Origin of the sequence: Flavobacterium sp. RHBU_24 (assembly GCF_046613695.1) — a bacterium.
In the GTDB taxonomy this organism is placed as follows: domain Bacteria; phylum Bacteroidota; class Bacteroidia; order Flavobacteriales; family Flavobacteriaceae; genus Flavobacterium.
This window is the reverse complement of record NZ_JBKJHD010000003.1, coordinates 1-115,343: the sequence shown is the minus strand read 5'-3', so window position 1 is coordinate 115,343 and position 115,343 is coordinate 1. Positions and strand designations below refer to the sequence as shown.

At 44.4% G+C, this 115,343-nt stretch carries 105 protein-coding genes (1 of these 105 running past the window's edge); 57 read left to right on the top strand and 48 right to left on the bottom strand.

Annotation, left to right across the window (positions count from 1 at the left end):
- Positions 1-264, top strand: partial view of an N-acetyltransferase family protein gene (locus ACLI09_RS05035; RefSeq protein ID WP_411418504.1) — the 3' portion only. The gene continues 231 nt to the left of window position 1, outside the view; only the last 264 of its 495 coding nucleotides appear in the window; its start codon lies beyond the left edge, outside the window; it ends in the stop codon at positions 262-264.
- Between the two features lie 2 nt (positions 265-266).
- Here ACLI09_RS05035 and ACLI09_RS05030 read toward each other — a convergent pair whose 3' ends face one another.
- Both ACLI09_RS05030 and corA read right to left on the bottom strand, forming a co-directional pair.
- Positions 267-965 carry a DUF1003 domain-containing protein gene (locus ACLI09_RS05030; protein WP_411418503.1) on the bottom strand — a complete coding sequence of 233 codons (699 nt, stop codon included), beginning with the start codon at positions 963-965 and terminating at the stop codon, positions 267-269.
- A 2-nt stretch (positions 966-967) separates the two neighbouring features.
- Positions 968-2,050: a magnesium/cobalt transporter CorA gene (corA, locus tag ACLI09_RS05025; RefSeq protein ID WP_411418502.1), complete on the bottom strand. Its 1,083-nt coding sequence runs from the start codon at positions 2,048-2,050 to the stop codon at positions 968-970.
- A 75-nt stretch (positions 2,051-2,125) separates the two neighbouring features.
- On the opposite strand from corA, the gene hutI reads away from it, so the two are divergent.
- A complete protein-coding gene (hutI, locus tag ACLI09_RS05020) occupies positions 2,126-3,364 on the top strand; it encodes an imidazolonepropionase (protein WP_411418501.1) in 1,239 nt (412 codons plus the stop codon).
- A gap of 80 nt (positions 3,365-3,444) precedes the next feature.
- On the opposite strand, the gene ACLI09_RS05015 is transcribed toward hutI, so the two are convergent.
- The gene (locus tag ACLI09_RS05015) at positions 3,445-4,320 is read right to left on the bottom strand and encodes a hypothetical protein (RefSeq protein ID WP_411418500.1); all 876 of its coding nucleotides are present in this window, start codon (positions 4,318-4,320) and stop codon (positions 3,445-3,447) included.
- Positions 4,321-4,426: 106 nt separating this feature from the next.
- On the opposite strand from ACLI09_RS05015, the gene ACLI09_RS05010 reads away from it, so the two are divergent.
- The gene (locus tag ACLI09_RS05010; protein ID WP_411418499.1) at positions 4,427-5,464 is read left to right on the top strand and encodes a formimidoylglutamase; all 1,038 of its coding nucleotides are present in this window, start codon (positions 4,427-4,429) and stop codon (positions 5,462-5,464) included.
- A gap of 21 nt (positions 5,465-5,485) precedes the next feature.
- Here ACLI09_RS05010 and ACLI09_RS05005 read toward each other — a convergent pair whose 3' ends face one another.
- Positions 5,486-6,187 (bottom strand): hypothetical protein, encoded by a 702-nt coding sequence (locus tag ACLI09_RS05005; RefSeq protein ID WP_411418498.1) that lies wholly within the window; start codon positions 6,185-6,187, stop codon positions 5,486-5,488.
- Positions 6,188-6,460: 273 nt separating this feature from the next.
- Here ACLI09_RS05005 and ACLI09_RS05000 point away from each other — a divergent pair, with 273 nt between their 5' ends.
- Both ACLI09_RS05000 and ACLI09_RS04995 read left to right on the top strand, forming a co-directional pair.
- The gene (locus ACLI09_RS05000; protein ID WP_411418497.1) at positions 6,461-6,988 is read left to right on the top strand and encodes a helix-turn-helix domain-containing protein; all 528 of its coding nucleotides are present in this window, start codon (positions 6,461-6,463) and stop codon (positions 6,986-6,988) included.
- 24 nt (positions 6,989-7,012) lie between these two features.
- On the top strand, positions 7,013-7,459 hold the full coding sequence (locus tag ACLI09_RS04995; protein WP_411418496.1) for a response regulator: 447 nt from the start codon (positions 7,013-7,015) through the stop codon (positions 7,457-7,459).
- 268 nt (positions 7,460-7,727) lie between these two features.
- Here the strand turns inward: ACLI09_RS04995 and ACLI09_RS04990 are convergent, their stop codons facing one another.
- The 3 genes from ACLI09_RS04990 to rho form a co-directional block, all read right to left on the bottom strand.
- Positions 7,728-10,187, bottom strand: coding sequence for a DUF4982 domain-containing protein (locus ACLI09_RS04990; protein ID WP_411418495.1), 2,460 nt, complete (start codon positions 10,185-10,187; stop codon positions 7,728-7,730).
- A 32-nt stretch (positions 10,188-10,219) separates the two neighbouring features.
- Positions 10,220-13,315, bottom strand: coding sequence for a glycoside hydrolase family 2 TIM barrel-domain containing protein (locus ACLI09_RS04985; RefSeq protein WP_411418494.1), 3,096 nt, complete (start codon positions 13,313-13,315; stop codon positions 10,220-10,222).
- A 176-nt stretch (positions 13,316-13,491) separates the two neighbouring features.
- Positions 13,492-15,444 (bottom strand): transcription termination factor Rho, encoded by a 1,953-nt coding sequence (gene rho / locus ACLI09_RS04980; RefSeq protein ID WP_411418493.1) that lies wholly within the window; start codon positions 15,442-15,444, stop codon positions 13,492-13,494.
- Positions 15,445-15,634: 190 nt separating this feature from the next.
- Here rho and ACLI09_RS04975 point away from each other — a divergent pair, with 190 nt between their 5' ends.
- On the top strand, positions 15,635-16,051 hold the full coding sequence (locus tag ACLI09_RS04975; RefSeq protein WP_411418492.1) for a DUF4293 domain-containing protein: 417 nt from the start codon (positions 15,635-15,637) through the stop codon (positions 16,049-16,051).
- A gap of 302 nt (positions 16,052-16,353) precedes the next feature.
- Here ACLI09_RS04975 and ACLI09_RS04970 read toward each other — a convergent pair whose 3' ends face one another.
- Together ACLI09_RS04970 and ACLI09_RS04965 are read right to left on the bottom strand one after the other, a co-directional pair.
- Complete coding sequence (locus ACLI09_RS04970) at positions 16,354-17,349, bottom strand: 2-hydroxyacid dehydrogenase (RefSeq protein ID WP_411418491.1); 996 nt, start codon at positions 17,347-17,349, stop codon at positions 16,354-16,356.
- 119 nt (positions 17,350-17,468) lie between these two features.
- The gene (locus tag ACLI09_RS04965; RefSeq protein ID WP_411418490.1) at positions 17,469-17,966 is read right to left on the bottom strand and encodes a metallophosphoesterase family protein; all 498 of its coding nucleotides are present in this window, start codon (positions 17,964-17,966) and stop codon (positions 17,469-17,471) included.
- 92 nt (positions 17,967-18,058) lie between these two features.
- On the opposite strand from ACLI09_RS04965, the gene ACLI09_RS04960 reads away from it, so the two are divergent.
- Both ACLI09_RS04960 and ACLI09_RS04955 read left to right on the top strand, forming a co-directional pair.
- The gene (locus ACLI09_RS04960) at positions 18,059-18,853 is read left to right on the top strand and encodes a HipA family kinase (protein ID WP_411418489.1); all 795 of its coding nucleotides are present in this window, start codon (positions 18,059-18,061) and stop codon (positions 18,851-18,853) included.
- Complete coding sequence (locus tag ACLI09_RS04955) at positions 18,831-19,214, top strand: DUF3037 domain-containing protein (RefSeq protein ID WP_411418488.1); 384 nt, start codon at positions 18,831-18,833, stop codon at positions 19,212-19,214. The genes ACLI09_RS04960 and ACLI09_RS04955 overlap by 23 nt, the downstream gene beginning before the upstream one ends.
- Before the next feature lie 190 nt (positions 19,215-19,404).
- Here the strand turns inward: ACLI09_RS04955 and yajC are convergent, their stop codons facing one another.
- From yajC to ACLI09_RS04935, 4 genes are all read right to left on the bottom strand, one after another.
- Entirely contained in the window at positions 19,405-19,689 is a 285-nt protein-coding gene (gene yajC / locus ACLI09_RS04950; protein WP_411418487.1) for a preprotein translocase subunit YajC, read from the bottom strand.
- Between the two features lie 12 nt (positions 19,690-19,701).
- The gene (locus ACLI09_RS04945) at positions 19,702-20,175 is read right to left on the bottom strand and encodes a DUF1573 domain-containing protein (protein ID WP_411418486.1); all 474 of its coding nucleotides are present in this window, start codon (positions 20,173-20,175) and stop codon (positions 19,702-19,704) included.
- 22 nt (positions 20,176-20,197) lie between these two features.
- On the bottom strand, positions 20,198-21,109 hold the full coding sequence (nusB, locus tag ACLI09_RS04940; protein WP_411418485.1) for a transcription antitermination factor NusB: 912 nt from the start codon (positions 21,107-21,109) through the stop codon (positions 20,198-20,200).
- Positions 21,110-21,228: 119 nt separating this feature from the next.
- Positions 21,229-22,332 carry a Glu/Leu/Phe/Val dehydrogenase dimerization domain-containing protein gene (locus tag ACLI09_RS04935; RefSeq protein ID WP_411418484.1) on the bottom strand — a complete coding sequence of 368 codons (1,104 nt, stop codon included), beginning with the start codon at positions 22,330-22,332 and terminating at the stop codon, positions 21,229-21,231.
- Between the two features lie 194 nt (positions 22,333-22,526).
- Here ACLI09_RS04935 and ACLI09_RS04930 point away from each other — a divergent pair, with 194 nt between their 5' ends.
- Together ACLI09_RS04930 and ACLI09_RS04925 are read left to right on the top strand one after the other, a co-directional pair.
- Positions 22,527-24,284, top strand: a complete 1,758-nt coding sequence (locus ACLI09_RS04930) for an ABC transporter ATP-binding protein (protein WP_411418483.1) — start codon at positions 22,527-22,529, stop codon at positions 24,282-24,284.
- Between the two features lie 69 nt (positions 24,285-24,353).
- Positions 24,354-24,725: a PUR family DNA/RNA-binding protein gene (locus ACLI09_RS04925; protein ID WP_411418482.1), complete on the top strand. Its 372-nt coding sequence runs from the start codon at positions 24,354-24,356 to the stop codon at positions 24,723-24,725.
- 63 nt (positions 24,726-24,788) lie between these two features.
- Here ACLI09_RS04925 and ACLI09_RS04920 read toward each other — a convergent pair whose 3' ends face one another.
- From ACLI09_RS04920 to ACLI09_RS04910, 3 genes are all read right to left on the bottom strand, one after another.
- Positions 24,789-24,992, bottom strand: coding sequence for a hypothetical protein (locus tag ACLI09_RS04920; protein ID WP_411418481.1), 204 nt, complete (start codon positions 24,990-24,992; stop codon positions 24,789-24,791).
- Between the two features lie 183 nt (positions 24,993-25,175).
- Complete coding sequence (locus ACLI09_RS04915) at positions 25,176-25,652, bottom strand: hypothetical protein (RefSeq protein ID WP_411418480.1); 477 nt, start codon at positions 25,650-25,652, stop codon at positions 25,176-25,178.
- Positions 25,653-25,740: 88 nt separating this feature from the next.
- Positions 25,741-26,232: a DNA-deoxyinosine glycosylase gene (locus ACLI09_RS04910; protein ID WP_411418479.1), complete on the bottom strand. Its 492-nt coding sequence runs from the start codon at positions 26,230-26,232 to the stop codon at positions 25,741-25,743.
- Positions 26,233-26,399: 167 nt separating this feature from the next.
- On the opposite strand from ACLI09_RS04910, the gene ACLI09_RS04905 reads away from it, so the two are divergent.
- The 9 genes from ACLI09_RS04905 to ACLI09_RS04865 all read left to right on the top strand — a co-directional run bounded on the left by ACLI09_RS04905 (position 26,400) and on the right by ACLI09_RS04865 (position 37,859).
- A complete protein-coding gene (locus tag ACLI09_RS04905) occupies positions 26,400-27,047 on the top strand; it encodes a ferritin-like domain-containing protein (protein WP_411418478.1) in 648 nt (215 codons plus the stop codon).
- A 73-nt stretch (positions 27,048-27,120) separates the two neighbouring features.
- The gene (locus ACLI09_RS04900; protein WP_411418477.1) at positions 27,121-27,777 is read left to right on the top strand and encodes a DUF6766 family protein; all 657 of its coding nucleotides are present in this window, start codon (positions 27,121-27,123) and stop codon (positions 27,775-27,777) included.
- A 24-nt stretch (positions 27,778-27,801) separates the two neighbouring features.
- Positions 27,802-28,959: a zinc-dependent alcohol dehydrogenase gene (locus tag ACLI09_RS04895; RefSeq protein WP_411418476.1), complete on the top strand. Its 1,158-nt coding sequence runs from the start codon at positions 27,802-27,804 to the stop codon at positions 28,957-28,959.
- A gap of 90 nt (positions 28,960-29,049) precedes the next feature.
- Positions 29,050-29,835: a Ku protein gene (locus ACLI09_RS04890; protein WP_411418475.1), complete on the top strand. Its 786-nt coding sequence runs from the start codon at positions 29,050-29,052 to the stop codon at positions 29,833-29,835.
- Between the two features lie 5 nt (positions 29,836-29,840).
- Positions 29,841-32,507 carry a DNA ligase D gene (ligD, locus tag ACLI09_RS04885; RefSeq protein ID WP_411418474.1) on the top strand — a complete coding sequence of 889 codons (2,667 nt, stop codon included), beginning with the start codon at positions 29,841-29,843 and terminating at the stop codon, positions 32,505-32,507.
- A 166-nt stretch (positions 32,508-32,673) separates the two neighbouring features.
- Entirely contained in the window at positions 32,674-34,665 is a 1,992-nt protein-coding gene (gene uvrB / locus ACLI09_RS04880; protein WP_411418473.1) for an excinuclease ABC subunit UvrB, read from the top strand.
- A gap of 210 nt (positions 34,666-34,875) precedes the next feature.
- Positions 34,876-35,196 carry an ArsR/SmtB family transcription factor gene (locus ACLI09_RS04875; RefSeq protein WP_411418472.1) on the top strand — a complete coding sequence of 107 codons (321 nt, stop codon included), beginning with the start codon at positions 34,876-34,878 and terminating at the stop codon, positions 35,194-35,196.
- A 6-nt stretch (positions 35,197-35,202) separates the two neighbouring features.
- Positions 35,203-35,700 carry an SRPBCC family protein gene (locus ACLI09_RS04870; protein ID WP_411418471.1) on the top strand — a complete coding sequence of 166 codons (498 nt, stop codon included), beginning with the start codon at positions 35,203-35,205 and terminating at the stop codon, positions 35,698-35,700.
- A 326-nt stretch (positions 35,701-36,026) separates the two neighbouring features.
- Positions 36,027-37,859: a metallophosphoesterase gene (locus tag ACLI09_RS04865; protein ID WP_411418470.1), complete on the top strand. Its 1,833-nt coding sequence runs from the start codon at positions 36,027-36,029 to the stop codon at positions 37,857-37,859.
- A 25-nt stretch (positions 37,860-37,884) separates the two neighbouring features.
- On the opposite strand, the gene holA is transcribed toward ACLI09_RS04865, so the two are convergent.
- Positions 37,885-38,889 carry a DNA polymerase III subunit delta gene (gene holA, locus ACLI09_RS04860; RefSeq protein ID WP_411418469.1) on the bottom strand — a complete coding sequence of 335 codons (1,005 nt, stop codon included), beginning with the start codon at positions 38,887-38,889 and terminating at the stop codon, positions 37,885-37,887.
- Positions 38,890-38,935: 46 nt separating this feature from the next.
- Here holA and ACLI09_RS04855 point away from each other — a divergent pair, with 46 nt between their 5' ends.
- The 4 genes from ACLI09_RS04855 (at position 38,936) to ACLI09_RS04840 (ending at position 42,692) form a co-directional block, all read left to right on the top strand.
- A complete protein-coding gene (locus ACLI09_RS04855; protein ID WP_411418468.1) occupies positions 38,936-39,388 on the top strand; it encodes a type I restriction enzyme HsdR N-terminal domain-containing protein in 453 nt (150 codons plus the stop codon).
- Positions 39,389-40,378: a glycosyltransferase family 2 protein gene (locus ACLI09_RS04850; RefSeq protein ID WP_411418467.1), complete on the top strand. Its 990-nt coding sequence runs from the start codon at positions 39,389-39,391 to the stop codon at positions 40,376-40,378. It begins immediately after the preceding gene.
- A 79-nt stretch (positions 40,379-40,457) separates the two neighbouring features.
- A complete protein-coding gene (locus tag ACLI09_RS04845) occupies positions 40,458-41,294 on the top strand; it encodes a flagellar motor protein MotB (protein WP_411418466.1) in 837 nt (278 codons plus the stop codon).
- Between the two features lie 204 nt (positions 41,295-41,498).
- The gene (locus ACLI09_RS04840; protein WP_411418465.1) at positions 41,499-42,692 is read left to right on the top strand and encodes a pyridoxal phosphate-dependent aminotransferase; all 1,194 of its coding nucleotides are present in this window, start codon (positions 41,499-41,501) and stop codon (positions 42,690-42,692) included.
- 107 nt (positions 42,693-42,799) lie between these two features.
- Here the strand turns inward: ACLI09_RS04840 and lpdA are convergent, their stop codons facing one another.
- Both lpdA and ACLI09_RS04830 read right to left on the bottom strand, forming a co-directional pair.
- Positions 42,800-44,206 carry a dihydrolipoyl dehydrogenase gene (lpdA, locus tag ACLI09_RS04835; RefSeq protein ID WP_411418464.1) on the bottom strand — a complete coding sequence of 469 codons (1,407 nt, stop codon included), beginning with the start codon at positions 44,204-44,206 and terminating at the stop codon, positions 42,800-42,802.
- A 286-nt stretch (positions 44,207-44,492) separates the two neighbouring features.
- Positions 44,493-46,667, bottom strand: a complete 2,175-nt coding sequence (locus tag ACLI09_RS04830) for a DPP IV N-terminal domain-containing protein (RefSeq protein ID WP_411418463.1) — start codon at positions 46,665-46,667, stop codon at positions 44,493-44,495.
- A 131-nt stretch (positions 46,668-46,798) separates the two neighbouring features.
- Here ACLI09_RS04830 and ACLI09_RS04825 point away from each other — a divergent pair, with 131 nt between their 5' ends.
- From ACLI09_RS04825 to ACLI09_RS04810, 4 genes are all read left to right on the top strand, one after another.
- The gene (locus ACLI09_RS04825) at positions 46,799-47,275 is read left to right on the top strand and encodes a hypothetical protein (protein ID WP_411418462.1); all 477 of its coding nucleotides are present in this window, start codon (positions 46,799-46,801) and stop codon (positions 47,273-47,275) included.
- A gap of 412 nt (positions 47,276-47,687) precedes the next feature.
- Complete coding sequence (locus ACLI09_RS04820; protein ID WP_411418461.1) at positions 47,688-49,133, top strand: circularly permuted type 2 ATP-grasp protein; 1,446 nt, start codon at positions 47,688-47,690, stop codon at positions 49,131-49,133.
- Positions 49,134-49,157: 24 nt separating this feature from the next.
- Complete coding sequence (locus tag ACLI09_RS04815) at positions 49,158-50,084, top strand: alpha-E domain-containing protein (protein ID WP_411418460.1); 927 nt, start codon at positions 49,158-49,160, stop codon at positions 50,082-50,084.
- A gap of 81 nt (positions 50,085-50,165) precedes the next feature.
- The gene (locus ACLI09_RS04810) at positions 50,166-51,134 is read left to right on the top strand and encodes a transglutaminase family protein (protein WP_411418459.1); all 969 of its coding nucleotides are present in this window, start codon (positions 50,166-50,168) and stop codon (positions 51,132-51,134) included.
- Between the two features lie 101 nt (positions 51,135-51,235).
- On the opposite strand, the gene ACLI09_RS04805 is transcribed toward ACLI09_RS04810, so the two are convergent.
- The gene (locus tag ACLI09_RS04805; RefSeq protein ID WP_411418458.1) at positions 51,236-51,748 is read right to left on the bottom strand and encodes a hypothetical protein; all 513 of its coding nucleotides are present in this window, start codon (positions 51,746-51,748) and stop codon (positions 51,236-51,238) included.
- Between the two features lie 117 nt (positions 51,749-51,865).
- Here ACLI09_RS04805 and ACLI09_RS04800 point away from each other — a divergent pair, with 117 nt between their 5' ends.
- A complete protein-coding gene (locus ACLI09_RS04800; protein ID WP_411418457.1) occupies positions 51,866-52,414 on the top strand; it encodes a DUF1543 domain-containing protein in 549 nt (182 codons plus the stop codon).
- 332 nt (positions 52,415-52,746) lie between these two features.
- Here ACLI09_RS04800 and ACLI09_RS04795 read toward each other — a convergent pair whose 3' ends face one another.
- The 4 genes from ACLI09_RS04795 to ACLI09_RS04780 form a co-directional block, all read right to left on the bottom strand.
- Positions 52,747-53,235, bottom strand: coding sequence for a peptide-methionine (S)-S-oxide reductase (locus tag ACLI09_RS04795; protein WP_411418456.1), 489 nt, complete (start codon positions 53,233-53,235; stop codon positions 52,747-52,749).
- Positions 53,232-54,221, bottom strand: a complete 990-nt coding sequence (locus ACLI09_RS04790; protein ID WP_411418455.1) for a bifunctional methionine sulfoxide reductase B/A protein — start codon at positions 54,219-54,221, stop codon at positions 53,232-53,234. Before ACLI09_RS04790 ends, ACLI09_RS04795 begins: the two co-directional genes overlap by 4 nt.
- A gap of 78 nt (positions 54,222-54,299) precedes the next feature.
- A complete protein-coding gene (locus ACLI09_RS04785) occupies positions 54,300-54,677 on the bottom strand; it encodes a hypothetical protein (protein WP_411418454.1) in 378 nt (125 codons plus the stop codon).
- Positions 54,678-54,836: 159 nt separating this feature from the next.
- Positions 54,837-55,229: a hypothetical protein gene (locus ACLI09_RS04780; RefSeq protein ID WP_411418453.1), complete on the bottom strand. Its 393-nt coding sequence runs from the start codon at positions 55,227-55,229 to the stop codon at positions 54,837-54,839.
- Positions 55,230-55,358: 129 nt separating this feature from the next.
- Here ACLI09_RS04780 and ACLI09_RS04775 point away from each other — a divergent pair, with 129 nt between their 5' ends.
- From ACLI09_RS04775 to ACLI09_RS04755, 5 genes are all read left to right on the top strand, one after another.
- Positions 55,359-55,808: a GNAT family N-acetyltransferase gene (locus tag ACLI09_RS04775; RefSeq protein ID WP_411418452.1), complete on the top strand. Its 450-nt coding sequence runs from the start codon at positions 55,359-55,361 to the stop codon at positions 55,806-55,808.
- A 56-nt stretch (positions 55,809-55,864) separates the two neighbouring features.
- A complete protein-coding gene (gene recG, locus ACLI09_RS04770; RefSeq protein ID WP_411418451.1) occupies positions 55,865-57,964 on the top strand; it encodes an ATP-dependent DNA helicase RecG in 2,100 nt (699 codons plus the stop codon).
- A 27-nt stretch (positions 57,965-57,991) separates the two neighbouring features.
- Positions 57,992-58,780: a polysaccharide deacetylase family protein gene (locus ACLI09_RS04765; RefSeq protein ID WP_411418450.1), complete on the top strand. Its 789-nt coding sequence runs from the start codon at positions 57,992-57,994 to the stop codon at positions 58,778-58,780.
- A 173-nt stretch (positions 58,781-58,953) separates the two neighbouring features.
- A complete protein-coding gene (locus tag ACLI09_RS04760) occupies positions 58,954-59,364 on the top strand; it encodes a hypothetical protein (protein ID WP_411418449.1) in 411 nt (136 codons plus the stop codon).
- Between the two features lie 146 nt (positions 59,365-59,510).
- Complete coding sequence (locus ACLI09_RS04755; protein WP_411418448.1) at positions 59,511-60,521, top strand: LLM class flavin-dependent oxidoreductase; 1,011 nt, start codon at positions 59,511-59,513, stop codon at positions 60,519-60,521.
- 58 nt (positions 60,522-60,579) lie between these two features.
- On the opposite strand, the gene ACLI09_RS04750 is transcribed toward ACLI09_RS04755, so the two are convergent.
- Together ACLI09_RS04750 and ACLI09_RS04745 are read right to left on the bottom strand one after the other, a co-directional pair.
- On the bottom strand, positions 60,580-61,905 hold the full coding sequence (locus tag ACLI09_RS04750; RefSeq protein ID WP_411418447.1) for a glycosyltransferase family 4 protein: 1,326 nt from the start codon (positions 61,903-61,905) through the stop codon (positions 60,580-60,582).
- A gap of 9 nt (positions 61,906-61,914) precedes the next feature.
- Positions 61,915-64,464, bottom strand: coding sequence for a YfhO family protein (locus tag ACLI09_RS04745; protein ID WP_411418446.1), 2,550 nt, complete (start codon positions 64,462-64,464; stop codon positions 61,915-61,917).
- A 248-nt stretch (positions 64,465-64,712) separates the two neighbouring features.
- Here ACLI09_RS04745 and ACLI09_RS04740 point away from each other — a divergent pair, with 248 nt between their 5' ends.
- Both ACLI09_RS04740 and ACLI09_RS04735 read left to right on the top strand, forming a co-directional pair.
- Complete coding sequence (locus ACLI09_RS04740; protein ID WP_411418445.1) at positions 64,713-65,312, top strand: biliverdin-producing heme oxygenase; 600 nt, start codon at positions 64,713-64,715, stop codon at positions 65,310-65,312.
- 7 nt (positions 65,313-65,319) lie between these two features.
- Entirely contained in the window at positions 65,320-67,605 is a 2,286-nt protein-coding gene (locus ACLI09_RS04735) for an ATP-binding protein (RefSeq protein WP_411418444.1), read from the top strand.
- On the opposite strand, the gene ACLI09_RS04730 is transcribed toward ACLI09_RS04735, so the two are convergent.
- Positions 67,602-69,893, bottom strand: coding sequence for a copper-transporting P-type ATPase (locus ACLI09_RS04730; RefSeq protein WP_411418443.1), 2,292 nt, complete (start codon positions 69,891-69,893; stop codon positions 67,602-67,604). The genes ACLI09_RS04735 and ACLI09_RS04730 overlap by 4 nt on opposite strands.
- A gap of 303 nt (positions 69,894-70,196) precedes the next feature.
- On the opposite strand from ACLI09_RS04730, the gene ACLI09_RS04725 reads away from it, so the two are divergent.
- The 7 genes from ACLI09_RS04725 (at position 70,197) to ACLI09_RS04695 (ending at position 74,263) form a co-directional block, all read left to right on the top strand.
- Positions 70,197-71,498: a DEAD/DEAH box helicase gene (locus ACLI09_RS04725; protein WP_411418442.1), complete on the top strand. Its 1,302-nt coding sequence runs from the start codon at positions 70,197-70,199 to the stop codon at positions 71,496-71,498.
- A gap of 57 nt (positions 71,499-71,555) precedes the next feature.
- Entirely contained in the window at positions 71,556-72,068 is a 513-nt protein-coding gene (locus tag ACLI09_RS04720) for a hypothetical protein (protein ID WP_411418441.1), read from the top strand.
- 95 nt (positions 72,069-72,163) lie between these two features.
- On the top strand, positions 72,164-72,481 hold the full coding sequence (locus ACLI09_RS04715; RefSeq protein ID WP_411418440.1) for a hypothetical protein: 318 nt from the start codon (positions 72,164-72,166) through the stop codon (positions 72,479-72,481).
- Complete coding sequence (locus tag ACLI09_RS04710; protein WP_411418439.1) at positions 72,482-72,754, top strand: hypothetical protein; 273 nt, start codon at positions 72,482-72,484, stop codon at positions 72,752-72,754.
- Positions 72,754-73,410 (top strand): ATP-binding cassette domain-containing protein, encoded by a 657-nt coding sequence (locus ACLI09_RS04705; protein WP_411418438.1) that lies wholly within the window; start codon positions 72,754-72,756, stop codon positions 73,408-73,410. The genes ACLI09_RS04710 and ACLI09_RS04705 overlap by 1 nt, the downstream gene beginning before the upstream one ends.
- A 16-nt stretch (positions 73,411-73,426) precedes the next feature.
- Positions 73,427-74,032 (top strand): endonuclease/exonuclease/phosphatase family protein, encoded by a 606-nt coding sequence (locus ACLI09_RS04700; RefSeq protein WP_411418437.1) that lies wholly within the window; start codon positions 73,427-73,429, stop codon positions 74,030-74,032.
- A gap of 12 nt (positions 74,033-74,044) precedes the next feature.
- Entirely contained in the window at positions 74,045-74,263 is a 219-nt protein-coding gene (locus tag ACLI09_RS04695) for a hypothetical protein (RefSeq protein ID WP_411418436.1), read from the top strand.
- Between the two features lie 111 nt (positions 74,264-74,374).
- Here ACLI09_RS04695 and ACLI09_RS04690 read toward each other — a convergent pair whose 3' ends face one another.
- Positions 74,375-74,809: a hypothetical protein gene (locus ACLI09_RS04690; RefSeq protein WP_411418435.1), complete on the bottom strand. Its 435-nt coding sequence runs from the start codon at positions 74,807-74,809 to the stop codon at positions 74,375-74,377.
- A 133-nt stretch (positions 74,810-74,942) separates the two neighbouring features.
- Positions 74,943-75,890, bottom strand: coding sequence for a PhoH family protein (locus tag ACLI09_RS04685; protein WP_411418434.1), 948 nt, complete (start codon positions 75,888-75,890; stop codon positions 74,943-74,945).
- A 104-nt stretch (positions 75,891-75,994) separates the two neighbouring features.
- On the opposite strand from ACLI09_RS04685, the gene ACLI09_RS04680 reads away from it, so the two are divergent.
- The 8 genes from ACLI09_RS04680 to ACLI09_RS04645 all read left to right on the top strand — a co-directional run bounded on the left by ACLI09_RS04680 (position 75,995) and on the right by ACLI09_RS04645 (position 90,151).
- Positions 75,995-76,831 (top strand): S-adenosyl-l-methionine hydroxide adenosyltransferase family protein, encoded by an 837-nt coding sequence (locus tag ACLI09_RS04680; protein ID WP_411418433.1) that lies wholly within the window; start codon positions 75,995-75,997, stop codon positions 76,829-76,831.
- 114 nt (positions 76,832-76,945) lie between these two features.
- A complete protein-coding gene (locus ACLI09_RS04675) occupies positions 76,946-77,242 on the top strand; it encodes a putative quinol monooxygenase (RefSeq protein WP_411418432.1) in 297 nt (98 codons plus the stop codon).
- Positions 77,243-77,450: 208 nt separating this feature from the next.
- Complete coding sequence (gldF, locus tag ACLI09_RS04670; RefSeq protein WP_411418431.1) at positions 77,451-78,176, top strand: gliding motility-associated ABC transporter permease subunit GldF; 726 nt, start codon at positions 77,451-77,453, stop codon at positions 78,174-78,176.
- A complete protein-coding gene (gene gldG, locus ACLI09_RS04665; protein ID WP_411418430.1) occupies positions 78,176-79,987 on the top strand; it encodes a gliding motility-associated ABC transporter substrate-binding protein GldG in 1,812 nt (603 codons plus the stop codon). Before gldF ends, gldG begins: the two co-directional genes overlap by 1 nt.
- 90 nt (positions 79,988-80,077) lie before the next feature.
- On the top strand, positions 80,078-81,196 hold the full coding sequence (gene dnaN / locus ACLI09_RS04660; RefSeq protein ID WP_411418429.1) for a DNA polymerase III subunit beta: 1,119 nt from the start codon (positions 80,078-80,080) through the stop codon (positions 81,194-81,196).
- Between the two features lie 232 nt (positions 81,197-81,428).
- Positions 81,429-86,831, top strand: coding sequence for a gliding motility-associated C-terminal domain-containing protein (locus tag ACLI09_RS04655; protein ID WP_411418428.1), 5,403 nt, complete (start codon positions 81,429-81,431; stop codon positions 86,829-86,831).
- A gap of 251 nt (positions 86,832-87,082) precedes the next feature.
- Positions 87,083-89,245, top strand: a complete 2,163-nt coding sequence (locus ACLI09_RS04650) for a bifunctional alpha,alpha-trehalose-phosphate synthase (UDP-forming)/trehalose-phosphatase (protein WP_411418427.1) — start codon at positions 87,083-87,085, stop codon at positions 89,243-89,245.
- Between the two features lie 78 nt (positions 89,246-89,323).
- Positions 89,324-90,151 carry an alpha/beta hydrolase gene (locus ACLI09_RS04645; protein WP_411418426.1) on the top strand — a complete coding sequence of 276 codons (828 nt, stop codon included), beginning with the start codon at positions 89,324-89,326 and terminating at the stop codon, positions 90,149-90,151.
- Positions 90,152-90,231: 80 nt separating this feature from the next.
- Here ACLI09_RS04645 and ACLI09_RS04640 read toward each other — a convergent pair whose 3' ends face one another.
- From ACLI09_RS04640 to ACLI09_RS04625, 4 genes are all read right to left on the bottom strand, one after another.
- Entirely contained in the window at positions 90,232-92,082 is a 1,851-nt protein-coding gene (locus tag ACLI09_RS04640; RefSeq protein WP_411418425.1) for a DNA topoisomerase IV subunit B, read from the bottom strand.
- Positions 92,083-92,227: 145 nt separating this feature from the next.
- A complete protein-coding gene (locus ACLI09_RS04635) occupies positions 92,228-93,187 on the bottom strand; it encodes a transglutaminase domain-containing protein (protein ID WP_411418424.1) in 960 nt (319 codons plus the stop codon).
- 112 nt (positions 93,188-93,299) lie between these two features.
- A complete protein-coding gene (locus tag ACLI09_RS04630) occupies positions 93,300-93,983 on the bottom strand; it encodes a TIGR02117 family protein (protein WP_411418423.1) in 684 nt (227 codons plus the stop codon).
- Positions 93,967-94,506, bottom strand: coding sequence for an NADPH-dependent FMN reductase (locus ACLI09_RS04625; protein WP_411418422.1), 540 nt, complete (start codon positions 94,504-94,506; stop codon positions 93,967-93,969). Before ACLI09_RS04625 ends, ACLI09_RS04630 begins: the two co-directional genes overlap by 17 nt.
- A 105-nt stretch (positions 94,507-94,611) precedes the next feature.
- Here ACLI09_RS04625 and ACLI09_RS04620 point away from each other — a divergent pair, with 105 nt between their 5' ends.
- Entirely contained in the window at positions 94,612-94,890 is a 279-nt protein-coding gene (locus ACLI09_RS04620; RefSeq protein WP_411418421.1) for a hypothetical protein, read from the top strand.
- Positions 94,891-95,255: 365 nt separating this feature from the next.
- Here the strand turns inward: ACLI09_RS04620 and ACLI09_RS04615 are convergent, their stop codons facing one another.
- The 3 genes from ACLI09_RS04615 to ychF form a co-directional block, all read right to left on the bottom strand.
- Entirely contained in the window at positions 95,256-95,780 is a 525-nt protein-coding gene (locus ACLI09_RS04615; RefSeq protein WP_411418420.1) for a hypothetical protein, read from the bottom strand.
- 162 nt (positions 95,781-95,942) lie between these two features.
- Positions 95,943-96,083, bottom strand: coding sequence for a hypothetical protein (locus ACLI09_RS04610; protein ID WP_411418419.1), 141 nt, complete (start codon positions 96,081-96,083; stop codon positions 95,943-95,945).
- Positions 96,084-96,235: 152 nt separating this feature from the next.
- Positions 96,236-97,330, bottom strand: a complete 1,095-nt coding sequence (gene ychF / locus ACLI09_RS04605; RefSeq protein ID WP_411418418.1) for a redox-regulated ATPase YchF — start codon at positions 97,328-97,330, stop codon at positions 96,236-96,238.
- A 206-nt stretch (positions 97,331-97,536) separates the two neighbouring features.
- Between ychF and ACLI09_RS04600 the strand changes: the two genes are divergently transcribed.
- A complete protein-coding gene (locus ACLI09_RS04600) occupies positions 97,537-98,067 on the top strand; it encodes a hypothetical protein (RefSeq protein WP_411418417.1) in 531 nt (176 codons plus the stop codon).
- A gap of 153 nt (positions 98,068-98,220) precedes the next feature.
- Here ACLI09_RS04600 and ACLI09_RS04595 read toward each other — a convergent pair whose 3' ends face one another.
- A complete protein-coding gene (locus ACLI09_RS04595) occupies positions 98,221-98,574 on the bottom strand; it encodes a 4Fe-4S dicluster domain-containing protein (protein ID WP_411418416.1) in 354 nt (117 codons plus the stop codon).
- 70 nt (positions 98,575-98,644) lie between these two features.
- Here ACLI09_RS04595 and ACLI09_RS04590 point away from each other — a divergent pair, with 70 nt between their 5' ends.
- The 3 genes from ACLI09_RS04590 to ACLI09_RS04580 all read left to right on the top strand — a co-directional run bounded on the left by ACLI09_RS04590 (position 98,645) and on the right by ACLI09_RS04580 (position 101,977).
- Positions 98,645-99,703 carry an acyl-CoA reductase gene (locus tag ACLI09_RS04590; RefSeq protein WP_411418415.1) on the top strand — a complete coding sequence of 353 codons (1,059 nt, stop codon included), beginning with the start codon at positions 98,645-98,647 and terminating at the stop codon, positions 99,701-99,703.
- Between the two features lie 76 nt (positions 99,704-99,779).
- Positions 99,780-100,856: a 3-phosphoserine/phosphohydroxythreonine transaminase gene (gene serC, locus ACLI09_RS04585; RefSeq protein ID WP_411418414.1), complete on the top strand. Its 1,077-nt coding sequence runs from the start codon at positions 99,780-99,782 to the stop codon at positions 100,854-100,856.
- 158 nt (positions 100,857-101,014) lie between these two features.
- The gene (locus ACLI09_RS04580; RefSeq protein WP_411418413.1) at positions 101,015-101,977 is read left to right on the top strand and encodes a D-2-hydroxyacid dehydrogenase; all 963 of its coding nucleotides are present in this window, start codon (positions 101,015-101,017) and stop codon (positions 101,975-101,977) included.
- Positions 101,978-102,136: 159 nt separating this feature from the next.
- On the opposite strand, the gene ACLI09_RS04575 is transcribed toward ACLI09_RS04580, so the two are convergent.
- Both ACLI09_RS04575 and ACLI09_RS04570 read right to left on the bottom strand, forming a co-directional pair.
- Positions 102,137-102,442, bottom strand: a complete 306-nt coding sequence (locus ACLI09_RS04575) for a GIY-YIG nuclease family protein (RefSeq protein WP_411418412.1) — start codon at positions 102,440-102,442, stop codon at positions 102,137-102,139.
- Positions 102,443-102,632: 190 nt separating this feature from the next.
- On the bottom strand, positions 102,633-103,091 hold the full coding sequence (locus tag ACLI09_RS04570; protein WP_411418411.1) for a DUF1456 family protein: 459 nt from the start codon (positions 103,089-103,091) through the stop codon (positions 102,633-102,635).
- 181 nt (positions 103,092-103,272) lie between these two features.
- On the opposite strand from ACLI09_RS04570, the gene ACLI09_RS04565 reads away from it, so the two are divergent.
- Positions 103,273-105,483: a glycoside hydrolase family 3 C-terminal domain-containing protein gene (locus tag ACLI09_RS04565; protein WP_411418410.1), complete on the top strand. Its 2,211-nt coding sequence runs from the start codon at positions 103,273-103,275 to the stop codon at positions 105,481-105,483.
- Positions 105,484-105,570: 87 nt separating this feature from the next.
- Here ACLI09_RS04565 and ACLI09_RS04560 read toward each other — a convergent pair whose 3' ends face one another.
- From ACLI09_RS04560 to ACLI09_RS04535, 6 genes are all read right to left on the bottom strand, one after another.
- Positions 105,571-105,948 (bottom strand): hypothetical protein, encoded by a 378-nt coding sequence (locus ACLI09_RS04560; RefSeq protein ID WP_411418409.1) that lies wholly within the window; start codon positions 105,946-105,948, stop codon positions 105,571-105,573.
- Between the two features lie 134 nt (positions 105,949-106,082).
- A complete protein-coding gene (locus tag ACLI09_RS04555; protein WP_411418408.1) occupies positions 106,083-106,703 on the bottom strand; it encodes a DNA polymerase III subunit gamma/tau in 621 nt (206 codons plus the stop codon).
- 47 nt (positions 106,704-106,750) lie between these two features.
- Positions 106,751-107,836: a DNA polymerase III subunit gamma/tau gene (dnaX, locus tag ACLI09_RS04550; protein WP_411418407.1), complete on the bottom strand. Its 1,086-nt coding sequence runs from the start codon at positions 107,834-107,836 to the stop codon at positions 106,751-106,753.
- Positions 107,837-107,937: 101 nt separating this feature from the next.
- The gene (locus tag ACLI09_RS04545) at positions 107,938-109,188 is read right to left on the bottom strand and encodes a T9SS type A sorting domain-containing protein (protein WP_411418406.1); all 1,251 of its coding nucleotides are present in this window, start codon (positions 109,186-109,188) and stop codon (positions 107,938-107,940) included.
- A 415-nt stretch (positions 109,189-109,603) separates the two neighbouring features.
- Positions 109,604-110,686: a DNA topoisomerase IB gene (locus tag ACLI09_RS04540; protein WP_411418405.1), complete on the bottom strand. Its 1,083-nt coding sequence runs from the start codon at positions 110,684-110,686 to the stop codon at positions 109,604-109,606.
- Between the two features lie 9 nt (positions 110,687-110,695).
- Entirely contained in the window at positions 110,696-110,998 is a 303-nt protein-coding gene (locus ACLI09_RS04535; RefSeq protein WP_411418404.1) for a hypothetical protein, read from the bottom strand.
- Between the two features lie 252 nt (positions 110,999-111,250).
- Here ACLI09_RS04535 and ACLI09_RS04530 point away from each other — a divergent pair, with 252 nt between their 5' ends.
- Positions 111,251-111,949, top strand: a complete 699-nt coding sequence (locus ACLI09_RS04530; protein ID WP_411418403.1) for a hypothetical protein — start codon at positions 111,251-111,253, stop codon at positions 111,947-111,949.
- A 28-nt stretch (positions 111,950-111,977) separates the two neighbouring features.
- On the opposite strand, the gene ACLI09_RS04525 is transcribed toward ACLI09_RS04530, so the two are convergent.
- The 3 genes from ACLI09_RS04525 to porQ form a co-directional block, all read right to left on the bottom strand.
- Positions 111,978-112,607, bottom strand: coding sequence for a hypothetical protein (locus ACLI09_RS04525; RefSeq protein WP_411418402.1), 630 nt, complete (start codon positions 112,605-112,607; stop codon positions 111,978-111,980).
- Between the two features lie 62 nt (positions 112,608-112,669).
- Positions 112,670-113,986, bottom strand: coding sequence for a nucleoside permease (locus tag ACLI09_RS04520; protein WP_411418401.1), 1,317 nt, complete (start codon positions 113,984-113,986; stop codon positions 112,670-112,672).
- A gap of 142 nt (positions 113,987-114,128) precedes the next feature.
- Positions 114,129-115,148 (bottom strand): type IX secretion system protein PorQ, encoded by a 1,020-nt coding sequence (gene porQ, locus ACLI09_RS04515; protein WP_411418400.1) that lies wholly within the window; start codon positions 115,146-115,148, stop codon positions 114,129-114,131.
- Positions 115,149-115,343 lie beyond the last annotated feature (195 nt).

Genomic DNA, 115,343 nt, shown 5'->3' with positions numbered 1-115,343 from the left:
TATAAAAGCACGGTAGAACACTCTGTTTACGTGTCTGAAGAAGCACATGGCAAAGGCATAGGCCGCCTGCTCCTCTCCCACCTGATAAACATTTGCCGCGAAGAGGGCTACCACTGCATGGTAGGATGCATAGATGCCAGTAATGCCGGCAGTATCGCCTTCCATAAAAAATTTGGGTTTACAGAGGCCGGCGTTTTAAAAGAAGTTGCCTATAAGTTTGATAAATGGCTGGATTTGCAGTTTATGCAACTGTTGTTGAAATAATTCTAATTTCCGCGCTTCTCAAGCCGGCCCAGTATATCGTTCATCATGTCTATCTGTACCTTTTGTATCTCAATGAGGCTTTGCTCCTGGTGCAGTATAAGGTGGTCCAGCTTTTCATGCAGCAGGCGAATTTCAAGTTCTGATTTCAGGTTTACCATATAGTCATTCTCAGCCTTTTCGCGGTCTTTTTCGCCCTGCCGGTTCTGGCTCATCATAATTACGGGTGCCTGTAGCGCCGCCACGCAGCTTAGTATAAGGTTAAGCAATATAAACGGGTACGGGTCATAGCCCTTGTTCATAAACACAAATGCATTAAGTGCAATCCAGCCCAGCAGGAACCCCAGGAACGCGAGGATAAACGTCCAGCTGCCGCCAAAGGAAGCCACCTTATCGGCCACCTTTTGCCCAATGGTAAGGTTAGCATCTTCTTCGTCCGGGTTATCAGATACTATTGTTTTCTCTTTCAGGGCCTTTAATACCTTGCTTTCAAGGTCGTCCAGCTCACCTACTTCCTGTTGCAAAAAATCAGCAATATATTTTTCCCGGTACTGGTTAAGCTCCCCCATGCTCATACTACAGGATTCGTTAAACCCCGGGTGTTCTTTCTTAATAATATCAATTATGGGCTGCCGCACCAGGCTGGCAGGCACATGCTCGCGCTGCGGAAATTCTTTTCCCGATATATCACTTGTAAATTTCATGCTTAAAACCAGTCTTTTTTTCTAAAATAAATAATCATAATAATAATGCTTACTAACATTATACCCCATACAAAATAGTAACCGTGCTCGGTATGCAATTCTGGCATATTATCGAAGTTCATGCCATACACACCCACAATAAAGGTAAGCGGCATAAAGATTACTGAGAAAATGGTAAGCGTTTTCATAATCTGGTTCATACGCTGGCTTTGGGCCGCATAATGAAAATTTGAGGCGCTGTCCAGCGAGGTAAGGTCATAATCGGTCTGGTCCAGCAGTTCGAGGCATTTTTGGTGCAGGCGGGCAAAATAGGTATGTGTGCTTTTGCGTATGGTTTCATACTCATCCTCCTCACGGGCGCTCTTGAGGGTAAGCAATGCTTCGCGAAGCGGGGTAATGGCCCGCTTTAAAAATACAAGGTTATCCTTAGTCTTTTCAATCTCTTCAATAATATTGCCTTTGTTATCCTGCCGGGCGGCATCGGCCAGGCGGGCTATCCGCTCTTCATAACGCTCTATCGTAATGAAAAAATTTTCCATAATGGCGTCCAGCATCAGGTACAGCAAAAAGTCGTTTTTCTTTTTGCGTACTATACCTGTTCCGGTGCGGATGCGCTCGCGGATGTGGGTAAAATAATCGCTCCTCTTTTCCTGGAACGATACTATGGTATTGCCTTTTAGCAAAAAACTTACCTGTTCGGTTTTTATAACACCGTCTTCCTCTTCCGGCAGTACCGATTTTATGCTAAAAAAAAGCACATCGCCCAGCTCTTCAATACGCGTGCGGCGGTGCACGTTAAGAATATCGCCTATAATTAGGGGGTCTACCGATATCAGGCTGCCTATGTTTTTTATAAGCTCTGCATCGTTAAGGCCGTGTACGTTAAGCCATTTAATATCATCCGTCTGCTCTAGGTCCGTACATTCCTTAACTACCCGTTCAAGGCCTACTTTTTTATATTCCTCATAGCCGTTTTCGTCAAACACAAAAAGCTGCATCTGCGTTTTTTCGGTTGTATGCTCGCCATTATATTCAAAAGCGTTGGGCTGTACCTTACGTACTTTATTGTATTCTAATCTTTTCACAAAAAGTATAGTATTTCTAACCTATAAAGATAGGAGTTTTTTAAAATGGGTGGTATTTTTACCAAAAGTTTAATTATGCCCATCCTTATCAAAAATATAAAAGAACTGCTGCAGGTTCGCGAAACTAACGTAACCAAACTCAGCGGCAGCGAAATGGCTACACTCCCTTTGCTTAAAAATGCGTGGCTGCTGCTGGATGAGGATAAGATAAAAGGCTTCGGCACTATGGACAGCTGCCCTGAGGGTACTGATGCTGAGGAAATAGATGCCACCGGTAAAACCGTACTGCCCGCCTGGTGCGACAGCCATACCCACCTGGTATATGCCGGTAACAGGGAACAGGAGTTTGTAGACCGTATTAACGGGCTAAGTTATGAGGAAATAGCAAACCGCGGCGGAGGTATATTAAACTCGGCCAAAAGGCTTAATGCAACGGCTGAAGATGAACTATATGAGCAAAGCCGCCTGCGGCTGGAAGAGGTGATGCGGATGGGCACAGGGGCCATCGAAATAAAATCGGGGTACGGGCTTACCGTTGATGGCGAACTAAAAATGCTTCGGGTTATAAAACGCCTGCGCGAGAATTATCCGGTGGCAATTAAGGCTACATTTTTAGGGGCGCATGCTTTCCCTATTGAATATAAAGAAAACCACAGTACCTATATTGACATAATAATAGATGAAATGCTCCCTGCAATTGCAAGGGAAGATCTGGCCGATTATATTGATGCCTTTTGTGAAACGGGTTATTTTTCAGTCGAAGAAACTGAGCGTATTATGGAGGCCGGGTCGATGTATGGCCTGCCTGGCAAAATACATGTTAACCAGTTTACTGCCATTGGCGGCATAGCAGCCTGCGTAAAATACAATGCCATAAGCGTAGACCACCTGGAAATAGTAACCGATGCCGATATTGAGGCCCTTAAAGGCAGTATTACTATGCCGGTAGCCCTGCCTACCTGTTCGTTTTTTATCAGTATCCCTTATACGCCCGCAAGGCAACTGCTTAATGCCGGGCTGCCCTTAGCCATTGCTACCGATTATAACCCCGGCACCACACCCAGCGGCAACATGAACCTGGTAGTAGCCACTGCCTGTATAAAAATGAAACTAACACCCGAAGAGGCCATTAATGCCGCTACCATAAACGGGGCCTATGCCATGGGCCTTTTTGATACGCACGGCAGTATTACGGTGGGGAAAACTGCAAACATTATTATTACAAAGCCTGTTAACTCGTTTTATGAGTTGCCCTATTCTTTTGGCACTAACCTTATTGATAAGGTGATAATTAGCGGTATCCTTGTAAAGTAGATATCGAAATGGAAGAAAAAAAGAGGCTGCCCAAATCAGGCAGCCTCAAATTATTTGAACATTAAATATAAAAACTTTTACTATTTAAGTGTAAAAGTGGTATTGGCTACATTTACATCTTTATCAAAAACGTTAACGGTATACAGGCCTTTTTCAAAATCAGACCCCTTAATTTTTTCGTCAATATTCATGTTCTTGTTTTTGTAAGCAGCAGTAGTTACAAAACTGTACGTAAGGTTATAGTCGTTAAACGTTTCCGTTTTCTTTTCGCCTACTACGTTGTTCTTAGGATCTATAACCTGTATATAATATGTTTTATTACCTGCCGGAGCTACTTCATTACTGGCTATGGTAAAGCTTATCTGTATAACATCTACCCTGCGTGCTTTATCTGTTTGTACCAATTTGCCTGAGCTGCGTTCTTTAAACGGCTGTGTGTGCAGGTTTGTTATAGATAATTTTTGTGCTTTTTCTACCGTTTTGGCAAGGTTTTCATTTTGCGATGCAAGCGTATCATTATAGCGCCTGCTTTGGTCTAAAGCATTCATGGTACTGTCGCGCTCTACCCTTAGGGTACCGTTTTCTGCAACAAGTGCCTTATTTTGTTCAATCAGCTGATTGTATTTAACGGTGAGGTTGTTAAACTTTTTCCTGAAGTCTTTTAAAGCATCGGCCTCGCCTTTAGATTTCTGAACCTCTTCAAGAAGTTCGGCAATTTTAGCGCGCTCTGCCTCCAAGTCACCCTTAAGTCCTGTATTTTCGGCAATGGCAGCATCATAAGCAGCAATCTTATCCTTCAGTTCCGCTTCAAGCGATGCTTTTTCTGACACTAGTTCTGTTTCTTTCTTTTCGCTATCTGTACTCATCTTGTACATCCAGGCAAGGCTGCCTACTAATAAAATTGCAAGTACAATAATAACAGCCTTTAAACTAGAATTACTTTTTTGATTCTCCATCTGTTTACTAAATTATTTTTTCCAAATTTAATTATATTTTAATACGATTTTTCCCTTTTAACGAAAAATTAAAGAAAAGTGTTACTTTTGGTATAACAAACAAGCTATGAAAAATATTGTACCGTTTACGGCGGCAGACCTGTTAAAGTACACAAGGCAGCGCAGCGGCGAAATAAAATTTGGTGAGCGTATTCTTACAGTTCCTAAAGATACCGATGCTTTTGAGTTTTTAAAGGAAACCGAAGCGCAGTTTGTGCTTTTAGGCATACCTGAAGATATAGGCATACGGGCTAATTACGGCAAGGGTGGCGCGTCATTAGCGTGGCACTACGCGCTGCGGAGTATTTGCAACCTGCAGCACAACCGTTTTTGCAAAGGCAGCAGCGTGGTAATACTGGGGCACATTAATGTAGCAGCAGCCATGGAAAAGGCAAATATGCTGGATGCTAAAAGCGGCAACGGCCGGCGGGAGCTTTCTACCCTTGTTGAAGAAATAGATAAAGATGTATCGCATGTGGTATGCCGCATTATACAGGCAGGCAAAACCCCTGTTGTTATAGGCGGGGGGCACAACAACGCTTACGGCACCATTAAAGGTACCGCCCTGGCTAAGGTAAAACCGGTAAACGCGGTAAACTACGACAGCCGCGCACGCATGCGCATGCTGGAAGGCAGGCACAGCGGCAATGGTTTTCATTATGCGTTTGAAGAGGGTTTCCTTAAAAACTATTTTATATTTGGCCTGCACGAAAGCTATGCCAATAAAGGCATTATGGAAAACATAAAAAAGAATGCCGAGCGGATTCGCTATAATACCTATGAGCAGATAGCCGTAAGGCGCGAAAAACACTTTACCGAAGAAATGGCACTGGCCAAAGGCTTTGTAGCCGATGAGCCTTTTGGCATAGAAATAGACCTCTCGGCGCTGCCGCACATACCCTCTGATACCATGACGGCAAGCGGGTTTAGTGTGGAAAAGGCACGCCATTTTGTGCATTATTTCGGGCTTTGTAAAAACGCGGCCTACCTGCACATTTGTGAAGGCGCGCCGGAACTGGATTACCAAAATTACATACACCTTACCGGTAAGCTGATTGCCGCCCTGGTTTCAGATTTTATAAAAGCCCGCACGTTGAAGCCCTGACACCATACAAACAACTTATACTTAACTGTCTGACTTATTGGCGTGTGTATCATATAAAGCAGGTTCAGCATTTATAAGATACAGGAATTTAAACATACAGAAAGCTGCTACGGCGCCAAAGGTGTGCCATAAAAAGTGGGTTCCGGTGGGTAGCCATCCCCAGCCGTCGGCTACTCGAAAGGTAAGCGCTGCAACAAATGCTATAAGCGCGCAGCCCACCCATTTGCCATTTTTAAACCTGGTGTTTATAAGGTACCCTGCTACCGGAAACAGCACTATACTTGCCAGTATGGCATAGTTAATATTTATAAAGAGCTGCACATCGTCGTGCTGCTGTATATACTTTCTGGCAAACCACTGAAAAACCATATAGCATACCAGCAGCAAAGCGCCATAATACCATTTAGCTATTTTGAATAAAAAGTAAATGCCGGCCATTACACACAGCAGCATTATAGGCAGCCAGTCCATAATTATAAAAATATGCCATTGCCGCAGGCTGTGGTAAATTATCCCTCCTATACCGCCTATATATAGTAAGCCGGTGCAAATACTAAGAAATTTAAAATTAGCCGCCCTGCCCCACAGTTTAATGGTCCAATAAATAGCAATAGCAAGAAAAAAACAGGACGTTACCGCATTAAAAGGTTCCGGAAAAAGATAATGTAAATCGGTTTCAGCATAGCGCATTCCGCCATCAGGCGGTAACGGTAATTGTTGCATAGAAAGTTTTTTTATTACTAAAATTAGTACATATAGGTAACAATAACTCTGGTTTTAGCATAATATTATAAAATTATACGTTCTAAAAAAATTACTTAAAAAACAGTAAAACAATATGTTAAAAAAATTGGTTAGCGTAGTTGTTATAATATTATACATTGACGGGCCACAGTATTAATGATAAGTAAATTTTTGTATTTTTACTGCTTAAAGTTTTGTAGAACCCGTGTGTATAAATTAATGATGGAACTTTACATAAAGTATAACATTGACATGATGTGTAAAGTTCTGCTACAGCAGCAGCTTGATAAATTTAACATAGATTGTAAAGTAACAGAGCCGGGGTACGTGAAATTTAAAGAGAACATCCCTATGGAGACCTACCGTGCCTTTATCGATTCTCTAAAAGAATTTGGTATTGAGATTGTAGATAACCAAAAGAGCATACTGGTACAAAAAATTAAAAATACGATTATCGAAATGCTGTATTCTGATAAAGGTATGCAATCGTTAAAGATAAGTACGTTTCTTAGTGAGAAACTTGGAGAAAATTATCGCACGCTTTCGCAGGTTTTTTCCGAAGTTACTTTTATTTCGATAGAAAATTTCATTATTTTGCACAAGATTGAGCGCGTGAAGCAATTATTATTAACGGAAAACCTGTCGCTTACCGAAATTTCGTTCATGATGAACTATAGCAGCGTGGCTTACCTGTCGCAGCAGTTTAAAAATATTACCGGCGTTACGCCCACTGCCTTCCAAAAAATAATGAGGCAAAAACGTTACATTGATTCTAAATAATTTTTATAAACATCTAACAAATAAATGCGCCCAACACCACTACACATAATGCTTGCGGATGATGATGAGGATGACCGACTGTTTTTTAAGGAGGCATTTGAGGAAGTGAAAATAAGATACGACATCAGTACATTTAACGATGGGGAGCAACTGATGCACTATTTAAATGACGCGGGCAACCCGCTGCCTGATATTATATTCCTGGATCTTAACATGCCGCGAAAAAGCGGGATGGAATGCTTAAAGGAAATTCGCCGCGACGACAGGCTTAAAAGGATATCGGTAGCGATATACTCTACATCCTCGTCTGAACAGGATATTGAAGATACCTTTGTGGCAGGAGCTAATGTATACATCAAAAAGCCAAACGATTTTAATATGCTTAAAAAAGTACTGAGCGATGTAGTACATATAAACTGGCAGTATATAGTAGACGGCCTTAATAAAGATAGTTTTATACTAAGCCTTTAAACGCAAACAAGCAGATTATAATGAATCCCTTTACAGTTTTTGTAAAGGGATTTTTAGTTTACCTGATTTTGTACAATCACTCCTGTTAGTGCTGTGAAAATTTTTACCACAAAGACACTAAGATTTTCACAAAGCTCACAAGGGAAACCGCCATTAGCTAAGGAACACAAAGCTTTGTGTCCTTACGTACAGCTAATTAATTATGTCAAGCTTAGTGTACCTTGTGAATAAATCCTTGTGAACCTTGTGGTAAAATATTGATTTATAATCACTTTTCAGAATCAAGGTTCAAAACCCCTTTTTCGAGGCCATCCCCGGTTATTTCCAGCTGTATTACACCGGCTTTATCAGCAGATTGTACTAAAACTACCAGTTTACCGCTAAAGAGCTTCATAGTAGGCTCATGAAATATCTCGAGCGAAGTAGCATCACCATTGCAGGCAGCCCTATATGTACCCGCGCCGGTTACTTTAAAATTTAGCCGGTTAGTAGCCGTGGGGCACGGTATACCGTCTTTATCAACTACTGATACCGTTACAAAACACAGGTCCTCGCCGTTAGCCGTTAAGGTTTCCCTGTCCGGGTTTAAAACCAGGTGGTGGGGCGTGCCTGCCGTTTTTACTTCCTTTTCGGCTACGGCTTTGCCATCTTTATCAAAGGCTACCACTTTTACGGTACCGGGTTCATACTTTGTATCCATCCACATAAGGCGGTAGCGGTTCTGCGGTGTGACCTTACTCTTTTTCTGTATGCCCTGGCTCTTACCGTTTATAAAGAGTTCGGCGCTGTCATAATTTGTATATACAAAAACCGGTGTGGTTTGCCCCTCGCGGCCTTCCCAGTTCCAGTGCGGCAGTAGGTGCAGGGTTTCATCCTTAGTGTTCCAGCGGCTCCTGTACAGGTAAAACCTGTCCTTTGGGATGCCTGCCAAATCGGCTATGCCAAAATACGAACTGCGCGACGGCCATCTTTCATCATACGGCGTTGGTTCGCCCAGGTAATCAAACCCGGTCCACACAAACTCGCCTATAACCCAGTCTTTATCATCCTGAAGCACAAAATCATCATCAGGTACATTGCTCCAGTTACAGGCCTCAAGGTCGTAAGACGATGTTTGGTTATCGTCATACTTTTTATCCTTAGCCTTTACCACGGGGAATTTATAAATACCACGCGAACTTATTGTTGATGCTGTTTCAGAACCCAGTATAAACCCCTGTGGGAAAGCCTTATGCGCTTCTTCATATAAAGGGAGCCTGTAATTAAGCCCCGGAATATCGAGCAGCGCGCCAAAGCCACTCTCCATGGTGTTCTGTACCTGGTCCATACCCACAGTTACCGGGCGTGTAGGGTCTTCCCTATGGAAAATATCCTGTAAAAATTTAGCCCGTTTCAACCCCTCAGCGCCATACTGGTCTGGTACCTCGTTGCCCGCGCTCCACATTACTATGCAGGGGTGGTTGCGCGTAGCCCGAACCAGGTTTACAACATCCTTCTCGGCATACTCTGCAAAAAAGCGGTTGTAGCCATTCTCTACCTTTGGCTTTGCCCATTCGTCAAAACTTTCAGCAAGGAACATAAAGCCCATTTCGTCGGCCAGTTCCAGCTGCTCCATCGAGGGCATATTGTGTGAGCTGCGTATAGCATTACAGCCCAGGTCTTTTAATATTTGCATCTGCCTGCGCAGGGCTGCTTTGTTCACCGCAGCGCCCAGCGGCCCCAGGTCGTGGTGCAGGCATACACCCTTAAACTTGGTCACCTTGCCATTAAGGCTAAAGCCGCTACCCGCCTCGTATTTTATCTCACGTATACCAAATTTTGTAGTTTCCTCATCTTTTAAAACACCGCCTGCATACAATTGTGTAACCGCTGTATATAAGTACGGTGTTTCAGGGCTCCAGAGGTTGGGCTCCGGCACTACTATATTTTGCTCAAAGCTGTTGCCTATTGCATCGCTTGTATGTGTTGCCACCACTTTACCTGTAGCGTCAAGTATTTTTGTATCTAAAAAAATGCCATTGCCTGTAGCCGTGGTTTTAATGTTTATGGTTGCGGCATTGCTGGCAATGGTGGGAGTAGTAATATAGGTACTCCACTGCTCAAAACTTTCTTCATTTTTTATAATGATGTTTACTTTTCGGTAAAGTCCTGCTCCGGGATACCAACGTGACGAAAACTCTTTGTTGGAAAGCTGCACCGCAAGCACGTTTTGCTGCCCCGGCTTTAAATCTTTAGTAATATCTATGTAGAAGTAAGCATAGCCGTAGGCCCACTCCCCTACTTTTTTACCGTTAAGGTATACCTGCGGTTCACTCATGGCGCCTTCAAAAACAAGCAGCGCTTTTTTACCTGCTTTAAACTCGGGGAGCGTAAAGGTTTTACGGTACCAGCCTGTGCCTATGTGCGGCAATGCACCTGTACGTCCTGTTTTTTCGGTGGCTTCGGTTTCGCCATTTTGCGTAATGGCTACACTTTGCATGTCCCATTTTTTGTCGAATGGCCCGTAAATAGCCCAGTCGTGCGGCACGGTTACGGCCTCCCACCCGGAATCGTTAAAACCGGTTTGCCAGGCATTTTCATTTTGCCCTTTAGAAAACTTCCAGCCATTTTTAAGCTGTACCGTTTGCCTGGGAGACGAGGTGTTGGATGTTGACGAACAGCCTCCCAATATAAAAACGGACATCAGTAATACTATATAAAGGCGCGTGTAAGCGGTTGCGATTTTCATCGGTAAAATATTTTTCATTATGTGAAGCCTGCTTACCCGTTATTCAGGCTAAGCGTATAGCTGTAGATATAAATGTCGGCGGAAAGCCTGTATTGTTCGTGCGGTAGTGCGCCCCAGCTGTTATCGCCGCCCACGCCGCGCTGCGCCATATCTACCATAAGGTATACTTTATCTTCCGGGTGCACATCGTTAGTATGCGTCTGGCTTTTTTTGATACCCGCGTCCAGGCTTTCTGCACTTACATTAAGCGCGCTGAAACTAAGCGGCTGCGCCCCGGTTATGGTAAGGCCCGTGCCCACGCCATTGGTTAGCTTTATCCAGCGGGCATCGGTTTTGTTTCCGCATTCCTGCGGGCGTATATAGCCCCACGTAAACTGGTTTGCCACCTTATCTTTATATGTACCCATAAACGAAGAGAAATTGCGGTCGCTGTAGTTTTCCCATGGGCCACGGCCGTAATACTGCAGGTTTCCATAAGCGCCCGGCAGTGTCATGCGCATACCAAAGCGTGGCAGCTCCGGCAGTGTTGTACCTGTTTTGTCTATACGTGCGGTTACTTTAATATCCCCGTCGTTTTGTATAAGATATGTTACCATATACGGAACGTTAGCGCTGTTAAGCAGGTATTTTACATCTATGGCAATACCTTCGGCTGTTTTTTTGCCTACTGTAACTTTTTCTACTTTAGGGTTACTGTGCGCATCTTTCCATACCCTAAGCTTTTCCTGGCTTTTGCTGCCATAATCGTTATCCGTGGGCGCACGCCAAAAGTAAGGCGTGGGGAAACCATTCAGGGGTTCGGTTGTATCGCCATTTCTTTTATAGCTTGTGAGCACCCCTTTTGCCAAATCAAAGCTCCCTGAAACACCGTTTGCGGTAAAGGTAAGAGTACTACCTTTTTGCTTATAGCTTAGCTTACCCTCATCAGGGGTTTGGGCTGAAAAGAAATCGCCGTTGCCCAGCTTAAACTCTGCACGCGCTTGCTCATGGCCCGCCGGAACCAGATCAGTTGCCGTTTTAGTATATGCATAGACACTAAGGTAATATTCGCTGTTGTCTGCCGTATCCAGCGTAAGCGGAATTTTAGTCTCCTTGCCCGGCACCGTATTGGCTGTAAAATTACCCTCCTGGAATTTTATGCCGTCGCGCAGCAATATCCACTTAAAAGTGAAGGCATCAAGATTAGTATACTGGTAGTTGTTTTTTACAATGACAGCATTGTCTTTAAAATCAAAACTAATATCCTGGTATACCTGTTTTACCTCAAAAAGGCCCGGGTGCGGTATGCGGTTTGCATTAACCAACCCGTTGGCACAAAAATTTTCATCGTTATACAGGTCTTTACCACCAAGGTCGCCGCCATAGGCTAAAAATTCTACACCGTTAGCATCATGGGTGGTCATGCCCTGGTCTACCCAATCCCATATACAGCCGCCCTGCATTTTAGGGCTGGTGGCTATAATATCAAAATATTCTTTAAAGTTGCCGTTACTATTGCCCATGGCATGGCTGTATTCGCACATGATGAACGGCCTTTTTTTGTCGCTTGCGGCATAGGCTTTCATGTACTGTATGGCAGGATACATGGGCGCTACAATATCGGTATCGGTATTTTCCATGGCCTGCTCAAACATAACCGGGCGTAATGGGTCGGTTTGTTTCAGCCACTTATAAGCATCATAAAATACCGGCCCGTTACCGCATTCGTTACCCATACTCCATATAATTACAGAGGGGTGGTTTTTATTAATGGCTACCATACGGCCTATCCTGTCAAGGTGAGCGGCCGCCCACTGCGGCTGATAGGCAGGGTGCACTAATTTAGATTCATCTGATATGTAGCTTTCCGCGCCAAAACCGTGGCTTTCTATATTGGCCTCATCTACAACAAAAAAGCCATACTTATCGCAAAGCTCATAAAAATAAGGCTCATGCGGGTAGTGGCACATCCGTATGGTGTTGATGTTGTTTTGCTTCATCAGGGCAAGGTCCTTTATCATTAGCTCACGGTTTGGAACGTGGCCGTTAATGGGGTCATGCTCATGGATGTTAACGCCTTTTACCATTATTGCCTTACCGTTTACCATAAGCTGGGCATCTTTTATCTCTACCTTGCGGAAGCCTGTATAGCCCGAAACGAACTCATTCCCGCCTTTTTCTCCCTGCCATCCAATGGTATAGCGGTACAGGTTAGGAGTTTCGGGGCTCCATTTTTGCACGTACTTAAGGGTAGTGGTAAAATTAAGCCTGCTAACTTCCGTGTCAATTTTTTTAGTTTCACTATAAACCTCTTTTCCAGCCGGATCAAGCAATGAAAACGTTAACTTGGTTGCAGGATGGATTTTTATATATTTTTTTATATCTACTACAGCGTTAAAAATACCATTTTCATAGGCATCATCAAGATTTGATGTAATAGTATAATCCCAAACCGTGACCAATGGCAGCGCCTGCATCCACACATCGCGCTCTATGCCTGTGAGGCGCCAAAAATCCTGGTCTTCAAGGTACGACCCATCATGCCAGCGGAATACCTGCACGGCCAGCAAATTTTCCCCCTTTTGTAAAAAATTTGTAATATCAAACTCCGCCGGGGTTTTACTGGCTTTGGTCATGCCAACTTCTTTCCCGTTAAGGAAAACACGCGCATAGCCGGTTATGGAGCCAAAATGCAGTATTATTTCCCTGCCGTCCCAGTTGGCCGGCACGGTAAAGGTTTTACGGTAGCTGCCCACGGGGTTGTATTTACCATCTATAAACGGTGGATTTTTAGGGAAAGGGTATACCATATTGGTATATATTGGAATGTCATATCCCTGCATTTCCCAGTTGCTGGGCACCGGCATTTCTTTCCAGTTGCGATCATCAAAGTTTGGGATAAAAAAATCCTGAGGCCGTTCTGCCGGGGTTTTTACTACGTTAAACTTCCAGATTCCGTTAAGGCTTTTGTAGTAGGGAGAAGCTTCAGGGTTTTGTGCAAGGGCAGTTTCTTTGCTGTTATAAACTATAAATTTTTCGTGCCCCGGCAGTTTATTCCGGTCTAATAGCTGCGGCTTTTCCCACTCGTTTTGCTGGGCTGATACTAATTGTGTTGCTAATAAGGCAAACAACAAGCTGATTTTGTACATAGATGATGGTTATGTGAAATGATAGAGTAAAATAAAGCAAACGATTTAGTTAATGCAAATTATTATATTACAATATTTCTAACCGGGTTAAATTAGCATAAAAAAAGGCATAAAAAAACAGGGGCCGCTTTTATACTGCCCCTGTTTTATACGTATGTTTTTTCAGCTTACGGCTATTAATCGTTCATGCTCATTAAAAAATCAGCATTGTTGCGGGTTTTCCTGAAACGGTCGTTTATAAAATCCATAGCCTCTACAGGGTTCATGTCAGCAAGGTATTTACGCATTATCCACATGCGCTGTATGGTTTTTTCGTCAAGGAGCAGGTCATCACGGCGCGTGCTCGAAGAGGTAAGGTCGATAGCAGGGAAAATACGCCTGTTAGCAATCTTACGGTCAAGCTGTAACTCCATGTTACCGGTACCTTTAAATTCTTCAAAAATAACCTCATCCATTTTAGAGCCGGTTTCGGTAAGTGCCGTAGCAATAATACTAAGCGAACCGCCGCCCTCAATATTTCGGGCCGCCCCAAAGAAACGTTTTGGTTTTTGAAGCGCATTAGCGTCTACACCACCACTCAGTACTTTACCCGATGCAGGCTGCACCGTGTTGTAAGCCCTGGCGAGGCGGGTTATAGAGTCAAGTAATATTACCACATCGTGGCCGCACTCTACAAGGCGCTTGGCTTTTTCAAGCACTATATTGGCCACTTTTACGTGGCGGTCTGCAGGCTCGTCAAAAGTTGAGGCAATAACCTCTCCCCTTACACTGCGCTGCATATCGGTAACTTCTTCCGGCCTTTCGTCTATCAGCAGTACAATAAGGTACACTTCAGGGTGGTTAGCCGCTATAGAGTTAGCTATATCTTTAAGGAGCATTGTTTTACCCGTTTTAGGCTGGGCTACAATCATGCCCCTCTGCCCCTTGCCTATTGGCGAAAACAAATCGATAATCCGGGTAGATATGGTACTTTGCTTATCGGCAAGGTTAAATTTTTCTTCGGGAAACAGGGGTGTAAGGTGTTCAAACGAAACCCTGTCGCGCACTACCTGCGGGTCGTGGCCGTTTATTTTAAGCACACGCACCAGAGGGAAGTATTTTTCACCTTCCTTAGGCGGGCGTACCACACCTTTTACGGTATCGCCGGTTTTTAGGCCAAAAAGGCGTATCTGCGAGTTTGAAAGGTAAATATCATCCGGAGAAGCCAGGTAATTATAATCAGACGAACGCAGGAAACCGTAGCCATCAGGCATCATTTCCAGTACGCCTTCGCTTTCTATAATACCGTCAAATTCATAATCCGCTTCGCGATAGTTAGGTTCCTTTTGCTGTTTAGGTTCAGCGGGTTCCCTGGTTTCTTTTTGTACTCTCGGTTCCCTCAGGTCTTTTTGAGGGCCGGCTTTACTAGGCTGCTCGTCTGCATTCGCGTTTAGTTCAGCCATTCGTTTTTTATAGCTTGGGTGGTTAGGGTTGTTAGCGTTTGCACGCTCTATCTGGGCACGGCGCTCTTCTTCCGTCATGGGCGGGCGGGCCGGTTTTGGCTTGTTATCCGTAAGGGGTTGTGGCCTCCTGTCTTCTTTTTGTATTATATTTCGGGCGGCAGGGGCTTTTATAATTTGCTCAGTTACCTCATTAGCCGGGGCTAATGGTTGCGTAGGGGTTGCCTGAACCTTGGGCGTGGCAGTTTCCTGGGCAACTTCGCTTTTTACAGCATCTTGTTGTTTTGTTATTACCGTTTTCTTTTTAGGAACAGCTACTGCGTCATCCGTGGCAGCGGCTTCATCTGCGGCAATGGCGGCTACATCTTCAGGGGCTGCTTCCGCCCGGGCGGGTTCATCCTTAAATGGGTTTACCGGGCGGCCGTTTTTTGGCTTTTCAGTTTTTGCTATGCGTGCCCTTTTAGCTTTCGGGGCGGCTTCCGCATCATCAGCGGCCTGGGCTACTGTAGCTTCAGTTTCTGTGGGTTCAAACAGGGTTATTGCCTGCGCAGGGTTAGCTGCCTGGTGGTCGAGTATCTGGTAAATAAGCTCGTCTTTTTTAAACCCCCTGAATTTACTAACCTTCGCTTTCTTCGCGATCTCCTGAAGCTCGGGCAGCTTCATTTCTTTTAATTCAGAAATATCAAACATGTATACTTATATAGTTAATTAGGCTAATTCAAAAAATGCAGTAAGGGAAAAATGTGGAATTTTTTGGTAACCATACTTTCGCAGTATGAAGTACTTGCGGTTTTGTAGTGCAATAATACAAATAAATTTTTACTATACAATAGTATTTTTTTAAAAAGAAAACATAATTTTGTGCTGCAATTAAGTACTGATGATACAGAGAATACAAAGCATATACCTGTTACTGGCTGTTATTTCAAGTGGTATACTGCCCGCTTTTTTACCCCTGTATACGCTTAGAAATGGCGAAGAGGTAACGGTATACAGCAACCTGGCCTATGTGTTTCTGTTTGCTTTTAGTGCCGTATTAAGCATTATGAGCATTTTTAGTTATAAGAAAAGAAAAAACCAGTTTGTTTTTGGCAGGCTGAACATAATTTTGAATTTTATTTTATTGGGTTTATTTATATACCGGTCGTTAAATGTATCCGGAGAGGCCTATACAGAGGTTTCTGAGAAGGGTATTGGGATGGCTCTCCCTCTTGTTTCTATCGTTTTATTAAGCCTTGCAAACAGGGCTATCAGGAAGGATGAAAATCTCGTAAAATCTGCCGACCGGCTGAGATAAACCTTTTAACTTAGTTTATTAGTGCGTAAAAATCCGGGTTGCCACCCGGATTTTTTTTATACGGCTATTTATCTGATTATAGTACTAAAAACTAAAACGCCCCATGAGCCGGGTAGCCCTGGAGCGTTTTATAAACCAATCAACAAAAAAAACATTATCAAAAAATTCTACGTGTAATACCTGTATCTGTATGTACTCTCTTAAGGATTACATGGCAAATATACGCTGCTTATTGAGCACTAATATTCATTTTTAGACGATTAGCAAAAGTATGGCGATGAATGGCAGGTATCTTGCGGTACTTATACTAACACCACAGCGGCGGCTGGCTCCGTGCCATTTAAAAAATGATAAATGCTGCCCAAAGTTATCTGGGCAATTTCGCTAAGCGCCTCTTCGGTAAAAAACGCCTGGTGCGCGGTTACCAGCACATTAGGGAAACTCATAAGGCGTTGTATGGTATCGTCTTCAATAATATTTTCTGAAAGGTCGCGAAAAAACAGTTTTTCCTCCTGCTCATATACGTCAATGCCCAGCGCGCCCACCTGCCTGTTTTTAAGCCCGTCTATAATATCGGTTGTGCACACCAGCCCTCCCCTGCTGGTGTTTATAAGCACCACGCCTTTTTTCATTTTAGATAACGTAGCGGCATTTATCATATAATGGTTGTCCGGCGTTAGCGGGCAGTGCAGCGATACAATATCAGCCTGCTCAAATAACGTATCTAAAGCCGTATACGTTACCCCGCCCTGTTGTAAATCATCATGCGGGTAAATATCATAGGCAATAACACTGCACCCAAAGCCCAGCATTATTTTACAGAACGCCTTGCCTATCTTGCCGGTACCTATTACCCCCACCGTTTTTCCGTGCAGGTTAAATCCCAGCAGCCCGGTAAGCGAAAAATTTTGTTCGCGCACCCTGTTGTATGCTTTGTGGGTTTTGCGGTTAAGTGTGAGGAGCATGGCAACAGCATGTTCTGCAACAGCCTCCGGCGAATAAGCCGGTACGCGGCATACCCGTATGCCGTATTTTTTAGCCGCATCAAGGTCTACATTGTTAAAACCTGCGCAGCGCAGGGCTATAAGCTTTACCCCCTTTGCCGCGAGTACCTCAATTACCGGCGCGGTAAGCTTATCGTTTACAAATACACATACTGCAAAAACATCTGCTATCGCATTTATTATATGAGGGCCCAGGTGGGTTTCATAATATTGTATAACAACATCGCTATTGATATTGAACCGGTCGAAGAAAACCCTGTCGTAAGGTTTTGCTGAAAAAAAAGCTACTTTCATTTGGTATCATTATTTTTCACGAATTTAATTATTCATGAAACAACCTTTTATGATTTTTGTCACCTGTAATAAAACCATTGCTGTTGTTAGCTGCAATGTAGCCTTTTATTTTCCTTAAGCTATAGCTTTTTAGCCATTTCTACCACTTCAAGGTTCTGAATTTTATCGCCGTCAATATCAAAACGCAGCATGCTACGCACCTGCTGAAAACCGTGCGTGCCCGCCGCGCCGGGGTTCATGTGCAGCAGGCCCAGCTTTTGGTCGTACTGTACTTTTAGGATGTGCGAGTGTCCGCAGATAAACAGCTTGGGCGGGTTCATCTGCAACTCCTGCCGTATGGCCGGGCTGTATTTTCCGGGATAGCCTCCTATATGGGTTATCCATACGTCTACCCCTTCGCACATAAACCGGTTATGAAGCGGAAACTCCAGCCGGGCCTTAGCATCATCTATATTGCCGTACACTGCCCTCAGGGGTTTTAAAGCCTTTATGGCATCGGTTACGCTTAGGTCGCCTATGTCGCCGGCATGCCAAACTTCATCGGCAAGACGGGCATATTTTAATATGGTATCGTCAATATAACTATGGGTATCTGATAGTAGGAGTATTTTTGTCATACGCAAATTTAATCACTCTTTTATAAAAGTGAAACTAAGCGCATCTTTAAATCCAAAACCGTAAATTTACATTTCAATTTTGGAGTTCATTTATGGAAAATATCCCCACCTTGCGCACCGTTACCGTTACGCGCTATATAACGCCGCTACGGGAAGGCGGCTCACTACCGGCCCTGGCCGAGGCAGACGACGATTTTAACTATGTACTTAAATTTAAGGGCGCTGGGCATGGCACCAAAGCGCTGATAGCCGAACTGCTGGGTGGCGAAATTGCCCGCGCGCTGGGCCTGCCCGTACCGGAGCTGGTGTATGCCCACCTTGATGAAGCCTTTGGCCGTACCGAAGCCGATGAGGAAATACAGGACCTGCTGCAACACAGCCAGGGGCTTAACCTGGCCCTGCATTACCTGAGCGGCGCCATAAACTTTGACCCTGTGGTTACCACGGTAGCGCCTAAGCTTGCCTCACAAATTGTGTGGCTGGATGCCTATACCACTAATGTAGACCGCACCTTCCGCAATACCAATATGCTGATGTGGCATAAAGAACTGTGGCTGATAGACCACGGCGCTTCATTCTATTTTCACCACTCGTTTACTGAGCCGGAGAAACACGCATTAGTGCCTTTTACCCTGGTTAAAGACCATGTACTGCTGCCACAAGCCACATTGCTGGAAGAAGTGGATGCCGAATTTAAAGCACTGCTTACCGAAGAAAAGATACGCGCTATAGTGGCCCTGTTGCCCGATGAGTGGCTGCAATGGGAAGGCATGGAACAAACCCCGCAGCAAATACGAGAAGTGTATATCAAGTTCCTAATGCTGCGATTAAACAATTCTGATATTTTTATAAAACAGGCACAACATGCAAGAGAGGCACTTATATGAGTATGCAGTACTTCGCGTAGTGCCCAGGGTAGAACGTGAAGAATTTGTAAATGTGGGGGTAATAGTATTTTGCAAGCCCAGGCGTTTTGTAAAAGTGCTGTTTGAAATAAATGCTGCCAAAATACTTTGCCTGGATAAGGATGCCGACCTTTACCAGATTACAAAAAACATAGAATCATTCGCGCGGATAGCACACGGCGCTAAAGATGGCGGCCCCATAGCCCAGCTTGAAACAGCCGAGCGGTTCCGGTGGCTTACGGCAGTGCGCAGTTCGGTTATTCAAACCTCGCGGCCCCACCCCGGCTTGTGTTTTGAGCCTGAAGAAAAGGTTGCACAACTTTTCAGGGAGTTGGTGTTGTGAAGTTTATTTTTTTACCACAAAGGCACAAAGATTTCACCAAGAACACAAAGCTGGATGTTATAAAAGCCAGTCCAAAGAGACACAAAGCTTTGTGTTCTTTCGCAAAACGGTTTTCATAGTGCACCTTGTGAAATCTTTGTGCCTTTGTGGTAGAAAAAACACAAAAAATCCCGCAACTGCGGGATTTTTTTTATTTTGTTACGGCAGGTGCGTTAAGCTTTTGCGTAAGCTCCGGCGATATTGCCGCACGCTCAAACTTTATTTTACCGGCCATTGTTTCTATAACAACGCTGCCTTCTGCAAGTTCGGCTATCCTTCCGTGTATCCCACTTTTAGTAATAACCCTGTCGCCTACTTTAAGCGCGCTTTCAAATTCTTTTTCCTGTTTGGCTTTCTTTTGCTGGGGGCGTATCATGAAAAAGTAAAATACTACTATCATTAACCCCAGCATAATTGGCGTTTGTAATTCTCCCATTATGTGTGTTTATTAGTGTGAGGCAGGCACTGCGCCTATACCGTCGGTTTTAATATTGGCTTTAAAGCTCACTGTTTCACTGCCTTTTTCGGTGTTTAGTGTTAGCGTTACCGTTTTAGAAACTTCGCCGCTTTTTCCTGCTGAGTTAAATACTACGTGTACTTCACCATCTTTACCAGGCGCTACCGGATCTTTAGTCCAGTCTGGTACAGTACAGCCACAGCTTGCCTTAGCATCAGAAATTATAAGGTCGGCCGTACCTTCATTAGTAAATTTAAACGTGTGCTCTACTTTGTCTCCCTGCTTGATGGTACCAAAGTCAAATTCAGGCTCGGCAAACTTTATTACCGGCATTTTCCCGGCATCAGCGTGCGCTATTTCTGCTTTTTTAGCAGTTTCATCATCAATGCTTAGTGCCGCATTTTCTTTGCAAGATGCCAGTAGTAACGATGCCATGGCTATAATGGCCCATGATTTTTTTATCATAACTTTAAAATCTTAATTTGTTTTACATTAATCCCCTGCCGGCTTTTACCATCCTGTTAGACAGCTGGTATTCCTTTACAAGGTTATCTAATATTCCGTTGATAAATATACTGCTTTTTGGGGTACTATACTCCTTCGCTATTTCAAGATATTCATTTATGGTAACCTTAACGGGTATAGATGGGAACTTAAGGAACTCACATATTGCCATTTTCAGGATTATAGTATCTATCTCTGCTATACGATCGGTATCCCAGTTAGGCGTTTTATCAATAAACTCTTTAGCCAGCTCGGCATCATTAAGCACTGTTTTGCGAAACAGGTCGCGCACAAAGTCCTTATCATCGGCATCCTTATATACCTTAGGTACAAAAAAAGCATCGCGCCCTTCTGCCGTAATGGCCCTGAGCTGTTTACTTATAAGGGTATTAACCAGTGGAATATCATCTACAAAGGTAAGCCTATAATCTTCCAGGTAATCATACAGCTTTTCGTTTGGCGCTATCACTTCATCAAACAGGTCTGCAATAAAAGTACGGTCCCGCTCATAATCAGTTTCACGGGTTTGCATATACGCACTGTAAATGTCGCTGCTTTTTACAGCGTCCAGAAGCAGTAATATATAGTCGTCGTTCTGCTTCCAGTTATTTATTTTGCGGTCAGCAAGCCCTATACTCAGCGCGTTGCTTTCATCAAGCAGCTTAAGCACCGCGTTTTCGGTAAACTTGCGGTTTGGGTTGCGGTCTTCGGCGGTAGCCAGGTGTTTTTTCTGCGATTTTTCTATAAAGTCCTCTTCAGCCTTCTTTAATTCAACAAGCGCCGACACTACTATAAGGTAGAGGTCGCGGATGTTTTCTATACTGTGGAAAAGGAATTTTTCTTCCTTATCCATGTTGTCTGAATTATTTTGGTGCATGGCATAAATGCTCTGCATTACCTTAACACGAATATGTCTCCTGTTTAACATCCGGAAATAAGAACTTTAAAAAATTATAAGGGCGAAAGTGGTTTACTTTCGCCCGCAAAATTAAGAATAATATTTTTTTGCGCTAATTATTTCGCTATTTCTTTTTTTCTGTCATCAATGCGCCTTTGCGCTATCCTCATAGCAGCTTCATTTGTAGTGATGCCGTTAGCTTCGGCTTCATAAAAAATCTCCAGCGTGGTGTTGTATATGTTTTCGGTACGCTTAAGCCCTTCCTCTTTACCGTAACCCGCTATTTCGCCATATACATTTATAATACCGCCAGCATTTATAAGGAAATCAGGTGCATATGCAATACCCTTTTCCATCAGCAACCTGCCGTGCACATTTTCTACAGCCAGCTGGTTGTTTGCCGCACCGGCTATTACCTTAGCTTTTATCTTATTGATAGTAGTATCGTTTATTGTAGCACCCAGGGCACATGGTGAATAAATATCTACCTCGGCACTATAAAGGTCGTCTCCGGTAAATATACCCACGCCATATTTAGCGGCCACATCGGCCATGCGCTGTTCATTAATATCGCTTATCTGTAGTAGCGCGCCTTCTTTAACAAGGTAGCTGATAAGGGTTTCGCCCACATGGCCGGTACCCTGTACCAGTATTTTTTTGCCGGCCAGGTTAGCCGAGCCAAAGCGGTGCATTGCAGCCGCCTTCATACCCATATATACACCGTAAGCGGTTACCGGGCTTGGGTTGCCTGAGCCGCCCCTGCTTTCTGATATCCCGGTTACATAAGGGGTAACATCGCGTATAAGGTCCATATCTGCGGTTGTGGTGCCCACGTCCTCAGCTGTAATATAGTTGCCGCTTAGAGAGTTAACAAACTTGCCAAATCGTGTAATAAGCTCAGGGGTTTTATCTGTCTGGGCATTGCCAATTATAACAGCTTTACCGCCACCCAGGTTTAAGCCCGATATGGCCGATTTATAGGTCATTCCCCTTGAAAGCCTCAATACGTCATTAAGCGCCTCACCTTCGTTAGTATAATTCCACATACGGGTTCCGCCAAGCGCAGGCCCCAAAACTGTGTTGTGTATGCCTATTATTGCTTTTAAACCAGTATCTTTGTCGTGGCAAAAAACAACCTGTTCATGATTGTTGAAGGATGGCTGCCCAAATACCGGGGCAATTTTAGAAAGTTCATCAGGGGTAACAACTTCTGCTATCATAATGTATTTTTTAAATTTGAATAATAATTCAAAAACCCGGTACAAATTTAAACATTTTATTATTAAAAGCTGATTAGATAGGTAATTTTTGTGGTTTATTCAATTTTAAGTACTATATTATTACAATACGTTATAAAATATCCAATAAATTTTAACACCACGTTTAAGGTTTAGTAACCTTACGCTAAGAAAGAATGAAAGAATTACAATACCTGAATAAATATTTCGCCAAATATAAATTTCAATTCCTTTTAGGCATAATTATTACTGTTGCCTCACAATTGTTCTCACTTTTTACACCCACTGAAATTGGCGATTCAGTTACTGCAATTGAAAAGTATACCAAAGGGGAAATGAGCGCGGATGGCGTAAAGGACGTTTTGTTTACAAGCATCATGATTATACTGGGCGCAACGCTCTTAAAGGGGATCCTTACCTTTTTTATGAGGCAAACCTTAATTGTAATGTCGCGCCACATAGAGTTTGACCTAAAAAATGATATTTTCAGGCATTACGAAAACCTGTCGCAAAGCTTTTATAAGCGCAACCGCACCGGCGACCTTATGAACCGCATAAGCGAAGACGTAAATAAAGTACGGCAGTATGTAGGCCCTGCAATAATGTATGCCTTAAACATGCTCATACTCTTTATAGTAATACTTACGCAAATGATATTAATATCGCCCAAGCTAACGCTATATACGGTAGTGCCATTGCCACTGCTTGCTTACAGCATATTTTGGGTAAGTAAAGAAATAAACCGCCGCAGTACCCTTACCCAGCAAAACCTGTCGCGACTTTCTACCTTTAGCCAGGAAATGTTTAGCGGTATACGTGTTACAAAAGCGTATGCCCTTGAAGGCCAGAAAGAAGCCGGGTTTACAGCCCTGTCGCGCGAAAATAAGAAAATGAACATGAGCCTGGCATTCGTTAATGCCCTCTTTGGCCCGCTTATGGTACTGTTAATAGGCATAAGCAACCTGGTGGTTATACTGGTGGGTGGCAATATGTATGTAAATGGCACCATAGCCGATATAGGCACCATAGCCGAGTTTATACTCTACATAAACATGCTTACCTGGCCGGTGGCCTCGCTGGGGTGGATATCGGGTATGGTGCAGGAAGCCGAAGCATCGCAAAAACGTATTAATGAGTTTTTAAAAACCGAGCCGGATATACAGAACAGCGCTGCCGGACACACCGCCGTACTGGGCAATATAGCTTTTGAAAATGTAAGCTTTACTTATGAGGATACTAATATCGAGGCTTTAAAAAATGTATCATTTAGCTTAAACAAGGGCCAAACCCTGGCTATACTGGGGCGTACGGGTTCGGGTAAAAGCACCCTGCTAAGCCTTATAAGCCGGCTGTATGATGCAACATCCGGAACGATAAAAATTGATGGCGAAAATGTAAAAGATGTAAACCTGTATGACCTGCGAAACAGTATAGGCTTTGTACCCCAGGACGCATTTTTGTTTAGCGACAGCATAAAAAACAACATCCGCTTTGGCAAAGAAGACGCTACTGATGATGAGGTTGTAACCGTATCTAAAAAGGCGGCTGTGCACCATAATATAGAGGGCTTTACCCACCAGTATGAAACCATACTGGGAGAGAGGGGCATAACCCTATCCGGAGGGCAAAAACAACGGGTATCTATAGCGCGGGCCATGATAAAAAACGCACCTATACTGCTGCTGGACGACTGCCTTAGCGCAGTAGATACCGAAACCGAGGAAACGATACTAAACAACCTGCGCGATTTTTGCAGGGATAAAACTACTATTATTGTGAGCCACAGGGTGTCATCGGCTAAAAACGCCGACACTATTTTAGTGCTGGAAGACGGTAAAATAACCGAATCAGGCACTCATAATCAGTTGATAGCGCACAACGGATACTATAAAGAATTATATATGTTACAGCTTGCTGAAAAAGAAATGCTGTAAATTGTTGTTTTATTAAGATTTTTTTTGGATTTTTGATTGCTACATAAACCATTAAAAGTACATAGGATTATGAGGGAACATGACATGCTTGAAAAGGAAGAAATCTTTTCTAAAGTTTTAAGGGCTGGGAGAAGGACATACTTCTTTGATGTAAGGGCTACAAAGGCCGACGATTACTACATAACTATTACCGAAAGTAAAAAGTTTACCGAGGATGACGGGTCATTCCACTTTAAAAAGCACAAAATTTACCTATACAAGGAAGACTTTATTTCTTTTAAGGAAATTCTGGACGAAATGACCGATTTTGTACTCACCCACAAAGGGGAAGAAGTAATATCTGAAAGGCACCAGAAAGATTTCAGGAAACTTTTTGGTGAAAGGCCTGAAACGGCAGAAGTAGCCGAAAACTTTACCGACATTAATTTTGATGATATATAGCCTTTAAGGTAAAACATAAAAAGCCCGGATAGTTATTTTATCCGGGCTTTTTATGTTTACTTTTCAGGATATCCTGTACCGGTGGTGCACCCTCGAAACTTCGGGAAGGTTTAGCAATATACCTACTGTACTTATCGCTAAAAGCAATACCATAAGACCCAGGTATATAATGTTATCTAAAGTGTTAAGGTCAGGAAAATCTGCGGTTAATGTAACTATTGTTACAACCAGGGCTAAGACTGATAGAATAAGGCTAAAAAGTTTCATATTCCTTTGCGTTTTTTTATGGTGTAATTACCTACGTAAAAAAGGAATTTTCAGTTTCCTTTTTGTTATGCTTTATTTTTCATCAAAAAAATAGTTAAGGGCAATAGTAAAGTTACATTTTTCTACCATGCTAAAGATATGAAAAAAAATGTAATGCAATGTTAATTTACTGGTTAATAAATATCAAGATTTTGTTTTATAAACTCTGGTCATGGTAAACAGCTTAGTAAAATATGCATCAAGGCATGCAAGGTCAGCCCCTGCGGTTGCAGGCAAGCGTTCGCTGCCATATTTATCAATATAAAAGGCTTCTGCCCTTCCCCCGCCCTTTCCTGTAAAAACAATATCGGTAACGGTTATACGGTATTTGCTTTCAGATAATTCAATTTCAAAATTAAAATTGTATTCACGCTCCAATATTTTAGATGTATCGCCGCATGAGCTGCTAAGGCCGGTAGCTTTACCTTTATATATATTTCCTTCAGTACCGGTTATGGCAAGTTTTGTGTGCGTTGCCACTACTGCCGGGATATTAGTTTCCTGGCTGATTATAACGCTCTCCCAAATTAATTTACCGTTTAAAACGGCAAAATTATTGCCCTGTGATAACACCGAAAGGGTATAGAACACACAAACAAGTAGTAGTATTGTTTTTTTCATGTGGATTGTTGTTTAACTCTGGTTGCCAAATATAATATTTATTGCCAAATGATAGCACGCATTTTCTTACAACACATTACATAAATTGTTATAAGATTTTTATTCCTAAAATATGCTCTTTCCAGATTTCAAGCTTTTTATTATAGGGCATACTGGCGTTAGCGCCGCTTGGCGAAGGCAACGCTATATAGGTTATACCGGGTTTGCGCCCTACATATTTATCATAATAAGCGGCGGCATTCTTGCTTGAAAAAAACACCGTTGTAATATTTGGATGCTGCCTGTAAAACGCGTCAAAATCATTAGGTATTTCATTCTTAATATTACTGTCCAGGCTGCCTTCACGCTCGCAGTATTGCAGCACATCCCACAGTGCAATGTTGTTTTTTTTAAGCAGGCGAAGCTTTTCAGGATATACCGGGTTTAGCGGTTCATTAAATACCGCAAACATAATACGCCAGAACTGGTTGCCCCTGTTACCATAATATTCCTGTAGTTGCAACGATTTTTCACCCGGCATTGTACCCAGTATAAGCACAGTACTTTTGTAATCCGCAACCGGCTCAAAGGCTTTTTTCATAAGTTATCTTAATTAATAAGGGTTATTATAGGTAATGTATTACACTGGTAGTTAAACTATTGTTACAGGGTTTATATTTAAGATTTCGTTAGGAACGGCACGTAGGCGATATTGCTAATTTTGATTAACACTGATAAAGAAACATACCTTATCAAAAAAAACATTATATGAAAACAGCAACAAAATCACCTGCAAAACCAGCCGCTGCTAAAACTACGGCAACAAAAACTACAGCTTCAAAAGCTGCAACTGCTACAAAATCTACACCGGGCACCTCAAGAGGCAAAGTTAAAGCAAAATCTACAGCCGCAGAAGGACTGGCAGAATTGTTTGAAGACAGCCTGAAAGATATTTACTGGGCAGAGAAGGCGCTTACCAAAGCATTGCCTAAAATGGCTAAAAATGCCACTAACCAAAACCTTATCGACGGCCTTACCAGCCACCTTTCTGAAACAGAAGAGCAAATAGCAAGGCTGGAGCAGGTATTTGAAATTATAGGTAAAAAAGCGGTAGCCAAAAAATGTGAAGCTATGGATGGCCTGATTAAAGAAGGACAGGACATTATGGAAAGCACCGAAGTGGGCGCCGTGCGCGATGCAGGAATTATAGCCGCGAGCCAAAAAGTTGAGCACTATGAAATTGCCACTTACGGCACACTGGTTGCCTTTGCAAAAACACTGGGCATGGATGATGTAGCTAATATACTGCACGTTACCCTTGAAGAAGAAAAAGCAGCAGACTTATCACTAACAGAGGCCGCCTACAACACCATTAACTTTGACGCTGCCGAGGCAGATGATAGTGAAGTTGAGTAAAGTAATCGGCAGCATTGTTGAAAGACGGGGCTTTTATTGAAGCCCCGTTTTTTGTCTATAACCACAAAAAAGTATGAAAAGTTTTATTAAAAATAACGCACTTTCTCTATCCTTCTTTGTAATATTCCTGTTTTCATTAGTAGCGCAAATATACTTTGGGAAGGAAGAATATAATCGTGAGCTAGCCGAAAATAATGCAGTTTCCGTTGATCTTAAGAGCTATCTTACGTCAGGTCATTTTGTAGAATCAACATTTGAAAACTGGGAAAGCGAATTCCTTCAAATGGGCATGTTTGTGCTGATGACGATTTCACTGATGCAGAAAGGCTCTTCAGAATCTAAAAAATTTGACGGGACTGATGAAGTAGACCGCGAACCCGACCCAAATAAAAAAGACGCGCCCTGGCCTGTGAAACAAGGTGGGGCCATCCTTTGGCTGTACAAGCAATCGCTTACCATTGCCTTCTTTTTATTATTCCTTATTTCATTTGTGCTGCATTTTTATGGCAGCCTTGATGATGCCAATACCGGGAACGCCCTTAAGGGTGAACCGATGCAAACCGCCGGGCAGTACATAACTGATTCCAGGTTTTGGTTTGAGTCGTTCCAGAACTGGCAAAGCGAGTTTCTTTCCATTTTTGCTATGATTGTACTTTCTATTTACCTCAGGCAAAAAGGCTCGCCACAATCTAAACCTGTTGATGCGTCACACAATGAAACGGGAGAGTAATTATTAAACCACAAAACAATTTATATGAAAGCACTTGTATTTCACAAACCTAAAGACGTTAGGGTAGACACTGTTGACGACCCCACAATTGAAGACAACAGGGATGTAATTTTAAAGGTAACGTCTACCGCTATTTGCGGAAGCGACCTGCACATTTATAACGGCCTTTTCCCGCAGCCTAAACCCCTGGTTTTGGGCCATGAATTTATGGGGATTGTTGAAGAGGTGGGCAGCGGTATTACCAACCTTAAAGTGGGCGACCGCGTGGTGGTGCCTTTCCCTATCTCGTGCGGGCAGTGCCATTTTTGCAGCATGAGCCTGCCTACACACTGCGAAAACTCTAACCCCGAAAATTATGGGCCTGAAGGCGAAATGCTTAAGGGCAAGGGTGGCGCACTTTTTGGCTATACCGACCTCTATGGAGGATACAGCGGCGGACAGGCAGAGTACGTTCGGGTACCTTATGCCGATTATGGCCCGCGTAAAGTGCCGGATATCCTTACCGACGAGCAGGCGCTTTTCCTTACCGATATTTTCCCTACCGGCTGGAGCGGTATCGACTGGGCCGGGCTTAAGGGCGGTGAAACTGTGGTGATATGGGGCGCAGGGCCCGTGGGTATCATGGCAGCAAAGTCGGCATGGCTTAAGGGTGCCGGCAGGGTAATATGCGTAGATATACAGGATTACAGGCTTGCCATGGCAAAAAGGGCCGCCAACGTAGAAACCATTAATTATGATGATGGCGATGCTGTAGAAAAAATACGCAGTATGACCGGAGGCTATGGAGCCGACGTTTGTGTAGATGCCGTAGGCATGGAAGCAGACCGCAGTATATGGACTAAAGCGCTGAACAAAATTCAGGGCGAAATAGGAACGATGCGTGTGCTGGAGCGCTGCCTTGATGCCGTGCGCCGTGGCGGTGTGGTTACGGTACTGGGGGTATATGGCTCTCCTTATGACAACTTCCCACTGCACCAGTGGTTTGACAAAGGCATACAAATAAAAGGCGGGCAGGCTCCCGTGCATAACTATATAGACCACCTTATCGAGCTGGTGGCTACCGGAAAAGTGGTACTTGATGATATTATTACACACAAGGTACCGCTTACCGACGCGGCAAAAATGTATGACATTTTTAATAATAAAGAAGATAACTGTGTGAAAGTAGTATTAAAACCTTAGCACGCAGGCAGTAGTATTAGTAATTTTAAAGAGCGGTTCTGTATGGGGCCGCTTTTTTGGCGATTGCCCTAACGTAAACAAACCTTAATTATGAAAGCCATCTGGAAAGGGAGCATAAGCTTCGGGCTGGTAAACATCCCCATAAAATTATACAGCGGCACCCAAAGCCACCGCATAGAGCTGGATATGGTGCGCCAAAAAGACAAGTGCCAGATACAGTATGTGCGCGTATGCAAAAAAGACGGTAAAGAAGTGCCGTGGGAAGATATTGCCAAGGGCTACCGCAAAGAAAATGGCGATTATATCATTATCGATAAAAGTGATTTTGAGAAAATTGCACCGGAAAAAACGCAGACCATAGATATTTTTGAATTTATAAAAGAAGAAGAAATTCCCTCTAAATTTCTTGAAAAACCCTATATTATAGAGCCTGAAAAGTCAGCCAAAAAAGTATATGCCCTGCTTAGGGATGCGCTTAAAAAATCAGGGAAAGTAGGCCTGTGCAAATTTGTAATGCGCACCACCCAGCACCTGGGTATCCTTAAGGTTGAGGAAGACGCGATACTGCTGATACAGATACGCTTTAACGACGAACTGCGCGACCCTGATGAGGCCGGGCTTATCCCTAAGGATATTACTATTTCTAAAAAGGAACTGGATATGGCCATGAGCATTATTGACCAGCTTACGGATACCTTTGACCCCGAAAAATATAAGGACACGTATAAAGACGACCTTATAAAAATGATAAAGGCAAAAGCCAAAACAAAAGACGGTGAAAAACCGGCTCCCGCACCGCGGAAACGGAAAACCGCCGCTGCCAAAGACGACCTGCTGGACCAGCTTAAGGCCAGCCTTGCCGCAATTAAAAATTAAGCGCCATGAAATTAGCCGACTACAACAAGAAACGCGACTTTAATAAAACGAAAGAGCCTAAGGGTAAAGTAAAAAAGGGCGGCAAGGCTTTGCACTTTGTAGTGCAAAAGCATGCGGCATCCCATTTGCATTATGACTTCCGGCTGGAGATTGACGGCGTGCTTGTAAGTTGGGCAGTACCAAAGGGCCCCAGTGCCGACCCATCGGTTAAGCGGCTGGCGATGCACGTGGAGGACCACCCTATGGATTATATTGGCTTTGAGGGTACAATACCCAAAGGTGAGTATGGCGGCGGCACGGTAATGGTTTGGGATACCGGCACCTACCTGGCAGAAGGCAGTGATGACGTCGCCGAAAGCGAAAAGCTGCTGCGTAAAATGCACGGCGAAGGCAATATTAAAGTAGTATTATCCGGGGAGAAATTAAAAGGTTCTTACCACCTGGTGCAGATGCACGGAAAGGAAAAAGAATGGCTGCTGATGAAGGCTAAAGATGAGTTTGCCGATAAAAAGGAATTTGACCAGACATCTGTGCTGACCAAACGTACACTTGATGAAATAACTGAGGATAAAAAATCGGACGTTTGGGAAAGCGACCATGAAGCGCCCAAGCGTGAAAAGCATGATGATATACTGAGTGATATTGAAACAAGCGCGGACACCCAAAACGATACTAATGTTGGTTTCACCGCAGATGACGTGGCGGATGCCAAAAAACGTAAAGCGTTCCCAAACGAATGGAAACCACAGCTTGCCACACTGGGCGATAATGTTTTTGAAAGCAACGATTGGGTGTACGAAACCAAATATGACGGTTACCGCGCATTGGTTATGATACATAAACAAAAGGTGGAGTTAGTATCACGTAACGGACTGTCGTTCAATAAAAAATATGCACCTCTGGTAGACGCTTTTGATATTATTAAAGATGATGTAATCCTTGACGGCGAAATTGTGGTGGAAGATGAAAAAGGCATCAGCCATTTTCAATGGTTGCAGTATTTCGCCGATAATCCTGACCGTGGCAAACTAAAAATATACGTGTTTGACATACTCTATTTTAATGGGTTTGATCTCACTCCCCTAACCCTGCTGCAACGCAAAAAAATACTTAAGGCGCTGCTGCCTGAAAGTGACCAGATTATTTATTCAGGACACATCATTGGCAACGGCGAAAAGGCATTGGCTAAAGTAAAAAAGGAGGGGGGCGAAGGGCTTATTGCCAAAAAAGCTGACAGCCGCTACCATGTAAACAAACGCAGTAAAGACTGGCTTAAAATAAAAGTTACCAAAGAACAGGAAATGGTTATTGGGGGGTTTACCGACCCAAAAGGCTCACGTTCAGGATTTGGTTCGCTGCTGCTGGGCTATTATGAAGACGGCAAGCTGAAGTACAGCGGCAAGGTAGGCACAGGGTTTAACGAAGATTCCCTGAAAGAACTGCACGAAAAACTGCAAAAACTGGAGCGTAAAACATCACCGTTTGAAGAGGTACCAAGGGAAGAACGCAAAGCCCACTGGATAACTCCCGAACTTGTAGCCCAGATTAAATACAGTGAATGGACGGAAACAAATAGCCTGCGCCATCCGGTTTTTATAGCGCTGCGTAATGACAAGGAGGCGAAGGATGTAGTGCGGGAAATTCCAATTGTTCAAACTTCAAAAGACAAAACAATGGAAGAAGAAAAGCGCGTTGCTAAAAAAAAGGCTGAGCCAAAAAAATCAACAGAGGAAAAAACTGGCGATATGAAACCTGCACCTAAAAAAGTTTCCCCTAAAACAAAAAAAGGCTGGGATACTGATAAAGTACCTGTTACGCATCCTGAAAAAGTGTTTTGGCCGGAACAGGGCCTTACAAAAGGTGACGTTATAAAGTATTATGATACCATGGCGGAATATATTTTGCCCTACATTAAAGACCGCCCGCAAAGCATGCGCCGCACGCCCGATGGTATTGTTAAAGAAGGCTTTTTCCAAAAGAATGTGGCGGGTATGGTGCCGGACTGGGCTTTGACGGAGAAAATACATTCGGAATCTACAAAAGAGGATATTGAGTTCCTGATTTGCAACGATAAAGATACGCTTATCTATATGGCAAACCTGGGCTGTATCGAAATCAACCCGTGGAGCAGCCGTGTGGGCAGCCTCGATAACCCTGACTATATAATTTTTGACCTCGACCCGAATAAGGTTGGCAGTAAGGAGTTAGTTACAACCGCCAAAAAAGTAAAAGAAGTGCTTGATGGACTCGGTATTAAAGGTTATTTAAAAACTTCAGGAGGTAAGGGGCTGCATGTGTTTATCCCTATAAAGCCGAAATATACCTACGAGCAAAGCCGTGATTTTAGCCATATCATAAGCCAGCATGTGCACGACGCCCTGCCCGATATTACCAGCCTGGAGCGTATGCCTAAAAAACGCATTGGCAAAGTGTACCTCGACTTTTTACAGAACGGCAAGGGTAAGACGATGGCCTGCGCTTACTCCCTCCGCCCGCGTGAAGGCGCTACCGCCAGCACCCCGTTGGATTGGGATGAACTGGACGGTAAATTCAACCTTAAAAAGTACAACATAAAAACGCTTCCAAAACGTGTAAAAGCCAAAGGCGACCTATGGGCTGATTTTTTTGACAATGCGATTGATTTGGGGGAAGTGCTGGGGAGGATGGAGTAGCTATACCCGACTGAAACAAATACAAATCCCTTTTAGCCCCCGATTGCAGCAACACGAGCTTGCGAACTGGCGAAGCATATCCCCTACGCAGGAGGGATAACAGTAGGTGTTAAACCATTGTACCGGGGCAAACTATTCCGTATCTTTGTAGTAAAAGCTATTGCAAATGAAATTTCAGGTTGTATCAGATTATAAACCCACAGGCGACCAGCCCGAAGCGATAAAACAGCTGGTACAGGGCATTAAAGCCGGTGAGCCGTTCCAGACGCTGCTGGGTGTAACCGGCTCGGGTAAAACCTTCACTATGGCTAACGTGGTGCAGGAAGTGCAAAAGCCTACATTGGTGCTGGCCCACAACAAAACCCTGGCCGCGCAGCTGTATTCAGAGTTTAAGCAGTTTTTCCCGAATAACGCGGTAGAATACTTTGTGTCCTACTACGACTACTACCAGCCCGAAGCCTACATACCGTCGTCGGGCACTTATATAGAAAAAGACCTTTCGATAAACGAGGAACTGGAGAAGATGCGCCTAAGCACCACTTCTTCCCTCCTTTCCGGCCGCCGCGACGTACTTGTGGTGGCTTCGGTTTCCTGCCTGTACGGTATTGGTAACCCGGTGGAGTTCCAGAAGAATGTGGTTTCCATAGAGAACGGACAGGTAATAAGCCGTACTAAATTGCTGCACAAACTGGTGCAGAGCCTGTATGCCCGTACTGAGGCCGACTTTACGCCCGGCACCTTTCGTATTAAGGGCGATACGGTAGAAGTGTTCCCAAGCTACGGCGATGAGCCATTCCGCATACATTTTTTTGGCGATGAAATTGAAGAGATAGAAGCCTTTGATAAAGTTACATCGCAGGTTGTAGAAAAATACGACCGGCTGAACATTTACCCGGCCAACATGTTTGTTACCAGTCCCGATGTGCTTCAGGGCGCCATATGGGAGATACAGCAGGATTTGGTTAAGCAGGTCGACTACTTTAAAGAAATTGGAAAACACCTTGAGGCCAAGCGACTTGAGGAACGTACCAACTTTGACCTGGAGATGATTCGCGAGCTCGGGTATTGCTCTGGTATTGAGAACTACTCAAGGTATCTTGACCGCAGGCTGCCGGGAACACGCCCGTTCTGCCTGCTGGATTATTTCCCTAAGGACTTCCTCATGGTGATTGACGAAAGCCACGTTACCGTGAGCCAGGTGCATGCCATGTATGGCGGCGACCGCTCGCGTAAGGAGAACTTGGTAGAGTACGGCTTCCGCCTGCCTGCCGCAATGGACAACCGCCCGCTAAAGTTTGAAGAGTTTGAAGCGCTCCAAAACCAGGTGGTATACGTGAGCGCTACCCCGGCAGACTACGAACTGCAAAAAAGCGGCGGTGTATATGTGGAGCAGGTCATTCGCCCAACGGGGTTGCTTGACCCGGTGATAGAAGTGCGCCCAAGCATCAACCAGATAGACGACCTTATTGATGAGATACAGCAGCGTGTGGAACTTGACGAGCGTACACTCGTTACAACCCTTACCAAGCGTATGGCCGAGGAACTTGCCAAATACCTGACAAAGGTTGCCATCAGGTGCCGCTATATTCACAGTGAGGTAGATACGCTGGAACGTGTGGAGATTATGCAGGACTTACGCAACGGGTTGTTTGATGTGCTTATAGGCGTTAACCTGCTGCGTGAGGGGCTCGACTTACCCGAAGTGTCGCTTGTGGCGATACTGGATGCCGATAAGGAAGGGTTTTTAAGGAATACGCGTTCGCTGGTGCAAACGGTGGGCCGTGCCGCGCGTAATGTAAATGGAAAGGCCATTTTATATGCCGATAAAGTAACCGACAGTATGCAGCGCACCATAGACGAAACCCTGTACCGCCGCGAAAAACAGCACAATTATAATATTGAGCACGGCAAGGTACCGGTGGCGTTGAGCAAGGAAGTGAAGCGAAACGTACTGACTAAGAGCCCGATTACATCCTACCACTACGACAATACGCCCAAAGCTGCAGCGGAACCGGATACAGCTTATATGTCTAAAATTGATATAGAAAAAATTATCCGCGAGAAACGCAAATCGATGGAGAAAGCCGCTAAAGAGCTTGACTTTATGCAGGCTGCAAAATTGAGGGATGAAATTAAGGTGTTGCAGGAGAAGGTATGACGATTATTTTGAATTAGATATTTTAAATTTTGAATTGAAGATTCACTCCTGCCCTATATAAAACAAAACCTGCTAATCAGCAGGTTTTGTTTTATATAGGGCTATAACACCATATTCCCCCGCGTGCGTATCCGCATTATGTAAAGTTTAACATTGCTTTTATGCAACCGTTTGGTTGCATTTATTATATTTGTAAATATAATTTGATTTATGAAAGCGACTGTACGACGGGATGTGTTCCAGGCCATAGCCGACCCTACCCGCAGGGGCATACTGATACTACTGAATGAAAAGGAAATGACCCCGAACGCCCTGGCCGAAAAGTTTGACACTACACGGCAGGCGGTTTCCAGGCATGTAACTATTCTGCAGGAATGCGGTCTGGTAACGCCAAAACAATCTGGCAGGGAGATTTATTATATACTGGATACCGTTAAAATGAAAGAGGTAGACCGCTTCCTGGAGCCATTCCGGAAAATGTGGGAAGATAAATTTTCGCAACTTGACAACGTATTATCAAACCTTAAATGAGCAATTATGATACCCAACAACGAAACAAAAATTGTAAAAGGCGCCACGGCCAATACACTTGTGGTAACCCGCAGCTTTAACGCACCGGTAGAGAAAGTCTGGCAGGCCTGGACCGATAGCCGCCTGCTTGACGAATGGTGGGCGCCCAAGCCCTGGAAAGCCGTAACGGTAGAGTTTGACTTTACCGAGGGCGGCCACTGGCTATACTACATGCTGGGGCCTGAAGGCGAAAGGCACTATTGCCGCGCCGATTATAAAACCATCGAGCCACTTAAGCGCTTTAGCGCTACTGATGCGTTTACCGACGAGAATGGCGTACCAAACAGCGAGATGCCCAGTACACACTGGGAAAATAACTTTATAGCAAACGGTGAAACTACCGATATAGAGATTGTGCTGACCTATGCCAGTGAAGCCGAGCTTGAAACGATTGTTTCTCTAGGCTTTAGAGAGGGGTTCTCTATGGGGCTTGCCAATTTGGAAGAACTTTTGGCGATCAAATAATTATATATCAGTCCACTACAAATATGTTTTTGTGGCGGACTGGTATACCTTAATCACTGCTTTTGCTGTTTTTCTTATCCCTTTTAGCTTCCTTTTTTTCCTTTGCAGTTTTAAGTGGCTCCTTCTTGCCTGTCTTTTTTGTATCCTGTCCTTTTGACATAATTTTTTAATTTAAATGATTCATAATTCAACTCATTTGTAATGTAGTCAAATTAATATCGGCATGGCTTTAATTAACCTTTCATGTAAATAATACTTAACATTTATATTACACCGTTTGTTTACTTTAGTGAACTAATTTGTATAAAATTGCAGCTTTTGCATTTATGAAAAAATTACTCCTGGCCCTACTCGCTTTTTATATGTCGGCAACTGCCTACTGCCAAAAAAACAGGCCTGTACAGGTAGCCTTTTTAGCGGATGTGCATTTACAGGATTTGTATGGCACTTTTAAAGATACCGTTTATCCAAAACTTATAAATCCGCAAAACAATAGACCCCTACTGATGCGCACGATGGACAGCCAGCTGCACAGTACACGTATTTTCAACGAAAACTATTTTGCCTTCCTCGCGGCGCTGGACGATATTGCAAAACGGGGCGTAAAACTCGTTGCCCTGCCCGGCGACTACAGCGACGACGGCCAGCCTATACACATTCGCGGCCTGGTTGAAATACTCCATCAATATTCCGATAAATATGGCATGCGTTTTTTTATCACTACCGGCAACCACGACCCTGTAGGCCCGTTTGATACCCCCGCCGGTAAAAACGATTTCCTGGGTGCGGGCGGAAAGAAACAGCCGGTATACAGTAATGTTAGCATGCATACCGAAGATGTAAAAACCGAACTGCCAACAATCATTACCAATGATATCTCGACTATGGGCTATGAGGGCATTACCGCCCAACTGAAAGATTTTGGGTTTTACCCCGATAGCAAAAGCCTATTTTGGGCAACGCCATATAGCAGTTATGATTATAGCAATTACACCTATACTAAAGCTTTAAGTGAGGCCACATACCAGACCCGTAGGTATGAAATTACTTCAGGTAATAATATTCCAGACGCAACCTACATAACCGAGCCGGTAAAAGGCCTTTGGCTGCTGGCAATTGATGGTAATGTATACCTGCCCACGAAGAATAAAAGCAGCACCCGCGCTTGGGTAGAATACCACGGCGCGTCCATTGGTTATAACAATGTGCTGCAGAACAAGGTCCATCTGATTAAGTGGGTAAAAAACATGGCTGATGAGGCTAAAAAACGCGGCAAGGTATTGATTGCCTTTAGCCACTACCCTATGGTTGATTATAATGACGGCGCTTCCGCGGAAATTACGCAGCTTTTGGGCGAAAGAAAATGGCAGATGGAGCGCCTGCCGGTAGATGCCGTGGCACAAAGTTTTGCCGATGCGGGAATCAAAATACACTTTGCCGGGCACATGCACATTAACGATACGGGGGTATACCACGGCAAAAACGGCAATAACCTCATTAACATACAAACGCCGTCGCTGGCAGCATACATACCGGGTTATAAGCTGCTCACTATTACCGATGCTACCCATATGGAAGTCGAAACCATAACCATTGATGAGCTACCGCGGTTTAACGAGCTTTTTGAATTGTATAAGCAAGAGCATACGTTTTTAGAAAGCATAGGCAGTAAAGACATTTGGGACGAAAAAATACTTGAAACCAAAAGCTACCATGAGTTTACGGAATATCATCTGAAGGAACTGGTACGTTTGCGGTTTATACCGCAGGAATGGCCGAAGGAGTTTACGGATTACTTTACTAAAGCTACGGGTTATGATTTGCTTTCAAAGCTTGTAGCCGCTAAGGAACTCGATAGCACGCTAAAAAAATACAGGCTAAAAGCCGAAGACTTTAAAGCGTGGACAGGGTCTGACTTTATGGTCGATCTCTACCGCCTGCAAAGTGCCGATTGCCTGGCACTGAAAGATATAAGTAAAAATCGCATGGAGCAGTACAGGCTAATTATAAAATTATCAGGCAGGGAGCAGTCAGGCAAAAATGAAATTGACATACAGTGCGGCTTATTCTACTGCATTTTCAGTAAATTGCTAACGGGCGACCCGGCAGGAGATTTTAAGATAGATACTAAAACCGGCACCGTTACTGAGATAAAGTAAATAGAAAGTGTACTAATCTTGCATATCAGTTAAAAATCTTAACGAGCATTTCCTTCAGCAGGTCGTGGTTGCTTATCGATGCCGCCCCTACCCCTTTGCTTTTTACATCCACATCGCGAAGCGTGCTCACAATTGCGCTTACCTTTCGCATTGGGTAATTGCGCAGTGCCACATCATAATCTTTTAAAAAATAAGGGTTTACCTTTAGCATCTTGGCAGCGTTGCCGGGGCTTTTATCCTTTAGCCCATGGTACTGCAACAGCTGCGAGAAAAAACCAAACACCAGCCCCACCGTCATTACCAGCGGGTTGTCTTTAGGGTTCTGGGCAAAATAGTCGGCTATCTTATAAGCCTTAAGCTGGTCTTTTTCGCCAATGGCCTTGCGCAGCTCAAACACGTTGTAATCTTTGCTAATACCTATATTCTCTTCAATATGGTGCGGGGTTATCATGCTGCCCTTTGGTAAAATAATGGCCAGCTTATCGAGTTCGTTATTTATTTTCCCAAGGTCGGTACCCAGAAATTCAACCAGCATGGCCGCGGCTTTTGGCTCTATGCCATAGCCTTTACCGCTAAGCACACGTTTTATCCAGTCGCCCACCTGGTTTTCATACAGTTTTTTACTTTCAAAAACCACCCCGCTCTTGGCAAACAGCTTGGTCACTTTTTTACGCTTATCCAGCGTTTTATATTTATAGGCAATAACAAGCACGGTACTGGGTTGGGGGTTTTCGGCATAATTTTCAAATTTGTCTATATTCCGGCTCAGTTCCTGTGCTTCCTTAACAATAACCACCTGGCGGTCGGCCATCATGGGGTAGCGTTTGGCGTTGCCTACCACATCTTCCACGGTAACATCCTTGCCGTACAGTACCATTTGGTTAAAGCCTTTTTCCTCTTCAGTAAGTATATTATTTTCAATATATTCGGTAAGTTTATCTATATAATAGGGCTCCTCGCCCATTAAAAAATAAATGGGCTTTATGTTGCCTGCCTTTATATCGTTTACAATTTTAGTAACTTCGTCCACAGTATTGTTGTTGCTGATTATTTACCGAAAATACTACCTTTGCACCATGCAAAAGCTCAACTTTCCGGAGTATACATTCCGATTCAAAAATAGTGAAAATAAGGTCGCCATTTTTGATGAGATTCGTAAAAAGTTTATTGTGCTTACGCCCGAAGAATGGGTGCGCCAGCATGTAGTGCGCTTTTTGCTGAACGACAAAAAGTTCCCTAAATCGCATGTAAATGTAGAGAAGATTGTAAAGATAAATGGCATGAACAAGCGCTACGATGTGGTGGTTTTTAACCCCAACGGCAGCATTTACCTTATTGTGGAATGCAAAGCTCCCGCGGTACCCATATCGCAAATAACATTTGACCAGATAGCCCGTTACAACATGACACTAAATGCCACCCACCTCATGGTAACAAACGGATTAAACCACTACTTTTGCAGGATGGACCACGAGGCAGAAAAATACATCTTTTTAGAAGATGTACCACCGTATATACCACAAAATTAAATGGATAGCATAGCTGTAGTAATACTCAACTGGAACGGGAGGGCGCTGCTGGAACAATTCCTTCCATCGGTAATAAAACATTCTGAAGGCGCTGTTATATATGTAGCCGATAACGCCAGTACCGATGATTCGGTTGCTTTTGTAAAAGAGTACTATCCACAGGTTAAAATAATACAGAACAAAGGCAATTTTGGTTACGCTAAAGGCTATAACGACGCACTTCTTGAAATAGAAGAGGATATTTATGCGCTGGTAAACAGCGACGTAGAAGTAACCGAAGGCTGGCTCAACCCCGTGCTTGACCTTTTTGAAGCCGATAACGAAACGGCTATCATTCAGCCTAAAATACTGGATTACAAGGACAAAAAAATGTTTGAATATGCCGGTGCCGCCGGAGGTTTTATTGATAAATACGGCTATCCGTTTTGCAGGGGGCGCGTGTTTGAAACCATTGAGCAGGATAATGGCCAGTATGATGATACTGCTGAAATATTCTGGGCATCAGGGGCGTGCTTTTTTATCCGGAAAGATGTATATCGGGAACTCGGCGGCTTTGACGAAGATTTTTTTGCACACCAGGAAGAAATCGACCTGTGCTGGCGCGCATGGAATGCAAACTACAAGGCGCGTTTTTGCTACAAATCGGTTATATACCACGTAGGCGGGGCTACACTCAATGCGGGCTCGCCAAAAAAGACATTCCTCAACTTCCGCAACTCGCTGTGGATGATGGCCAAGAACCTTCCGGCAGGAAAATTATTTCCGGTGCTCTTTATACGAATGTGTTTTGACGGCATTGCGGTGGTACGATTTTTACTACAGGGGAAGCCTGCACATTTGTGGGCGCTACTACAAGCCCATTTTTTCTTTTATTTAAGATTATTTTATTTCTTAAACAAAAGAAAATCAATTAAGTCCAAAAATTACTACAAAAAAAACAGCATTGTTGTTACATATTTTCTTAATAATGGCAAGAAGTTTGATTCGTAATTTAACAATAGTTTATACATATATCCGTTAGTAATTTAGAGATTAATAGTAATTTTGTTAAAATTTTAAACCTGTAATTATGAAAAGAACCGTCCTAATGCTTTCATTAGTAGCGCTGACGCTTGGGTCTTGCGGTACAAAAAAGAAGATTGCTGCGCTGGAAGCCAAAAATAAAGAAATCCAGGATTTGCTTAATACAGCAACGGTAAAGCTTAATACGTGCCTTGCGGAAAAAGACCAGCTTACCGGACAGGTAGATTACCTTAAAAAAAGTAATTCAGACCTGATAAATACTACAGCAAACATGACGACCCTTACCTCTAAGGGTGCAGAAAACCTTGAAAAATCGCTGGAGAGCCTTAGGGAAAAAGACCTGAAAATAACACGTTTACAGGATGCTATTACCCGTAAAGACAGCGTTACACTTGCACTGGTTACCAGCATTAAGCGCGCGGTGGGTGTAAACGACCCGGATATCGACGTGAGTGTTGAGAAGGGTGTAGTTTATATATCTATTGCTGATAAGCTGCTATTTAAAAGCGGCAGCTATAACGTAACTGACAGAGCAAAAGAAATTTTAGGAAAAGTAGCCAAAATAGTTCAGGACAAACCTGATTTTGAATGCATGGTTGAAGGCCACACGGACAATGTGCCTATTAAAAACCCTGTGCTTCAGGATAACTGGGACCTTTCAGTTAAACGTGCTACGTCTATCGTAAGGATATTACAAAACGATTTTGGTGTAGACCCTAAGCGCCTTGTTGCCGCCGGTCGTAGCGAGTTTGTGCCCCTGCAGAGCAACTCAACACCTGAGGGCCGTGCTACAAACAGGAGGACAAGGATACTTGTACTACCTAAAATCGACCAGTTTTATGACATGATCGAAAAAGAAATGAAAAACCAGCAGGGTAAATAATCTAACGATTTACTTCGCTAAACTATATGAGGCTGCCGCAATGGCAGCCTTTTTTGTTTATCAGCCGCGACCCGAGCGTGGCGAACAGGCGAAGCAATTCCACCAATTGACACGAATTTCGATTAATGAAATTTGTGTAATTAGTGGCTAAAAATTTCTAAAAAATGTTGCAAATTTGCCTCATCTAACAAACAACATCGCAAAATGCCAAATGTATCTGAAAAAGGCACGAAAATGCCTGAATCTCCTATAAGAAAGCTCGTACCTTACTCTGAAGCAGCAAAAAAGAAAGGCCATAAAGTATACCACCTTAACATTGGCCAGCCGGATATCAAAACACCGGAAGTAGCGCTCGAAGCTATTAAAAACAACAATATCAGCATATTAGAATACAGCCACTCCGCCGGTTTTGAAAGTTACCGTACTAAACTGGCAGCATCTTACCGGCAGCACGGCGTTAATGTAAACGCAGCCGACATTATTATAACCACAGGCGGCAGCGAAGCACTGCTCTTCGCACTTGGCAGCACATTAGACTATGGCGACGAAATAATAATCCCCGAGCCGTTTTATGCCAACTATAATGGCTTTTCGGTAGCATCGGGAGTAACGGTGGTACCGGTAATTTCTACCATTGATGAAGGCTTTGCCCTTCCCCCTATTGCTGATTTTGAAAAACTGATTACAAAAAAAACAAAGGCGATACTGATATGCAACCCCGGCAACCCTACCGGCTACCTGTATACACAAGAGGAAATAAACCAACTTGCCGAACTGGTTAAGAAACACGACCTTTTCCTTATTGCTGACGAGGTTTACCGCGAGTTTACCTATGACGGCGATAAGCACTATTCGGTAATGAATGTACCGGGCATTGAGGAACACGCTATAATGATTGACTCGGTATCTAAGCGTTACAGCATGTGTGGCGCGCGCATAGGCTGCATTGTCTCTAAAAACAAACAATTGATGGCCACGGCAATGAAGTTTGCCCAGGCGCGCCTGAGCCCGCCCACGTTTGAGCAGATAGCCAGCGAGGCCGCGCTTGATACCCCGCAAAGCTATTTTGACGAGGTAATTGCCGAATACCGTGAGCGCCGCGATACCTTAGTAAGCGAACTGGATAAAATTGAAGGTGTAAAAGTTGCCGTACCTAAAGGCGCATTTTACTGCATAGCAAAACTTCCCGTGAAAAGCGCCGACGCGTTCGCACAATGGCTATTGGAAAGCTATGACAATAATGGCGAAACAGTAATGGTGGCACCGGCAGCTGGTTTTTACTCTACACCGGGTGTGGGGCTTGATGAAATACGCATTGCCTACGTACTTAAAAAAGAAGACCTCATACGTTCTGTAGCTATTTTAAAAGATGCGATAGCAACGTATAATGCGCAGTAGAAAGCCAGAAACAAGTTGAAGGGGAAGTAAAACCGTTTCAAACCTTATAAAATAACAAAACCCACTCCGTAATGAAGTGGGTTTTGCTTTATATGGTAAAGTAGGAATTATATATGTATGGCCCTGTTTTCGGTAGCGGCAAGTGCAGCTTCCTTAACAGCTTCGGCATAGGTAGGGTGCGCGTGAGACGACCTTGCTATATCTTCGGCGCTTGCCTTAAACTCCATCGCAACAACTGCTTCAGCGATAAGGTCGGCAGTACGGGCTCCTATCATGTGGATGCCAAGAACCTCATCAGTTGTGGCATCGGCAAGTATTTTTACAAAACCATCAGTATCCATACTCGCACGGCTACGGCCAAGCGCCTTGAACGGGAAGCTTCCTGTTTTATAGGCAACGCCGGCTTCCTTAAGCTGTTCTTCGGTTTTACCTACAGCAGCAACTTCAGGCCAGGTATACACCACGCCCGGTATCAGGTTATAGTTGATGTGCGGTTTCTGTCCGGCAATAACTTCCGCTACAAATACGCCTTCTTCTTCGGCTTTGTGGGCAAGCATCGCGCCTTTAATTACGTCACCTATGGCATAAATGTTTGGTACGCTTGTCTGTAAGTGGTCGTTAACTTCAATCTGCCCGCGCTCAGTGATTTTTACACCGGCTTTATCGGCAGCAAGGCCATCCGTAAACGGACGGCGCCCAACTGATACCAGCGCATAATCGCCGTCAAGGGTAATAGTTTCGCCTTTAGCATTCTCAGCCTGAACCTGCACGCCTTCGCCCGCACGCTCTACCGATTTTACTTTGTGCGACGTATAGAACTTCATGCCCTGTTTTTTAAGTACTTTGGTAAGCTCTTTACTAAGGCCGGCATCCATACCGGGAATGATACGGTCAAGGTACTCTACCACGCTAACCTGTGCACCAAGGCGCAGGTACACCTGGCCCAGCTCAAGGCCGATAACGCCGCCGCCTATAACGATAAGGTGTTTGGGCACTTCTTTCAGCTTAAGGGCTTCGGTAGAGGTGATTATTTTTTCTTTGTCAATTTTTATGAATGGCAGCGACGATGGCTTAGACCCCGTAGCAATAATGGTGTTCTTAGCCTCGATAACTTCAGATGAGCCGTCGTTTTTAGTCACTTTAACGTGGGTGGCATCTTCAAATGAACCAACGCCTTCAAGAACGGTAATCTTGTTTTTGTCCATCAGGTATTTGATGCCGCTAACGTTCTGGTCTACAACGCCCTGTTTGCGGGCTATCATCTGCTCAAAGTTCAGCTTTATTTCGCCTTCAATATCAATACCGTGCTCTTTAAAGCTTGCGTGCGCATCGTGGTAGTGGTGCGACGAATCAAGCAGCGCCTTGCTGGGGATGCAGCCTACGTTAAGGCAGGTGCCGCCCAGGGTGGGATATTTTTCGATAATAGCAGTAGAAAAGCCTAATTGTGAAGCGCGGATGGCAGCTACATAACCGCCGGGGCCCGAACCTATAACGACAACGTCAAATGAACTCATATTGATACTAGTTTTATGCGTTTGAAATTTTGTAAGGCAAATTTAGGTAATAACATTTAATTGGGGGTAAAGAAAAGGTTGTAAATTGACTAAAAATATAAGCCACGAATTATATCAATTTAACGAATTTGTATTCTGTTTCAATCTTTTTCCGAATTAGTGAAATTAGCAGAGATTTAGGATAGATGCATTGCTAAAAAGAAGCCACAAATTACACCAATTTCACGAATTCAGGAATATATAGAATTAGTGAAATTAGCAGAAATTCGTGGCAAAAAATAAAATACTATTCCTTTAAATACGTATCAAAATAATCGGCGATTTTCTGGTTCAGGTGAAAACGGTCCCTGCCGCGCACGTTGTGCTCATGCGTTGGGTACAAAAAGTAATCGACCTGTTTATTCGCCTGGATACACGCCTGAATAAACTCCATGCTGTGCTGCTGCACCACCACGTTATCCTGCGCCCCGTGAATTACAAGCAGGTGCCCCTTTAATTTTGGTGCTTTGTTTACCAGGTTGGTTTTGTTGTAGCCATCAGGGTTTTCCTGCGGCATATCCATATAGCGCTCGCCATACATCACTTCATAGTATTTCCAGTCGATAACCGGGCCGCCTGCCACGCCTACTTTAAAGGTATCGGCATGGTCAGTCATTAATGAGGTAGCCATAAAGCCGCCAAAACTCCACCCGTATACCCCTATCCTGTCTTTATCTACAAAGGCTTTCGATTTCAAAAAGTCGACGCCCTTCATCTGGTCGGCCATTTCGTTAACGCCCAGGTTGCGGTGCACCACATGCTCAAAATCGCGCCCGCGGGCATCGCTGCCACGGTTATCCAGTGTAAACACCACATAGCCGCGCTGTGCCATATAATAATCAAAAAGCCCTGCTCCGCCCAGCCACTCGTTGGTAACCAGTTGCGCGTGCGGCCCGCCGTATACATACAGCATTACCGGGTACTTTTTAGTAGCATCAAAGTTGGCCGGGTAAATAATACGCCCGTTCAGCGGGGTTTTGCCATCGGCGGCGGTTATGGTAACCAGCTCCATTTTTGGCAAAACGGTTTGCCCGGCGTATGGATCTTCCGCTTTAATTAAATTAGACGAAAGGCCTGTATTTAAATTGAGTATGTCAACATCATTAGGTGTAACAGGGTTATTAAAGCTGTCTTCCGCCAACGCACCGTCGCTGCTTACAATGGCGTTATGCGTACCTGATAGTTTGGTCAACTGCTTTGTAGCACCGGACTTCAGGTCGACTTTATACAAATGCCTGTCCAGCCCGTTGTTTGTGGCGCCAGTATAAAATACGCTTTTAGCCGCAGCATCAAAATTCAACAGCTCGGTAATTACTACATCTTTATAGCCCAGTTTTTTAATTAGTTTGCCCTTAGTGTTGTACAGGTACAGTTGCTCGTAACCGTCTTTCTCGGTACGGTATAAAAACTGGTCCGGATGGCCGGGTACGAATGTAAGGTCGTGCAGTGGTTCCACATAAGTGCGGGACTGTTCCTCAAACAAGGTTGCAATAAAGTTACCCGTAGCAGCGTCATATTTGTTCAGCTTCAGGTGGTTTTGCTCACGGTTCAGTACGCCCACGTATATCTGCTTGCCATCGGGCGACCAGGTAACGCAGGTAAGGAACTGCTCTTTATCGCCTTCGGTTTTAAGGGTAATATTTTTTTCGGTAGCCAGGTCGTATACCACAAGGGTAACTTCCTCGCTTTTCATACCTGCCATAGGATATTTAATCTCCCTTACATCAGCTATCCGCGCGTCCCACTGCACCAGCGGAAAATTAGCCACCATGCTTTCGTCCTTGCGGTAGTACAGCAGCTTATCGCTGTTTGGGCTCCACCACATGCCACGGTTAATACCAAATTCCTGGCGGTGCACATAGTCGCTGCCGTTTACAATGCTTTTGTTACTATCATTAGTAACAGGGTAAACCGTTTTTTCATCAGAAATTATCATGATGTTATTCTGGTTCAGCCACGCCAGTAACTTACCATTTGGCGAAATAAAATTCCCCGCTTCAGGAATATACCCAAATGCCGATGTTACGGTTTTACTTTCTACATCATAAAGAACGGCATAGGCCATACTCTCTCCTTCGGCAGTAAACTGTAGCGTGTTTTTATCTTTCCATTTGTAGGCATACGGAAACATATCGAGTTTAAACTTCTCACCGGGCACTTTTGCGGCCAGTGCGGTGAGCAGGTCCTCTTTATCTACCAGCGTAGTTTCTGCCCACTTATCGGCTTCGCTGCGTACGGCAAGCTTGGTGTAGGTTTCGTTAAGGTAGGTAATGCTGTGCGTATCAGGGCGCCAGCTCTGGCTTATAAGGCCTTTTGGGGCAAACTGCTGGTATGCGCCGTAAGTGGCTTCCTGTATGGTAAGGTTTTGCTGTGCGGTAGCCGCCGCGCCCGATAAAAGGAACAGCCATACTAATTTATTCATTTGTATTTATTTTGGAGGGCTAAGATAAGAAATTTAGATTTTTGTGGAGGGAGGATTTTCGGGTGGGGAATTTATTATATTTGAAGAATTTTACAATTTAAACCATACATTAACCAATAATCTTAATTATCATGCCTCTTAATGTTGACTTACTTAAACCGATTCTTGAAACAATTGACTGGATTAAAAAAAATTATGTTGAAATGAAAAGTGATGCTGAAAAGTATAAACTTAACACTATCATTGAGGACATTTCAACATTGATAATTCACAAAAATGAATATCTATATCGATTAAATGAGGTTAAAAATTCTGAAGAGGAATTAAAAGAAGAGATTAAAAAAAGCCTAAAAATTGCTGAAGCAGATATCACAAAACTTTTAATTAGCATTAGGGATACAGAATTGAAAGCCAGCACTGTAGGACTTGAGCTAAATATAAAACTTAATACTGCTGCAAATATTAAAATGTCAGAAATAGAAAGATTCAATAACCTTTTGAATGGTTCAATAGATACTGATATAAATACAATAATTGAAACATTATCTTCTTATAAAGATAAATGGATAGAAATTGGAAAGGAAATAGAAACCTTGAAAAAGAAATAATCAATCTTATCAAATTTAATAATCAAAAGACAACTTCCAATTATAAGCAACGAATTACTATTACTTAATGTAAAAGACAATTAAAGCTTTAGCAATTTCATAGAGTTACTGAAACTTGGAAGAAAACCCTAAAGATTGGGAAAATAATATGTTGCCACGTTTCTTATAAGCATTAACAAACTTTATGCAGAAGGTTATATTTTAAAGCAGCTAAATAACAAACATACCTCTATTAATTTCTAACCCAAACTTAAATTTAACCAAAAAAAATCACAATCACACTCACTAAACCCACAACCATTACGTTAAAACATTAAAAATAATTTTAACATTTTATCCATACTATAAATATTGTTCTTATTTTTGGAAAAACCAGTGAGAATAATTTAGAACACAAATACACCATGCCCCTATGGATAAAATTACCACGCTAACCGGCTATGAGCTTATAAAGGGTGTGTTTGACGAAATGATGGCCCCGGGCAACGTACGCCCGCAATATGATAAATTCATCTCATCGTTTACCAGCCTGAAAGACGGCGAAGTAGACCTTAAGAACGAACTCGCCCAAAAGCTGTTCATGACGCAGGGCATCACCTTTACGGTGTACAGCAGCGGTGAGGGCATCGAAAAAATATTCCCCTTTGATATCATCCCCAGGATCATTGAGGCCGCCGAATGGGACCATATCGAAAAAGGTATCAAGCAGCGCTTAAAAGCGCTCAACATCTTCCTTAAGGACGTATACCACCAGCAATTTATTATAAAAGACGGCATTATTCCCGCGTCATTAATCTACTCCTGCCCTAACTTTTTGAGGGAAATGGTAAATGTAGATGTGCCTTTTGATATCTATTCGCACATCAGCGGCATCGACCTGATACGTGATTATGATGGCTCGTATTATGTATTGGAAGACAACCTGCGTACCCCATCCGGCGTGAGCTATATGCTGGAAAACCGCAACATGAGCTACCGCATCTTCCCGAACATACTACCGGAGAATAAAGTCCGCCAGGTAAAAGACTACCCCGATTTGCTGATAAAAAACCTGTTGGCACTAGGCAACGAAAAAAGCAGCCGCCCTACCGTGGTGCTCCTCACGCCGGGAATATTCAATTCCGCTTATTTTGAACATACTACGCTGGCAAGGCTTATGGGAATTGAGTTGGTTGAAGGGCGTGACCTCGTGGTGCAAAACCATAAGGTGTACATGAAAACCACTAAAGGCCTTAAAAAAGTAGACGTTATTTACCGCCGCGTGGATGATGAGTTTATCGACCCATTAGTATTTAGGCCGGATAGCGTACTGGGTGTTCCCGGCCTGTACCACGCCTACCGCAAGGGCAACGTAGCCATAGTAAACGCCATGGGCAACGGCGTGGCCGACGATAAGGCCATCTACTCTTACGTCCCTGACATGATTAAATACTACCTAAACGAGGAGCCGATATTGAAGAGCGTACCCACCTATAAAATGGAAAACCTCGACGAGCGCAAATACACCATAGAGAATATACATAACATGGTAATAAAGCGCACAAACGAGAGCGGTGGCTACGGCATGCTGATAGGCGATTGCGCTACCGATGAAGAGATTGCGACTTTTATTACTGAGATTAACGCCCAGCCACGGCAGTTTATCGCGCAGCCCATCATTAAGCTGAGCACTGCGCCCTGCTACATCAACGGCAAGCTGCAGCCCCGCCGGGTAGACCTTCGCCCCTATGCGCTTTATGGGCCAGACGGTATAGACATAGTGCCGGGCGGCCTTACACGCGTGGCGCTTAAGGAGGGTTCTATAGTAGTGAATTCATCGCAGGGCGGCGGCAGTAAAGACACTTGGGTTATCGACTAATTTTAAACGAACACATACCACTACATGCTTAGTAGAGTAGCAGAAAATATTTTCTGGATGAGCCGCTATATGGAGCGCTCTAACATCCACCTCCGTAACCTGCAAACGCTGTATATTGCCAGCCAGGACGGCCTGCCCGTTATCAGTTGGGAAAACATTTGTAAAGAATACCAGAGCGCCGAAACCAAAATTAATTGCTCATCTGCCGGCGAAATTTTGCAGGCCATAGTTTTTGACAGCAACCTTGAGCTTTCGCTGTGCAACAATATTCTGCGTGCCCGCGAAAATGCCCGCAGCGCCCAGGACCACATTACAAAGGAGCTGTGGCAGTCACTCAACGATTTTTACCACCAGATGCGCAGCCCGATTTTAAAGGCACAAATAGCCCATAACGATCCCATAACAGTGTTCGACCAGTTTATAAAGCAGTGCATGCACTATTATGGCACCGTAGATAACAGCATGTATCGCGGTGAAGGCTTCCTGTTCCTTCGCATCGGCGGTTTTATAGAGCGTGCGCTGCAATGCCTGCTGCTGCTAAAACGCCAGCTGCTTATCTCTGATTTTTCCAAGCCCGAAGCCGTTGATGCCGTAAGCTGGCGCTACCTGCTCATTTCGCTTAGCGGGTACGAATATTACCTGCAAACGCACGCCGGTACGCTCAACGCAAAATCTATCTACGAGCAGATTTTGTTTGAGGAAAACTTCCCGAATTCGGTTACTTATGCCCTGCAACAGATTGCTTCCTTCAGTAAAAACCTTAAGAAAAGCAACCTCGAAGAGCAAAAGGATAACCTGGAATATGTTACCGGAAAAACCATGGCCTACCTTAAGTACAACAAACCCGACGATGATATCGACTCGCAGCTGGAATTTGTAACCAATCTTGAAGCCGGCATACAGGACATAGTTCAGGCCTTTGATAAGCATTACTTTAAGGTAGCCTATTAATATCTTTTGGTTAAAAAAATGCCCGATACGCTTTAAAATTATGATATTTGCCCTCCACAAACATAACATGAAACACGCACTATGCCGCTGTACCATATAAAACACATTACACGCTACCACTACCCTGAGGCAGTGACCGACAGCGCCAACCAAATAATCCTAAAACCACAGGACTCTGATTACCAGGAAGTAAAAAGCCAGGTTATCAGCATAAAGCCATCTGCCCCGGTTGATTATTTTTTAGACTACCTAGGCAATACCGTGGGTGTATTTACCATAGTAGAGCCGCACTATACGCTGGAAATCATCAGCAACCTGGAGGTAGAAACACGTGCCATTCCCCAGCCGGAGCCTACTGTAATGCCGCACGAAGAATGGAAAACACTGGCAGAGATTAACAACAACTATGAGTTCATGGACTTCTGTAAGCCGGAGTTTTATGAGGCCAGGCCGGAAATTGAGGCCGTGGTAAAAAGCTTTTGCACCGCAGATACTTCGGTATACGAAACAATTACAAGCCTTTCGGCCTATATATACAACAACTTTACCTATAAACAGGGGGTTACCACAATAGAAACCGGTATTGACGAAATCTGGGCGCTTAAGGCCGGAGTATGCCAGGATTTTGCGCACTTGTTATCCGAAATGCTACGCCTTTTGGGTATCCCGTCGCGCTACATCAGCGGGTTTATTTGCCCCGCAGATTATGAGATACGCGGCGAGGGCGCTACGCATGCCTGGGTTGAGGCGTTTATACCCGGTTATGGCTGGTTTGGCATTGACCCAACCAACAATTGCAGCGTAAGCGATGGCCACGTGAAGATAGCCTTTGGGCGCAACTTTAACGACTGTACACCGGTAAAAGGAACGTATAAAGGTACGGGCAGCCACACCCTAACCGTTGCAGTTAGCATAAGTAACGATAAAAATGAAACAGAACAGCCCATAGCGCCGGTATACATAGCCGAATCGCCTAAGCCTTCAACAAATATGCATATGAACTCCTACCAGAAGTTCCTGGATATGCAGCAACAACAGCAACAGCAATAGTTCGCAGTAATCAGTGGTCAGTTTGCAGTCACTATAAAAACATAAAAAAATCCGTTTCTCAAAAAAGAAACGGATTTTTTATATTTGTTTGAATCTGTAAATTACTGTATCGTTTCTATAGTAATTTCTTTACCGCCATTTTTGTTTTTAAGCGCTGCCATAACGGCATCATAATCGTTCACATCAACAGTGCTTGAAAAATAGCCTGGCACTATCACCACCCTAAAAGACTGGTTTTGGGTATAGGCAGGTGCATCGGCGAGGTCAAAGTTAGCATCCATGATAAACAATATGTCCTCACTTGAAAAGTTGAAATCGTAATCCACTTCATCGTCGCCATCAAGATAAAGGGTGCGCGGTATAGGCTGTTTTACTATAAAGCCCTCGTCGTTTACAATCCTGTAAACAAGCACTACATCACTCTCAAAAATAGTTGGCTCTAAAGGGTATAATACGGTGTAGCGGCCGGATCCGTCTGGCGCGAAATCTATATTACTCAGTTCAAAAACTTCGGCAATAGTATCGTTGTCTACCGCCACATAATCGTCGTCGTTGTTACAGCTTGTAAGCGTTAATGAGCCCAGGGCTGCAAAAAGTAAAAGTATCTTTTTCATAACTTTAAATAGGTTTATAATTATTGTTTACGAAACTATTCCAAAAAATGCGCCAAAAAAATTTATTTAGGTAAAAATTAGAAAAAAACTTTATTTCTTTGCAATATGAGTATAAAAATGCCAACACTTTTTATGGCAATACTGGGTGCTACCCCACTCGGGCGCAGCATAGAGCAGCATGATGTTTACTTTGGTATTGGCAAGACTATCAAATCGTTAAGAGACGACATGTATGCGTTTTGGCCTAATGCAGGGCAGTTGCACATCGACTCCTGGCGTGCGGTAACTATTGTAGGAAATTATGACATAAAAATAATTCCTAAAAGCGAAGGTGTGCCACAAGATGAAAAATTATTCTTCCTGAACCTTGGCGGTTACCGCCCCGGAGACCTTGAAGAATACCATTATAAAGTACTGGTTGTAGCTAAAAAAATGTCGCAAGCTATAAAAATGGCAAAGCAGACCGCATTTTATAAAACCTGTGGTTTTAAAGGCGCTGAATCGCACATTGACCAGCAATATGCGCTGGATGTAGACGATATACACAACGTATCGGACTTACTCTCACCCGAATTAAAAGAAAAGTACCACATACAAATTACGCCTTCTGCATTTGCAATCGAAGATGAGCTGCACGTGGGTTATGTAAAGTTGGGGCCACAATAATGTTTTAGCTTATTAAAATACCTTGGCTGCGACATCAGTGGTTATAAAATAATGAGCAGTACCCGGAGTACCAGTTAATCAAATTTTCAATAGGCAAACTGAACCAGGCAGTCACTATTGGCAACTGCATATATAAAACGCTGATTGCCATGATAAAAATATTATTTTTCCACTAAAACTAACAATGATGCCCGCAACGCACCTTAAGAAGAACTGGTATATCCTCGTAACAACAACTTAATCTATTTGAGAGTTTTCAGATAAGGTCAGTAGTTGCAATGTGCAGGAGTGATGGAAACATTTTATATCAATTATGCAACAAGTTATCTGTACTAAAAATCTGATATACTGTTAGAAAATTTATCCCTGAGCAATTGCAGCTTCGGGTTGATGTAATTCTCACAAAATGGGCGGTTTGGGTCGGTAAAATAATAGTTAAGCTGTTCCTCCTTATTCAGCTTAAAATCTGCAAAGGGTAACACCTGTGTGATAATTGTCCTGTCAAACTCAGCTTGTAATGCTGTTATGGCAGCTTTAGCCTCGGCAGCGTCATCTTCATTAAAGGTGTAAATGGCCGACCGGTATTTACCACGCATGCTGTGTAGGGCAGTGCTGCTGTGGGTATGCAGGTGTATGGCAATGAGAACCTCAAAAGATATTACTTCAGTATTAAATTCCACCAAAACACCTTCTGAAAAATCTGCGCTTTCGCCAACAGATGAAATCCAGCCCTGTTCTACTTTAACCACACCTTTAAGCGACAAAAAAACCGCCTCAGTACACCAATGGCAGCCTCCGCCAAACCCTGCTTTCTTGATCATACATTCGCCTCCGCGGTATATTTAAGCCTGTCTTTAAAAAGCTGTTTAAACTTTTTAAGCTTAGGGTCTATAACCGCCTGGCAGTAACCCTGCTGGCTGTTGTTTTTATAATAGTCCTGGTGGTACTCCTCTGCTTTATAAAACTGTTCAAACGGAGAAAGTTCGGTAACAATAGGGTCGGCATACGCCTCCTGCAGTTCGGCAATTATACGGGCAGCGGCTTCTTTTTCTTCAGCATTGCGGTAATAAATAACGCTGCGGTATTGCGTACCTGCATCAGCGCCCTGCCTGTTTAATGTAGTAGGGTTGTGTGTGCTCAGGTGTATGCGCAGCAAGTCATCAAATGATATTTCATCGGGGTTGTAGGTAACCTCAACAACCTCAGCATGGCCGGTTATGCCGCTGCATACCTCGCGGTAGGTGGGGTTGTCTATTTTACCGCCGCTGTAGCCGCTCTCTACTTTGCTAACGCCTTTAAGCAATACAAACACTGCCTCAGTACACCAGAAGCATCCACCGCCAAAGGTAGCCTTCTTTTCATTGCTTTCTATTTTCTTAAGCGACACCGCGTTCATGCAGTATCGTAGCCCGCTGGGCTTAGGCCCGTCCGGAAACACGTGCCCCAGGTGGGCGTCGCAGGTGTTGCACAGCGCCTCTATACGCACCATGCCGTAACTTTCGTCTTTATGGTAGGCAACGGCATTATCTTTAATAGGCTGTGTAAAAGACGGCCAACCGGTGCCGCTTTCAAATTTTTCGCCACCGTCAAACAACGGTGTGCCGCAGCACAGGCAGGCATATTTTCCGGGTTCAAACAGCGAACACATTTCAGAACTGTGGGCGCGCTCCGTGCCTTTCAGGCGTGTAACCCTGAATTCTTCAGGGCTTAGCAGCGCGTGCCACTCTTCGTCGGTTTTGATAACCCTGTTGTCAGGCGTGGGGTTACCGGTAGTGGCAAACTTAACTATGTCAATCCATTTTAGCATGATAAACTCCTTTTTTAATAGTTATAAAATTACCCATTTATTGTATAAAAACTGTGCCAAAGTGCAATAAATAAACCGCTACATAAACTTTGCAAGGCGCTCAAAATCTTCATACTTTACATCTACCAATTGCATTTGTATTACCTGGTAATCAAAACCGGAAGTAACTATTGTGGGCAGGTAGTTTTGCGAAAGCATTTCGCCGGCTTCGTGCCATACATCATCTTCTGTTAGTATGCTGCCAGATTCTACCAGGAACACGTTTTTATATGGGGTAAGGCGTTGCAGTATATGTTCGGGGATAAGTGGTGTATCGGCAAGCATAATGAGGCGTGCCGATTTTTGCGCTACGGCGTTTTGCAGGGCAGCCCTAAAGGCGTCGGTATGGTGGGGCAGGCTCAACTCACGGCCGCCGGGTATCAGCAGCAGTGTAGTGGTAAGGGCATCAGTTTGCATCAGGTGCGATTAATTTTCCGTCGAAATTACTACACGTGCTATAAATTGCGAAGCAGATTAACATTACATAGGGAGTACCACAACATACTTTAACTATTGTTTGATTTTACGTTGCTGGTCGGCCATAAAAAAACTGCCCTATTGCTAAGGCAGTTTGTACTATAAATAAGGCGCTCTAATTAAAGTTGGCGTAATTAACGCTATCAGTTGTTCGTCGCTCATTTTTACCGAAGTGCTTTCATCAGCCTTTGCGTTTTTATACTGCGGCGTTTCCGAAAGGTATTTTATAAACTGCTCCTGGGCATCACCAGTGCCGGTAATGTGTATCTCATCTACATTTTGCATCACGGCAGCAATATTTTTAAAATATTTGTGCTGTAGCATAATCTCTTCGTTATTTTGTGCTTTCTCACTGGAGTTTTTCTCGGTAAGCGGGTAATCAATAGTAGCCAGTACTATAAAATCGCCACTGTCTATATCTTCCCTGCCTATTACAGTGGCATGGTGGTTATCCATCCATACGCCAAACTGCTTGCTGTTCTTAACGCTCATAATTGTTATTGTTTTTATAAAGATAGCGCTATTAAGAGGGGTTGTGGTTTTAATTGGGTTAAGATTGTGAGTGAATTGCCATTTTGCCGTGAATTAAAAACCAGTACCTTCGCTAATCAACAAGCTATTATGAAAATTGAAAAGGCACAAAAAGAAGACAGCGCTATTTTTACAGACATCACCTATAAGGGAAAAGCTTTTTGGGGATATAGTGTTGAGCAACTGGAACAATGGAAAAATGAACTGACCATTTCACCGGAATATATTGAGAAGCATGAAACGTATAAGTTGCTAATTGGCGAAAAAATCATTGGTTATTATTCATTTTGGAAAGTGGACGATAAAACCATAAAGCTGGATGATATTTTTTTGCTCCCGGAATATATAGGCAAAGGCTATGGCAGGATTTTAATGCTGGATTGTATTGATAAATCGAAACTGCTTTTTGTGAAAAGGATCATTTTAGATGCCGAACCTAATGCGGAAGGTTTTTATAAACGTTTTGGGTTTGAAACGTACAATAGTCTGGAGTCGTCTATTAAAGGGAGGTTGCTGCCGCAGATGGCTTTGTATATTTAATAAGCATTTCATAAAATCTCTATTAATCCTTACCTTCGCCTTACAAAAGCACTTGGATGAACAACCTACTCGAAACCCCCATAGAATACCTTAAAGGTGTGGGCCCGGCACGCGGCGAGCTGCTCCGGAAAGAGTTGGGCATCCATAAATATGCCGACCTGCTCAACCTGTACCCAAACCGCTATATAGACCGTACCCGTTATTACAAAATTAACGAACTGATTAACAGCGGTGCCGAGGTGCAGATAGTAGGTAAGGTTATCCACCTTAAAACCCTGGGCGAAAAGCGCACCCGACTGGTAGCCACCTTTACCGATGGCACCGGCGAAATGGAACTGGTGTGGTTCCAGGGGCAAAAATGGATACGCGAAAATCTTAAACTTAACCAGCCTTACGTAATTTTTGGAAAGGCTACGGCTTTTAACGGCGTGTTCAACATGGCGCACCCCGAGATGGAACCCCTTGCCGAACACGAGGCCAGCCTGCGTAGCGCCATGCAGCCCATATACCCCAGCACCGAAAAACTTGCCCAGCGCGGCATTACAAATAAGTTGGTAAACAAGATGATGCAGCAGCTCTTTACCGAAACGCAGGCACTATTTACGGAGGTACTGCCCTCTGCCCTGCTTGCCGAACTCAGTTTACTGCCAAAAAATGTGGCGCTGTTTAACATCCACTTCCCTAAGAGCCAGGAGTTACTGGCTAAAGCGCAGTTCCGGCTTAAGTTTGAGGAGCTGTTTTTTATCCAGCTGCAGCTGATTACTAAAAACCTGGTACGCAAACACAAGATAAAAGGCCACCCCTTTGGTAACGTGGGCGAGTATTTTAATAACTTTTACAACAACCACCTGCCGTTTGACCTTACCAATGCCCAAAAGCGCGTAATAAAAGAGATTCGCAACGATATGGGCCAGCCCGCCCAGATGAACCGCCTGCTGCAGGGCGATGTGGGTTCGGGTAAAACAATAGTGGCATTTATGAGCATGCTGCTGGCACTCGATAACGGCTTCCAGGCTTGCCTTATGGCGCCTACTGAGATATTGGCCAACCAGCACTTTATCGGCCTTAGCGAACTTGCCGCCCCCATGGGCATCAACATTCAACTACTTACAGGTTCTACTAAAACCGCCGAACGCCGCATCATCCACGAAGCCCTGGAGAGCGGCGAACTGCACATCATCATTGGCACCCATGCCCTGCTGGAAGATAAAGTACAGTTTAAGAGCCTTGGCCTTGCAATTATTGATGAGCAACACCGTTTTGGGGTAGAGCAACGCAGCAAACTCTGGAAGAAAAACGACATTCCACCCCACGTGCTGGTCATGACTGCTACGCCCATACCGCGTACGCTGGCCATGAGCCTGTATGGCGACCTCGATGTCTCGGTGATAGATGAGCTGCCTCCGGGCCGTAAGCCCATACAAACCGTACACCGGTACGACAGTAACCGTTTAAAAGTTTGGAAATTCCTCAAAGATGAAATTGCCAAAGGGCGGCAGGTGTACATAGTGTACCCGTTAATTCAGGAAAGCGAAAAGATGGACTACAAAGACCTGATGGACGGCTATGAGAGTATTTCGCGCGACTTCCCGCTGCCGCAGTATAGCGTAAGCATAGTACACGGCAAGATGAAACCATCAGAAAAAGACAGCGAAATGGCGCGATTTGCCGCAAATAAAACCAATATTATGGTGGCTACCACGGTGATTGAGGTGGGCGTTAACGTACCCAACGCCAGCGTAATGGTTATTGAGAGCGCCGAGCGCTTTGGCCTGAGCCAGCTGCACCAGCTGCGCGGGCGCGTGGGCCGCGGTGCCGACCAGAGTTACTGTATATTAATGACCGGCAACAAACTGGGCAACGATACAAAGACCCGCCTCGATACCATGTGCCGCACTAACGACGGCTTTGAGATTGCTGAAGTAGACCTTAAGCTGCGCGGCCCCGGCGACATTATGGGGAAACAACAAAGCGGTGTGTTAAACTTGCAGATAGCAGACCTTGTTAAAGACCGCGACATACTGATGCTCGCCCGCCAGTATGCCGTTGCACTTCTTAAAGAGGATGCACCCATGATAAAGCCCGAACACGCCGCACTGCGCCATGCCTATATTGAGTTAACTAAGAAGAAGAATATTTGGAATTACATCAGTTAAATACAAAGCCTTTTACAACCTTCAACCATGACTTACCACAAGATTACCTTGCCCGTCGCACTGCTTTGCCTGCTTCTTTTAACAGGCTGTAGCCCGGATGATACTCCGGAACCTGAAAATTATCATAACGGGTATGAACCCGGAATTGTACTTACATTTGATGATACCTATGTAAACGAATGGTATCAGGCAGACCAACTGATGGATAATTATAACTGGAAAGCTACTTTTTTTATTACCCGGTACGCCGGGTTTAGCCCTGAAGAAAAACAGCGGCTGCACGAACTTAATAACAAAGGCCACGAAATAGCCGGCCACGGGCTTAACCACCTTAAGGCAACCGACTATATGGCCCAGCATGGCATTGATGCCTATATTAACGATGAGATTACCCCGATGCTCAGCATTATGGAGGCTGACGGATTTACCATACGGAATTTTGCCTATCCCTATGGGGCACGGAATGCCACTCTTGACACCCGGCTATTGCAACAGTTTGATATTATAAGGGGCACTACCTACGGCAGGCTAAGCCCTCAATCACAAAATTGCTATTATACGGGCAACAGGCTGGTATACGGGCTGGGTATAGATGACAGCTATACGCAATCAGACATTGAATATTTTAAAACACTGATGCAGTATGCTAAAGAAAACGGCAAGATTATTATTTTTTATGGGCATAAAACAGTACCAGACGTTAGTGGTGATTACCAGACATCATACGCTATGCTGGAAGGCATTTGCAAGTATGCACGGGATAACAACATAAGGTTTTATACCCTCTCTGAGCTGAATAATCTCGCGCCACTGTAATATTTAGATACTGATAATAAATTGCTGGTTATCAAATATAAATGATAATCATACCTGACATTCAATAAGAAAAAAAATGTTGGGAATTAAATTTTGTAAATACTTCATATATAGCACGCAACCATTCCTTTTCAACCGCATCTTTTAGCTATAACCAATTCATTTTTATACACATGAAAAAGATTTTATTTCTATTAGCGGTAATTATAGGCCTTGTGGGTTGTAATAACAATGATAATGACCAAGTGGTTAATAACAGCGTTATAGGGCAATGGCAGTTGGTGGCAATACTTGCCGATCCGGGTGATGGTTCGGGTACATTTATTACTGTTGACAGCCAAAAAAGGCTTACTTTTAATGATGATGGCACGCTAAACAGTAACGGGAATATTTGCAGCATGGATACTGCTACAGATGTAGCCACAAATGGAACGTATTCTGAGGAAAATCATACCATTACCGGAAGCTGTGGCGTTGCGCCCTACCCTATTACGTTTGAGTTTGACAGCAACGGCAGCCTTATACTTAACCATCCGTGCATTGAGCCCTGCCGCGAAAGATATGCGCGGATTATAATAGATTAAGCAGCCGGTACAATTAAAAAGATGATATTTTTTAAGCAAAAGCCAATCATAGCGCTTTATCGGTGTTAACAAAACATAAACACATTTAAATATCTCGATTTTTATATGTAATTTTGGTTGTTACAATTAGACAACAGAATTACTTTATGAAAAATATAAAAATAAGTGTGCTCGACCAGTCGCAGGTGGCGCGAAACAGTACTGCACACCAGGCGTTAATGGACAGCGGCAGGCTGGTACAACTTGCCGACATACTGGGGTTTGAGCGCTACTGGGTAAGCGAGCACCACAACTTTAAGCTGGTGGCGGGCACTACTCCTGAGGTACTTATCCCCTACCTGGCAGCACAGTCGGCACGTATACGTGTTGGCAGCGGCGGCATCATGCTGCCCAACCACAGCGCACTTAAAGTAAGCGAGAATTTCGGTATGCTGGCCACGCTTTTCCCCGGCCGGATAGACCTGGGTATAGGCCGGGCACCGGGTGGCGACAGGCTTTCGGCACAGCTGCTTAACCCTGCCAATACCTTTAGCGAAAAAGACCTGTACCAGCAGCTTACCGATGTTAAGGCATGGCTGAGAGGCGAAGAACTGCCCGAGACCGTACACGAAAAAGTTAAGGCCTACCCCATACCCGAAATTATGCCCGAATTATGGATGCTTACCAGTAGTGGTGGCAGCGCGCAGTTTGCGGCACATTTTGGCATGGCGCTCTCTTTTGCGCATTTTATAAACCCTCAGGGTGGCCCCGAAGTAGTGGCGATGTACCGCGACAGCTTTAAACCGTCGGCGGAACTGGCAGAGCCAAAAGTAAATGTAGGCATCTTTGCTTTTTGTAATGAGGACGAAGAAGTTGTGGCTAACTGGGTTACAGATTTTGACTACCGCATGCTGCATATAGAAATGGGCGCTACGGGCGATATCCTTTCACTGGAGGAGATCAAGGCAAAAGAGTATAACCCGCATGAGCGGGCACGCATAGCCTGGAACCGTAGCAGGTTTATAGCCGGAACGCCTGATGTTGTAAAGCAAAAACTGGAAGCCTTAGCCGATGCTTATAATAGTGATGAAATAATGATAGCCACCTGGGCCGATACTTTTGAAGACCGTAAACATTCGTATGAGTTGATAGCGGAAATGTTTTATAAAAATGCGTAGCCTTTAAGTAGGGATTCCCGCCTGTAGCGCGCTTTGAACGAGGCGAAAAACAGATTCGCTACTTTTTCAAAAGTTCCGCAAGCTGCCCTGTAAGATTCTTTCTTGAATAATATTGCAGCCCAATGGCGTTCGATTTGAGTGTGCCTTTTTTATAGTCGGCAAAATAGGCTTGCAGGGTTTGTTTTATTTTGTCCTTATCGGCATACGTAGCAAACACACCTGTGTTTGTAGCGCGCATTATTTCGGCAAAATCTGCGCCTTCAGGCCCTATACCCAGGATGGGCCTTTCAGAAACCATATACTCAAATAACTTACCGGGTATAATGCATTTGGTTTCCTCCCGGTCTATCTCAACCAAAAGCAACACCTGGCTTTTACGTTGCTCGGCTATAGCTTCGCTATGAGATATATAGCCAAGGTTATTTACATAACTGCTTAAACCATTTTTCTCGATAGCGTTTAGTACTTCCCGGCTCACGGCGCCTATCAGCTTTAGCTGAAAATCGGTTTTAAAACCGGCATCTTCAGCTATCAATTCTGCCAGCGCCTGCCATAGCGCCTGAGGATTACGCTCACTTAAAAAAGAGCCTATATGCGCCAGCGTAAACTTTTCATCCAGTGGCGGGCGGGCTACCTTTTCGGTATCGTAGCCGTTGGTTATAACAGCAATAGGTGTATCGGTAAGGGCCTCAAATTCTTTTTTAGTAGTAGGGCTGGTCACAATAATAGTATCAGCGGTATTAAGCACCTCGCGCTCCATATCCTCATGGCGCTTTTGTGCCGATTTGCCGAGTTTTAATTCTTTATGGTATCCAATAGTAGTCCACGGGTCGCGGAAATCAGCAAACCAGCGTACACCCAGTTGTTTTTTAAGGCCAAGCCCAATAAGGTGCAGGCTGTGCGGTGGCCCCGTAGTAATTATAGTATCAATATTATGTTTTTTGATATAATCAGAAAGGTAGGCTGTTGACGGTTTTACCCATAGCACACGGGCATCGGGTACAAAGAGGTTGCCCCGCACCCAAAGCATCAGCCTTTGCATGAGCGACTGTTTCTTCTTATCAGGGATGATACCGCTGCTTATTTTTTTTGTGTTGCCTTTGCTAAATGCCGAAGCCCACGAATATGGCTCAACAATCTTGTGCTTCAGTATTTTAGTACCCGGCTTTACTTCAGATAAAAACCCTTCGTCAATAAGCGGGTAAGTTGGGTTTTCGGGAATGTATACTATTGGTTCTACATTAAAATCCGGCAGGTACTTAACAAACTTAAGCCAGCGCTGTACCCCCGGCCCACCCGCAGGCGGCCAGTAATAGGTTATTATGAGTACTTTGTTTACAAGACCCTTAACTCCCGAAGGGGGAATTTGTTCACTCTTATCCATAAAATTAATTTATGGGTTACGTTTTTCAGGGCTTATCTTGCCTTTAGGGGGTTGGGGGGCTTGCTTTTTCCGCTCATACCATACCCCTGCCCCGAGTAACACGAGGAAGATAACAAAACTGATAAGGGCTATTGTGCTTCCGGTTTTTACCACCTGCGGCTCAAATTTAAACTGTATTTTATGCTTGCCGGCGGGTACTAACAACGCTCGCAACGTATAATCGGCCTGGTAGTGCGGTGTCAGGGTGCCATCTATGTAGGCGTTCCAGCCTTTAGCATAATACATTTCGCTAAACACGGCAAAGCCTTTGTTCTTGTTTTCCGACGTATATTCAAGGTCGTTAGGCTCGTACGATGTAAGCGTTATTACAGCACTACTGTCGCGCGCAAACGTTGTTTCGGCAACAGCTTCAGGGAATTTTTCTTTATTAATAACCGCAACGTTCTTAACGTCAAGTTTTAGTGTTTCTTTTAGCTCGTCATCGGCGGTAGCCACTGGTTTTATATTGCTTACAAACCAGGCCGGGCCGGCTGCGTTAGGGTTAGCAACAGTTACATATCCGTCGTTATTCTGCAATAATAAATACTTTACATTCAGCAGGTCAAGCACCGGTACAGGCTCTTTTAGCGATACCGTTTGCTCATCTATATTTTTAAATATTGGGGCAAAATCATCATTACTGCCTTTTTCAAAGCTGTAGGTAAACAGTTCGTCTTCCCTGCGGGGGCGCACCGCGCTGTAGCCTCCCACGGCCTGGTGAAAATAAGAGGTACGTGCCTGCTGCCTGGCAAACGGGTCATACACCCTAAAATGCGATGTATCAGCCATTATCTGTGCATCAGCAGGGGTAATTTCAAACGGCTCCTCCATCTTGCGTGCAGAGACAAAATCATCAGCGTTTACATAATTACGGTCAAAAGTAAACAGGTCGGCTACAATAAGTAAGCCCACTAATAACACGGCAACCGTTTCGTTAAATTTCTGTTTCGTAAACAGCCACAGCACTAAAGCCGCCGCCAGCGTATACAATAGCGAACGCCAAATATCGCCGGTATACATCTCCATACGCTCCTGCTTAAGTGCCTCAAGGTAGCCCGGCCCTATCTGCTGGAACGCCTCCTCGCCAAACATGCCCCGTGCATAATCGGCATCGCGCAGGCCTTCAAAGTTAAAGGAGCCTTTCAGGGCATATAACCCCAGCAAAATTACCACCACTACCAGCGCACTCTGCCACAGGTAGGTAAACTGCTGCTTTTTATCTTCAATTTTAAAGAAGGTTTGCAGCCCCATAAACGCGAGTATCGGGGCGCAAAGTTCCAGTATTACCTGTATGGATGATACCGCCCTGAACTTATCATACAGCGGAACGTAGTTTATAAAAAATTCGGTTAATCCGCTAAAATTCTTACCCCACGAAAGTAACAATGTAAGCAACGCCCCCGCCAGGAATGCGTATTTTATGTTTCGCTTATCGGCAAAAAGCGCAAATACCGCAAGGAAAAACACCACAATACCTATATAGGCCGGCGCCTCTACTATAGGCTGGTCGCCCCAGTAAGAGGGTATCCTTTCGGTATAGCTTGCCGCCTCTGTAGGGGTTGCCCCAAGGCTAAGGAAAAATTCATATATCTTACCGTCTTTACTGCCCGATTCGCCGCTGCCCCCGCCAAAAAGGCGTGGTACTATAAGGTTAAAACTTTCGGCCTTGCCATAGCTATATTCTGTAATATAGCCGTAATCCATAGCCGCGTCAGAGGTTACCGGCTTATTATCGGGCTTAAAGGTAAGCTCGCTTTTGCCGCGTATGCTGTAGTTTGTATATTCGGCAGTAGCCATAAGGCTGGTGGCATTAAGACCCAGTGCCACAATACCGGCTATTGCAAATACCCCCAGCGAAATGCCCAGGTGGCGGTATTCTTTTTTCTTAATTATTTCTATAACATAATAAAGCCCCACAAAAAACAGCAGGAACAGCAGGTAATACGTCATCTGGAAATGGTTGGCGTTTATCTCCAGCGCGGTTGCAAGCAGCGTGAGCAGCCCGCCAGCAATGTATCTTTTTCTAAATACCAGTATAATTCCGCCCAGCACCAGGGGCATATAGGCAATGGTATGTGCCTTGGCATTATGCCCCGCACCCAGTATTATTATAAGATAGGTACTTAAGCCAAAGGCAAGCGCACCAAAAAACGCCTTAAGCGTATCTACTTTTAGGATGCGCAACAGTATAAAAAAGCCAAGGAAATACAAGAAAAGATAATCGGCAGGGCGTGGCAAAAAGCGGATAACGCTGTCTATAGCCTTTATATAATTGTGTGGGTATTTTGCCCCCATCTGGTAGGTAGGCATACCGCCAAAGGCGCTGTTTGTCCAGTACGGTTCCTCGCCGTTTGCCTTTCTAAAATCGTTTTGCTCTTTAGCCATGCCTGTATACTGGGCAATGTCTGACTGGTAAAACGCCTTATTGCCCTGAAGCACCGGGTAAAAATAAATTAGTGCAACAATGATAAAGCCAAGTATGGCCAGGAGCTGCGGGTAAAATCTTGTGATATTTTTCATGTACAAAATGCTTTTCGCCTAAAAGTAAAAAACGGCGTGAAGATACTTATTTTACTTTAAACCGCACAGCCGTACCTGTAATTTGCTACGCGGGTAAATTATTGCAGCATCGATAATGAACGTAAATTTATGAAAATACATTTTATATATAATCATACTATAAATAAGCGTTAAATCAAAAATGCTTTTAAAGCAATGAAATTATTTTAATTATATTTGTTTGTAATGAATACAAGCACCACTATATAATGAGCGATACAGCAACCGCCACTACTTTTTTAGATAGCTTACGCAAGGCCACACAACAGTCACACACTGCGTTAGAAGCTTTACCCCTTTCTGCATCCCTTCTAAAACCCGATGTTACCAATGCCGGATACACTAATTATCTTACGCTAATGCGTGATGTGGTTAAAGATGCCGAAGAAAATATATTCCCCGCGCTTAGCCGTTATATCCCTGAAAATGAAATCCGTAATAAAACGCATTTTATAGAGGCCGACCTTGAAACACTGGGCAGCACCATGTCAGGATACACTAAAGTATTTACGGCTGGTAACCCACACTTTTCTCCTGCTTTTGCATTGGGCATACTGTATGTTATTGAAGGATCATCATTGGGCGGAAGGGTAATTTTAAAGAATATAACTGCCGTATTAGGCCACAATTCAGAGAAAGGCGCCACCTACTTTACCGGCTACGGTAACCAGACGGGCAGCCACTGGAAATCATTTTTGGCCGCGCTGATACAATTTGAACAGGAGAATAATGCCGGTGAAGAAATTATAGCCGGGGCAAATTTTGCTTTTGAGGCCATACACACACATTTTAGCACAAGCGCAAACTAAGACTTTTATGACCTTTAAAGATATTGTAAACCGCGATATTGTAAACCTTACTAATTGCGAGCAGGAAGCTATACACATACCTGGCAGCATACAGCCGCATGGCTTCTTGCTTGGCCTTAAAGAAGATGCCCTGCTTATAGACTACTGTAGTGCCAATACGGCCGAGTACTTAAGCCTTTTCCACAGCCAGCTGCTGGGTAAAAAGTTTGAGGACGTATTTGGCAGCGAAGCTGCTGATGCACTAACGGGATATGTTGCCAAGGGCCTGATGCTTAGCAGTACATTGCTGCGGCTTACCCTTGCAGGTGTCGATTTTTTATGCACGCTCCATAAAAATGATAACGGTATATATATACTCGAATGCGAACCTGTAAGCCTTGACAGTAAACCTGCCCATGAGGTATACGACCAAACGTCGCAGTTTTTGGGCTATATGCACGAAACGCACACCCTGAAAGAATTATGCCAGCTGGTTGCTAAAGGTACCCGTAAAATTACAGGCTATGACCGTGTAATGATATACCGCTTTGATAAAGACTATAACGGCGAAGTATTTGCCGAAAGCTGCCGGGATGACCTGGAACCTTTTTTAGGGCTGCATTACCCCCATACCGATATACCTGCGCAGGCGCGCGAACTTTATAAGCGTAACCTGCTACGCCTTATTTCTGACATTAATTATACGCCCATCCCTGTTTTTACCATTGATGATGCCGAAGGCAAAAACCTCGACATGAGCCTTGCCATACTGCGCAGCACATCGCCCATACATGTGCAATACCTGCACAATATGGGGGTGGGTGCCACACTTACCATATCATTACTCTATAAAAAGAAATTGTGGGGCCTTATTGCATGCCATCACTATTCGCCAAAAAACCTAAGCCCGGAAATACGGCTTGCGGCGCAGTTGCAGGGCCATTTCATCACTTCTCAAATTGACGTGCGCGAAGCATCGGAAGAATACGAGTATGCCCGAAAAAGCACCATTGCCACAGAGCGCATGAACAGCCATGCGCTTCTTAAGGTAGCTGACCTGCAAAAGATTATAGAAGCGCCTCAGCTACTTGAACTATGTAACGCGGCGGGTGTATCTATAATTTTTGGCAGCACAGTATTTAAACACGGCTTTACACCTGACGATGGTAAAATATGGGAACTTGCAGATTTTATGGCAAGGCATACAGCGCACGGTACATTTAATACCAATAAACTGATTGATTACCTGCCCCACTTCCATGTTTGTGACGATGCGTCGGGGATTATTTACCATTCGCTGGATATTGATAACAATAATTGCATTATATGGTACCGCCCTGAAACGCAAACTGAAGTAAACTGGGCCGGCGACCCCAATAAATCTATAGAAAAGGATGAAAATGGACTAAGCCCACGGCGCTCATTTGAATTATGGAAAGAAATTGTAGACTGCATGAGCAAGCCCTGGCTACGCCCCGAAATTGAAAGCGCGGCATCATACGCGTACAGCCTGCAGCGGCAGTTAAACCTGCTCATTATGACGCAGGAGGAAGAAAAATACCGTAAGCTGAGCGAATTGCTGAAGCAAACCAACAGCGAACTTGAAAACATAAACTGGATAAGTACCCATGACCTGCAGGAACCGTTGCGTAAAATACAGCTTATTGCATCGCGCATACTAATACGGGAAAAAGAGATACCGGAAACAGTAGAAGATGCCATAAAACGTATGAACAATGCTGCAGGCAGGATGCAGACGCTGCTTATAGATATATTAAAATATACCCGCCTTAAGCATACTGATGAAGCGTTGGTAAAGGTTGATATGAATGCATTGCTGGAAGATGTAAAACTGGATATGGCTGAAACCATTAGCGAGAAGAATGCCGAAGTTATTGTAGGTAAATTGCCTGAAATTAAAGGAATACCTTTTCTGCTAAAGCAACTGTTTAGCAACCTCGTGGCAAATTCTATAAAATATGCCGCAGCAGACCGTAAGCCACAGATAAAAATCACGGCAAGCGACGAACTTCAGGCGTACAGGCCTGACGAGCCGGAAACCCTCTACCGGGTGTTTTATGTAGCGGATAACGGTATGGGGTTTGAGCAGCGCTATGCCGAATCGATATTTAACATCTTTACACGGTTACACGATATACCAAATCATAAAGGCTCTGGTGTGGGGCTTGCGCTTTGCAAAAAAATAATGCAAAACCATAACGGGCATATTGCGGCATCAAGCGCTGTTAACCAGGGTACTGTAATAAGCCTTTACTTCCCTGTAAGCTATGAGCAGGCGGGTGGTACTGCCTAACCCAAATGTGTAGCTTTTATCCGCAGGGAATTAGTTATTACCGATACCGAACTCAGGCTCATGGCGGCCGCAGCTATCATAGGCGACAGCAATACCCCAAAAAACGGGTATAATATTCCGGCAGCCACGGGTATTCCCACCGTATTATAAACAAGGGCCAGCAGTAGGTTCTGCCTGATGTTTTTCATTACGGCATGGCTCAGCAGCCGTGCCTTTTCCACCCCCTGCAGGTCGCCTCTAAGCAGTGTCAGCCCGGCACTTTCTATAGCCACATCGGTACCCGTTGCCATGGCGATGCCAATGTTAGCCTGCGCAAGTGCCGGCGCATCGTTAATACCGTCGCCCGCCATGGCTACAATTTTTCCATCAGCCTGGAGTTTTTTAATTTCAGACTGCTTATCTTCCGGCAGGCAATTGGCTTTGAAGTGTTTTATACCCACGGCATCGGCCACGGCCTTTGCGGTGTTTGCATTATCTCCCGTAAGCATTACCACATCCAGGCCGCTGCTTAAAATATCGGCTATTGCCTTTTTGCTGCTTTGCTTTATAGCATCGGCAATGACTATAAAACCTGCGGCTTTACCATTAATGCCAATTATGGGCACGGTTTTACCCCTGGCCTGCTCCTCTTCAATTTTTTGTATAGCGTTTTGCCCAGGGTCTATGTTTGCATCTTTTAATAAAGCAAGAGTCCCTACCAAAACTTCTTTGCCGTTTACTGAACCCTTTACCCCTTTTCCAGTTATCGATTCAAAATTAGAAGCCTCATTAAGGGTAACCGTGTTATCAGTAGCATAGTGTACCATGGCATGCGCCAGCGGGTGCTCACTCTGCCGGTTTAGCGTAGCCGCTGCGCTAATTATTTCGGCTTCTGTAAAACCATCAAAAGCCACTACTTTTTCTACTGATGGTTTGCCTTCTGTCAGCGTACCTGTTTTATCCACAATCAGTACATTGGCTTTTGCCATAAGCTCCAGCGCCTCGGCATTTTTTATAAGTATGCCATGCTGCGCGCCTTTGCCTACCCCTACCATTATTGACATAGGTGTGGCGAGCCCCAGCGCGCACGGACAGGCAATTATAAGTACTGCCACAGCATTTACAAAACCAAGCGCATAGCCCTGCCCTGCCCCCCAGATTGCCCATGCAACAAATGTAATAACTGCCACAGCAATAACTATTGGCACAAAATAACGGGATATTTTATCGGCCAGCTTTTGTATGGGCGCGCGGGAACGGCTCGCGCTGTTTACCATTTCTATAATTTGGGCAAGGAACGTTTCGTTGCCCACATGCCGCGCTTCCATCAAAAAAGAGCGCCTGCCGTTTATAGTACCCGCCGTAACAGAATCGCCAGTCTTCTTATCCACCGGTACAGGTTCGCCTGTTATCATAGCTTCGTCTATTGTGCTTTTACCTTCGGTTATAACGCCGTCTACAGGTATTTTTTCGCCGGGGCGTACCAGCAAAATATCCCCAACCATAATATCGCTGATATGTATTTTACTGTCCTTGCCGTTTTGTACCAGCGTAGCTTCGGTAGGCGAAAGTTTTATGAGTTCTTTAATGGCCTTACTTGTGCGGGTATAGGCTTTGGCTTCCAGAAGCTGGCCCAGTAACACAAGGGTAAGTATTACCGTAACACTTTCAAAATAAAGGTGTACACCACCGTGGTGGCCCTTCATTTCATCCGGAAAAGCAGATGGATATAGGAGCCCAACAATGCTGAACAAAAATGCCGCCGCTGCCCCAAGCCCTATAAGGCTGAACATATTGAGCCGCATACTGCGAAACGACTGCCACGCCCGCTCAAAAAACATCCGGGTAGCATAAAACACTACAGGTAACGACAGCCCAAATTGCAGCCAGTTTGATACATTTTGGGAAATAACCCTGCCTATAGGGTTACCGGGCAGCATTTCGCCCATGGCTAATATAAAAATGGGAATGGTAAAACCTGCGGCTATCTTAAACTTGAAAAGTAATTCTTTATAAGCGGTATCTTCTTCTTCGGCCTGTGGGTTTATGGGCACCAGATCCATACCGCAAACGGGGCAGCTGCCGGGTTCATTTTTTACGATTTCAGGATGCATGGGGCAGGTATACTGTCCTTTTTTAGGGCGTGTTTCAGGTACCTTTTCAAGGTTCATGCCGCATACCGGGCAATGGCCGGGTTTGTCGTATACCTTATCGCCTTCGCACATCATAGGGCAATAATAGGTTGGTTTGTTTTCCTCAGCATGGTGATGTGGGGCTGTGTCTTTATCAATTATATGGTTGTGAGTCATTTTATTTGTAGTTTGTGGATGTATTACAAAGTTAACCCTTATTGATTAAAAATCATGTTGTTGTTGCCCCGTAAGGACAATGATTTTGTTATATGCCTGGTTATAGAAGGAATCTGTAGCTACCGGGTTCTTACCGCATTGCTGTATTAGCACAAGGTGGTACCGTCTGAGGCACCTGTTGCTCGTATACACAATTTGTTAATAAACAGATATATAGCCTTGTTTTACGGTATTAACCCTAAAAGCACTATCTTTGCGCATTAATCTTAATACTTTGTACCGTAAAAAAGGTACTGCAACTTAATGAAATTTGAAGACCTTAATTTAATACGCAATATACAGCAGGCGCTTACCGAAGAGGGTTATGAAGCCCCCACCCCCATACAGGAACAGGCCATACCTATTATATTAGCCGGCACCGACCTTGTAGGCTGTGCCCAGACCGGCACCGGAAAAACCGCTGCCTTTGCCATACCCATAATAAATAACCTGCACCGTATAGTAGGATCGGCTACTAAGGTAAAATACATACGCGCGCTTGTAGTTACCCCTACCCGCGAGCTTGCCCTGCAAATAGGCGAAAGCTTTGATACTTATGGTAAGTACACTAACATTCGCCAGCTTACTATCTTTGGCGGTGTTAACCAGGTAAGCCAGGTAGACCAGCTTAAAAAAGGGGTAGACATACTGGTAGCCACACCCGGACGCCTTCTCGACCTGCACAAACAGGGCCACATAAACCTTGACCACCTGCACCACCTGGTGCTCGATGAAGCCGACCAGATGCTGGATATGGGCTTTATAAACGATGTAAAAAAGATAATAAAGCTTACGCCAGATAACAGGCAAACGCTTTTGTTTTCTGCTACAATGCCTATTCCCATAAGGGAACTGGCCGATAGCTTCCTTACCAAGCCCGAGTATGTATCGGTTACACCGGTTTCATCTACTGCGGAGAATGTTAAGCAACAACTCTATTTTGTAGATAAGGGCGATAAGCGCAAGCTGCTCTACCACCTTATCCGCAACGAAAACCTTAATAACGTACTGGTATTTACCCGTACCAAGCACGGTGCCGATAACGTAGTTAAAGCCCTTAAAAAAAATGGTGTTGAAAGCGGAGCCATACATGGTGATAAATCGCAAAATTCACGCCAGCGCGTGCTTGATGCCTTTAAAAACAAAGAGATACCCGTACTGGTAGCTACCGATATTGCAGCGCGCGGTATAGATATTGAAAGCCTGCCGTATGTTATAAACTTTGACCTGCCAAACATACCGGAAACTTACGTGCACCGCATAGGCCGTACCGGGCGTGCAGGTAACAGCGGTATTGCCATATCTTTTTGCGGGCGCGATGAGCAGCCGTACCTTAAGGACATAGAGAAGCTTATAAAAATGAAGATTAAGGTTATCGAGGGCCACCCGTATCCTTATGGCGCGGAAACAGAGGCGCCCGAAGGACAAAAACCTGATTTGCGGAACAAAAACAAAGCGGGCCAGGGCGGCGGACGTCCAAAACAAGGCGGTAACAGTAATAGCGCCAATGCTAATAATTCCCGAAAATCGGATGCTTCTAAAAAAAATAAAAAACGCTGGTACTAACCAGCGTTTTTGCTTTATAATAAATACTATTTTTGCAAAACACCTGTTATGATTTACATGAAACAAATTGTATTTATTTTTTGCCTGTTTACAACTTTTACCTGGTCTCAAACTGCCCCCGCTAAGAAGGGTGCCGGCGAATGGGACCAGCTTGATAAAACCTTTATAAGCCTTATTGAGGCGCTTACCAAGGCTAATGAAGCCAATTTTATAGCGCTCTCGGCAAAACAGATTGAGTGTACCGAATGTGCCGAGGCCGGTACCTATACCGGTGCGGGATACTATGTAGATCCATACGATTTTTACGACGGTATTTCTAAAAGCTTTACAAAATCAGCCATATTTAAGGCGCTTTCTTCCCGTGGCTACGGTTTTAGCGCGGTAACCCTTAAGGGGCTTAAAGTACCTTACCTGCCCGCCGCTACAGCCAAAGGGCTCAAGGTATATGATGTATGGATAGATACCTACCTGCCGGGCGAGGTTTCTAAAGGGCACCCCGGCACACGCCATACCTTCCGGTTTATAAAAACAGGTAACAAGTTTGTATTTTTCGGGCTTGCTTCTACATAAACAATCGTTCGCGGGGAGCAAATTAACAGCCTTTAAAAACGTATAATGTACTTACAATTGTTTATTTTTGGAGCTAACCATTAACACACCTTATTATGAGTATTACCTATCATTATGCCACTGTAGCTATAGCAATTGAACAACTTCGCGAGAAAGGTTTTACCGAAGATTTTAACCTTGACGGGAACTATCTTGTAAGCCAGGTAGGACGTTTTGGCGACAGCGATTTTGAGATAGCGCATGTTTACTTTTATGAAGGCGAATCTAACCCGGATGATGAAGCCACGGTTTACGGTATAGAATCCGGTACGGGCCATAAGGGCGTGTTAGTTACCGGAAATGATGTGTTTGCCGATAATGCCGAAAGCAGCATTATAAAAAAGCTCCTGCACCACAATAAGCCCGCAGAATAGTTGAGGGCGTTTTTTCAGTACCTGCTCACGGTAAACATTTTTAACTTTATTGCAAGCCTCATACTTTCCGTGGCATTTGGTTTGGGCTACTTCCCTGTGCTATTTTGCACGTTTGGGTTAGGCGTAGGTATTATTGTATATGGCTTTTACTTTAAGCAGCAATATTACTTTTATTACAACCTGGGCTTTACCAGGGCAAAACTGGTCAGGATGGCTTTTGTTACCAACTTTATCCTTTCAGCGCCGTTTATCATACTGCTTAACATTTTATAATGAACCGCCTTACGGTACATAACATCATAAAACACTTTGGTAAACGGGCAGTGCTCGATGCTGTGCATTTTGAACTACAGCAGGGCGAAATACTGGGTATCTTTGGGCGCAATGGTTGCGGCAAGTCTACACTTTTAAAGATACTTTTTGGTGTACAAAAAGCAGACGTTTTCAGAATGGGCGTTAACGGCAAAGCCCTACTGCAAAGACAGGTTATCCCTGATTGTATTATTTCGTACCTGCCGCAGGAATCTTTCTTGCCAACACATTTAAAAGTGAGGGATATTATACCCATGTATTTTTCCGGAGAAGGCCAGGACAAAATTTTCAATGCCGATGGTATCAATAAAATAGCCAATACACCTGCCGGCAGGCTTTCTATGGGCGAAATGCGGTATTTTGAGCTGTTGCTTATCGCCCACCTGCCCCAACCTTTTTTACTGCTAGATGAACCTTTTTCTATGGTAGAGCCATTATTTAAAGAAAAGATAAAAGAGCTTTTAATTAAACTTACCAATAAAAAAGGTATTATTGTTACCGACCATTATTATAAAGACGTGCTTGAAGTAAACGACAAAAGCCTGCTTTTAAAAGAAGGTAAACTACTTGCTGTAAGCAATGTAAGCGACCTGGCAGGGCATGGTTATCTGCCCTAAATATAAATTATACAAAATGAAAACAGTTTTTATAAGCCTTTGCCTGATGGCTGCCACTGCAACCGCCATGGCCCAGAATATAAAAGTAATGACCTACAACCTACGACTGGATACCGATGCCGACGGCGAAAACCGCTGGGGGCTACGCAAAGATTTGGTTGCCGGCCAGGTACAGTTTTACGAACCGGACTTTATGGGCGTGCAGGAAGCATTGCCGCAGCAAATGCACTACCTTGATGACACACTGGCCGCTTATGATTTCATTGGTGTAGGCCGCGACGATGGCAGGGAGAAGGGAGAATTTTCGGCTATATTTTATAATAAGGATAAGTTTAAGGCAGTGCAGCAAAGCACATTCTGGCTTTCGCCAACACCTGAAAAGCCAAGGCTGGGTTGGGATGCCGCCTGTAACAGGGTATGTACCTACGGGCTTTTTGAAAACACTAAAACCCGGCAAAAGGTATGGGTATTCAACACGCATTTTGACCATTTGGGCAATGTTGCCCGAATAGAAAGTGCTAAATTAATCCTGAAAAAAATAAATGAGATAAATAAAGACAAACTGCCATTTATACTTACAGGCGACTTTAACCTCGAAGAAACTTCTGAACCCATAAAGTAGCTTTCGCAAAACATGAACGACAGCAAAGCCATTGCCCAGCTGGTTTATGGCCCTGAAGGTACCTGGAACGCGTTTGACTTTACAAAGCCTGCTACCACCCGCATCGATTATATTTTTACTTCAAAAGACAAAATAAAAGTAAAAAAGTATGCCGTGCTTAGCGACAATAAAAACTGCCGCTACTACAGCGACCACCTGGCAGTACTTACCGAACTTGAAATTGTAAGATAGTAAATTATAAATCCCGACCATGAGCAAACTTTAGGATTTTCATCAGGGAAATGGGAAAAGTGTTTAAAGGGAATCGATTAATAAATAACCTATTGTTATTTATTAATCGATTCACAAAACAGTATTTCTTTTGGAATGCATTGAATTTGCAATCGCAAAGCCAATATTGACAAATACCATTAATACGGACAGTAATCCTATCCCTAAAAATATGAAGCAATTCATATCAAATTTATTTATAAATAAGAAAGACAACGGGACTATTAATAAAACAAGGTTAACCATCGATACTATTTTATTTACCCTTGCTTTAAAAAGCAACATTATCAAATATCCAAGAATAAAAATAATTATAAAGGTGATCACCGCAACTGGTAACAGATTGCAAATATCCCACGCCCAGCCTACTGTTTTGTTAACGCCGTAAGTACCAATTGCAGGATAGTCCTGAAAGAGGGATAATATAATTAAGCCGACTGCCAGGAAAACAATAATACACATCAGGCCCAATAACGGGCCTGATGGTTTTGAGAAATTTATATTCATACTATTTTAGATTGCCACGCTCCGTTTCTCCGCTCGCACCCGAGGGCGTAGCCTGAACGGACGAAGTAATGACAGGCTCGTAGGGCTTTTTTCGACTTTAAAACTTTAGGCTTTATAAACTTTATGGCTTAGTTTAGCTCGCGTGCTCAATCTTTTTATACGCCTCAATAACTTTCTTAACAAGGCGGTGGCGCACCACATCCTTATCGTCAAGGTAAATAATGCCTATACCGTCTACATCCTTAAGAATAAGCAACGCCTCTTTAAGCCCGCTCATGGTACTACGTGGCAGGTCAATCTGGCCGGGGTCGCCGGTAATCATAAATTTAGCATTCTTGCCCATACGGGTCAGGAACATCTTCATCTGGTTGTGGGTAGTGTTCTGGGCCTCATCCAGTATTACAAAGGCGTTGTCCAGCGTGCGCCCGCGCATAAAGGCCAGCGGCGCTATCTGTATCACCCCTTTAAGCAGGTAATCTTCCAGCGTTTGCGGCGGAAGCATGTCGCGCAATGCGTCATACAACGGCTGCATATAGGGGTCGAGCTTTTCTTTCATATCGCCGGGTAAAAAGCCCAGGTTCTCCCCGGCCTCTACCGCCGGGCGGGTAAGTATAATGCGTTTTACCTGCTTTTCCTTTAGCGCCTTTACAGCAAGCGCCACGCCCGTATACGTTTTGCCCGTACCGGCAGGCCCTACTGCAAACACCATATCGTTTTTGGCCATGTAGTCTACAAGCAGCTGCTGGTTAGGTGTCATGGCTTTTATAAGCTTGCCGCCTATGCCGTGTACCAGTATCTTATCGCTGGGGTTCATCTGCTCTACATTGCTGTCGCCGTGTATCACGCGCTCTATAACATTGTCGTCTATAGTATTGTATCGCGAAAAATGCAACATCAGGCGCTTAAAGCGGCGCTCAAACTCATCGAGCAGGTCTTTTTCGCCAAATGCCTTAAGGGTCGTACCACGCGCTACAATCTTCAGCTTGGGATAATACTTTTTTATAGTTTCAAGATGGGAGTCCTGGGCGCCCCAAAAGTCTTTTGGGGCAATGTCGGTAAGTTCAATAATCCGTTCGTTCAAGCAAGTAAAGTTTTAGTGTGAATTTATAGCTATATTATTAGTAGCTTTGCAATCAAATTTAGTGAAATTTTAATCGCGGTACTTATAAAGTTTTACACAATTTTATGTCAATAATTACCCTTACTACCGATTTTGGCCTGTGCGACCACTTTGTGGGCGCGCTGAAGGGCAAACTGGTATCGGGCTGTGAGGGCGCGGTAATTATTGACATATCTCACAATGTAGATTTATTTAATATTCCCCAGGCTGCATATATAGTGGGCGCTTCGTGGCGCAGCTTCCCGGCGGGCACGGTACACCTTATAGGCGTGGACGCCGAACTTAGTAAGGAGAACCGCCATATAGCCATGCTGTGGAACGGCCATTATTTTATTTGTGCCGATAATGGCATACTCACCCTGCTAACGGAAAACATACTCCCTGAGAAAATAGTTGAAATAAACATACACGGCCGCCTGCCCGACGGCAGCGGCGCCATGGATGTATTTGCCACCGTAGCCTGCCTGCTTGCAAAAGGCGGCTCACTTAACGTGGTGGGGCGGGAAATTGCCGGCCTGAAGCACATACTGGAAATGCACCCGCAGGTATCTACGGATAAAACAAGTATAAAAGGCAACGTAATATACATAGACCACTTTGGCAATTGTGTAATAAACATCACGCAGAGGCTCGTAAAAGAAGTTGCGAAAGGCAGGGACTTTGAAATAACCTTTGGTACGAAAGGGGTAATAAAAGGGGTGAAAAACGGCTACTCAGACTTTACGCTGAACGAGCGTTTCTCGCTAAAAGATTATGAGGGCGAAAAGCTGGCGGTATACAATGAATCCGGTTACCTGGAGATAGCCATCTTCCGCAGCAACCCGCATACGGTAGGTTCGGCAAAAACGCTGCTGGGGCTAAAGTACAGGGATGTAGTGACGATTACATTTAAAGCCCCCTAGCCCCCAAAGGGGGAATTACGCACGGCCGAGTGAAGCTGCTCCCTCTCCGAATGAGAGGGTTGGGGAGAGGACAAAGGCATGGGAAGAGACTGTTATATAAAATAAAAAAACTGTATGTTTGTACGCATTGTAAAAATGGTGTTCCTGGAAGATAAAGTGGCCGATTTCCTGCTGAATTTTAATACTGTAAAGGAGCAGATAAGAAATGTGCCCGGTTGCCGTTTCTTAGAACTGTACCGCGACAAGGATAAACCACAGGTGTTTTTTACATACAGCTACTGGGAGCGCGAACAGGATCTTGAAAACTACAGGAATTCCGCGCTTTTTAAAAGCGTTTGGGCCGATACAAAACCGCTGTTTGCACAGAATGCCGAAGCGTGGAGTGTGGATAAGCTGGTGAGCATGGAGTGAGTCAAAAGTCATAAAGTCCTCTCCCCCGACCCCTCTCCTTCGGAGAGGGGAGCCGAGAACGGGTACAGGGCGGACAATCCGCAGCCAAACATTCGAGTGTAGCTGCTCCCTCTCCTTTGAAGAGGGCTGGGGAGAGGATAAAAAAGGATTGCACGCACAATCTACTTTGGAGGGAATTTAAAGTTAAAATTAAAAGAATTAATAGTTAATGAAAGCATTATTGCTACGAGAAATCAAGTCCTTCTTTGGGTCGCCCATAGGCTATTTGGTTATTGCTATATTTTTATTGCTCAACGGGCTGTTCCTGTGGGTGTTTGAAAACGACTTCAATATCCTGAACAGCGGCTTTGCCGACCTTGGCCCGTTCTTTACCCTGAGCCCGTGGATACTTATTTTCCTGATACCGGCGGTAACCATGCGCAGCTTTTCCGACGAAAAAAAACAGGGCACGCTGGAGCTGCTCTTCACCAAGCCCCTAAGCACATGGGAGATAGTGAATGGTAAATTCTTCGGGGCATTCATCCTTATAGTACTGGCACTCGTGCCTACCTTTATATATGTGTTTGTACTGTCCTACTTTGGTAACCCGCAGGGCAATATCGACCTGGGCAGTACCGCAGGTTCATACATCGGGCTGCTTTTCCTTGTAGGTGGTTATACCGCTATCGGCATCTTTACCTCTACCCTGTCAGACAACCAGATTGTAGCCTTTATCATGGCCGTATTTTTATGCTTTTTGTTCTACTTTGGTTTCGAAGGCATTTCAGCATTTACCGGAAGCCTTGGCACATTCGTTTCAAAACTGGGTATGGATTACCACTTTAAAAGCATCAGCCGTGGCGTTATCGATACGCGCGATGTGCTGTACTTCATTACCATTGCCGTGCTGTTCCTGTCGTTAACCGTTTACAAACTTAAATCGCTTAAATGGTAATGGAAACAGCTAAACAAAAAAACATCAAACAGCTTGCCGTTACTATAGTTGTACTACTGGCACTAAACTTTGTAGGCGGATTTATCTTTAAAAGGCTCGACCTTACTAAAGACAAACGCTATACATTGTCTGACACTTCGCTTGAATTGGTAGAGTCAGTACGGGAGCCTTTGTACATAGACGTATTTTTAGAAGGCGAGTTCCCCGGTGAATTCCAGCGCCTGCAGGATGAAACGCGCCAGCTGCTACAGGAGTATGAAGCCATTAACCCTGATGTAAAGTTCAACTTTTTTAACCCGATTGATAAGGCGGAGAGTTCGGCAGAAACCAAACGCGAACTTATTTACACCATCTTTAAGATGGACAACCCTAACCTGCCGGAGAAAACCCAGGCCGAGGTAAAAAAGAGTATTGAAGGCATTACCGATATTGATAAGGCGATTTTTGACACCTTTACAGGCAGTGGCATGAAGCCCGCCGGCGTAAGCGTTAACGACAGGGGCAAGCAGAGTGAAACCCTTATTTTTCCGTGGGCAATAGCTACGTATAAGGGTAAAACGGTTAAGATTCCGTTGCTTAAAAACGTGCGAGGCGCCAATACCGCCGAAAAAGTACAGGGCTCGGTACAGCACCTTGAATATGCCTTTGCCGATGCGTTTGACAAGCTTATCCGCGAAAAGCAAAAGAAAATTGTGGTGCTTCAGGGCAACGGCGAAATGCCCGGCCTGTATATGGGCAGCCTGATAAAGCAGTTGCGCGAAAGCTACCATATCGGGCCATTCACGCTTGATTCGGTTGCTAAAGACCCTATGAAAACGCTTAAGCACCTTCAGGAATATGACCTTGCCATTATAGCCAAGCCTACACAGGCATTTACAGAAGAAGAAAAACAGGTGCTTGACCAGTATATAGTAAACGGCGGAAAAACCCTGTGGATGCTGGATGCCGTGCAGGTAGAGATGGACAGCCTGTATAACGAAACCGGGGTTACCCCTGCCCTGCCGCGCGACCTTAACCTTAACGATATGCTGTTTAAATATGGCATACGCATAACGCCCGATATTATTAAAGATGAAATGGCAACGCCGCTTAAGCTGGCCACCGGCGCACAGGGCAGCGCCGCCCAGTACCAGCAATACATCTGGAGGTTTGCGCCCTTTGCTTATCCGGATTCCATCAACCAGAACCCTATCGTGAAGAACCTGGGCGGTGTAAAGTTTGAGTTTGCCAGCCCCATAGATACCCTAAAAAACGGCATTAAAAAGAACGTACTGCTGGCCTCATCGCGCTATTCTAAAAAAGTGGGCACCCCACTTGCGGTACGCCTTGATATGGTAGCCGAGGAAACCAGGCCTGCTGATTATACCGGCCAGGGCTTCCTGCCTATGGCAGTGCTTCTGGAGGGGAACTTCCGCAGTATGTATGAAAACCGTTTGCTGCCGTTTAAAGACCCGGCGTATAAAGTAACCGGAAAGCCCGGCAAGATGATCGTGATTTCTGATGGTGATGTGGCAAAGAACCAGTTCGACAAAAATGGCGAACCGCTGGAACTGGGTTATGACAAATGGACGGAGGAATTTTATGAGAACAAGGATTTTATGCTGAACTGTGTAAATTACCTGCTGGACGATAACGGACTTATTAACATCCGCACCAAAGAGGTAGAACTGCCCATGCTGAATACCCAGAAAGTGTATGACAACTACCTGTATGCAGAGCTTGTTACCGTGGGGCTTCCGCTTTTAGTACTTGCCTTGTTTGGGGTACTGTTTACCTGGCTGCGCAAAAGGGCCTATAGCTCACCGACATAAAAGTTAATAAAAAAGTTTCGCTTTTAGCGCGCTTTACGATATATTTGCTATCCGTTTCTGTAAGGGAACAAAACCAATAAATAAACCGAGATGAAATTTATAGTATCGAGTACATATTTGCTAAAACAGCTACAGGTGCTTAGCGGCGTAATAAACAGCAGCAACACCCTGCCTATTTTAGACAACTTTTTGTTTGAACTTAACAATACCGAATTAAAAGTATCGGCTTCAGACCTGGAAACTACCATGTCGGCAACCCTTACCATCGATTCTGACAGTGTGGGCAGTGTTGCAGTTCCTGCAAAACTATTGCTTGAAACCCTAAAAACCTTCCCGGACCAGCCGCTAACCTTTACCGTTGAAGACAACAACACGGTAGAGATAAGCTCTAATTCGGGTAAATACGCGCTGGCCTATTCATCCGGCGACGAGTTCCCGAAAGCCGTACAGCTTGACGACCCATCGTCTACCATAGTACCTGCCGAGGTGCTGGCCACAGCCATAAGCAAAACCATCTTTGCAGCCGGTAACGACGACCTTCGCCCGGTAATGTCAGGCGTGTTCTTCCAGTTTTCACCCCAGGGCCTAACCTTTGTAGCAACTGATGCGCACAAGCTTGTAAAATATGCCCGTACCGATGTAACGGCATCGCAGGTGGCAGACTTTATCATGCCAAAAAAACCGCTTAACATATTAAAAGGCATACTTGCTACATCAAACAGCGAAGTTAGTATAGAATACAACGATGCTAATGCTACCTTTTCATTTGACAATTATGTGCTAACCTGCCGCCTTATAGATGGTAAATATCCTAATTACGAAGCCGTTATCCCTAAAGAAAACCCTAACAAGCTGCTTATAAGCCGCAGCCAGTTTTTTAGCTCAGTACGCCGGGTGGCCATCTTCTCTAACAAGACTACCCACCAGATACGCCTTAAGATAGCCGGTACCGAGCTTAACATTTCTGCCGAGGATATTGATTATTCTAACAAAGCCGAAGAAAGGCTAACCTGCGACTACCAGGGCGACGATATGCAGATAGGCTTTAACTCGCGTTTCCTTACCGAAATGCTTACAAACCTGCAAAGCGACGAGATACAACTGGAAATGTCGCTGCCTAACCGTGCGGGCATCCTTACCCCGGTGGACGGGCTGGATGAAGGCGAAACCGTAACCATGCTTGTAATGCCGGTTATGCTCAATACCTAATATTTAACTAACCCTAAATATCCTGATACCCCAAAGCAGCCTGCTGTTGTTGGGGTATTTTTTTTGCCAATATTTTGCCAATATGAAGAAAAAGGTTTTTCCTCAATAAAAATGTAACACTGAAAACATATTTTGTTTATTTATGTTAAATCGTTTTATTTTTATTTAATAATTGTATATCGATAACAACTATTTTGGTACTTTTAAATGCTAAATATATATAAATTTTCTTATGAAAAAAATTACCTTAATTTTCATGCTCTTCATAAGCGCTGCCGGCTTTGCCCAGCTGCCTCTTGAAGGTTTTGAAGGTACATGGACACCACTTACCGGAACGGCAGGCCCGGCGGGCCCTACCGGGTGGTACATTAAAAATGTTGCCGGGCCTGCACAAACCTGGAACCAGGCTACAAATGGCAGTGCAACACCTGTTACCTTTGGTACCCATGCGGCTTACCTTAACAGGGAAACCGTAGCCCCGGCAACCGTAACCGAAGACTGGCTGATAACGCCCCAGTTTACGGTTCCTAACAATGCCCAGCTCAAGTTCCAGTCGCGTTTAACACAAAATAACGACCAGGGCAGCAACTATAAAGTAATGATAGGCACTGACCCTACCAATGCAAGTACGTTTACCGACCTGCAAACCTGGACCGAGCTTACACTTAATACAGTGCAGCTGGAATACCAGGAAAAGGTGGTAAACATACCGGCTGCTAATGTGGGGCTGCCGCGCTATATAGCCTTTGTAATGACCGGGAATAATGGTGACAGGTGGCTTGTAGACGAGGTGCAGGTTGTAGAACAATGTTTTATACCTACCGCACTGGCAGCTAACCCGTCAGGTACGTCAGCTATACTAAGCTGGACAGGAAGTGCTACAAACTATGAGATAGAAGTTGTACCCTTTGCCAATAACTTTACCGATGTAGGCGTAGCCACTTCAGGCGCTACTTACACAACCCCTGCAACGCTTACCCCCTCTACCGCATACAAATACCAGGTAAGGGCAATATGCGCACCGGGCAACTACAGCGCATGGGCAGGGCCTTTTGAATTCAGCACCTCGCAAATTGCGGGTACGCTAAACTTTACCGATGGTTTTGAAGGGGCACTGGAATGGTCGTTTGTTAACGGCACGCAAACTAACCAGTGGGTTTACGGCACGGCAACCGCTAATGGCGGCACGCATTCATTATATATATCTAATGATGGAACAAACAATACCTACACCACAGCCCCTGCCTCAGCTACATCTGTGGTGCAGGTTTACCGTGATATACAAATGCCCCCTACAGTAGACCAGTTTTCGTTGTCGTTCGACTGGAAAGGACAGGGCGAAAGCTGCTGCGACTACCTGCGTGTATGGCTTGCCCCGGTATCATTTACACCTACGGCGGGTACACAAATAACAGCAAACCCTGCAACCGGCTTAGTGCAGATAGGCGGAAACTTTAACATACACGGGAATTGGCAAACCGTTACTAATACCATTAACGCCGGTGACTATAGCGGAACGGTAAGACGCCTTATCTTTGAATGGATAAATGACTTTAGCGTGGGTACGCAGCCCCCGGCCGCAATAGATAATATTAACCTTACGCTTATTACATGCCCGGCGCCTGTTAACCTCGCCCTGAATGGCATAACGCAAAACAGCGCAACCGTTGGCTGGACAGGCCCTACAAGTGTATCGCCTACATTTGATTTTTATTTTTCTCAAAATGCTACAGCGCCTACACCAGGTACCACGCCTACATCAAATGTAACTTCACCCACCGTTACACTCCCGGGCCTTAGCCCTTCTACCACCTATTATTTTTGGGTAAGGAGCAACTGCAGCTCCAGCGACAAAAGTACCTGGACGGGGCCATTGTCGTTTACAACTTCTGTTATAAATGATAACTTTGATGGTGCAATAGCGCTTTCTGTAAACAGCGATGCTAACTGCACCTTAACGACCACAACTGCATTTACCAGTACTACAAGCTCTGCATTAGCGCTACCTACATGCAGCACATATACCACTAATGGCCCGGATATATGGTACGAGTTTACAGCAACAAACAGCACACAAACTTTAGCGCTTTCAAACTTTGGCGGAACCGCGCAACCCGTGGTAATTAGCGTGTATGAAGGTATACCTGCCAATGGAGGGGAACTGTTTTGCAGTGCTAATAATGCTGTTAATATGGTAGGCCTTACACCGGGCACTACCTATCTTGTGAGGTTAACATTAAATCCTTCTTCCACAACGATAAACCTGAACACGACTTTCAATATTTGTGTAAGTACACCTTCTAACGATGCTGACACCAATTGTGAAATTACTACTATAAATCCCAGCTTTGAGCTTCCGAACATGGCACATACCAATTCCGGACAGGGGCCAGACTTTTTTAATGACAATGTTGTTCAGGGATGGAGGACAGGAGCAAACGACCACATTATGGAATACTGGATAGAGCCAAACTATGAACACCAGCCTGCTTACCATACAAATACCGGTACCGATTTATTTGTTAACTGGCCTGCTTCCCCTTCTGCCAACAGCGACCAGTTCATAGAGCTAAACGCCAATGCAAACCAGGGTAGCACCATGGGGGTTTACCAGGACTATGTTGCGGCTCCGGGTACTGTCTTTGTGGTAAAATTTGCCCACAGGGCAAGGAACACGAATTACGCCAGCGCAAGCTACGCTTCATCAGGTAATGTTATCGATGTAATGCGTCTTATGGCAGGCCCCGTGCCGGCTCCCGGCCAAACACTTGCTGAGTTAATAAACAACAATAGCTATACACAGGTAGGTACTAACTTCAGCACCTCTGCTAATGGTGTGCCATCGGGTTATCCTGGTATTTCAGGCGCCAGTGTGGCTAATGGCGGTAATGGTACTGCATGGGCATACTACGGTGCAGATGGTTCCCTTACATATACTGTACCTCCGGGGCAAACAAGTACGCGTTTCTTCTTCCAGGCAGTATCTACTTCCACACCTAATACCAGTGTAGGTAACTTCCTCGACGCAATTACCTTTACGGCTAATAATGCCATTACGTCTACAAACCCCGCTGTTGCAGACTGTGACCCTACTACTACCACTATCTTTAACTATGTAGATGTTTCGGCTACCGGCGGCGGTACATGGACAGCGCACGCAGACAACCCTTCGGCTACGACAATTGCTAATCCGACTGCAAACAGCACCACCATTTCAGGCTTTACCGTACCCGGTACTTACCTTTATGATTGGACTACAGCCTATTGTACTAACCTTTTGACAGTTACTTACACGGCTCCGGATATTGATACGCCTACAGCACAAACGGCGTATACATACTGCGAGGGTGCTACAGCCACAGCGCTCACAGCCACTCCGCTTGCAGGGTATACATTAAATTGGTATACCGCGGCCACAGGCGGAACAGCTACAACTACCGCCCCTACTCCTGATACTTCGGTGCCAGGTACCACTACCTATTATTTAAGCCAGTCATCAACTGCCGGCGCGTGCGAAAGCCCAAGGCTGGAAATAACGGTAACTGTTAACGAAGTTCCGGATGCACCGGTAACTGCTGATGTAAGCTATTGCCAAAATGCCGTTGCAACGGAACTGACAGCTACAGCAACCACAACTAATACACTAAACTGGTATACCGTACCTACAGGGGGTACGGCGCTGGCCGCCGCGCCTACGCCCGGCACATCGGTAGTGGGTACCACACCATACTATGTAAGCCAGACAACACCCGAGGGCTGCGAAAGTTCAAGGGCTACAATAAATGTTACGGTAACAGCCCCTGCTACACAGGTTACTGCGTTTACACTGCCAGCTTCGGTATGTATAGCAGGCACAAACCCTGTAGCTACACTGGGTGGCACTACAATAACGGGCGGTACATTTACATCTTCTGATGCCGGCCTGGTTATTGATGCAACCACAGGCGAGATAGACCTTGCACAAAGCACAGCGGGTGCTTATCAGGTAACGTATACCGTAGCCGGAGACGTAGCCACTTGCGTTGCGCTGAGCAGCAGCACACAGCCTATAACCATTACACCACTAAGCGCACCGGTTACGGGCTTCCAATACCCGGCACTGTGTATTTCGGCGGCAAACCAGCTTCCGGTACTTGATCCCGGCTTTAGCACTGGCGGTACATTCACCTCATCAGACCCTGCCCTTGTGATAGACCCTGCAACAGGCGAAATTAACCTGGCTGCCAGCACTGCCGGTAGTTACACAGTAACCGTTACGTTTACGCAAGATGGCGTTAACTGTACCGCTGCCGCAACAAATACAGCTCCTGTAACCATTACACCGCTTGCTACACCAGTAACCGGATTTAGCTATGCCGCAACGTGTGGGCTTGCTACAACGCTTAACCCTGCATTAGATACTAACTTTGCAACCGGCGGCACATTTACTGCCGATGCAGGCGTTAGCATCAATGCTGCAACAGGTGTTATAGATGTAGCAAACACCACACCGGGTAACTATAATGTAACCTATACCCTTGCACAAAACAACGCTGCCTGTGTTGCCGGTGCAACGGTAACCGTACCGGTTACCATTACCACACCTGCCGTACCGGTAGTAAGCTTTACGTATACCGATGTATGTGCCTCTGCGGCTAACCAGCTTCCTGTATTAACCACAGGCTTCCAGGCGGGCGGTACCTTTAGCGCACCTACAGGCCTGTTTATAAACGGCACAACCGGGGAAATAAACACCGCGGCCAGTGTTCCAGGCACCTACATTGTTACTTATTCTTTTGCTGCCGATCCTGTTAACTGTATCGCTGCTAACAGCGGCACATTTACTGTTAACATAACACCGGTGATTACCCCGGTAACCGGTTTTGAGTATGACCCTGCCTACTGCTTCGGCACAACAAGTGTTACTCCAGTTTTAGATACTAACTTCTACACGGGGGGTACCTTTAGCGTAACAGGCGGCCTTACTATAAACCCTGCAACAGGTGAAATAACTAACCTTGCAACGGCTGCACCGGGCAGTTATACCGTAACCTATACCGTACCTGCAGACGCAGCAACGTGTAATATGGGTGGCACTGACACGTTTACCTTTACCATAAACACAGAAATTACATTTGAAATAACCGGAGAATGTAACGGTGCTGCCTATGTGCTTACCGCTATGCCTACTAATACCTCTTACGACCCTGAACTTGTTTTGTACCAATGGAGTACAGCAGGCGGAACACCTGTAGGTACAGACAGCGCAGAGTTTAACGTTACCGACTATGTAAACAGTACTTCGGCGATAGAAGCCTTCCCAATGGATTTTGTACTTACTGTAACGTCTAACGGCTGCGACGAACCCTTAACCTATACCGTGGAGGATATTTCATGTGAAATTCAGCGTGGAATTTCCCCTGGCGGTTCTGAAGGTATGAACGATTATTTTGACCTTGCTTCGCTTGGTGTTAAAAAGCTTACCATATTTAACCGCTATGGCGAAGAGGTATATGCTAAAAACAATTATACTATAGAATGGGTGGGCCAGACTGATAAAGGCCAGGAACTGCCAACCGGAACATATTTTTATGTAATAGACCGTAATGCAGGCGAAACCAAAACCGGATGGATTTATATTAACAGGCAAAATTAAACATTGCTGATATTGCTAAACTGCTTAAAGCCCCCGCTAATCGCGGGGGTTTTTGCTTTTAAATACTACACTACGTTTTTCCGCAAAACGCATTCCTGATTTATCAATCTCAATGCTAATTATCACACAATATGGCAAAAAGGGCTTAAATAAATGTTAAGTAACCTTTTATAAACCCATATTGTATACATGCTTTGTAAATTTATGCTGAACAGCCTGGCGGCCTTACCCCACTGGCGAAAACAAGTTTGATGAAAATAATTACCATTTCTTACAGGCTCCCCCTGTCTATTAAAAAACAAAGCCGTAAAACCACCATAACACAAAGCGCGGGCGGGCTTGCTACAGCCATAATGTCATACTCAGAAAGCAGCAGTAAAAACCTTACCTGGGTAGGCATTGCCGATTTTGAAAAAAATACCTGGGAGAACAACAAAAATAGTTTCCCGAAAACTTTTGAGGTAGAACCTGTTTTCCTTGACAAAAAACTTAACAAAAATTTTTACAACATATTCAGTAATTCGGTGCTATGGGCATTGTTCCATTACTTTCCGTCGTATATGGAATATAATGACGAAGCCTTTGAAGCCTATAAGGCCGCTAACGAAATTGTAGCCCAAAAGGTTATAGAACTGTATGAGCCGGGCGATGTGGTATGGATACACGACTACCATTTTATGGGCCTTGCAAAACTGGTTAGGGACAGGTTCCCTGAAGCTAAAATTGGATATTTCCTTCACATACCCTTCCCTAATTTCGAAATCTTCAGGATGCTGCCGAACAAGGTTAAACGCTACATCCTCGAAGGAGTGCTGGGTGCTAACGTGGCGGGTTTCCATACGTGGGATGACACCATACACTTTGCAGAATGTGTAGAAAAAATACTGGGCCATACCCAGAGGGCATTTGTATTTACCCAGGACAGCCACCGCACCCGCGTAGGCTCCTACCCTATAAGCATTGACTTTGACAAGTTTCAAGACGCTTTTGATAAGCCCGGCGTAGTGGCCTACCGCGACGAAATAAAAGAATTGTATCACGATAAAAAAATAATCTTTTCGGTAGACAGGCTCGATTACAGCAAGGGCATTAACAATCGGTTGTATGCCTTTGAGAACTTCCTGCAACGCTACCCTGAATGGGAAGAAAAAGTAGTGTTCCTGCTCGTTATAGTACCCTCAAGGGAAGAGATAGGCAAGTATGGCGAACGTAAAAAAATGATAGAGCTAAACGTGGGCCGCATTAACGGCGCCATGGGCAATTATAAATGGACCCCCGTTGTTTACCAGTACCAGTCGGTTGATTTTGAAAAACTGATTGCGCTGTATACCAGTGCCGATGTTGCCCTTATTTCGCCCGTGCGCGACGGTATGAACCTCGTGGCAAAAGAGTATGTTGCCGCCCGTAAAGACCTTAGGGGAGCACTTATTCTCAGTGTAATGGCGGGTGCGGCAAAAGAACTTCAGGAAGCCATTATAATAAACCCTTTTGATACAGAACATATAGCCGATAAAATAGACCAGGCCCTTAAAATGGAAGGTGCGGAACAGCAACGCAGGATGGAGCGCATGCAGCTTTACCTTAAAAATAACGATGTTTTTTTATGGGCTACAACACTTTTAAACGATATTGAAACAATGCAGGAACATGATAATACAGCCGTGGCCCTTGATGGGCAGGCAACACAGGAAATACTATTAAAATTTGAAACCGCCCAAAAACGCCTGCTGCTGCTGGATTTTGACGGCACACTGGTTACCCTTCAGGCCAGGCCCGAAATGGCTGTACCGGGTGATGATGTAAAAAATATGCTGGGCAGGCTGGCCGAAGACAAAAGGAACGAGGTGTGGATAGTAAGCGGGCGCGACAGGCATTTTCTTGACAAATACCTGGGTCATTTGCCTATAGGCCTGATTGCTGAACATGGCGGCTGGATAAAGCGCGGCGAATGGGAACCTGTAATTAAGGAAGTAGGCAACTGGAAAAATAGCGCCATGCAGATAATGCAGAAGTATGTAGACACAAATGCGGAAAGCTTTATAGAAGAAAAAGAATTTGGCGTGGCTTGGCACTACCGAAATGTTGAAGACCGCCAGGGTTTTTTAACGTCGCGCGAACTGTTAACGTTGCTAAAGAACCACATGTACAACAGCCCTACACAAATTATAGACGGTAATAAGGTTATTGAAGTAAAACACTTTATGGCCCATAAAGGTACTACCTGCAAAAACAATGTACTTAGCGGTGATTATGATTTTGTACTTGCCATAGGTGACGACAAAACCGATGAAGACCTTTTTGAACTGCTTACCGGGGCAAATGAATTTTCTATCAAGGTGGGTAAAGGGAATACCGGGGCTAAATACCGTATCGATTCGGTAGATAAAGTTTTAGGATTTCTGGGTAAACTGTAAGGTAATACCGATACAAAAATCAAAGGTATTCTTTTTTTAATTTCTATCTTTAGCCTATCCAAAAACAGATAGTATACTATGAAAAAACACGTTGCTTTATTTTTACTGCTTCTTATAACCGGAGTTTCCTTTGGGCAGCAAAAAGCTTACGAAACCAAAGCCAATATTAAATATTACCCCGAAGCATCATATAAAGGCGATGCTTATAAAACCGAACGATGTGTGCTCGATGTGTATTACCCAAAGGATAAAAAAGGGTTTGCAACCATTTTATGGTTTCACGGGGGCGGTATAACAGGCGGCAGCAAAGAAATTCCCGAATACCTTAAGGATAAAGGCTACTGTATTATAGGGGTGGGATACCGCCTGCACCCTAATGTAACAGCGCCTACCTATATAGAAGATGCTGCGGCTGCCGTGGCCTGGGCGTTTAACAACATTGAAAAATATGGTGGCGACCCCTCACTTATATTTTTATCGGGACACTCCGCCGGGGGATATTTAAACCTTATGGTGGGGCTGGATAAGCAATATCTTGCAAAATATAATATTGATGCCAACACAATAGCCGGTTTAATACCCTTTAGCCCACAGTGCGTTACCCACTATACCGTGCGTAAAGAACAAGGCATCCCGGAAAAACAACCCACGATAGATAAATTTGCACCCCTCTTTCACGTCCGTGGCGATGCCCCTCCCCTTTTGCTGATAACCGGCGACAGGGAAATGGAACTATTGGGACGATATGACGAAAATGCCTATATGGCACGCATGATGAAGCTAAACGGGCACAATAATACTATCCTGTATGAGCTTGATGGCTTTGGGCACGGCAATATGCCGGAACCGGCCTATCCGCTGCTGCTGAAAGAAGTATCGCGTATTGTAGAGCTGAGGAAGAAATAGTTGGCAGTGTTCAGTGGTCAGTACCCAGTAGCTTCATTCAACCCGAAACCGCATTTATAGTTGCGACTGAACACTGAACACTACTCCACCACGTCGAGCTCTACTTTAAGGTTATTGATAATAAATTCCTGCCTGTCGGGCGTGTTTTTACCCATGTAAAATTCCAGAAGGTTTTGTATGGATGTAGCGTTATCCAGCATTACCGGATCAAGCCTTATGTCCTGGCCGATAAAGTGCTTAAACTCGTCTGGCGATATCTCACCCAATCCTTTAAAGCGTGTTATTTCGGGCTTACCTTTTAGCTTTTCTATGGCAGCGCGACGTTCGTCCTCACTGTAGCAATAAATGGTTTCCTTTTTATTGCGCACACGGAACAGTGGTGTTTGCAGTATATACAGGTGGTTTTCCTTAATCAGCTCCGGGAAAAATTGCAGGAAGAAGGTTATTAGCAACAGGCGGATGTGCATACCGTCAACGTCGGCATCTGTAGCTATCACGATGTTGTTATAGCGCAGGTTTTCCATCTCCTCTTCAATATCCAGCGCAGCCTGTAGCAGGTTGAATTCCTCATTTTCATATACAATCTTCTTGCTCATGCCATACGAGTTCAGCGGTTTACCGCGCAGGCTGAATACCGCCTGGGTGTTTACATCGCGCGACTTGGTTATCGACCCTGAAGCTGAATCGCCCTCGGTTATAAACAGGGTGCTCTCCATACTACGTGGGTTCTTGGCATCGGTAAGGTGTACCCGGCAGTCGCGCAGCTTTTTGTTATGCAGGCTGGCTTTTTTGGCCCTGTCGCGCGCGAGTTTGCGAATGCCGCTCAGTTCTTTGCGCTCACGTTCTGCCTGTAGTATCTTTTTAAGCAAGGCATCGGCAATCTCGGGGTTGCGGTGCAAAAAGTTGTCGAGTTTGTTTTTAACAAAATCATTTACAAACGTACGAACGCTCGGCCCTTCAGGCCCCATATCGGTAGAACCCAGCTTGGTTTTGGTCTGCGATTCAAACACCGGCTCTTCTACTTTTACACTTATCGCGCTCACAATAGACTTGCGTATATCTGAAGCCTCAAAATTTTTGTTGTAAAATTCCTTAATAGTGCGCACTATCGCCTCGCGGAAGGCACCTAAGTGTGTACCGCCCTGTGTAGTATTCTGCCCGTTTACAAACGAATAATACTCTTCGCTGTACTGGGTTTTACTGTGTGTCATGGCTATCTCTATATCATCATCCTTAAGGTGGATGATATCGTACACGCGGTCGTCTTCATGTATGTTTTCAGAAAGCAGGTCCTTAAGGCCATGCTCACTAATGTATTTTTCGCCGTTATAAATTATAGTCAGCCCCGTATTGAGGTAACAGTAATTTTTGAGCATTTTAATAATATACTCATTACGGTATTTGTAGTTTTTAAATATGGTTTCGTCGGCAGTAAAGCTCACCTTAGTCCCCTTGCGGCGCGTGGTTTCAACAATCTCTTCTTCGCTGGTAATATTACCGGCGGAAAATTCGGCGGCCTTCATTTGGTTATCCCTAACGGATTCTACCCTGAAATAGTCAGACAGGGCGTTAACCGCCTTGGTACCTACCCCGTTCAACCCCACCGACTTTTTAAACGCTTTAGAATCATACTTACCGCCGGTGTTCATTTTGCTCACCACATCTACCACCTTGCCCAGCGGGATTCCCCGGCCATAGTCGCGAACGGTAACGGTTTTATCCTTCAGGGTAACCTCTATGGTTTTGCCCGTACCCATAACAAACTCATCGATAGAGTTGTCAATAACCTCTTTTATAAGGATGTAGATGCCATCATCGGGCGATGAACCGTCGCCCAGCTTACCGATGTACATACCGGGCCTCATCCGGATGTGTTCTTTCCAGTCGAGTGATCGTATGTTGTCTTCGTTATATTGGGTTTCTTCTAACATGGGGATGCGCTATTTTGTGCTAATATAGCACATCGTGGGAAGAAATAAAAGTAGGTAAAAAAGTTTTGCCACGAATTTCTCCAATTTCACTAATTGATTCGTGGTAATTGGTGTAATTCGTGGCACTATCTAAAAAGTTCTTTTATTACCGCTCTACACTATAGGCCGCAATGCTCTGCTTATTTACAAAAATGGTAAGCGTGCCGCCGGTTTTACTAACCAGTACATTAAACTCGCCGATACCATTAGTAATTTTTGGCTCGACTTTGCTGGAATAAGCACCGGTAGTGTACTGGTAAGCCACCTCATCGGTAGGTTTTATACCTATGATTTTAAAGGGAAGCATCCCGGCGCCATTAGGCCGTATCACGCCAATAGCGGGCGAAACCAACTGGTAACTTAAATCATAATACAACGGCAGCGATGCAAATTCACGGTCGCTTTTATTGGTAAGCAGCCATTTTTTATCATCCGGGAAATGGTTCAGGAAGAACGCATCCGGACTTGTAAAAAAGTAGTTGTCGTCAAACTTAAACCCAAACTTATTGGTATTACCGGTAATGCCCCCCGAACCCCAGGTAACGTCTATGAGTTTCCATTGTCCGTTAATTTTTATGGCATTCCAGGCATGGTTGCTCTGGGTGGGCAGTTTGCCAATGTCTTTAGGGAGAATCTTGGCGTTGCCATGTATTACTTCTGTTTCAAGGTCTAATTTGCGGGCGGTGATGGCATAGAGCATGGCATAGCCGTGGCACACCCCTTTTTTAGATTTAAGCGTAGTATTGGCAAGGTCGCTTTCAATGGCTGCGATTTTAGCCAGGCGTTCGGCCTCGGTGCTGTAGGAGTACTTTAAGGGCTTGCGGCCCATAGCCCCAGGCGAGGTATCATAACGGATGTTGAGCGCTATCCAGGTAAAAAGGGCGCGTGCCTTTTCATCATCGCGGCTAAAGTCGGCGCTAATGCGCGATGCCAGCCTGTCGATGCTGTTATAGGTTGTGGGATAGGTTTTAACAGTGTTGTCTACTTTAGTATAATCCTGTGCATGGGCATACCCAACACACAAGAGCAGCAAAAGCAGGGTGCGAAGTTTAGATATGTTTTTCATGCTTAGGGTAAACCAAATACTTTGCCAGTTTTTGTTAAAAGGTTCTGAGGCACTTAGTTTCTGAGGTGTTTAGGCCTAAGAACCTTAGAACCTCAGCACCTCAGCCCCTGCGCTATTCATACTGATAAAATATCCCTTTATCATAGGGTGTCCATAATGCGGCTTTTTGGTTTCCTGCCTTGAGCCCCTGGTTAGCCCAGGTGTTGCAGGTATAGAACAGGCTGTAGCGGCCCTGCGCTTCATAAAAAGCGTCGTACTTGCCATAGCTGTGCCCGCTTATCCATTGCATTTTTTTGGCATCGTCTAGCTCAAAGCTTTCTTCTATATATTTTACAAGGCCGGCATAATCTTTTTTGGTAATCATTATTTTTTTGCACTCGGCATCTTCCTTCAGGCTTTTGTAAAACTTAGTATGCATGGCCGAAGAGCCCAAATAAAACGCCGCCTTAAACGCGGTGCTGGCCTTGAGGTCGCTCCATTCGGGCGTGTCGAGGTAAAAACCTTTATCGCCCCAGCCAAAGGCCACGAAGTTAGCCACGGTATCTTTAGCCAAAGTCTGGGTAAAGAGTATATCTTTAGTCCAATCTTTAACATCGTTTTTTAGCGGCACTACAATATCAGTATGCACGCCGTTTGAGTTGATATAAATGGGGATGTCGCCGCCCTGTGTGGGGTGGCTGTTTACGGGGATGCGGTACAGCAGGAACACCGATAGTAAATACAGCACCACAAATGCCACAATGCCCAAAACAAACCGTAATGTAAAGCGGAGGATGCGCTTAACCTTCTTTGCCATAATCAAAATCGTGGATAATGGCTTTTAACGCGTCATCGAGTTCTTTATTGGATATTTTGCCTGTTTCTGTATCAAAATTTTCATTGAACGAGGGCAGCGAGAATGTAGCCCTTATGTTGCCACCGTACCACTTAAGGCTAATCTGCGCGGCCTGTAGCGCGTTTTTACCGGCATTGCGCCCGGGAGAGGTAGACATCAGCAGCATGGGTTTGTTATCAAACACCAGCTTTTTTTGGCGTGAAGCCCAGTCGTATATGTTCTTAAAGGCGGATGTCATACCGGCATTGTGCTCGGCTACCGAAAGCACGATGATGTCGGTTTGCTCTATTTTTTCATAAAACTGTTTTGCTATGGGCGGCTGGCCCACCCGTTTTTCTGTATCTACGCTAAAAAGCGGCAGTTCGTAATCATTAAGGTCGAGTATTTCGGTATCCACATTTTCAAAAAGGCCGGCGGCATAGGTAGCGAGTTGCTTGTTGATGGAATGTTTGCTGCTGCTCCCTGCAAAGGCGAGTAATTTCATAAGGATTGATTTGTTGATTAACGTTATGCCTAATTTAAAAATATTTGCGGGTATAACGATAGGAAACTTGATTATATTTGAATTATAAAACAAAAAATAAGCACAATGCAGTCAACCCCAACCCAAAAGAAATTAAAGCGCAAAATAATTATCATACGGATTATAGGCATTTTACTGATAGCGATTCAGATGTTGGGCTACCTGGGTAATATCGATGAGCCCATGCCTGAAAGGCCGGTCGACGAACTTATAGGTTATTATATTGGTTATAACCTTTTCCTGTGGATAGGCATTGTTTTACTTATATGGTCTTTTAATGTGGGGAAAAAACTGAAGCAGGTTAAACGGGATGAGATGATGGAGGGAATTGGAAGTGATATATAACAGCCCTGGGGATTAGGTAAATAAATAGTAAATAATGAAAAAAATAAAGGTAAGGGTAATACTAAAAGGTAACTATACCCTTTTTACACCACGTAATTTTTCTGTCTAATCTGTTTTTTGCGGCGAAATCAGGCGGATAGTAAGTTAATTTGCTCCTGTAATTTATCTCTGTTTTGGTCGCTTTGATTTGCAACATATTCATTTACTACACCCATTAGTACTCTCAACCCTGCGAAATTATGAGGTAGTAAAAATGAAGTATTTTGCATTATGGAAATCTTGGTATTTAAGAGAGCGGACTTATCAGTTGTATTTGACAACTCTATTAGCAGTTTTATTAGTTTCTGTTTCATTTGAAAATTATTTTAGTCATGTTCAGATTTATCAACTGTCTCCACAGTTTTAGATGCGTTAGGTTGTGGGACAAGATTACAATCTTTAAATAACGCAATTATAGAAATCACAATTGCAATGACACTTAAAATGTAAGTATGCCATCGTGTGTTGTAGAGATGTCTGTTTTGGCTTATTGTAGTCTCTAAATTATCTATTTCTAATTTTTCCCGCTTTTTAATCCATTCTTGCTCTTGCTCTATTGCTTTGAGAAAGTTGAAATGACCTCCTGCTTGTTTAACTGTTCGGCCTAAATCTGTCATTGAGACTCTCGAACTTGACCTAATATTTGTGATATAGTTCATTTGCTTAAGTACAGCCTCTATTTCAAAGTCAATCCTTTTCGCCCTTTTGTCCTCAAGCTGATTTATAAATGTATCTACCATAAAATCTTGATAGTTTGGAAAAAGAATCATTAGCTTATCGATAAAGTTTATGATTGCGACCTCCTTGGATTCTGGAAAATCGACTGGGGATTGTGCATTTATTTGAGCCATACTTTTGATTTTTAGCAGCTATTTCCAATGTGCGTTTATGCCTGGTACGCCAAAACTATTCATAAAATCAATTAGCATGTCTCCCGCGATTTTACGTACCTCTTAAATTTCAATTTCAGATAGATTATTTTTTTGGGTGTAATCAGTAGCCAAAATTTGTAGTTATCTATCTACTTCTGCCAATATTGGCTGAATAGCACTTAATTGTTTTAGCAATCCTGCCACGCTGCCCCCACCGCTCTTAGGTACGCGATGTCTGTACTTTTCTAGTGCAGTATTAACTTGCTTAATAAATTCCTCCATTTTAAAATATTTTAGGGTTACAGTAAATTTACCTTAAAATGAAATACTTACAACACAGAGTTATCCACAACAGTAAGAAGTTATGCACAAATAAAAAACCCACCAATTGGCGGGTTCTATATCGTAATTCGTAATTTGAAATTCGTAATTATTTACACATTAAATCGGAAGTGCATTACATCACCATCCTTAACAATATATTCTTTACCTTCTACCTTTAGCTTACCGGCTTCTTTAACCTTGGCTTCGGTGCCGTAGGTAACATAGTCGTTATAGGCAATAACCTCAGCGCGGATAAACCCTTTCTCAAAATCAGAGTGGATAACACCGGCAGCCTGTGGCGCGGTATCGCCCACCTGTATGGTCCAGGCGCGAACCTCTTTAACACCGGCGGTAAAGTAAGTTTGCAGGTTAAGCAGCTTGTATGCCGAACGTATTAGTGCGCTGGCACCCGGCTCGGTAAGGCCAAGGTCTTCCAAAAACATCTGGCGCTCTTCATACGTTTCAAGCTCGGTGATATCGGCTTCGGTACCTACTGCGAGGAACATTACTTCGGCGTTTTCGTCCTTAACCAGTTCGCGCACCTGCTCTACATAAGCGTTACCGGTAGCGGCAGCGGTTTCGTCTACGTTACACACGTAAAGCACCGGCTTGGTAGTAATCAGCTGGAACTCCTCTATAAGTTTAGCCTCATCATCATTGGCAGGCTGTACCGTGCGCGCACTTTTTGCCTGAAGCAGGGCCTCGCGTATCCTGTCCAGCAGGGCAACTTCGGCCTGGGCCTCTTTGCTGCCTACTTTAGCGGCTTTCTTCGCTTTTTCAAGGCGTTTTTCTACCGTTTCAAGGTCTTTAAGCTGTAGCTCTATATCTATGGTTTCTTTATCGCGTATGGGGTTTACGTTGCCGTCTACGTGTATGATATTATCGTTATCAAAACAACGCAGTACGTGTATTATGGCATTACACTCGCGGATGTTGCCCAAAAACTGGTTGCCCAGGCCCTCGCCCTTGCTGGCGCCTTTTACAAGGCCGGCAATATCTACAATATCTACCGTGGCAGGCTGTACGCGTTCCGGGTTTACAAGCTCCTCCAGCTTTGCAAGCCTTGGGTCGGGCACGTTTACCACGCCCACATTAGGCTCTATGGTACAAAACGGGAAGTTGGCACTCTGCGCCTTAGCATTAGACAAACAATTAAAAAGGGTTGATTTGCCCACGTTTGGCAATCCTACAATACCTGCTTTCATTTTTAGGGTTGTTTTTTCAGGGTGCAAAGATAGGTTTTTTAAAGCTGCTGAGCAACTAAGTTTCTAAGCTTCTTAGCCGTTGCTGCTAAGCGGCTTAGTAGCTTATAAGCTTAGCCGCTCTTTTATGAACACTTTATACTTTCCTTACCACTCCCTTTAACATATCAAAAGTACCTTTGTATCAATAACTTATAAAAACAGATATTATGAAAACTTTAGCAGTAGCCATATTACTTGCGGCAGGGTTTAGCGCCACGGCCCAGGTTAACCAAAACGTAACTAAGGAAAGCACCACTACAACCGTAACGGTAAATAACGGCACCGGTAAACCTAAAAAAATTACCAAGACCGAAACCACCGAGGCCAAACAAAACATAGAGCTTAAAGATGCCGACAGCCAAAAGCTGAATAAAGAAGTGAAGCAGACACCCGTACAGGTAAGCCAGAGCACCACTATTAAAGGCGATGGCATTCCCACCTATTACGAACTTAATGGTGAACGTTATGTTTTTGTAACCGATCATGATGGGTACCGTATATCATCGCCATCAGTTAAGGAGTATGGCCTGGTACGGAGGACGTCAAACGGGCAATATATTTTCCGTACCAAAACCGGCACATCTGTGGGTTATTTTGACGGGAACGGAAATTTTGTAGTAGAAACCTATGATGATGCTACCGACGGTTTTACAAAAGAAACCTACAGTAAGGTAGTTGTACCCGCAGAGCAAAAATAAAGTTTATATTCAGTTGCTATGAATAGAAAAATCCTGAGGTGTATGCTTCAGGATTTTTTGTTTTTAAATCTCCGAGATTGTCGAACAATCCAAAAATCTAATAATACAAATATTTAGACGAACAATCTGAAATCTAAAATCTGAAATCTTCAATTACTCATCGCCGTGTAAAAACGCTTGCCTGTTAAGCAACGTCTCTTCGCTCTCTACGTGGTTATCGTCCGGCACACAGCAGTCTACCGGGCATACGGCGGCGCACTGCGGCTCATCATGAAAGCCCTTACACTCGGTACATTTGCCGGGTACTATGTAGTAAATATCGTCGCTTATGGGGGTAAAAGGCGCGTCGGCATCTACTTCCTCGCCACTTGGGAGTACTATTTTGCCGCGTAGTTTGGTTCCGTCTTTATAGCGCCAGTCGTCGGCGCCCTCATATATAGCGGTGTTAGGGCACTCCGGTTCGCAAGCCCCACAGTTTATGCATTCGTCTGTTATTATAATTGCCATGGTGGTATCTCTATATTAATACGTAAATTTGCAGCAAAATTACGTCCAAATCCATTCATAAACAAGCCTAATGACGTTAACAGAAACAAAAAAAGCGTTTGTACAGCTGGGTAAATTCCTTAGCCAGTTCCATTTAAGCGGCAGCCAACCAAATGAGGCCGTGCCGTTTAACGAACCTTTTTATGCCGATTTACTCGAACTCATACAATTATCCCAGTCGCACAACGGATGGTTTACCCCGGAACAGGTATATTTTTCTATCGAACAATGGGCCGAAGCGCTTACCGAAGAAAACCTTGATAACTGGCTGGCACAATACAAGCTTGACACTATCCAACCCAGAACCGTGGCACTCATACTGGCCGGCAACATACCGCTGGTAGGCTTCCATGATTTTTTGTCGGTGCTGGTATCAGGGCATAATGCATTAGTTAAACTGTCGTCTAACGATAAATATTTGCTGCCGTTCCTGGCGAAGTACCTTATTGCGGTTGAACCAAAATTTGCCGAAAGGATAACCTTTACCGAAGGCAAGCTTGAAGGCTTTGATGCCGTTATTGCAACCGGCAGCAACAACACCGCCCGCTATTTTGAATATTATTTTAAGGGCGTGCCAAACATTATCCGCAAGAACCGCAACTCGGTAGCTGTGCTTACAGGGGATGAATCGCATGAGGAACTGGTAGCGCTGGGGGAAGATATCTTTCGCTACTTTGGGTTGGGCTGCCGCAACGTATCAAAGCTTTTTGTGCCGGAGGGTTATGATTTTACCAAATTCTTTGAGGCCATATTTACCTACGGCGATATCATCCATTATGAAAAGTATGCCAACAATTACGACTACAATAAAGCCGTTTTCCTGATGAGCAACTTTAAGCTTTTAGACAACGAGTTCCTAACCATTAAGGAAGATACCAGCTACGCCTCCCCTATTTCGAGCGTTTTCTACGAATATTACAAGAGTATTGGTGATATTGAAGCAAGGCTTGATGCAGAACACGAACAGATTCAGTGCATTGTAGGAAATTCCGGTATTAAAAACAGTATCCCTTTTGGGCACACCCAAAAACCGGGCCTGTTAGATTATGCCGATAATGTAGACACTATTTCGTTTTTGTCAAAAATATAGCTGAATTATTTATAAAAAATTTAGTGCTATTTCCTTTCATAATTAAGAAATTTGTGGCACTTTATAAGTCAACACCATGAAAAAACACAACTTTAGCGCAGGGCCATCTATCCTGCCACAGGAAGTATTTGAAAAATCGGCACAGGCAATTTTAGATTTTAACGGTTCAGGGCTTTCCATACTCGAAATTTCGCACCGCAGTAAAGACTTTGTTGCCGTGATGGACGAGGCCCGTGCCCTGGCATTAGACCTTCTTGGCCTTACCGGCAAAGGCTACCAGGCTATATTTCTTTCCGGCGGCGCATCGCTGGAGTTTATCCGCGTGCCGTATAACCTGCTTACAGAAGGTGGTAAAGCAGCCTACCTTGATACCGGTACCTGGGCTTCGGCAGCCATTAAAGAAGCTAAGAAGTTTGGCACTACCGAGGTTGTGGCTTCCTCTAAAGACCAAAATTACAACTACATCCCTAAAGGATATACCATACCTGCCGATGCAGATTATTTTCACTGCACCAGCAACAACACCATTTTTGGTACGCAAATGCATGAATTCCCTGAAACGGATGTGCCATTGGTTTGCGACATGAGTTCAGACATTTTTTCACGTGAACTTGATTTTAGCAAGTTCGGCATCATCTACGCCGGCGCACAGAAGAACATGGGCCCTGCGGGTACAGCCCTTATCGTAATTAAGGAAGAACTTTTAGGTAAAACCGGGCGTAACATCCCTTCATTGCTTGATTACCAGCAGCATATCGATAAAGAAAGCATGTACAATACCCCTGCTGTATTCCCCGTATATGCTGTGTACCTTACACTGCAATGGCTTAAAAACCAGGGTGGCGTTAAGGCTATCGAAGCTAAAAATAACGAAAAGGCAACACTGCTGTATAACGAAATAGACCGTAACCCATTATTTTTGGGTACGGCCAAAGCCGAAGACCGCTCTAAAATGAATGTTTGCTTCCTGCTTAAAGACGAAGCCCATACTGAACAGTTCGACAAAATGTGGAAAGCAGCTGGCATCAGCGGGCTGCCGGGACACAGATCGGTAGGCGGCTACAGGGCATCGATATACAACGCCATGCCGATAGAAAGCGTACAGGTACTTGTAGATGTAATGCAGGAGCTGGAGAAGAGTGTAGCCCCCTAACCCCCAAAGGGGGAATTTTAAGCAGGGTATGATTACGAGCACGCGTAGCAGATTTAAAGAATATAATTAATCGAAATAAATTCACGATCTTCAGGCTTCGAGTGAAGCTGCTCCCTCTCCTTTGGAGAGGGCTGGGGAGAGGCCCTAAAATTTAAAGAATGAAAGTATTAGCAAACGATGGTATCTCAAAAAGCGGCGTTATAGCCCTGGAAGATGCCGGTTTTGAAGTGATAACTACAAAGGTGGCCCAGGAGCAGGTTGCCAATTATATAAATACCAATGATGTTGCCGTACTGCTGGTGCGCAGCGCTACAAAAGTGCGTAAGGACATTATAGATGCCTGCCCGGGGCTTAAGATAATAGGCCGTGGCGGCGTAGGTATGGACAATATTGACGTGGAATACGCCCGCGAAAAAGGCATCCACGTGATAAACACTCCGGCATCGTCGTCTGATTCTGTAGCGGAGCTTGTGTTTGCCCACCTGTTTAGCGGCGTGCGCTTTTTGCACGACAGTAACCGCCTTATGCCCCTGGAAGGCGATACCAACTTTGAGGGCCTTAAAAAGGCGTATGCCAACGGTATTGAGCTTCGCGGTAAAACCCTGGGCATTATCGGCTTTGGCCGTATAGGGAGGTCGGTAGCACGTGTGGCGTTAGGCTTGGGCATGAAGGTTATCGCTTCGGATAAATTTGTAGGCGAGGCAGCCATCCGTGTAGATTTTTACAACGGGCAGTTTATTAATGTAGACATCGTTACCGAGCCGCTGGAAGACCTGTTTAAGCATGCCGATTTTATTACGCTGCACGTTCCCGCGCAGGATGGCGGTTATGTGATTGGCAAGCCCGAGTTTGAACTGATGAAAGACGGTGTGGGTATTGTAAACGCGTCTCGCGGCGGTGTGATTGATGAAGTTGCCCTTATCGCAGCGCTCGACAGTAAAAAAGTAGCCTTTGCCGGCCTTGACGTTTTTGAAGATGAGCCTACCCCGGCGGTACAGGTACTGATGCACCCTAACGTATCGCTTACCCCGCACATAGGGGCGGCTACGCTGGAGGCACAGGACCGCATAGGTACTGAGCTTGCCGAGCAGATAAGCAGTATACTGAAATTAGAGAAATAGAGTTTTTTTTATATAAAATAAAGGGAGTAATAGTCACACTGAGCCTGTCGAAGTGAGGCAATTGCTCCCTTTATTTTATTGCTGTGGGCATAGGAAGTACGAGATAAATAGGTTAATACGTAGTCCACCTCAACAGGCTCAGTGTGGCTACATATTAACCTATTTATCTTTACCGTACTGAGTGTAATTTTTAGAATATTCTATAAGTTTTTCCCAATCCTCATTTATAAGCGCCTCTTTTTTACGCCTGCTCCAACCTTTAATTTGTTTTTCTGTTGAAATAGCTATAGTTGGATCAGTGAACATTTCTAACCAGACTATTTCCACCGGCCTGCGCTTATACGTGTATGAAGAACTGTTCAGGCCTGAATTATGCTGCATGAGACGCTCATCTATATCGTTAGTGAAACCAGTGTAATAGCTCCCGTCTGCACATTTTAAAATGTAAACATAAAATAATCTCATGGTTGCGGTTTAAGAAAAATAAATATAGGGAAATATCTTTACAATATACAGTCAGGATGAGCCTGTCGAAGTCAACTGTATATTGTAAAGATATTTTGTAAAAAATTAGAGGAAATATTACCCGCACTTCGACAAGCTCAGTGTGACTAATATTTCCTCTAATTTTTTATCTCCTGTTTAAGTAAGAATGTTACCCCTTACTGTTCTTCCCGTTGTTATATTTTACCCTTTCCACTATGGGCTCCTGCTTTGGTTTTGAAAAGCTTTTACCCTTTGCGCCACCCGAAGGTTTTTTACCTGCGGGCTTTTTACCACCGGCCGCTTTTGGCCTTGGCCTTGGGGCCGGTTTTGCGCCGCTTTCTTTTGGTGCCGTGTTTTGTGCCACCTGTTCTTTATTTTTGGCAATAACTTCCTGCGGATCTTTAGGTGCATCCTTAGTACCACGCAGGTGGATGATGAGGCCGTTTAAGAAATAACGCAACACCTGGTCGCCGCACTCCATATAATTGGGGTGGTCTGCATTACGGAAAAATGCCCCTACTTCCGCTTTAGATATCCTGAAGTCGGCCAGCTCTATAATTTCCACTATCTGGTCGTCGCGCAGTTGCAGTGCCACACGCAGCTTTTTAAATACATCGTTGTTGTTCATCAACCTTATTTTTTGCAAAGGTAGCGGTTTTATTACTATATTTTTATTACATCAATAACAATAATGGCCTTTTAGGTTAGTAATTATTTTTTCACAACAATGGGTTTATTAACTTTGTGCGTAGCCCAAAAATTAATTTATATAACCTTCTTTTAAACTTCAAAAAAACAAACGCAAACCTATGTTAAAAAAATGTATCGCAGTTGCCGCAATTTTCTTTGCCGCCGCCGCCGTAAACGCCCAGGAAAAACCCGTTTACCTGGACGATTCAAAACCCCTTAACCTGCGCGTTGAAGATGCCCTGCAACGCATGACCCTCGAAGAAAAAATAGCTTTTATACACGCGCAGTCAAAATTCAGCGCGCCCGGTGTACCGCGCCTGGGTATACCTGAGGTATGGACTACCGACGGCCCCCATGGCATACGCCCCGAAGTAAAGTGGGACGAATGGGACCAGGCCGGGTGGACAAACGACCGCTGTACCGCATTCCCGGCGCTTACCTGCCTTGCCGCAACGTGGAATAAGGATATGTCATCCCTTTATGGAAAGTCGATAGGCGAAGAAGCGCGCTTCCGTAATAAAAATATATTATTGGGCCCTGGTGTAAACATTTACCGCAGCCCGCTGAACGGGCGTAACTTTGAGTACATGGGCGAAGACCCGTTCCTTGCCGGACAGATGGTAGTACCTTACATTAAAGGTGTTCAGTCTAACGGGGTGGCGGCCTGTGTAAAACACTTCGCGCTTAACAACCAGGAAACCAACCGTAATACCGTAAATGTAGTGGTAGACGACCGCGCACTGTATGAAATTTACCTGCCTGCCTTTAAGGCCGCGGTACAGCAGGGCGGCGCATGGTCTATAATGGGTTCGTACAACAAATATAAAGGCCAGCAAAACTGCCACAACCAGTACCTGCTTAACGATATACTAAAAGGCGAATGGGGCTTTGAAGGCGTGGTAGTGTCTGACTGGGGCGGCGTGCACGACGGTATGCAGCCTATATTTAACGGGCTTGACCTGGAGTTTGGCACCTGGACAGACGGACTAAATACAGGTAATACAAATGCTTATGACAACTATTACCTTGCCAAGCCGTATCTTGATAAAATAAAATCAGGCAAAGTAGGCACTAAAGAACTTGATGATAAGGTGCGCCGTGTGCTGCGCCTGTGCTTCCTTACCACGCTGGACAGGAACAGGCCGTATGGCTCTTTTGCCACGCCCGAACACGCGCTTGCCGGGCGCAAAATTGCCGAAGAGGGTATTGTGCTGCTGCAAAACAACAACAACCTGCTGCCAATTGACCTTAACAAAACCAAAAGGATAGCCGTTATTGGCGAAAATGCCATAAAAGCCATGACCGTAGGCGGCGGAAGCTCTTCGCTTAAAGCGAACTATGAGGTTTCGCCGCTCGACGGCATTAAGAATATTGTAGGCAACAAAGCCGAAGTGGTATACGCACGCGGTTATGTAGGCGATCCGAATAGCAATTATAACGGCGTGGTTTTTGGCGCCGACCTTACCGAGAAACGCCCGGCAGAAGAACTTTTGGCGGAAGCGGTAAAATTAGCCAAATCAGCTGATATAGTGATATTTGTGGGTGGCCTTAACAAAAGCCCCTACCAGGATGATGAGGGCTACGACCGAAAAGAATATGCCCTGCCCTATAACCAGGACAAAGTGGTAAGTGAACTGGCGAAAGCCAATAAAAACCTTGTTTTTGTAAACATTTCGGGCAATGCCGTAGCCATGCCGTGGGTTAAGCAGGTACCGGCCATTGTACAGGGGTGGTATTTAGGCACCGAAACCGGTAACGCGCTGGCAAGGGTGCTGGTGGGCGACGTTAACCCATCGGGTAAGCTGCCGTTTACGTTTCCCGTATCGCTGGCCGATAACCCTGCCAAGGCTGTAGGCGAATTTCCCGGGGGCGATGAGGTACACTACACCGAGGGAATATTTGTGGGCTACCGCTATGCCGATAAGCAAAACATTAAACCGTTGTTCCCCTTTGGGCACGGACTCAGCTACACCAGCTTCAGCTACGGTAAAGTGAGCGTTGATAAAAGCAAAGTAAACGCTGATGATAAAGTAACCTTCTCAGTAAAAGTAAAAAACACGGGGAAACGTGATGGCGCGGAAATCGTACAGTTGTATATCAGCGATTTAAAATCGTCGTTGACAAGGCCGGTTAAAGAGCTGAAAGGCTTTGAAAAAGTATACCTGAAAGCAGGCGAAGAAAAAACAGTTTCTATTACTGTGGATAAAGAAGCACTTAGCTACTTTGACGACAAAAAACATGCCTGGGTTGCAGAGCCGGGCGATTTTGAAGCCATTATAGGCGCATCATCGGCTGATGTAAAAAATAAGGTGAAGTTTACACTGAAGTAATCTGGATTTAGATATAATAAAGGCAGCCAATTGGCTGCCTTTTGTGTTTATATCTTCTATAGCGATTAGCGTTTTCGACCTGATATCCTACGGCTGTTGGTTTGTAATGCTGCTTCGGCGGTCTATCTCCTTTTGCAGCGTGTTCACAATTTCTGAATATTGCCCAGCCCACCATGTTGTGGTAGTTTTAAGAGATATTACTTTATAAATATTTGTAATTATATCTTCTAACAGTTCTGTTTTCCAATCTATTATATTCGCTGAAAATATTGAAGCTGAAAGATTCTCCGCAAGATATTCTAACTGCTTGAGGGTGGTAAGCCTCGCGAATATCGTCGCGCAAATTAAATCCTTATCTAAATATTTATTATCACAAAAAATAACCGGGTCTGCCAAAGCATAAAGATGATCGTCCGGCCACGTCCACATAGCAGCACAAAAGGTTACCGTTTCTGCCTTAGTCAAATTAGTAAGCAGATATTGAATATGAGGCTCATGCCCGTATGCCCATTCATCACCACGATCGTGGTAATGCGCTGTTATGTATTCTTCGATTAATAAAACAGGTTAAGTAAGCTCATTTTCGCTGATTTAGCATGCTACACATCCAGGTCAAACATTTTCCTGAGCATATCGAGCGCGGGGTTAATGGCCTTAAGTTTTTCATACTTTTCTTCAGGGGTAAACGCATGGCGTGATGATGTAGTTTCGTTTACATGCACTTCTACCACCACATCATGGTTGTGCAGCTTGCCGCGCAGGTAGCCCACAAGCTCGTGCTTATTACTGTCAAAGTCAAACTTACTGCCCGCATTAGGTAGTTCCAGGCGTATGGTAAACCCGTCGGCATCCAGCACAGGGTCATTAATCTGCATGTAGGTAGCCATTATTTTTTGCCCGCCGTCGCTCAGGCGCTGGGCAAATTTGTTCCACAACAGGCGCATATCGGTTTCGCTAAAGGCCTGTTTTGGTAACTCTTCGCTTTGGCGAATTACCGCTTTATGGTTTTCCTGCAACTCGCGCTTCTGCCGTATGCTTGCCAGCGAAAATGCGCTCACCCTCGGCGTGCCGTCGTCACTATCCTTAACTTTAACTATTACAGGCTTAACCACCTCGGGGGCCTCTACCTCAAGCTGTGCAGCGGGTAATGGCGTAATGCCATGTGGTCTTTCATGGGATGCAACAGGAACTTCTGCCGCAGGTACAGGTTTTGCATCCATGGCAACAGTTTCAGGAACAACAGTATCCTTAAAATAGTGGGGTGGGATTATAAACCCGTCAACTTTTTTTTTTCTCCATCAAAGGTGATGGAGGCTAGCTGCATGAGGCAAAGCTCTACCAGCAGGCGCTGGTTCTGGCTGGTTTTGTAGCGCAGGTCGCACTCATTTGCTATGTCAATACCCTGGAGCAAAAATGCCTGGCTTGCCTTTTGGCTCTGTATTTTATACAGTTGCTGTGCCGCTTCACCGGCTTCTAAAAGTACCAGCGTGGCGGGGTTCTGGCACACCATCAAATCACGGAAATGCGAGGCCAGCCCGGCAACAAAGTGGTGTCCGTCAAAGCCTTTTGCTAAAATTTCGTTATAAATAAGCAGTAGTTCCGGTATGCGGTTTTCCAGTATCAGGTCGGTTACCTTTACGTAATACTCATAGTCGAGTACGTTTAGGTTTTCAGTAACGGCCTGGCGCGTAAGGTTTTTACCGCAGTAGCTCACTACACGGTCAAATATCGATAGGGCATCGCGCATGGCGCCATCTGCCTTTTGGGCAATGATGTGCAGGGCATCGTCTTCAAAGGTAATATCCTGGCTGCGTGCCACTTCGGCAAGGTGCTCTTTAGCATCCTTAACGGTTATCCGCTTAAAATCGAATATCTGGCACCGCGATAATATCGTGGGGATAATCTTGTGCTTCTCGGTAGTAGCCAGTATAAATATAGCGTGGCGTGGCGGTTCTTCCAGCGTTTTAAGGAACGCGTTAAAGGCGGCCTGCGAGAGCATGTGCACCTCATCTATAATATATACCTTATACTTGCCGGTTTGGGGCGGTATGCGCACCTGGTCTATAAGGCTGCGGATATCATCAACCGAGTTGTTACTGGCGGCATCGAGCTCAAACACATTAAAGGCAAAATCTTCATACGGGTCGTCATAGCCCTCCTGGTTTATCTTGCGGGCCAGTATGCGCGCGCAGGTGGTTTTGCCCACACCGCGCGGGCCGGTAAACAACAGCGCCTGTGCCAGGTGGTTGCTTTCTATGGCGTTGAGCAGCGTATTTGTAATAGCCTGCTGGCCCACAACGTCTTTAAACGTTTGGGGGCGGTACTTGCGGGCTGATACGATGAACTGTTCCATGAAAGGCAAATATACCTCTTTTTATTTCAGATTTTTTATTTCAGATTTCAGATTTTTGCATGACTTATACACATCTGCGTAATCTGTTTTGTACCATTGTTTTATTGCCTGATAAATTTGCCGGTAATCCCGTTTACCGAAACCAGGTAAAATCCCGCCTTAAGCGAGCTTACATCTACTACCATCTTACTTGCCAACGAAGTATATGCTGCTACCTCTTGCCCCACACTGTTGTAAACCTTGATATTCAACGCGGTTCCGTTAGCATCGCTTATACTTAGATAATCCTTTACCGGATTTGGGTACAATACAAAATCATCTGTAGCAGCTTCTGCCCTATCTGCTGTTGCCTCACAATAATCTATCCTGGGGTTCTCCTCCTCATTATTACACGGAAACTCATAATTGCCCTGCGGGTACTGGGGCGCCGGATTAGCGTAGGAAACCAAATTAGCCATAGCGCCCGGCATTTCTACCTGCTCAGTGCTGCCGTGGCCTAAGGCTACATTTTTACCGGCTGTATTTCCGTTGAAGGAATAATCGATAAGCGCGTCGAGCAGGCGGTAGTAGGCGTAATAATCAAGCGCGTCAAACGCCGCGGAAACATTGGGCATGTTGTGTATTGCCTGATAGGTATAGCCGTTAACAGTAGACGATGGTACCGCAACAAAATCCTTTTCGGCGGCGGCCACGCCCAGGTGGTTAAACACGTCTATGGCCATGCGGTAGTCGTTCGTGGTATCTTCGTTAAAAACCTCAACCAATACTTTTGTATTATCAGGATAGTCAGCCAGATCATCGTTGGTAAGGTTATAGGCATACCATTGCGCCAGTGCATAAATAAACCTCCCCTCCTGCCCCCAGCCGTCTATAGTAAACAATTCGTGGCTGATGCCAAACGATGCCGCCCCACCAAAGGAGTGCCCCAGGAAACCGGCCTTAGATGTATCTATAATTTCGGGATAATTTTGGGCCGCTTTACGGAAACCGGCTATCAGGTTGGCATAACGCTCCGGCACCGTAACCGTAGCGAGGGTTTGGTAAGGCACAAAAACCACGGCATAGCCTTTTGAAGCGATAAAGTTAAGCACACCAATAATATTTTCCGGGTCGTTGCCTGCATAGGCATGGCTGTAAAAAATAGTTGGCACCGGTGTGGTAACGTCTGCCGGATGGTAAATATTTATGGTGTGGCCGTTAAAGTTAACATTATTAAAGGTTTCTACGGCAACAGGATGGCTACCGTTACTGCCATAACCGGAGGCCGGTATGGTGAAATTAGGGTCGGCATACTGGGCAAACGCGTTGGTAAGCGATGTGATGATTGCAAGGAGCACTAAAAATTTTTTCATGGCTTAGGGTAATGATATGAAGCCGTAAAAATAGCCATGATTTTTAAATGCTGTAAAACTTTTCCCCTTGACCGGGACAAATTTGAAGGTGAGCGGAAGGCAGGCACCGCCATAGCTAAAATACCAATAACCTGTACTGAAGTGCTCCGTTCAGTAAACCCGAAAAAAAACGGCTATTAAAAATAGCCGACAAAATTTATTCAAATGTGGAATACTTTTCCTATTACACTGATTTACAGCGACAACGTTTTACTCTAATTTCAACGTTTATGTTCCACTTTTATGCAAAATGTGTAAGATTTGAATTATGTTTGTTAAGTATCCATCTTGTTGATAACTTTTTACGATGTCCTGATTGTGCAATTTTCGAAAATTAAAATTTTTGAGATAAAACCAAATTTCTGACCCCTAATAATTACGCTACTACCTCCGCGATTTGCTCCAGGGTTAGGAGGTCGAGCAACACCTGCTCTGACGGATTAAGTTCGCCGGAATTGTGGGTTTCGGTTACAGTTTTAGTGTAATTCCATATAGAACCCTTTTCATAAGCCGCTACAACAGTGGGATGTACGTAATATTTTTTGCATACGGTGCGGGTATTGCCCAGCGTTTCGGCCACATGGTCAAATACATGTACTATGTTCTTTTTCAATTCGGCCGGGGTTGTAAACTCCCCCAGTTCCTGAAAGGCGCACAACGCATTGAGGCTGCCTGCCCACGCCCTAAAATCCTTAGCCGTAAAGTCCTCACCTGTAATACTTTTGATATAATTATTTACATCTGCAGAGCCTATAGTATGGTGCCCGCCATCGTGGTCATAATACTGAAAAAGTTCCTGCCCCGGCACCTCCTGGCATTTCTTTACAAGGCGCGCCATCCGGGGGCTGTGCAGCTTTATTTTATGCTTTACGCCTTTTTTCCCTACAAACTCAAACCATACATCGCTGCCACTGAACTTTACATGGCGGTCGCGCAGCGTGGTAAGGCCGAAAGAACCGTACAGTTTTTTATACGCATCATTACCTATCCGTATGTTAGTCAGCTCAATAAGCTTTACCACCAGCGCCACCACCTTTTCATAGGGCAGGCCATGACGGGCAAGGTCTTTCTCTATTTGTAAGCGTATACCCGGCAATGACTGTGCAAAACGCCTCAGCCTGAAGAACTTGCTTTGGTTGCGTATTTTGTTCCAGTCCGGGTGGTAGCGGTATTGCCTTCGCCCTTTGGTATCGGTACCGGTAACCTGCAGGTGGCCATTTTCATGGGGTGATATCCACACGTTTTCCCACGCCGGAGGTATTACCAGTTTTTTAATACGCTCTATAACAGCCTTATCCTTAATGGTAATACCATTTTCATCTTTATATAAAAAACCGCTGGCACGGCGCTTGCGGTAGTAACCTTTATCAGATTGCAACGCATAGCGCAGGCCTACGGCTTTTGCGGTATCAACAGGGTTACGCCCTATTTTTTCCAGTTTTTTTTGAAGGCGGTTCATTGCAGATTCTTAGGCTTCCCTGCTTTGAATAGTGAGCTGGTGCAGTGCCTTTGCCGCGCTTTTCTCGGTAAAAGCCCCTGCGCCGGCTACAAAAACCCCTTTTTCACCTTTATCAGATACAATGCCGTATACGGTAGCTTCGTCACCGGGGTCGCTCTCGCCCTCATAGCGGTAAATGTGCTCTATAGTAAATTCATCGGTGTGGTGTTTTATACGGTCTTCCTCCAGGTTAAAATCGGTAGTGAATCCCTTCTGCGCCAGTTCCTCAAGAGCCTTGGAAACAGTGGCATAATGATACATTTGTCTTTCCATGATGATAGTTTTTATCGTTTGCTTTATTTTATTAAAGTTAGAAATAAGAAGTATAGGGCCTCGCCAACGAAATGTTAAACATTCGGCCAAGGATTTTAAATGCTGCGGATTTATAGCCAACTGATTGCCTTAATTTAGCAACAATTTATTTTTAAATTCATCAAAATACAGTGGAAGTTTATTAACTTGTAATAAATTTGCCTTTGTACACCAACGTTTTTTGGGCAACCTATATAACACCTGATATCAACAATGTACGTTTGTAATAACGACATAAAACTGCCCGACCCCGACACAATTGTGTGGAAGTACCTGGACTTGTCTAAATTTCTGGACCTGTTGCTGCGCCGCCAGCTGTTTATGTCGCGCTCAGATAAGTTTGAAGACCAGTATGAAGGCACCTTTAGCGAACCCACTTATGAGGAACTTATAAAAATAGCCAAGAACAACCCGGAGTTTCTCGACAACTACAAAAGCCACCGTAAAAATGTGGTGATAAGCAGCTGGCACATAAACGAATATGAGAGTTACGCTATGTGGCAGATATTTACAAAAAACCAGGAGGGCCTCGCCATTCAAAGCACCATAGGGCGTTTGCAGGAGTCGCTCGCGCTGGAAACTGAATATGAACAGCACATCGGCGAGGTAGAATATATCGACTACAAAAAAGAATACATCCCGTTTGACAATAACTTTTTCCCGTTCCTCTTTAAGCGTAAAAGTTTTCAGTATGAACGGGAAGTGCGCATTATATCCGACCTTACAAAATACAACCTCACCATAAACGAAGGGGTAAAAACGGATGTGGACATCAATAAACTTATCGAAAAAATATATATCCACCCCAAATCGCAAAACTGGTACAAAAACCTGGTAATACAGCTTATGCAGCAGCTGGGCTTTAATTTCAGTATTGAAATATCAGATTTGGAGAGTGATATACTTATATAAGGTACTGAGCAACTTAGCCTCTTAGCTGCTACGCAAAGGTTACAGGCACGGTTTGCGAACTTGCTACAGTACCGTCTTTAAACGCTATGCTAACCGTAAAAATAACAGGCTCACCAGATGCCGATGGTGGCACTGTAGGCTTAAAGACCTGGTAATAAAGATAAAGCTGATTAGCTGAAGGTGGATAAGCCTTCTCTATAAACACATTTTCTACTGCCTGCCTTAAAACGGACGTATAACTATTGCCCGATACTTGACCGTTTGCAATTTCCACTGAATAATACCAGGCCGTGAAAAGATGCGACAGGTTAGTACCTGCCGGGTAATCTTCGGTATAGTCCCTGTTAGCGGTAATAGTTACCGAATCCAGCCCGGGGGTAAACTCATTTATATCAGCGCATGAGGTGGCGTATGCAGATGCACCAAAAGACAACCTGCCCACTTGGGAAAGCAGGTTTACATCGGCCTCAGGAAAATCTATGGCGATACAAAAATCGTCAAAGGCAAGGGTGTCCTGTGCTTCAAAATTTGTAACATTATATACCGTAGCGGTCAGATTTCCGGGTACTACCTGATACTTGTGTACATCTTCACAGCAACCTTCAAGCAGTACGGGAACAATTATAAAAATAAAGGCAAGCAATAGTTTATTTTTCATAGCAGGCTTGGTTTACTAAACAGATGCCTGATACATAAAAAGGTTGCGTGCGGTACAGGAATTTAATGTGCGATAGCTTCTACGGCTTTGGGGTCGTGCTTGTGCCTGAACATTAATGCAAAAGCTATAGCAATAACCAATGAATAGGCAGCAAACGACAGCCAGATGTTGTGCCAGTCTTTCATGCCATCGTGCATAAAATATTTATCAATAAGCAACCCGCTGATCCAGCTGCCCAGCACGGCACCAAAGCCGTTTGTCATCATCATAAACAAGCCCTGCGCGCTTGAGCGTATCTTAGAATCGGTAGTGGTTTCTATAAACAGCGAACCGGAAATATTAAAGAAATCGAATGCCATACCGTAAACGATATTTGACATGATTATCATCCACAAGCCGTTTTCCGGGTTACCAAAAGAGAAAAGCCCGAAGCGCAGCACCCATGCCAGCATACTGAACAGTATGACATTTTTTACTCCAAACTTCCGTAGGAAAAAGGGTATGGCAAGTATAAACAATGTTTCAGATATTTGCGATATAGAGATAATCATTGTAGAATATTCTACTACAAATGAGTCGGCATACTGGGGGATATTCTGAAAATCCTTCAGGTAAGTATCTCCATACATATTGGTTAACTGTAATGCCGCGCCAAGGAACATTGAAAATACAAAGAACAGCGCCATTTTATAATTGGCAAATAACTTAAAGGCATTAAGCCCAAGCATTTCAATAAAAGAAACGGCATCTTTAGACGCATTTTTAGGAGGGCACTTAGGCAATGTAAATGCATAAATCCCTAAAATGATGGCTACAATACCTGCAAAGTAAAACTGGTTGGCCATTAACGATTTTCCTGTAAATAGCCCAATTTGCTCCCCTACTTCTTTACCCCATGCAAGCGGTGAATGTTCATCGCTAAAAATGTTTGTAATCCACATGGCAACAATAAAGCCCACGGTTCCCCACACCCTTATTGGCGGAAAAACCTTGATAACGTCATAATCATTATCCTTTAATATCGTATAAGACAAAGAGTTTGAAAGCGATAACGTAGGCATGTAGAAACACATACCTAAAAGGAGTGCCCAAAAGAACGGTACGGGACTGTCAATCTGTGGCAGTATAAAAAGTACAACACCATACAATATGTGCAGGCTACCATATAGTTTTTCTATATTAACCCACTTATCAGCTATGATACCCATAAGTGTAGGCATAAAAATTGAAGCAATCCCTAAGGTAGAAAATACGATACCAAAATCGGCGCCGCTCCATTGTTTAAAACCAAACCCATACGTTCCCAGCGTGGTAAGCCATGCCCCCCAAACAAAAAACTGTAAAAAACTCATTAAAACGAGACGGTTCTTTATGCCCATAAGATGCTGTGTGTCTTAACATTTTATTAACGAACGTAAAACTATTACTATTTTTTGGTTTTTAAAATTTTACAGCAGTAAATATTTGAGATACGTAATATTTCGTGGGGCTTTTAATATCACTAAGAACGTTGCGAAAATATCACTGCAAATTAATCATGAGCCCGAAAAGGCTGGTGCTTGCCGCCAGTGTATAGCGGGAGTAAGAATAATCGAACCGGATTTTATTAAAACGTACCGAAAAGCCTGCCGATATGCCCGAAAACGTACGCTTGTCTACAAGGCTTAACTCTGCGCCACGGCGAAAGTTATAGCCTGCCCGTATGTTAAACGCCTTACCGGGAAACAACTCTGCACCCAGTATTACGTGGCGCAGCGCATTGTTAAAGAATGAAACCTTTTCCTCGGTAGTGCCGCCCTCTATATCCTGCTCTGCCCGGTTAGGATTGCTAAAGGCAATGTTCCATTGCTGCAGGTTTTCGAGTGTGATGTGCCAGCGGATGGGTACATTTTCAACTTCCTGGCTTATACCGGCTATAACTTCAAGTGGCAGAGGCTCGTTAGCTCCTGCGTAGGTAGTAAGCTGCGTACCCATATTACGCACGGCAAGGCCTATATTAATATCATTATCTTCATCAATATATATGGCACCTACATCAAGTGCCACACCAAGCGAATTGTATGTTTCGAGCGATGAAGAAATGAATTTTGCATTTGCGCCTATATGGATATCGGTGTACGGCAGGTTATACGCATAGCCAAAGGAAACCGCTATTTCACTGCCTGTAAAAGTGTTGGTTTTATTACCCAGCTCGTCATAGCCTTCAAAATCGCCATAGCTTACATAATTTACCCCCATGTGAAAGGTTTGCACGTGCCTGTCGTAGGTGTAGGCATACGCAGCCGTGCCATAAGTAACCTCCCCATAATAATTGCCGTAGTTTGCCGAAAGGTGGTTGTCCATCTCAGGGTTAATGGTGGCGGGGTTAAAGATACCCTGGTTTACATCATAATCATACAGGGTAACCAGCTTGCCCCCCAGCGCGGCCTGTCGCGGCGAAGTAACAAGGTTTAAAAACTGGTACGTATACTTACCCCCTATCTGGGCAAAAGTGGCCGTAGTGGCAAGCAGCAATAAATAAAGATACCTGTTTTTAAACATTTAAATTATAATGGCGATTGCTTGTATAACGCAGTTGCGAAGATATTATTTTTTTAAATAACAAAACGGCTAAAGATTTTAGCCGTTTTATTCATGATATTTGGCCTTACCTTACCTAGAGTTAATATCCGTTCGGTCATCCTATATTTGTAATTGGATAGATTTAAGAGAATAGAAAAAAATGATTAAATTTCA

Excerpts from the sequence above, each read along its gene's own strand:
- ACLI09_RS04930 (WP_411418483.1), top strand. The coding sequence starts at position 22,527 with ATGAAAGAATTACAATACCTGAATAAATATTTCGCCAAATATAAATTT.
- ACLI09_RS05000 (WP_411418497.1), top strand. The coding sequence starts at position 6,461 with ATGATGTGTAAAGTTCTGCTACAGCAGCAGCTTGATAAATTTAACATA.
- ACLI09_RS04590 (WP_411418415.1), top strand. The coding sequence starts at position 98,645 with ATGACGTTAACAGAAACAAAAAAAGCGTTTGTACAGCTGGGTAAATTC.
- hutI (WP_411418501.1), top strand. The coding sequence starts at position 2,126 with ATGCCCATCCTTATCAAAAATATAAAAGAACTGCTGCAGGTTCGCGAA.
- ACLI09_RS04820 (WP_411418461.1), top strand. The coding sequence starts at position 47,688 with ATGGATAAAATTACCACGCTAACCGGCTATGAGCTTATAAAGGGTGTG.
- ACLI09_RS04690 (WP_411418435.1), bottom strand. The coding sequence starts at position 74,809 with ATGAATATAAATTTCTCAAAACCATCAGGCCCGTTATTGGGCCTGATG.
- yajC (WP_411418487.1), bottom strand. The coding sequence starts at position 19,689 with ATGGGAGAATTACAAACGCCAATTATGCTGGGGTTAATGATAGTAGTA.
- ACLI09_RS04745 (WP_411418446.1), bottom strand. The coding sequence starts at position 64,464 with ATGAAAAATATCACAAGATTTTACCCGCAGCTCCTGGCCATACTTGGC.
- ACLI09_RS04790 (WP_411418455.1), bottom strand. The coding sequence starts at position 54,221 with ATGCTAAAATGGATTGACATAGTTAAGTTTGCCACTACCGGTAACCCC.
- ACLI09_RS04850 (WP_411418467.1), top strand. The coding sequence starts at position 39,389 with ATGGATAGCATAGCTGTAGTAATACTCAACTGGAACGGGAGGGCGCTG.
- ACLI09_RS05015 (WP_411418500.1), bottom strand. The coding sequence starts at position 4,320 with ATGGAGAATCAAAAAAGTAATTCTAGTTTAAAGGCTGTTATTATTGTA.
- ACLI09_RS04915 (WP_411418480.1), bottom strand. The coding sequence starts at position 25,652 with ATGAAAAAAACAATACTACTACTTGTTTGTGTGTTCTATACCCTTTCG.
- ychF (WP_411418418.1), bottom strand. The coding sequence starts at position 97,330 with ATGAAAGCAGGTATTGTAGGATTGCCAAACGTGGGCAAATCAACCCTT.
- ACLI09_RS05010 (WP_411418499.1), top strand. The coding sequence starts at position 4,427 with ATGAAAAATATTGTACCGTTTACGGCGGCAGACCTGTTAAAGTACACA.
- ACLI09_RS04810 (WP_411418459.1), top strand. The coding sequence starts at position 50,166 with ATGCCGCTGTACCATATAAAACACATTACACGCTACCACTACCCTGAG.
- ACLI09_RS04700 (WP_411418437.1), top strand. The coding sequence starts at position 73,427 with ATGAAAACAGTTTTTATAAGCCTTTGCCTGATGGCTGCCACTGCAACC.
- ACLI09_RS04645 (WP_411418426.1), top strand. The coding sequence starts at position 89,324 with ATGAAAAAACACGTTGCTTTATTTTTACTGCTTCTTATAACCGGAGTT.
- ACLI09_RS04935 (WP_411418484.1), bottom strand. The coding sequence starts at position 22,332 with ATGATAGCAGAAGTTGTTACCCCTGATGAACTTTCTAAAATTGCCCCG.
- ACLI09_RS04775 (WP_411418452.1), top strand. The coding sequence starts at position 55,359 with ATGAAAATTGAAAAGGCACAAAAAGAAGACAGCGCTATTTTTACAGAC.
- ACLI09_RS04845 (WP_411418466.1), top strand. The coding sequence starts at position 40,458 with ATGAAAAGAACCGTCCTAATGCTTTCATTAGTAGCGCTGACGCTTGGG.
- ACLI09_RS04540 (WP_411418405.1), bottom strand. The coding sequence starts at position 110,686 with ATGAACCGCCTTCAAAAAAAACTGGAAAAAATAGGGCGTAACCCTGTT.
- ACLI09_RS04640 (WP_411418425.1), bottom strand. The coding sequence starts at position 92,082 with ATGTTAGAAGAAACCCAATATAACGAAGACAACATACGATCACTCGAC.
- ACLI09_RS04575 (WP_411418412.1), bottom strand. The coding sequence starts at position 102,442 with ATGAGATTATTTTATGTTTACATTTTAAAATGTGCAGACGGGAGCTAT.
- lpdA (WP_411418464.1), bottom strand. The coding sequence starts at position 44,206 with ATGAGTTCATTTGACGTTGTCGTTATAGGTTCGGGCCCCGGCGGTTAT.
- ACLI09_RS04910 (WP_411418479.1), bottom strand. The coding sequence starts at position 26,232 with ATGAAAAAAGCCTTTGAGCCGGTTGCGGATTACAAAAGTACTGTGCTT.
- ACLI09_RS04985 (WP_411418494.1), bottom strand. The coding sequence starts at position 13,315 with ATGTACAAAATCAGCTTGTTGTTTGCCTTATTAGCAACACAATTAGTA.
- ACLI09_RS04600 (WP_411418417.1), top strand. The coding sequence starts at position 97,537 with ATGAAAACTTTAGCAGTAGCCATATTACTTGCGGCAGGGTTTAGCGCC.
- ACLI09_RS04720 (WP_411418441.1), top strand. The coding sequence starts at position 71,556 with ATGAAACAAATTGTATTTATTTTTTGCCTGTTTACAACTTTTACCTGG.
- ACLI09_RS04765 (WP_411418450.1), top strand. The coding sequence starts at position 57,992 with ATGACTTACCACAAGATTACCTTGCCCGTCGCACTGCTTTGCCTGCTT.
- porQ (WP_411418400.1), bottom strand. The coding sequence starts at position 115,148 with ATGTTTAAAAACAGGTATCTTTATTTATTGCTGCTTGCCACTACGGCC.
- ACLI09_RS04530 (WP_411418403.1), top strand. The coding sequence starts at position 111,251 with ATGTACGTTTGTAATAACGACATAAAACTGCCCGACCCCGACACAATT.
- ACLI09_RS04955 (WP_411418488.1), top strand. The coding sequence starts at position 18,831 with ATGCAAGAGAGGCACTTATATGAGTATGCAGTACTTCGCGTAGTGCCC.
- ACLI09_RS04960 (WP_411418489.1), top strand. The coding sequence starts at position 18,059 with ATGGAAAATATCCCCACCTTGCGCACCGTTACCGTTACGCGCTATATA.
- ACLI09_RS04520 (WP_411418401.1), bottom strand. The coding sequence starts at position 113,986 with ATGGGCATAAAGAACCGTCTCGTTTTAATGAGTTTTTTACAGTTTTTT.
- ACLI09_RS05030 (WP_411418503.1), bottom strand. The coding sequence starts at position 965 with ATGAAATTTACAAGTGATATATCGGGAAAAGAATTTCCGCAGCGCGAG.
- ACLI09_RS04675 (WP_411418432.1), top strand. The coding sequence starts at position 76,946 with ATGTTTGTACGCATTGTAAAAATGGTGTTCCTGGAAGATAAAGTGGCC.
- ACLI09_RS04855 (WP_411418468.1), top strand. The coding sequence starts at position 38,936 with ATGCAAAAGCTCAACTTTCCGGAGTATACATTCCGATTCAAAAATAGT.
- ACLI09_RS04615 (WP_411418420.1), bottom strand. The coding sequence starts at position 95,780 with ATGGCTCAAATAAATGCACAATCCCCAGTCGATTTTCCAGAATCCAAG.
- ACLI09_RS04830 (WP_411418463.1), bottom strand. The coding sequence starts at position 46,667 with ATGAATAAATTAGTATGGCTGTTCCTTTTATCGGGCGCGGCGGCTACC.
- ACLI09_RS04925 (WP_411418482.1), top strand. The coding sequence starts at position 24,354 with ATGAGGGAACATGACATGCTTGAAAAGGAAGAAATCTTTTCTAAAGTT.
- ACLI09_RS04785 (WP_411418454.1), bottom strand. The coding sequence starts at position 54,677 with ATGCAAACTGATGCCCTTACCACTACACTGCTGCTGATACCCGGCGGC.
- ACLI09_RS04870 (WP_411418471.1), top strand. The coding sequence starts at position 35,203 with ATGATACCCAACAACGAAACAAAAATTGTAAAAGGCGCCACGGCCAAT.
- ACLI09_RS04905 (WP_411418478.1), top strand. The coding sequence starts at position 26,400 with ATGAAAACAGCAACAAAATCACCTGCAAAACCAGCCGCTGCTAAAACT.
- ACLI09_RS04715 (WP_411418440.1), top strand. The coding sequence starts at position 72,164 with ATGAGTATTACCTATCATTATGCCACTGTAGCTATAGCAATTGAACAA.
- ACLI09_RS04630 (WP_411418423.1), bottom strand. The coding sequence starts at position 93,983 with ATGGCAAAGAAGGTTAAGCGCATCCTCCGCTTTACATTACGGTTTGTT.
- ACLI09_RS04990 (WP_411418495.1), bottom strand. The coding sequence starts at position 10,187 with ATGAAAATCGCAACCGCTTACACGCGCCTTTATATAGTATTACTGATG.
- dnaN (WP_411418429.1), top strand. The coding sequence starts at position 80,078 with ATGAAATTTATAGTATCGAGTACATATTTGCTAAAACAGCTACAGGTG.
- recG (WP_411418451.1), top strand. The coding sequence starts at position 55,865 with ATGAACAACCTACTCGAAACCCCCATAGAATACCTTAAAGGTGTGGGC.
- ACLI09_RS04545 (WP_411418406.1), bottom strand. The coding sequence starts at position 109,188 with ATGAAAAAATTTTTAGTGCTCCTTGCAATCATCACATCGCTTACCAAC.
- ACLI09_RS04815 (WP_411418460.1), top strand. The coding sequence starts at position 49,158 with ATGCTTAGTAGAGTAGCAGAAAATATTTTCTGGATGAGCCGCTATATG.
- rho (WP_411418493.1), bottom strand. The coding sequence starts at position 15,444 with ATGTTTGATATTTCTGAATTAAAAGAAATGAAGCTGCCCGAGCTTCAG.
- uvrB (WP_411418473.1), top strand. The coding sequence starts at position 32,674 with ATGAAATTTCAGGTTGTATCAGATTATAAACCCACAGGCGACCAGCCC.
- nusB (WP_411418485.1), bottom strand. The coding sequence starts at position 21,109 with ATGCAGAGCATTTATGCCATGCACCAAAATAATTCAGACAACATGGAT.
- ACLI09_RS04895 (WP_411418476.1), top strand. The coding sequence starts at position 27,802 with ATGAAAGCACTTGTATTTCACAAACCTAAAGACGTTAGGGTAGACACT.
- ACLI09_RS04595 (WP_411418416.1), bottom strand. The coding sequence starts at position 98,574 with ATGGCAATTATAATAACAGACGAATGCATAAACTGTGGGGCTTGCGAA.
- ACLI09_RS04865 (WP_411418470.1), top strand. The coding sequence starts at position 36,027 with ATGAAAAAATTACTCCTGGCCCTACTCGCTTTTTATATGTCGGCAACT.
- dnaX (WP_411418407.1), bottom strand. The coding sequence starts at position 107,836 with ATGGAACAGTTCATCGTATCAGCCCGCAAGTACCGCCCCCAAACGTTT.
- ACLI09_RS04795 (WP_411418456.1), bottom strand. The coding sequence starts at position 53,235 with ATGATCAAGAAAGCAGGGTTTGGCGGAGGCTGCCATTGGTGTACTGAG.
- ACLI09_RS04525 (WP_411418402.1), bottom strand. The coding sequence starts at position 112,607 with ATGAAAAATAAACTATTGCTTGCCTTTATTTTTATAATTGTTCCCGTA.
- ACLI09_RS04610 (WP_411418419.1), bottom strand. The coding sequence starts at position 96,083 with ATGGAGGAATTTATTAAGCAAGTTAATACTGCACTAGAAAAGTACAGA.
- ACLI09_RS04565 (WP_411418410.1), top strand. The coding sequence starts at position 103,273 with ATGTTAAAAAAATGTATCGCAGTTGCCGCAATTTTCTTTGCCGCCGCC.
- ACLI09_RS04735 (WP_411418444.1), top strand. The coding sequence starts at position 65,320 with ATGACCTTTAAAGATATTGTAAACCGCGATATTGTAAACCTTACTAAT.
- ACLI09_RS04920 (WP_411418481.1), bottom strand. The coding sequence starts at position 24,992 with ATGAAACTTTTTAGCCTTATTCTATCAGTCTTAGCCCTGGTTGTAACA.
- ACLI09_RS04705 (WP_411418438.1), top strand. The coding sequence starts at position 72,754 with ATGAACCGCCTTACGGTACATAACATCATAAAACACTTTGGTAAACGG.
- gldG (WP_411418430.1), top strand. The coding sequence starts at position 78,176 with ATGGAAACAGCTAAACAAAAAAACATCAAACAGCTTGCCGTTACTATA.
- ACLI09_RS04805 (WP_411418458.1), bottom strand. The coding sequence starts at position 51,748 with ATGAAAAAGATACTTTTACTTTTTGCAGCCCTGGGCTCATTAACGCTT.
- ACLI09_RS04555 (WP_411418408.1), bottom strand. The coding sequence starts at position 106,703 with ATGGATGCAAAACCTGTACCTGCGGCAGAAGTTCCTGTTGCATCCCAT.
- ACLI09_RS04580 (WP_411418413.1), top strand. The coding sequence starts at position 101,015 with ATGAAAGTATTAGCAAACGATGGTATCTCAAAAAGCGGCGTTATAGCC.
- ACLI09_RS04890 (WP_411418475.1), top strand. The coding sequence starts at position 29,050 with ATGAAAGCCATCTGGAAAGGGAGCATAAGCTTCGGGCTGGTAAACATC.
- ACLI09_RS04570 (WP_411418411.1), bottom strand. The coding sequence starts at position 103,091 with ATGAACAACAACGATGTATTTAAAAAGCTGCGTGTGGCACTGCAACTG.
- ACLI09_RS04755 (WP_411418448.1), top strand. The coding sequence starts at position 59,511 with ATGAAAAATATAAAAATAAGTGTGCTCGACCAGTCGCAGGTGGCGCGA.
- ACLI09_RS05005 (WP_411418498.1), bottom strand. The coding sequence starts at position 6,187 with ATGCAACAATTACCGTTACCGCCTGATGGCGGAATGCGCTATGCTGAA.
- ACLI09_RS04535 (WP_411418404.1), bottom strand. The coding sequence starts at position 110,998 with ATGGAAAGACAAATGTATCATTATGCCACTGTTTCCAAGGCTCTTGAG.
- ACLI09_RS04635 (WP_411418424.1), bottom strand. The coding sequence starts at position 93,187 with ATGAAAAACATATCTAAACTTCGCACCCTGCTTTTGCTGCTCTTGTGT.
- ACLI09_RS04740 (WP_411418445.1), top strand. The coding sequence starts at position 64,713 with ATGAGCGATACAGCAACCGCCACTACTTTTTTAGATAGCTTACGCAAG.
- ACLI09_RS04680 (WP_411418433.1), top strand. The coding sequence starts at position 75,995 with ATGTCAATAATTACCCTTACTACCGATTTTGGCCTGTGCGACCACTTT.
- ACLI09_RS04875 (WP_411418472.1), top strand. The coding sequence starts at position 34,876 with ATGAAAGCGACTGTACGACGGGATGTGTTCCAGGCCATAGCCGACCCT.
- ACLI09_RS04840 (WP_411418465.1), top strand. The coding sequence starts at position 41,499 with ATGCCAAATGTATCTGAAAAAGGCACGAAAATGCCTGAATCTCCTATA.
- ACLI09_RS04725 (WP_411418442.1), top strand. The coding sequence starts at position 70,197 with ATGAAATTTGAAGACCTTAATTTAATACGCAATATACAGCAGGCGCTT.
- ACLI09_RS04650 (WP_411418427.1), top strand. The coding sequence starts at position 87,083 with ATGAAAATAATTACCATTTCTTACAGGCTCCCCCTGTCTATTAAAAAA.
- ACLI09_RS04760 (WP_411418449.1), top strand. The coding sequence starts at position 58,954 with ATGAAAAAGATTTTATTTCTATTAGCGGTAATTATAGGCCTTGTGGGT.
- ACLI09_RS04800 (WP_411418457.1), top strand. The coding sequence starts at position 51,866 with ATGCCAACACTTTTTATGGCAATACTGGGTGCTACCCCACTCGGGCGC.
- ACLI09_RS04945 (WP_411418486.1), bottom strand. The coding sequence starts at position 20,175 with ATGATAAAAAAATCATGGGCCATTATAGCCATGGCATCGTTACTACTG.
- ACLI09_RS04620 (WP_411418421.1), top strand. The coding sequence starts at position 94,612 with ATGCAGTCAACCCCAACCCAAAAGAAATTAAAGCGCAAAATAATTATC.
- ACLI09_RS04825 (WP_411418462.1), top strand. The coding sequence starts at position 46,799 with ATGCCTCTTAATGTTGACTTACTTAAACCGATTCTTGAAACAATTGAC.
- gldF (WP_411418431.1), top strand. The coding sequence starts at position 77,451 with ATGAAAGCATTATTGCTACGAGAAATCAAGTCCTTCTTTGGGTCGCCC.
- ACLI09_RS04970 (WP_411418491.1), bottom strand. The coding sequence starts at position 17,349 with ATGAAAGTAGCTTTTTTTTCAGCAAAACCTTACGACAGGGTTTTCTTC.
- serC (WP_411418414.1), top strand. The coding sequence starts at position 99,780 with ATGAAAAAACACAACTTTAGCGCAGGGCCATCTATCCTGCCACAGGAA.
- ACLI09_RS04995 (WP_411418496.1), top strand. The coding sequence starts at position 7,013 with ATGCGCCCAACACCACTACACATAATGCTTGCGGATGATGATGAGGAT.
- ACLI09_RS04750 (WP_411418447.1), bottom strand. The coding sequence starts at position 61,905 with ATGGATAAGAGTGAACAAATTCCCCCTTCGGGAGTTAAGGGTCTTGTA.
- ACLI09_RS04695 (WP_411418436.1), top strand. The coding sequence starts at position 74,045 with ATGAACGACAGCAAAGCCATTGCCCAGCTGGTTTATGGCCCTGAAGGT.
- ACLI09_RS04975 (WP_411418492.1), top strand. The coding sequence starts at position 15,635 with ATGATACAGAGAATACAAAGCATATACCTGTTACTGGCTGTTATTTCA.
- ligD (WP_411418474.1), top strand. The coding sequence starts at position 29,841 with ATGAAATTAGCCGACTACAACAAGAAACGCGACTTTAATAAAACGAAA.
- ACLI09_RS04965 (WP_411418490.1), bottom strand. The coding sequence starts at position 17,966 with ATGACAAAAATACTCCTACTATCAGATACCCATAGTTATATTGACGAT.
- ACLI09_RS04730 (WP_411418443.1), bottom strand. The coding sequence starts at position 69,893 with ATGACTCACAACCATATAATTGATAAAGACACAGCCCCACATCACCAT.
- ACLI09_RS04900 (WP_411418477.1), top strand. The coding sequence starts at position 27,121 with ATGAAAAGTTTTATTAAAAATAACGCACTTTCTCTATCCTTCTTTGTA.
- ACLI09_RS04625 (WP_411418422.1), bottom strand. The coding sequence starts at position 94,506 with ATGAAATTACTCGCCTTTGCAGGGAGCAGCAGCAAACATTCCATCAAC.
- ACLI09_RS04655 (WP_411418428.1), top strand. The coding sequence starts at position 81,429 with ATGAAAAAAATTACCTTAATTTTCATGCTCTTCATAAGCGCTGCCGGC.
- ACLI09_RS04780 (WP_411418453.1), bottom strand. The coding sequence starts at position 55,229 with ATGAGCGTTAAGAACAGCAAGCAGTTTGGCGTATGGATGGATAACCAC.